Raw genomic sequence first — 112,055 nt, 5'->3', positions numbered from 1 at the left:
GCAAGAGAGTTGGCCACTCGGGTGTGTCTTGCAGCTAGTGCGAGCAAAGCGGTAGCACACTCGCTAGCCGAAGCAACTGTCGCTGCGGAATGTTCAGGTGGGGAGTATGTGACTCCTTCCCCGTATATAAACACAAAAAAGGCAACCAAATTGTTGCCTTTTTTGTGTTGTGAGTGACAAAAATTCTAATACCCGTAATGACCATGTGCAGCTATACCACGCGATAGCAGTCTCTTGATCTTTCTTTCTATGTGCCATTCACGACTAGCGAGAAAAGCCTACAACGCTTTATTTTTATCAGAGATAGAGGACCTTCTCGCTTTTACGTGCTTCAGCTCTGCCACGATGATAAAGCTGACGATGACGAGTAAAAACCACGAGCTGATTTTACTGAGATGGACCAGCTCCCACCCGGACTTTTGATTGGGGTAATACCAGGCACCGAAAAAGGTAGCAATATTTTCGGCAATCCAGATGAAAAAACCGATCAAAAAATAGGCGAGAGGAAGTGGCATGAAAAAGCGCTCATGCGTGACACGAAAATAAACCCGCGTACGCCAAAATACGATAAAGATAGCAGCCATCAGCACCCAGCGCACATCACCTATAAAATGGTGGGTAAAAAAGTTGAGGTAGATGGCACCTCCAAGTGTCACGGCAAACAACGGATTGGGCCAGCCGGACAAGGTAACGTCCAATCGGCGCCATGCTTGGCATAAATAGCTGGCGACACTGGCGTACATGAATCCGCTGTACAGAGGCACACCAAAAACCTTACTGAGTGCATCCTCCGGGTACCCCCACGAACCCATATGTACCTTGAATAGTTCCAGTGCCAATCCAATCAAGTGAAAGACCGAGATCACTTTCAGCTCATCGGCCGTCTCCAGGCCGCTTTTTACCATGTAAATTTGAAACAACAAGCAGAGCACCAGAAGCAGGTCATACCGTGCCAGACCAGGAATCGTAATGAATTTGGACAATGCGAGTGAAGCGAATATGAAGACCGGAAAGAGACAGGACATGGCCTCTTGATAACCAAAATGGAGCAAGAGGCGAATCAAACGAATCACTCTTCGATATCTTCGGCAGGAGTTGGTCCTTTTGCTACTGGCAAGTCATAAGAGCTCCAATCGCTCCAGCTTCCTGCATAAAGCTTCACATCTGTCCGGCCGGCTGCGTGCAGAGCAAGCAGATTTGTGCAGGCTGTCACACCAGAACCGCAGTACACGATAATCTCTTGATCGGCAAAGTCAGCGATACGCTCCTGCAGTTTTTCTACAGGAAGCATGGTCATATCTGCAGCCAGATTCTCCTTGTAAAAGAAATGGCGAGCTCCTGGAATGTGGCCAGCTTTTGAATCTAGTGGCTCCACTTCTCCGCGATAGCGTTCTCCTGCGCGTGAATCCAGCAGTACCGTTTGTTCGTCTCGTTCACGTACTCCTTGAATGTCCACGAGCATTTCCGAGCGCACGTGCGGGACAAATGTACGAGCCTGTGGTGTCGGTATTTCTGCTGTAACCTCATAGCCGGCCTGCTTCCAAGCTGCATACCCGCCATCTAGTACGGCTGTTTGATCATGGCCGAGGTAACGCAAGAGCCACCAGAGACGACCAGCCATAGCCATTTCTTGATCGTCGTATGTGATAACCGTCGTTTGCTGATCAATACCCGCCTGTGAAAAAAGGGCAGCTGCTGCATCTGGATCAGGAAGTGGATGACGCCCGCCATGCTCTCCTTTGGGACCAGAGAGATCTCGATTAAGATCAAAGTAGCGTGCGCCTGGAATATGGTCGGCTCGATAATCTTGTGCTCCAGCGTCTGAATTGCTGAGCGCAAAACGGCAATCGACGATGACTACATTTTCATCGTGCATATGATCCTTTAGCCATTGAGGGGTAACCAGTGCTTGCATGTATCTCCCTACTTTCCCTTTTTTCCCTCCATCATAGCAGATGGTCTATGAATCGGGTACAATAATTGTGGTAAGGAATGGGGAAGGAGAAATAAGATGAAACGGATCATTCGTTTTTTTCTGGAGGGCCTGCTCTATGTGATCCCGCTTGCAGTCACGATCTACATCCTGTACACCATTTTCAAGACGGTAGACAGCTGGTTGAATCTCCCGATACCCGGTGTAGGGTTTCTCCTGACGATTTTGGGTATTACGGTCATTGGTTTTCTTGCATCCAACGTACTGACACGCGGCGTGCTGACACTTGTGTCCAAAGTGTTTGAAAAGGTGCCCTTTATCAAATTGATTTATTCGTCGATCAAAGATTTGATCGGTGCTTTTGTTGGGGATAAGAAAAGCTTTGACAAACCTGTCCTCGTCACGCTTTTTAAAGATGGCAACGCAAAGGTAATCGGATTTATCACCAAAGAAAGCCTGGACGCATATGGACTCTCAGACCATGTCGCTGTGTACATTCCCCAATCCTATAATTTTGCTGGGAATTTACTGTTGTTTCCAAGTGATCAAGTACAAGTGCTCGACGTGGAAAGTGCCGAGGTGATGGCCTTTCTCATTTCAGGGGGAGTATCTGGGAAAAAAGCGGAACAGAAAAGCAATGGCAGCTAATGCAAAAACCCAGCACCGCAAAGGTACTGGGTTTTGTTTAACGTGTAAGAAGGTTTAATTGCTTCACCGTATGAAAGCAATCCTGCTTAAACTTTATGGAACGCATAAAAACCTTCCACTAAAACGCGGTCGCTCATCCTTGAACAAGCCTCGATAGAGGTTTTTTTATACAAGGAACATCATTAACTGCTAAAAAATCCACTGTGACTGGAATGCCTTCTGCGATACTGGTGATGACCGTATGTTTTATGGCCGAGCTTCCAAAGTGGGCCGCGGTGTCTGTAATCGCTGCTGCTGTATCGTCGGTAACCGTGCCTGCCGCTTTTCCAGAAAAAGCGAGCTCCTTTTTTTAGGAGGGCTACCACAATCACAATGGCAATAATCATCAAGACCAAACCGATACCCAAGATGGTAAGTATAACTGACATCCACATCGCTCCCTGATAAAAGGTCTACCATGTAGTACGGATATCCGTGACTGAAGTTTCGAAAATCGAAATTGTCAGCCCTCGGCATTCAGGTATTTTTCATAGGGTGTATAATCGATTTGTTTCGTCTTCAGATGGGCGATCAACCATTTGTGATCACGCTTTGGGGTAGCTACGATATAGCCCTTGACGATGAGATCGGTCGTAATCGAGGTCGCTTTTTCCTCGAGGGCGATTTGGCCGATTTTAGCGGCAATCGAACGTCTGGCTACATCACGGAACAACTGGGGAACGGGATCTACGAGTTCATTTAAGAGAGCCATGCCTTCATCCGTCCAGAGCCCGCGAGTCTGGTCAATATAATGATCTTGCCAATCCAGATCCGATTTTCCATCCTTTTTCGGCATCGATTTTAAAAACTTGCGAAACATGAAATAGCCGCCAATGCCCATCAGGCCGACCAGGATAAAAGTCCAGCTAACGATAAACAGGGAAAACCCCGTGGACATTTCAGACATATCCATACACCTCATTTATAATAACGTTTTCATCAAAATCCTAGATAATCAAAGTGTACCGTATTTTGCCTCTGGCAACAAACTTTTTGTGCTTTTGCCTATCCTTGGGGTTTTCTCTTCCCAAGAACACGTACAATTTAGTATGATTAGAATTAATCTTTATAGGGAGTTGACGCACATGTTCAAGCTTGGACAACGCGTCGTCATCGTTGCCGACTCCTTTGAGCAAGGTTTGCCACTCGGTGAGTACGGTTATTTAATCGCACGTGACCGTAATCCGGACAGCGCGTTTGCGTGGGTAATTCGCATCCCCAAAATAGATAAGCAGTTTCCTGTTGTAGAAGAGGACATCGACCTTGAGGAACGGCTGCTGGAGGAGGAAGCGGCGCGTGTGTCACACGAGGCTTTGCTCGACTATGCTCTGGCAACGCGCAACGAGGCACTGTTCCGACAACTGATGGGTATGCAGGATGTCGAAGAGACGAATGACGAACCCGCGAAGGAATCAATGGAGGATTTTATTCGTAAAGTAAACATGAAAGCCTGGATTTGAGGCACGAGCTTGTCCGGTACCTTGAAACTATTGTAAAGGAAATGAAAGTGAGGCTGTTTCATGTCTGATTTTGTGACGTTTACCAATGAATTTGGTCATTCCATCGAAATGTCCCGAGAGGATTACCAGAAAAAGGTGATTCCCCACAATCTGGATATGTATTGGGATGAGAAGGAAAAACTTCGCGATTTCGCGATGGAGTTGGTGAAGGATCAATTTCATGAGCAAGCTGCCGTTGCTGCGGACAGGCTTCTTGAATTGTATGGTCCGATTGAGTCTGCGCTTATTTTCCGTGCAGTTGTTCATATGCAAGCAAAAGAATTTGACCGTGCCAAATCGATCTTGACTGATTGTTTGGAAAGATTCCCGTCGTCAGGCACAGCCTGCACGAATTTAGCTAAGATCTATGCGTTTGAGGGAGAAGAGGCAAAAGCGTTTGAAACGCTGAATACGGGATTACATAAAGATCCTAATCAAGAAAATGGACTCAACATGTACGTGGAGAGCTTTTTGCAGAGTGGCAAAAAGGAAGAGCTCCGCGAGCAGCTGGAGGCTCTCTCTGGAAAAGAAGGGGCGTGGCGTCCACAGCTCCATTTGGCGCGCCTCGCATTGACGGAGGAAAATCTGCTCAAAGCCATGCATTGGTACACGATCGCGATTGACGGGGCAAAAGACCGCTTTGAAGTGGTGATGACAGTAACCGGTGAACTGGGACAAGCTGGTTACGTCTATCAGTTAATCCAGATTTGTGAAAAGTATTGGACACCTGAATTTCCCTTCCCTTATGCGGGTTTCAACTACGCGAACGCACTACTAGCTACGGATCAAAAAGAAAAAGCCATCGCCATTTTGCGTCATATGCAGGAGCATTTGCCCGATAACTACAAGCCGATGGTCGATCACTTTCTCGCACGCGTACCAGGCGCCGAGGAAGTCGAGGCAGCGGCAGAGCAACGGGTCGCTGCCAGTCAATCTGCTGATCCCGCAAACAAAAAGAGCTGGTGGAAGTTCTGGAAGTAATATAGAAGAGTCCTGCGCCCGGCCATCGTGTCCGGGCATTTTTACGTCAAACACGCAAACGGTACTATCCGCCCCGGGCAGCGAGATAGTACCGTTTGTGTACATCATCTATTTAAACTGGCTGGTGAGCCGCCGTTCCAAAAACGCGACGCCTTGGTACATCAGGGTAGCGACGACTGCAATGATGGCGAGACTCATCATGACCAGGGTAAAATTAAAGACCTGGAAGCCGTATATGATCAAATATCCTAGACCTTGCTGGGATACCAAAAACTCCCCTACGATGACGCCAACCCAAGAGAGGCCCACATTTACTTTCAATGTGGCGAGTATCGTCGGAATCGTAGCAGGCAAAATCACCATGGAAAAGATTTGCCGCTTGTTTCCGCCTAGCGTCTGAACGACTTTGACGTAATTTTGATTGACTTCTTTAAAGCTGGTATAGATGTTAATCGTGGTGATGATGATGGAAATGGCGCATCCCATGGCGATAACAGAAAGTAGGCCGGGTCCAAAGCTGACAATAAACACGGGACCGAGTGCTACTTTTGGCATGCTGTTTGCGATAACTAAATAGGGCTCAAGTACACGAGAGAGAAACGGGGACCACCAGATAATAGCGGCAATTAAGGTCCCGAGAAGCGTTCCCAGCAAGAAGCCGACAATGGTCTCCCAGACAGTCATACCAATATGCGGGAGGAGGCTACCATCCAGTAACTGCGCCCAGAACTGCGTCCAAACTTTTGAGGGGTAACTAAAGATAAGCGTGTTAATCGTATTCGTACGGGCTAATAGCTCCCACAGTCCGAGAAACAAGAGGAACAAAATGCCCTGGGTGGCCAGTACCCACAACCGTGTTTTGTTGGCCTCTTTCAAATAACGGCGATGGACGGATTCAATTTCCTTTGACTGCATCAGATACTACCTCCATCTCTTTCCACACGCGATGGAACAGGTCTTGGAAGCCTTCCTGATTCCGTGCTTCAAATGGCAGGGCATCTCGAATGGCAGGGGGGACGATCATTTCGCTGTTGATCCGACCTGGATTGCGTGACAGGATGTAGATCCGATCTCCCATCGCAATGGATTCGGATAAGTCATGAGTGACGAGAACAGCCGTTTTTTTGTGGCGGCGCAAGGTGGAGAAAATCAAGTCTTCCAGTTTTAGCTTGGTCTGATAATCCAGAGCGGAAAAAGGTTCATCGAGTAGCAGTACATCGGGCTGACAGGCAAGAGTTCGGACGAGAGCCACTCGCTGCCTCATACCGCCTGATAGCTGCATGGGAGAGGATTTGCGCACATCGGCTAGCTCCATCTCATCAAGGAGGTGGAGGGCATATTCCTCTGTTTCCTTGCTGCGGATGCCTTGAATATCAAGACCGAGAAAGACGTTATCCTCGATCGTTCGCCAGTTGAACAAGTAATCTTGCTGGAGCATGTAACCTACTTGGCGGGACGCTCCAGAGACGACATGGCCATCAATCATCACTTTGCCAGCGGTAGGCTGCTCCAATCCAGCTATCAGGGAGAGCAGGGTCGTCTTTCCGCAACCACTGGGACCAACCAAACAGATGAACTCGCCTTCCTCAACGCGCAGGTTAATGTCGCTGACCGCCATGAATGCCCTGGTCGTGGATAAGTAAAGATGGGTCACGTGGCGAAGTTCGATCTTGGCCGGCGTAGAAGGAATCTGGTTCATGGTAGTCTATTTCCCTTCCTTGGCTTTTTTGGCGAAGGTAGTATTGACCAGTTTGGAGTAATCCGCGCGTTGTTTCAGTTCTCCTGCTTTGTCCATGATCTCCTGCAGTTGATTCCATTCCGCTTCGTCCAGTATCGGATCGGTTGCATAGGAGCCTTGTTCCAGGTAGCGCTTTACGGCACTCTCAAGAATTTCAGGCTTGATTTGTTCAAAGTACTTGCTGATGACTTCAGCCGTTTCCTTTGGACTGTGGCTGGCAACCCACTGTTGCCCTTTGTAGATTGCATTGGTAAACTTTTGGATAGCTGCCGAATTGCTGTCCAGGTAGCTTTGTTTTGTCATGAACACCGTATATGGGACGGTACCGCTCTCTTTACCGAAAGAGGCGACGACATGACCAATGCCTTCTTGTTCAAAGCGTGATGCTTCCGGCTCAAACAATTGCACGTATTCTCCTGTTCCCGATGCGAAAGAAGCGGCAATGTTCTTGAACTCGATATTTTGAATGAGCGTAAGATCGCTTTGCGGGTTGATGTTGTGTTGTTTAAGTACGTACTCACCGACCATTTGCGGCATTCCGCCTTTTCGTTGACCGAGGAAAACACTGCCCTTCACTTGATCAAAGGAAAAGTTGTCTTCTTTTTTCCGTGCGACGAGGAAGGTTCCGTCAGTTTGTGTGAGCTGGGCAAAATTGATTACGGGGTCCGCTGCTCCCTGCTGTGCAACGTAAATACTGGTTTCGGACCCGACTAAGGCGACTTCAATCCCGCCAGATAAGAGGGCAGACATTACCTTGTCGCCACCAGGAATAGTAGAAAGCTCGACATCGAGACCCTCTTCTTTAAAAAATCCCTTTTCCAGTGCCACGTACTGCGGTGCGTAAAACAGGGAACGGGTGACTTCTCCCATTCTTATTTTTTCAGGGGTGCTGGAGCATCCGGTCAAGATAGCCATCAGAGCGAGACCGGTGGCTAGCCCCAGCGAAAAAAGTCGTTTCATATTCAGTGTCCCTCCTTCATGACTGTTGTTTGTTGTAGGCTATGCGCCCAGACAAAAAAGGGTGAATGCCTATAGCATCTGACAGGCACGCGACCTACAAAGGGGGGGCGTATAAGGAGATGCTTCCGTAGTGATCGTCACATTTTTAGGAACAGGATCAGGAGCACCAACTACCCGTCGTAATGTGAGCGGGATTGGGCTTCGATTTTTACAGGCTGGAAAATGGTGGTTATTTGATTGTGGAGAAGGGACGCAGCATCAATTGCTTCGCTCTCCGATGAAAATTAGCCAACTAGAAAAGATTTTCATTACCCATTTACATGGCGATCATCTCTATGGATTGATTGGACTGTTGGCAAGCAGGTCCTTGCGCAATGGCGAGGCATCCACGCTAGAGCTGTATGGCCCGCCCGGTTTGGATCGTTATTTTCGGGCAGTTATGGATACAAGCCCTGTGCATCTGCAATACCCGCTGCAGCTTGGCATCATCAGCGAAGGCGTAGTCTATGAGGATGATGATGTAATCGTGACTTGCCGGATGGCAAAGCATCGGGTTCCTTCCTATGCTTATTCCGTGGTGGAAAAGGAGAAGCCAGGTGCTTTCCGGGTGGATTTGGCGAAGCAAATAGGCGTTCCATCTGGTCCATTGTACGGCGCGCTAAAAAGAGGGGAGCACGTCACGCTAGAAGATGGACGCGTTCTCGATGGAAAAGACTTTGTGGGAGAGCCACAGCCAGGGCGCAAAATTGTCTTTAGCGGCGATACGGAACCTTGCACGGCGGTATTGGAGCTGGCGGCTGATGCTGATCTGCTGGTTCACGAAGCTACCTATGCAAGCAAGGATAAGGAGCTTGCAGTACGCAGCGGTCACTCCACAGCAAAGGAAGTAGCTGAATTGGGCAAGAAGGCAAAGGTTAAAAAGTTATGTCTCACCCACTTTAGTCCTCGATACGAGGATGAGGACGGCGATTTTACCATGGCTGACCTGTTGGCAGAAGCACAGGAAGTCTTTCCTGACACCCTGTTGGCTGAGGATTTAGGCAGTGTCGATGTAAAGCGAGTGCGAAAATCGGTGGGAGGAAAAGAAGAACCCTGTTATAATGAATGATCATTACGGAGGAAAGAGGGGGACCATGAAGCGAGTTACCTTTTTGACACCAGAAGAATTAGTGCGGCATTGTCAGAATGAAGAAGTTAGCTTGGTAATCGAATACCGGGACGAAGAAAATAAACAGCGTCAGGTCATATTGTCGGGAGAACGTCTCGAAGAAGCGGGTACGTACTTGAATCGTTCCAAACCCGAGGCTTATTACCGTAAGAACGGCATATTTTTTGAAGTTGTAGCTGGTTGGAAATAATTTTGATTCATAAAAAGAGAGCCTTACTGGAGAGGAAAGGTGAAAAGCAGTGTCCGGTATACGGATTCGCAGGTCAATTGTGGTTCGCTACTTCATGTTTATTTTGGGGCTGTTCATTGGTGCCTTTGGGTGTGTTCTCGCTATCAAAGCAAACCTGGGTGTAGCTCCGTGGGATACTTTCCACATTGGCCTGCAAAAAACATTTGGATTGACGATCGGGATCTGGTCGCAATTAGTGGGAGTCGTCGTCATTTTATCCTCTTATGTCGTTGCGAAAATCAAGCCAACCTTTGGCATGTTTTTGAACATGATCTGTTTCGGCAGCTTTCTGGATTTAATCCTTTGGTGGAACATCGTTTTGGAGCCGCAATCGCTATGGACCCGGTTACTCATGTTTTTACTGGGCGTTATTGTGATGACCATCGGGATTGGGATGTATTTGTCCCCGCGTCTTGGAGCAGGACCCAGAGATAGCTTTATGCTTGCGATGAATGAACGCTTGGGCTGGAGCATCCAGAAAGTGCGATTAATCATTGAGATCACCGTTTTGCTCGCTGGAGCCGCTTTGGGCGGACCTGTTTCCGTTGGGACGGTTCTGATCGCAATCTTGACGGGACCGTTGATTCAACGAACCATACCATTTTGGCAAATGGTAATGAAAAAACAATATGACTTGATGGAACCAGTAGAGCGGCAGGCTGGATAAGTCATTTCCTTTTCGTCAGCAAGGTGCGGATATCCCGATTTGAGTGCTTGCATAGGCGATGGTCCAATCATGATTGGCTATTCGCACATACAGTATGACTAGTTGCTGACGAAGGAGGGAAGGCGAATGGGTCTCTTCAGTGGTGATTTTGATGATTTTTCTATGATACTGGTGTTGTTCGTATTGCTTGTGATTGTAGGGTGTTCCTGCAACTAAGAAGAGATGATACCTGTTCTAGGTTAGGCAATAGCAGAAGGGAGAGCGACAGCGCTCTCCCTTTTGTTTTTTCTCTTTATCCCAGCTTCTCGTGCACCTGTTTTTTTACGCTGGAAATTTGTTTGTCGGACAGTTTGACTCCAACAGCTTTACTTACTTTTTTGATCAGGTCTTTTAATTTCTTATCGTCTTTCAAATCCTTCTTTGAGTATCCTTTGGCCAAGGATTGAATATCACTCATTTTCCATTTCTTCTTACTCTTCGTATTGATTTTCTTTAGCATAGCACTAGTCTTGCCTTTGCTTTTTTTCTTTGCCATGGTAGATCACTCCCAACCTGTTAAATACGTCTGCCCTATGTTGATATATGGGGGAAAACGGCTTCTCGCTTGGACACATGGACACGGCAAATCGCCTATTTTGGCGGGCGTGTGTATTTGCCCAAACCCATCAAGGCAGCTCGAACATAGGATGAGGCAGAGATATGCATGACAGGAGGCCAGCCATTTGAAAATAATCAGTTTTCACAAAGATATGCCGTTTCATGAGATTTTGGCCGAGTTGAAGGGAAAAGTAGTGGGTAAAACAGAAAAACTCCCATGGCGCTGTTTCCATGATCTTTCTTGCATGTGCGTCAACCAGAATGTGTACGAACGACATCAAAAGTACTTCAGTCAGTATCAGGTAACGGTGGAGGATAACGTAACTGTAAGTGTGCACGCACAGACAGAGGGCGAAGATGAGATACCATGGGGAGTTAAATACGTTGGAGCACAGAGGTTGTGGAAAAAGGGACGCGGAGCAGGGGTAAAAATAGCCGTCATTGATACAGGAATTTCTAGACAACATTTTGACTTGAGACAGCAAATTAGAGGCGGGGTCGATCTCGTTCGTGGTAAGCAGAACGGTCATGGGACCCATGTTGCAGGGATCATTGTAGCCGAATTAAATCATAAAGGGATCGTCGGAGTATCGCCGGAAGCGCATCTGTACGATGTGCGGGCATTTAGCGAAGACGGGAAGTCTTCTTTGTCCACCATCTTGCGTGCGATAGACTGGTCGGTAGAAAACCAAATGGATATTATCAACATGAGTTTTGGAATGCCGCAGTATAGCGAGGCCCTTGCAAGAGCGGTCGACAGAGCAAATGATCGTGGGATTACGATGGTAGCATCCGCAGGGAATAACGGCGGTGAGGTAGAGTATCCAGCGCGATATAATAGTGTCGTCGGCGTTAGTGCCATTGATCAAAAGGGAAAACTGGCTTCGTTCAGTGCACGCGGAGCTGGTGCGAACGCCAAGGCACCTGGAGTCGATATTCTGTCTACCTGGCCGGGGAATCAATTTAAAAAATTAAATGGTACATCGATGGCAGCGCCACATGTAACTGGCTTAATGGCTCTGGAGCTCTCTCGGAAGAGGAAAACGGTGGAATCGGTCACCTACCCATAGAAAAAGGCCCTAGGAATTCACTCCTGGGGCCCTTTCACGTCAAACGGTCATTGATGCATTTTGGTTTCATGGTCTTGCTGGACGCGGAACCATATATTAAGATCATTAATGACGCTGGCCAATTCGTGGATTTCGCTGTTTAATTGACACGATACTTCGAAATTTTCCTCTTCAGACATTTGCTTGGTTTTATCAATGATCACCGTTTCCACACGGAGAATTTGGTCAGGGATGGTGGCACGGATCTCCTCCCACGCAAGCAAAATGTCATCTCTTTCTGAGGAAGTATACTCTTCCCACTCTAGGCGTAGCGATGGAAGGCGAATGCCCAGTCGTTCATCAAGCATAAAATGATAGCGCAAAGGTAATCTCACTCCTCTCCACCACCATCATACCAAAAATGGAACGTGGCGGGGAGAGAAAAGCGTATGGAAGGTGGAAAACGATGCAGGAGAGGCGTGTTCTCATTGATGCGGATGCATGTCCGCGACAGGCACTCGTCATTGCGCAGGCACTATGCCAGGAATTGGGCTACATGTGCCTGACATTTGCCAGCTATAATCATCAGATCGGCACAGGCAACCATGTCACGGTTGATGCCGGACCGCAGGCTGTTGACATGAAGCTGGCGAATGAAACGCGTGGCGGGGATATTGTAGTCACACAGGACATTGGTTTGGCCGCCCTGATTCTTGGAAAAAAGGGGATGTCACTTACACCGCACGGGATGATTTTTGATCCAGAGCGAATCGCGTTTCATTTAGAGGAACGGAATGAAAAAGCGCGTTTTCGGCGTGGGGGAGGACGGACACGCGGACCAGCTGCGCGGACCCGTGAAGATGACGAGCGGTTTGAAAAAGCACTTCGATCACTTATGGAGAAAAGAGATCAGGCATGAGATCCAGGAATAATGAGACGGGCCTGATTGCAGGTGCCTTGCTGTTTGCTTTGTTTTCGGTTACGATGCTGATCCTTTATTCAAGAAATGCAGTGTCAGCAATGGATGAGGCAGCTTTTTTTCTAGTCACAGCCATACGCTCAGACGGTTTAACAGCATTTTTCAGTTTCCTCACTCACTTTGGAGGAGGTACGGTGCTGGCAGTGCTGGGGCTCATCCTGGTCATTGGATTTTACATAAAAAAGCAACGCGATAATGCCGTGATGGTTTTCCTTACATTGGGAATAAGTGAGATCGTAAATGAAGTCATGAAGTTGGTCTTTGCCAGGGCCCGACCTGACGGGTTTCATCTGATTGATTTGCCAACTTCTTTTTCCTTTCCTAGCGGTCATGCGATGGTCGGTCCTGCCTTTTATGGCATGCTCGCTTTTTTGGCTACCTGCTGGTTACAAGATAGGAGCTGGTCGAGATATGTGCAGCCAGCGGCTTTTATCTTTATCGCATTAGTCGCTGGCAGTCGCGTCTATTTAGGCGTCCATTTTTTGAGCGATGTATTGACTGGCTTGTCTCTTTCGTTATGCTGGTATTTCCTCGTTCGCATTGGTTATGCAAGGTGGAAAGGGAGACAACATATGGTCGCCGCCCCCACCCAGCAATCTCAATCTCGTTAATTGCCTAAGTAGAATATCCCCATTCTTTCATCAAACTCAGCCATTTTTCTACGCTGGGTTTGTTCTTTTTGTCCTTAGGCAGAACGATGTAGGCGGATCGTTTGGGCGGTTTATTGCCTGTTATGGTCAGCTCCTTCAACGTTCCTGCAGCCAGATCGGCCTTGACGGCAGAGCGGGTCAACAAGCTTACGCCCAGTCCTTCCTTGATCAAATCAATGGCCAGCTCTGCTTTGTCTACCGTAAGCTTGGGGACATAGTTGCGAGGCAGCGTCTGTCTGATCCACTCATTGAATGGGGGGCCCCAGTTCATATAGAGAAGGGGCAGATTGCGCAGTTCACGGGAATCGACGTGCGAAGCTGAAGTGATCGAGTTGTCCGGGGCACAGACCAAGACGACCTCGTCCTCCCATGTTGGAATAACTTCAAAGGTAGGAAGAGAGGGCGGAACGTAGACGATCCCGATTTGAATCACATTGTCCAATAAATACTGGATGACATCGGATGAATGTCCGGTTTTCGTGCTGATTGCAATTTGTGGATAGCGGTAGTGATATTCTTTTAGGATCGGCTCTAAGGTGGATGTCCAGATGGCGTTCAGGCTGCCGATTGACAAGTAATCCTCATATGGCTGAAGGGCGGCAACTTCATTCAAGGCTTCGTGGGAAAGTTTGAGGATTCTCTCGGCGTAGGGCAATAGTGTCAACCCGGCCTGGGTAATTTCTACACTTCGCTTGTCACGGATAAAGAGAGGTTTTCCTACTTTTTCTTCCAGTTGTTTTATGCGCATAGTCACAGTAGACTGGACCAAATGGAGCATTTCCGCCGCTTTGGTAAAATTTTTCGTCTGTGCCAACGTGTAAAAAGCGCGCAATTGTTCAAAGTCCATATAGTAAGAATCCCTCTTATCTAAATATTTGATTACAATATACAAAATTGTTCGTTTCTCAAATTATACCCTGTTATTTAAGCTGAGGATATCCCTAAATCAGGTAGGGATATCCAAGAAGCGAGGGGTATGTACAATGAAGCGGGAAATATGGAGAGAAACGCCGTTTTCAGTAAAACTGCTGTTGACTACATCCTTCATGATGAATTTAGGATTCTATGCGTTAATTCCATATCTCACATTGTATTTGACCGGTAGTATCGGTTGGACTTTAGCAATGGCTGGGCTCGTTCTTAGCGTGAGACAATTCTCCCAACAGGGATTTGCGTTCTTGGGCGGGGTCATGGCTGATGCTTTTGGATATAAAGGAGCAATGGTTCTCGGGATGGGGGTTCGTGCCATAGGCTTTGCCATGTTCGCTTTTTGTACGGACACATGGCAATTTTTTATTGCCGCCGTCTTGTCCGGTTTGGGTGGAGCGCTTTTTGACCCAGCGGGCTCAGCGGCTTTTGCCGTTTTGACTCCTGATTCGATTCGAAAAGAAGTATTTGCCTTTCGAAATGTATTGATGAATATTGCTGTCGTGGGTTCCCAGATTGTAGGGACGGCATTGTCTGCCGTTGATTTTACGTACCTGTCGTTATTCGCAGGTGGAGTATTCGCGATAAATGCCTTGATCTCATTTTTGTTATTGCCTCCGATTGCAGCAACCAATACGCGGCATAGTGTCTTGGAAAGCATGTCTATCGTGCTAAAAGACAAGCGTTTTGTCCGGTTTACGCTCATTCTGATGGGGTATTACTACCTCAACATGCAGGTTTTCCTGACGATTCCTCTGCTCGTGGAGCATGTAACACATAACAAAGCTTACGTGGGAATTGTATTGTCAGCCTTGTCCTTGTTTGTCATCTTGTTTCAGATGAAAGTGACCCATTGGCTGGAGGGTTATCAACAAAGACTCACTTTGATTGGCATAGGAACACTGGTGATGAGCATGGGACTGTTCCTCTTTACGTTTGCGGATTCGCTTTGGATACTTTTGGTCGATGTTTTTCTATATGCACTTGGTACAATGATTGCAGTACCTAACCTTGTGGACGTTGTTCCCCGATTTGCGCCAAAAGAATTGGTGGGTGCGTATTACGGCTTCAACGGGTATTCGATCGCGATCGGCGGTTCGTTGGGACAGGTGGCTGGGGGATGGGTGTATGACATGGGACTCCAGCTGCAAGCAGCATGGCTTCCTTGGACACTTTGCCTGGCGGTTGGACTGTTGGTCGCATGGATGCTGTATCAGATGGAGCGGGATGTAGGTCAGATTGGCAATGATTATCCGAAGATCGCCCGTTCCTGATTTCAAAAAAAATCGGGCGAATTTGAAACATTTTCCATCGGTGGTACGTATATAACGGTAGAGATGATTGGCATAAGAAAGTGAGGGAATTCAAATGGAAGATATGAAAAAGTTAAAACGGATGTTACTGGTAACAAGTTCCCTTGGATTTGCCGTATTTGCCATGGTAGTTATTACGGAAATTGTACGCATCTCCTTGTAGCATGATCGACTAACGAGCATACATTAAAAGTGAAAAGCTTGCAGCTTCCAAAAGGGGCCGCAAGCTTTTCTTTTTTGTACAGATAAGAATTTATAAAATTCTTATCCAGTATAAGTGCAACCGCGGCTCCGCCAAAAGGCATGGCGCAGCCAGGTTTTCTAACCGTATAAGAATTTATAAGCGCGACGCTTATGAATTCTGGAGCGCATGGAAACTTTCCTCTAAAACGCGGTCGCTCCTCCTTGAGGAGGCCTCGATAGAGGTTTTCTTATGAAGGGGTTCGTTAGATTGTATTTTTGTTAGTAGGCTCCAGCTTTTTTTGGTAATAAAGCTTGTAAAAGATGACCGCAGCGATCATGAACGGGATACCGCAATAAAGGGCAATTCGTTGTTCCGGATCGAGTGCGAGACTAAACAGAACGACCAGGTTCAAAATTAATGAAATCAAAGGCAAGACCGGATAGAGCGGTGTACGGAACTTGAGATCCTCAATCCTTCCTCCGTTTTTCACGTAATGACGACGGAAGGCAAGCTGAGAAGCAGAAATCGCAATCCATCCGACTTGTGCACCCAAACCAGCGAGAGATAAGAGAATCATAAAGACAGTATCCTTTGCAAAAAAACCGGACAAAAGAGACAACAAAGCAATCGCAAACGTAATCAAGAGCGCATTCATTGGAATCCCTTTGCGGTTTACCGCTGCGAGTTTCTTGGAAGCCATCCCGTCATTTGAAAGGGAGTAAAGCATCCGAGTTGCAGCATACAGACCTGAGTTGGCTACAGACAATAGCGCAGTCAATACAACGAAATTCATGATATCGGCAGCGTACGGGATTCCAATGTTGTCAAATACAACGACAAACGGACTTTCGACGACGCCAGCTTCTTTGTAAGGAATCATTCCTGCCAAAATGAAGATCGCAAGAATGAAGAAAACGAGCGTACGCCAAACCGTGTTACGGATAGATTTCGGAATCGTTTTCTCAGGCTCCTTACTTTCACCTGCAGCGATCCCGATCAATTCAGTTCCTGTAAAAGAGAAATTGACGGTAATCATCGTCATGATCAAACCAGTGATGCCATGTGGAAGCAAAGGGCTGTTAGTAAAATTGGAAAGCATGGGCGCAGGCTGGCCATTTTTTAGGTCAATAAGACCAAACATAGCTGCACCGCCTAAAATGATAAACAAGATGATAGCGCTTACCTTAATGCTGGAAAACCAAAACTCCGATTCACCAAACGCTCGCGCTGACAACGCATTCAATAGGAAAAGAACGCCGCCAAAAATGGCACACCACATCCAGACAGGAGAATCAGGAAACCAGCGCTGCATCAATAGACCAGATGATAAAAGCTCCAAAGCAACAGTTACGGCCCAGCCAAGCCAGTACATCCAGCCTACGCTAAACCCGAGAGAAGGACTGACGAAGCGAGTCATATAAGTCTGGAACGACCCTGCAACAGGCATAGCTACGGTAAGCTCACCCAAACAAAGCATGGTGAGGTACATGATAAATCCACCGACTAAAAAGGAAAGGATGGTACCAATGGGTCCCGCCTGACTAATGGTATATCCAGAACCAAGGAATAGTCCGGTTCCAATAACCCCACCGAGAGATATCATGAAGAGATGCCTACTGCTCATGCTCCGCTTTAATTCATTTTGATGTTCATGGCCTGTGATCATTTAACCCTCTCCTAACGCAAAAGTATAGCGCGAGTGAATCTGTTTTCAACAAGGCATATGCATAGCAAGAATGATACCAAAAGAAAGAGATAGATGAAATCAGGGCCAACCAACCAATTTATGGATAAGGTGCAAAGATATTTTTCAGTTTTGTGCAAAATAATTAAAAAAAACGCCAAAAAATTTGGCGTTAGCAATTTTATCCCTTAATGCCCAATTTTCGCAAACGATACTGCAGGCTTTGCCGACTGATCTGGAGTTCTTTAGCAGCTCGTGAAATATTACCGTTGTATTTGTCCACGACGTGATGAATATAAGAAGTTTCAAAATCCTGCATGGTTTCCCTTAATGATCTGCCATCTTCCGGAAAAGAAAGGACAGAAGATGGACCTTGTGGGGCGGTGACTGCATTGGCTGGGGAACGGCGCAAAAAATGCAGGGGCAGGTGCTCGTAGCGAATCGTTGTTTCATCGATCATCAAATTCATTGCACCTTCGATGAGGTGCTGCAGCTCACGTACATTACCGGGCCAATCATGCTCCAGGAAAAAATGCATGACATCTTCGCTCACCCCGGTTACTTCCATTTGGAACAGTTCGTTGTATTTTTCAATAAAATGAGAAGCAAGCATGTCTATGTCTTCCTTGCGCTCCCGAAGTGGCGGCAAGAACAGGGTAACAACCCCAAGGCGGTAATAGAGGTCTTTGCGAAGATGTTGATTCGCGATCGCCTCGACCGGATCTTCGTTAATCGCCGCAACGATGCGCACGTCAATCGAACGGTCTTTCGTATCTCCAATTCTTCGGATGGATTTCTCCTGTAGGGCACGCAATAATTTTGCCTGAAGTGGCATACTAAGCGAGTTAATTTCATCGAGAAAAAGAGTGCCGCCCTCTGCTTGCTCAAATAAGCCTGGACGCTCGATGGCACCAGTAAATGCACCACGAGCTGTTCCGAATAAGAGACCCTCAATCAGGCTGTCAGGCAATGCTGCGCAGTTTTGTGAAATGAGCGGGCTGGACGCACGCAAACTTGCATTGTGAATGCTCTGTACGAAAAGCTCCTTGCCCGCACCTGTTTCTCCTACAACAAGAACAGAAGATGAGGTGCGTGCAGCACGCTTGGCATTTTCGATCACATCGAGAATAGGAGTACTACGACCAATGATTTGCTCAAAAGTGTACCGGGACCCATTTTTCTGCAAAAGATTTTCCCGAATCAGCCGCTCCATTTTCGTTACGTCATTGGCAATCTCCATGGCACCGACGATCTGCCCGTTTTCCATGATAGGGTATGTGTTGTTGATAGTCGTGATCTCTTTTTGTTTATCATTAAAATAAGTCTGGCGTGTATTCCGAATACTGTTTCCTGTCCGTAAGCAGGTGAGGAGAGTGCTCTCGTGGCCGCTTGGGAATTGAAACACCTCAGATAATGGCTTGTGCAGGACGTCCTGTCTCGCCATGGATTCTAGTTCGGTCATCTTCTGGTTGTAAACAATGGTCGTACCCAGGGAGTCAATGACATGCACGCCTTCATTCATTCTGTCTAAAATATGTTCGTAGATGCGTAAAAACGTGTCGAGTGAAGAATGTTGTATAGAAGACGACACAGTAGTTCACCAGCCTTTCCTCGTAGAAATATCATACCACGTAAAAAGGGAAGTGCAAAATGATTATGCACCCTAATAAAAAGAAAATGTTGCATGCAAAATAATTTTGCATTCATTTCCGCTTATCTGCCGCATTTATTGGCGTTTTTATAATTGGCATTAATCTTGCAAAGTAAATAATGGCAAGCGACATTGAAGGAGGACATCCACATGGGAAAAACTCAAGGTGTTATTGAACAAACAGAAAAATTCGGTGCCCGCAACTATAATCCGCTTCCGATTGTCATTTCCAAGGCTGAAGGTGTATGGGTTGAAGACCCGGAAGGCAATAAATACCTCGACATGCTGAGTGCTTATTCCGCACTCAACCAAGGTCACCGTCATCCACGCATTATCCAAGCACTGAAAGATCAGGCTGACAAAGTTACGCTGACATCTCGTGCATTCTACAACGATCAACTGGGTGAATTCTACGAAAAGCTGTCTGCTTTGACAGGAAAAGAAATGATTTTGCCAATGAACACAGGTGCTGAAGCAGTGGAAACAGCACTCAAAGCTGTTCGTCGTTGGGCTTATGATGTGAAAAAGGTAGCTGAAAATCAAGCAGAAATCATCGTTTGCGAAGGCAACTTCCATGGCCGTACGGTTACCGTGACGTCCTTCTCTTCTGATGAAGCTTACAGACGTGGCTTTGGTCCGTTCACACCTGGCTTCAAAATCATTCCTTACGGCGACCTCGAAGCGCTGAAACAAGCGATCACACCTAATACAGCAGCATTTATGCTGGAACCAATTCAAGGGGAAGCGGGTATCATCATCCCTGAAGAAGGTTTCCTCAAACAAGCATATGATCTATGTAAAGCAAACAATGTTCTCTTGGTATGCGATGAAATCCAAACCGGATTTGGCCGTACAGGCAAACTGTTTGCCAGCGACTGGGAAGGCGTTAAGCCGGATATGTACATCATGGGTAAAGCTCTCGGCGGCGGTGTGTTCCCGATCTCTGCTATTGCTGCTGACAAAGAAATCCTGAGTGTATTCGAGCCAGGTTCCCATGGTTCTACTTTTGGCGGAAACCCGCTCGGTTGTGCGGTTGCTATTGCAGCGATGGATGTTTTGGCTGAAGAAGGATTGGTTCAACGTTCCCTCGAGATGGGTGAATACTTCATCGGGAAGTTGAAAGAGATCAAAAATCCATTGATTAAAGAAATTCGTGGTCGTGGTCTGTTCATCGGCGTAGAACTGACAACTGCAGCTCGTCCTTACTGCGAGGAATTGAAAGAACTGGGACTGCTCTGCAAAGAAACGCATGAGACAACGATCCGTTTTGCACCGCCACTCGTGATCAGCAAGGAAGATCTCGACTGGGCAATCGAGCGCATCAAAAAAGTACTGAGCGTATAAGCACAAGCAAGAAGAAGCCGTTCCTTTCTTTTGGGGCGGCTTTTTCGTTCGACAAAATCCGACTCCTTGTGGATAAGACAGGAAGAAAGATCCACATGGCTACCTCTTGCTTTTTTTCGGTTACACACATATTGCCCACAAGTTACTCACAAGATGTCCACATGAGTTGTGGATATCAGAACGGTTGTTCGATTCTAGTGGTTCTGTTACAATGGGCTCATAAACAAGATGGAGGTGAGCAAAGGTGAAATACTTGAGCGACCAAATGTTGATAGAAGTATATCATCGAGCTATCGACCTTCAACTAGATTCAGCTTTTATTGACTTGCTCCGAGCAGAATTAAAGCATCGAGACATTCGAATCGGTCAGGTAAGTGCTTAACTCCACAATCATGCTTTAATCGAGGCATAACATGAATGAAAGCCATCCCTAATTACTAGCGGATGGCTTTTTCTTTTGCTCGATGACACAGCTAAGGGGCTGTAACAAATTCCATGGCTGTTATCCCTTTGAGCGGTTCTTCTTTAGCAAGTAGTGTCTCAGGCAAGTAGAAATAGACAGGACCGTTGTCGGTAATGGGCTTGCCGTCTTTGGAAAATTGCAAAATGGCACGTCTGGCTTCTGCAAGCGGCAGGATGATCGATTCCTGATCCTCGCGGTGAAGACGTACGTGTGTAGCTTCAGGCAGTGGCTGCGCATTCATGATAAACGGGTCTAGACGGATGCCATACTCGCCCTCGAGCACTTTGCGCTCTTCTGCCAGACTGCGTCTCTCCGAAGGCAAGGAGGCCCCTTCACGCAGCTCCTTGTCCCATTGTGTGCCAGTACCTTGCAGGTATTTGGCTTGTTTGGACAAGTCTGTATCATTTTCACCCGTATACGAGGAAAGGTCAAATTTTCTCTCATCAAAAACCCAGACAGTCGGATCTAAGGTAATAGGGAAAGAGACGGCCCCTTTGAACACGATGACATCAGACATGAGGCATACCTCCATATGTAAGTAAACTACCTGTTTTATTGTACCTCAGGGGCAGATATCAGGCAAACGGCGAATACACTTGTCCTTATGCTAAAAAAACGTTTATTCTGAAAAGTAGAACGCAAACGAAGAGGGGGAAGAAATTATGTACCGATTTGATGAACGGATTGATCGCCAAGGGACGAATAGCGTGAAGTGGGAGACCAATCACCCTGATTATAATGGAGAAGGCATGCTGCCATTATGGGTGGCTGACATGGATTTTGCTTGTCCGCCTGAAGTGACGGAAGCGCTGATCAAACGGGCTTCGCACCCGATCTATGGCTATCCAATGAAGCAGGTTTCCTTTTACCAAAGCTTGCAGGAATGGATTCACAAGCGATTCGGGATCACTGTAGAGGAGAGCTGGATGACTGGAATTCCGGGAGTGGTGCCTGGCTTGCATGTGGCTATTGAAGCTTTTACGGCAATGAATGACAAAGTCTTGGTTCAAACGCCGGTCTATCATCCCTTCTTCCATGCCGTAGAAAATAGAGGACGACAGGTCATTACCAGCTCCCTCGTGGAAAAAGCGGGGCGTTATGAGATGAACTGGGACGATCTTGCTCAAAAGCTGAGTGATCCACGCGTGAAGCTGATGCTCCTCTGCAGTCCGCACAATCCCGTTGGACGTGTCTGGACAAGAGAAGAGCTGGAGCGTCTCGGAACCTTGTGTGTAGAGCAGGGTGTGATCGTGGTGGCGGATGAGATACATGCGGATCTGGTATACGAAAAAGGCAGCCACACACCTTACTATTCCTTGGCACCTGAGCTGTCCAGCCAGAGCGTCACCTTTTTATCCGCGAGCAAGACTTTCAATTTAGCAGGCTTGTTCACCTCTTATCTATTGACAGAGAATCATCAACTGCTCCGAGACTTTTCGCAAACGGCCTCCAAGATGGGCTATGAAAACTTGAATTTGTTTGGGATGGAAGCAACTATTGCTGCGTTTCGCCATGGCGAAGCTTGGCTGACGGAGTTATTGGTCTATTTGCGTGGGAATGCCGAGTACCTCAATCGATGTTTGGCCAAGAAGCTCCCAGAGATCTCTATGGCGGTTCCAGAGGCTACCTATTTGGGATGGATGGATTTTCGCCTACTGGGGCTGAGTCAGGCAGAGCTGAACAAGCTGCTTCGCCGCGAAGCCAAACTGGGCTTGCATGACGGTGTTACTTTTGGGAGCGAAGGCGAGGGGTTCCAGCGGATTAATTTTGGCTGTCCACGAGTGATCCTGGAGGAAGCGATGTCACGTCTCGAACAGGCGATTCACAGGTAAGGTTCCATCATTTGACAGGGGCTTATTTGAAATCTACAATTCAGATATAACAACTGTGAATATGGATTTGAGGAGAGAGCGCATGAAGGAAGCTCTGACAGGCACGCAATTGCAAGCAGTTTTGAATCAGGCCCTCGCCTATACGGATAAAGGAAAGGTGGCAGCGTACATTCCTGAATTGGCCAAAGAAGATCCGGGGCAATTGGGAGTAAGCGTCTGTTTCCCGGATGGGACCATGCTGTCAGCGGGAAATGTGGATGTCCGATTCACGTTGCAAAGCATCTCCAAAATTTTCTCGCTGATTATTGCCCTGTGTCAAAATGGACAAAAGCATGTTTTTGAGCGTGTGGGTAAGGAGCCTACGGGTGATCCATTCAATTCGATCATCAAATTGGAGACAATCAAATCGCACAAACCATTAAATCCGATGATTAACGCAGGTGCGATTGCAGTGGCTGGTATGATACAAGGGGAAAATATAGACGATCGGCTGAATCGCGTCTTGGACATGCTGCGAAAAATGACAGGCAACCCTGCTATTTGTGTGAATGAAGCAGTCTATTGTTCGGAAAAGAGTACGGCGGACCGCAATCGTGCCCTCGCTTGGTTTCTCAAAGATAGTGGGATCTTGACTACTGATGTGGAGGAAACTTTAGATTTATATTTTCGTTACTGTTCTATTGAGGTGTCAGTAAAAGACATTGCCCACATGGGAATGGTCCTGGCAGCAGATGGAATTGATGTGCAAACAGGGGAGCGATTTTTTCCGGAGGAAGTGGCGCGGATCTGCAAGACGTTCATGGTTACGTGCGGGATGTACAATGCTTCTGGCGAGTTTGCTATAGATGTTGGCATCCCGGCTAAAAGCGGCGTCGCTGGAGGGATTATGGCATGCGTACCGCATCGAATGGGCATTGGAGTTTTTGGACCCTCACTGGATGAAAAAGGTAACTCAGTTGCTGGAATCAAGCTGCTTGCGCTGCTCTCAAAAGAGTGGAAACTTGGTATCTTTTAGCTTCTTGCAGTTGTTCGTTCTTCTCCTCTTTTCAAATGGCCCAGAATAACGTACTATGTATGTTAAGGATGGAGGCAAACGGAGGGATAGGTTTTGACAGAAATTAAGGTTCCCGATCTGGAACAAAAAGCGCTAGCGTTGCTTCAAGCAGACGCCGACAAAATTTATAAGCTGATCGACGTACAGATGGAGAACCTGACCATGCCGCAGTGCCCACTGTATGAAGAGGTATTGGATACCCAAATGTTCGGGCTTTCCCGGGAAGTGGAGTATGCAGTGCGCCTTGGACTTATTGATGAAGAGATCGGCCGGGAAATCATGGGGTCTTTGGAACGCAAACTGGCTCATCTCCATGAATTGTATAATCAGAAGTAAAAGCGAGGAGAGCAAGCGATATTCCTCGCTTTTCATTTTGTTTAAAAAAAGCCTTGCATATTTCGTATGTGTATATTAAAGTTGAAACGATATTTTTGTTGTCCAAAATGTTTACTATTATTTTTGAAATGCAATGATGGAGATTAGTACACGGACCAACCGCTTGCCAGGGAGAGGCTGCCTTAAGACTGTAAGCAGCTTTGAAGTGTGACCCGTGGAATTCCCTCCAGAGCAGTTCTCTGAACGGCAATGCCCATTAGGAGAAAATCGGGTCATTCCGTTATCAATGTTGAAGTGAAGCAGTGAAGAGGATACGATTCTTCCTGCTTAATCAGGGTGGTACCGCGAAATGACTCGTCCCTTTTTTAGGACGAGTTTTTTTATTTTTTACAGCGAGAGAAGCACGCAAGAGGAGTGAAATCAGTTATGAAACAAACCGAGCAATGGACGAGCAGGCTGGGTTTCATTTTGGCAGCAGCAGGTTCGGCAATCGGTCTGGGAGCGATTTGGAAGTTTCCCTATATCGTCGGAACGAGTGGGGGCGGGGCATTTTTCCTTTTATTTTTACTATTTACGGTGGCGATAGGACTTCCGCTGTTATTAGGTGAGTTCACCATTGGACGAAGTACACAAAAAGAAGCAATTAGCGCGTATCGGACGATCGCGCCCGGATCACTTTGGCATTGGGTAGGACGTCTGGGTGTCGTTACCTGCTTTCTTTTGCTCTCGTTCTACAGTGTGGTGGGGGGCTGGATTCTTACGTACTTGCTCCGTGGCCTTACAGGAGATTTGGCAGGTCCGCATTACGACAAGTTGTTTGGGGATGTGATTGCAGATCCCGTCGGGGCAGTGGTTGCCCAATTGATTTTCATGCTGATTACGGCCTGGGTCGTCGCCCGTGGAGTACAAAGCGGGATCGAGTCAGCTAACAAGTACATGATGCCTGCTTTGTTCATCCTGTTTGTCATCTTGATGATTCGCTCGCTTACACTAGATGGGGCAATGGAGGGAGTCGCCTTCTTCCTGAGTCCTGACTTTTCCAAACTGGATGCCAAGTCGATTCTCTATGCAATGGGACAATCCTTTTTTTCCTTGAGCGTAGGGGTGTCGGTTATGGTTACGTACAGCTCCTATCTGGCTAAAAACGAAAGTCTCGTTCGCTCGGCGGGATCCATTGTAAGCTTGAATTTGTTTGTCTCCTTGTTTGCGGGACTGGCTATCTTCCCAGCCGTCTTTTCACTGGGAGTGGAGCCGACTTCAGGCCCTGGATTGCTTTTTATCGTCCTGCCATCTGTGTTTGAAAAAATTGCATTCGGCAGCGTTTTCCTGTTGATCTTTCTGGCTTTATTTTTGTTTGCGACACTGACGTCCGCCTTTTCGATGTTGGAGATCATCGTAGCGTCTCTTGCGAAGGGCAACGAGTCAAAACGGAAACGTCTAGCCTGGCTGGTCGGTTTGCTAATCTTTGCAGCAGGTGTTCCGTCCGCACTGTCATTTGGCATCTGGAGTGACATCACGCTGTTTGGCAAAGCGATCTTTGATGCCGTCGATTTTTTGGTTAGCAATCTATTGATGCCGCTTGGTGCCTTGCTTATCGCTATCTTCGTCCCGCTGAAAATGAAGCGGGAGCTGCTCATGAAGGAATTGCAGGCGGACTCCCCGGTTGGCAGACGTCTGTTTGTACTCTGGCTTCTACTCTTAAAATACGTCGCACCACTGGCGATTCTTTTTGTTTTTTTGAATACGCTCGGTATCTTGTAAATGAAATGGAAAAAGGACTGCAGGGCTCGTTAGAAGCGAGCTGCAGTCCTTTTTTGTACCTGTAGGATCTACAACCAGTTGATTCAAAGAACTAGGCAAAGAAAAAGGCGGTACCCAGGATGATGTAGACGACGAGGAGGAGAACGCCCTCGAACCAATTGGTTGCCCCGTCTTTGGTGATGGAAATCGTAATAAAGGTAGCTACCCCAATCGCCGCCAATTCGAAGGGAGTAAAGACGATGTCCATGGGCTTGCCAATCAAAAGGCTAACCAATACGAGGGTGGGAGCAACGAACAATGCGATTTGCAAGCTGGACCCGATAGCGATTTCGACAGCAGCACCGATGCGCCCCTTGAGAGCCAGCAGCATGGCAGCACTGTGCTCAGCGGCGTTGCCGATGATCGCGATGACAAAAGCACCGACGAACAGTTCAGACCATCCGAGCGATTGAGAAACGTGCTGTACCCCGTGGACGAGCCATTCAGAAACAATCGCGACAAATACAGTGGAGACGGCCAGCATCAGGATGGATACGCCTTTGGACCAAACGGCCTCACTGCTATTCGGCTCGATATCTGATAAAAAATCGCTGTGTGTGACCATTGAAAAAATCAGCCATAGCAAATAAGCAATAATCAAAAGAACCGCAATCACAATGCTCAGAGTCTGAATCTTCATCGGTGGCAGCTCTTGCATAAAGACTGCAGGAATAAACAAGGCGACGATGGCAAGCGTCATGAGTGAGGCATTGTGGCCTGCCAGTCTGCTATTAAAGGTTTGCTCCTTGTACTTGAGGCCCCCCAAGAGAACGCTGAGACCGAGTACGAGCAGCATATTTCCAATGATGGCACCGGTTATCGAAGCCTTCACCATATCAAATAAGCCCTCTTTGACCAGGAAAAAGGCAATGATCAATTCAGCAGCATTGCCGAAAGTAGCATTGAGAAAGCCCCCGATCCGGTCGCCAGCGTAGTGAGCAACACTTTCTGTTGATTTCCCTAACCAGGCGGCTAAAAAAATGATGGCGAGCGAGGAAGTTGCAAACTGAAACATCTCGTTATCCGTGAAATAGTGGGCGAATGCAGCCAGGATAATGGTTGCACCTACCAATGTAAAAAAGAGTCGCAAATTCATTCGATCACCTCGTCCTAAGTTTTACTGCATACGATAAGTGCCAGGCAACTATTCTACCTTATGCGAAAAAAAGCGCTGTATCCTACTGATTCGAGACCTTAGGTATAGAGTTCCTCTTGTGGAAGAAACTAAACGGTGAAAGATTAATGGGAGGTGGCTAAAATGACAAAGCCTTTGCTCTGCCCCACATGCAAATCAAATCGCATGAGATTTACTGTCATTGAACAGACACCGCGTTATATGCGCCTCGATCCGCAATCGGGTGACGTGGTAGCCGAGTTAAGTCAAGATCAACTGGATCTTTTTCACCAGCCTTACAAAGGTGAAGCGTATATGATTCAATGTGGGGTTTGTGGTACGACAGAGCCAGAAGAAAGATTTGTCAAAATGGCCCAACACATGCAAAACAACCGTTCATAGCAAGACAGGAAAAGGAAAAGCAAAAGGAAAAAGGCACGGAGTCGATGACTACCGTGCCTTTTTCTGCTTTCTTTCACTCTTAGCGGCAGAATATGTGTCTGCCGATCTTTTTGATTTGCGGACGGCTCCAGATCCAGCCTGAGGTAGCTGTATCCGGGTTGAAATAGTAAATAGCTCCTCCAGTAGGATCCCAGCCATTCAATGCGTCAGTAACAGCTTTTCTGGACTGCTCATTGGGCGTCAGCCATATTTGGCCATCCGCCACAGCCGTAAATGCGCGAGGCTCAAAAATAACGCCGGCTGGGGTATTCGGAAAGGCAGCATTCTTTGTTCGGTTCAAGATGACTGCTGCTACGGCGACTTGACCAATATATGGCTCGCCACGAGATTCGCCGTACACAGCATTTGCCATCAAGCGAAGATCATTTTCCGATATGCCTGATGGACGATAGGTCTGTTTTGCGGGTGCGCTAGGAGCGGGCTGCGCAGTTTCCGGCACACCCAATTCGGCTGCGGTAGGCTTGTAATTCGTCGTTGCATTGTATAGCTTTACTTTCGTTTTCGGACCAAGCACACCGTCTATTTTTAGCCCAAACTCATACTGAAAGTTACGCAATGCCCAATACGAACGCCAGCCAAAAACACCATCTACATCTCCCGTATAGAAGCCCAAAAACTTCAGACGTCCTTGCATCTCGCGGACATCCTTTCCTTCCGCTCCTACCTGCACGATTTGTTGACTGAACGCATCGGAACGCATGGGGGAAATCACTACCGCAGTTGTGACAAGAATTGCGACAACTACTACAGCCATCAGCCATTTGAGAGGCTGCTTCATGGCAAGTCCTCCTTCTATTGAGTATAAGAACACCCTGATGATAATTGTTAGGTTCCCCAATATCCGTCAATGACTCTTAGTAAAATTTTGGGGAATGCGTACACTATCATAGGACTGACACACGTGAAAAAATTCGGAGGTGATCTCATGAAAGTAGCCCAGTTCTTAACGGATCAACTAGCACTTTGGGGAGTAAAACGGATATATGGTGTCGCAGGAGACGCCATTTTTTCATGGCTGGATTGTATGGGAAAGCAAGGAGAGGTAGAGTACATTGCATGCAAGCATGAGGCTGCTGCTGCGATGATGGCGAGTGCAGAGGCTAAATTGACAGGGAGGCCAACCGTTTGCACAGCAACGATGGGACCAGGCACTGTCAATCTGTTGAATGGGCTGGCAGATGCCCATGCTGATCGGGTACCGGTCGTTGCAATCACGGGACAGGTGGAGACTTACAAGCTTGGAGGGGCTTATAAGCAGTACATCCCACAAGAAGACGTGATAAGGCCTCTCGCTTGCTACACAACGACAGTCGCTCATCCCCAGGCTATTGGAGATGTCCTGCATAAAGCTTTTGTGGCTGCCATGCATCAAAAGGGGGTAGCGCATTTGGCGATTTGCAAGGATGTTTTTGAACGAATGACGTCCGCGCCCCTCGTGCCAGCGCTACCTCGTGTGACGGCTGCAGTGCGCCCTGACCGAATGGAAATGGATTACGCTGCTGAGTATTTGATACGTTCCAGAAGGCCGCTTATTCTGCTTGGAATCGGGGCAAGAATCTCAGCTGAAGGGTGCCGCAAGCTGGCAGAACAGCTAGGAGCAGGTATTTTGTTGACGCTAGGGGCAAAAGGCGTTTTGGATGAGTCACATCCACTCGTAATAGGGGGATTGGGCGAAGGGGGAAGTGAATCGGCCCTTCATGCTTTGGCGGAAGCTGACCTGCTTGTGATTCTGGGCGCAACCTGGTTTCCGCGTGCATTCTTGCCGAAGGAGCTTGCAATCGTTCAAGTGGATACGAACGCCGAGTCGATTCATGCCAATCCCTTGCTGCATTCAGTGACGGCAGAACTAGATGATGTGCTGCCTTTATGGATGAGGCGTTTAGAATCCAGACGGATCGACCATGCTTGGGAAGAACAGGTAGAAAGATGGCACGCGCGGTTTTGGGAGGAAACGCAGAAGATTACGGAGCAGAATCCGGATGAATTAGTAAAGCCGCAGACACTCTTTCACACCTTGGCAAACGTAGTACGTGAAGATGCGATTATCGTCCTTGATACCGGGGAGCATACACTCTGGTTCAATCGGGCTTTTCGCAGCAAGCAGCAACTACCCTTGTTCTCGGGAAAATGGCGGACGATGGGGTTTGGTTTGCCGGCTGCAATTGCAGCGAAGCTGACTTATCCAAAGAGACAGGTTGTCTGCATTACCGGGGATGGCGGATTTCAGATGCATCTTGCAGAGTTGATGACAGCAGCGGAACACCAGGCTTCGTTTCTGCTCATTGTCGTCAACAATGGCACACTGGGACTAGAAGAAATGAAAATGAAGCAGGCTGGCTATCAGCCGTTTGGTGTAAAGCTTCATAATCCCGATTTCGTTCTTTGGGCGCAGGCATGTGGCGTCAATGGTCAAGTCGTGCAGAATGTATCCGCTTTGGAAATGCATTTGAAACAAGCTTTGTCCAGTGAAGAGCTCACTCTGCTTGATGTTCGATGTACGGCTCCTACATTGACAGAGAGAAAAAAACAAATTCCCTTCCAAGCCCAAGCTTGATTTGTTTATAATGAGTAAAAGGCAAAATCCCCCAGATAGGTGAAGGGAACTATTCGGGCGAAGAGGAGGGCGTCCAGATGGCTGACAGACTCGGTGAAATTAGAGTGGCAGATCAAGTGATTGCAGTCATTGCTGGGGTAGCGGTAGAAGAAGTGCTTGAGGTTTCAGTCCGATCCAGAGGGCTGTATCAGGACCTGGCTAAAAAAATGAATGGAGGGGCGAAAGGGATAACCGTATTCATGACAGACGACAGGGTAACCATTGACATGCGCGTGTCTGTCCGATACGGCTCACCTATCCACCATGTTTGCTACTTGCTGCAGGAAAAGGTAAAGGAAGCCGTGGAGGCACTTACTGGCCTGATTGTAGAAGCTGTAAACGTACGTGTAGAAACCGTTGAGGTGAAATAAGAACGACCTGCCTAGTTAGCAGGTCGTTCTTTTCGTTTCGTACGAGCTACATGGAGTAAGGTTGTTTTTGTATTTGCTCGTCCAGTTTTTGTCTGCTCACTTCTCGCGATACGCTAAGCAAAAACCCTGTGGAAAGGAGACAAACCAAAAGCGAAGAGCCTCCATAGCTGATAAAAGGAAGCGGTACACCAGTCAAAGGGATGAAACCGGTCACGCCGCCAATGTTCAAGATGGCTTGGATACCAATCATACTGACTACACCAATCCCTGCGAGGCTGGCAAATGAATCTTTGACGCGTAGACAAATATGGATACCGCGCAACAAAAACAGCAAGTACACCAGTAAAAAGAGAGAGGCGCCGATAAACCCGAGTTCTTCCGTGATGATAGAGAAAATGAAGTCGGTATGCCTCTCGGGCAGGTACAAATATTTTTGAATGCTCTTGCCAAAACCGGTACCTGACAGTCCACCGTGGGCAATGGCAATCCACGATTGAATGATATTGTAACCGGTATACATCGGATCACTCCAAGGGTCCATAAAAGAATTGATCCTGTCTAGAGCATGCTTTTTGGTTGAAATGTAGCCTACAAGCGCAATCGTAACGAGAGGTCCGCCTAGTCCGATTAGATGGCGGATCTTGACTCCTCCACAGATCATCACAACCAAAGCGCTTCCCAGAAGGATGGCAGCCGTCCCCAAATCCGGCTGAACGGCAATCAAGAGAAAAAATATACCGGTCACCGTCAGAGGAGGAAGCAGACCTGATTTCAAATTGCGTACGCCTTCCCCTTTTTTCGAAAGGATCGCTGCCAGATACAAAATCAGCCCTAGTTTGGCGAACTCAGCTGGCTGCAGGGTAAACGAGCCCAAATTAAACCAGGAACGCGCACCGTTATTTGCATAGCCAATCCCCGGAATCAATACCAGTAGCAAGGCCAAGAAGCTAACCATTGCGATCAGCAAAAAATTTCGTTTGTAAAAGGAGAAGGGGATGTTCATGGCAATCAGCATCCCGACTACTCCGATCGCAAGGAAACGGATTTGTCGCTTGACAAAATACAGCTCGTCGCCATTACAGTATGAGCAACCATTGCTAGTAAAGCTGGTCAAGGCGAAAATAGAGCTGGAGCTGAGTACCATCGTGATGCCAAACCCGACAATTAGGGCGGTTAAAAACAGGAGCAAAAAATCAGGAACGCCCCTCGTCTTCAAGGTAAAACCCCCCTCTACGTGAAACAGAGAGGGGATACCTCTCTGTGACGCAGTGCTTTTTCAATTTTGCATTCTAGTGCGAGGACAGCTTTTCATTCAGCATTTGCAGTTTGCGTTTTGCTGTTTGAACGACGGAGTCCGGCATTGGGAAGTCATAGTCCAATCCATGTGGGAAAAGGTGTTTGCCCATGTAAGGATCTTCCAGCTTCAGGACAGAGTGGGAATCTTCGAGTTTACCCTCGGTCACGTTTGCTTCAATGCGCAGGTAGTAAACGTTTCCTTTATCTTGGATTTTATAGTCGTATGTAGCGTGTTTGTAATCCCAAGCGCCACGGTCAAATCCGAGATCGCTCATGTAGTGCTCCAGATCGGCGAAAAAGACTTCCTTTGTGCCAACCCCAGTATCTTTTATAACCATTCTATTTCCTCCTACAAATGGTGATATTCACTTATTTATCATAGTCTGTTTTTGGAAGAATCGCAATGGATAAGTGGTAATGCGGATAGATGACCGTGATTGCCTATATATGGTATAATTTGTTACTACAATAGTTCGGTTTCTCAAGGGCGGTCGGCATCCCCGGATGAGAGGGGGTGATACCATGACAGTATTCGAGGCACTAAGTCTAATGTTGACATTTGGGACTTTAGTAGTGATGCTGTCTTCTAGTCGAAAAAAGTAGACCTCCCTTGAGCTAAGCAGCCAGGAGGTCTACGAGCTGGTACTGTGAGCCGACTCCTGCGAGGGAACGACTGTTGTAGCTTGGAGGCCGTACGGTGATGAGGCACCCTGCGGCCTTTTTTTGCTACACATCACGAGCACCATGCTATCATCTTAACATAGGGGTTTGCTCTTCTCTAGTCAGAAAAATCATGACACATGTCCCATCCCGTGCATGAAACGATAGGTAACAGGACACACTACAATCGTTCAATTGCAAAAGGAGGAGAATGACATGACAAAGGTAGAAAACCGCACATTGCGCGAGATTATGACGAAAGATGTCGCGACTGTGACGCTTAAGGATAACGTGTATGAAGTAGCTTGCAAGATGCGCGATTGGAATGTCGGTGTGATTCCGGTTGTAGATGAGAAAGATGATGTGATTGGGGTAATTACCGATCGTGATATTGTGATTCGAGGACTGGCTGAAAAAACGGAAGGCTCGACCGCGACAGAAGTTGTTATGACGCGTGACATTATTCTTGGCCAACCAGGAATGACTGTGGATGAAGCCGCTAAAATCATGGCCAAGCACCAAATTCGCCGGTTGCCTGTCGTCGAAAATGGCAAGCTTGTGGGTATCGTAGCATTGGGAGACATGGCCGTTCGTAAAGTCCACCACGACGAAGCGAGTGACGCTCTGCAGGAAATTTCCGAGCCGACGACGCACTAATCAAACGTTACGGATAAACGATGAAAGCTGTTGGAAGCTAACCGACAGCTTTTTCTTTTTTTATCTGTACATTCACGCTACGGCAAGGTTTATGATACGTAAAAAAGAAAAAGTGTGGGAGAGGAACCTGATGCAAATAAAGGACATGGCCAGGCGACTGCATATTACCCCGAGAGCAATCCGCTATTATGAAGAAAAAGGATTGATAAAACCTAAAAAGGCAGATGAATCTGGCTATCGCCATTTTTCCGAAGAAGATGTATGGCGTCTGCAGACCATTATTACGCTTCGTGAAGTGGGAATGCCCATTGATGACATTCGCGATCTGTTGCAACAGCAGAACGAAAAAGAAGGCAGCCTTCTGCATTATTTGGAGCTGCAGCGCTCCTTTATGTACAGTCGGTGGGTTGAAATGAGCAAGGTCATTTCGACGACGGAGGCAATGATTGAACGCATCAAGCGTGATCAGATGATTGATCCTGGGGCTTTGTATGAGCTGGCGGAAGCGAACAAACGGCTTCGCCAAACTCGTGACAATTGGGTTGATCGGTGGAATTTCAATCAATTGGCTGATGGGTATGACGAATGGGTTACGCGCGAGTCGGAAGGATTTCATTCACACGAATGCTATGACGAAGTATTGGATGAGGTAGTCGCAGCGATCGCACCACGTCCAGGAGAGTCGGGCCTTGATGCCGGAACAGGAACAGGCAATCTCGCCAGTCGTTTCGTGAAAAAAGGGGTAAAGATCAGCGGGTTTGATCAATCTCCACAAATGCTGAGACAATGTAGACACAAATCTCCAGAGATAGAAACAAAGCTAGGTACTTTTTTTGCCTTTCCGTTTTTGGAAAATGACTTTGATTTTGTAGCAACAAGCTACGCCCTCCATCATTTGACAGAGGATCAAAAGCGGCTTGCCTTGGCGGAGTGCCGCAGGGTCTTAAAGCCAGGAGGCAGGCTCGTTATCGCGGATTTGATGTTTTTCGATCAGGAGCATCGCCAGTGGCATGTGAATGCACTTCAGCAAGCTGGGAAAGAACAAGCGATTGCGGAAATACAGGACAGATGCTACGCGGATCGGTCCCGTTTGCTTGCTGAACTGACTGAACTCGGGTTCGTAACCGAAGCAAGACAGCTTACGACGTATGCTCATCTGATTCGGGCCAAGCTGGAGTAGAACATCTTTTTCACTTTTGGGCTCTTCCAAGTAATGACACGTGTCTAGTCTGTTGCATAGGCTGTAGCGAGAAGGGAAAGGAGGACTTTCGCTATGGGTCTGTTCGACGGTTTCTTTGACCGTGATAATGATGAGCTGTTATGGATTATTATTGTTGTGGCCGTCTTATTCTTTTTATTTAACTCCGATCGCGACTAAGTCGGGAAGTATAGACAAAACGACCTTGGGTAAGGTCGTTTTTTTCGGTGCTGCACACTATCATACTGTCCATTATTCAAAGTGAATTTCTTGATCCAGAATCATCTCCTTTGGCGGCGCCTCGCGCGGAACAGAGTAGGGTACTAAAGCAAATGTCATTTCGCTTACATGATCAGGCAAGCGGGGAGCAACATGAAAAGTGAGCTGGATTTGCCGGTCACTGCCTCGGGCTCCGCTTTTGCGAACGTAATAGTCCGTATCACTTATGATCTCCAGAAGTAAGTGAGGGCGAATATGACCGATATCATCACTATCGCTAGCGGCGTTAATCTCGAGATAGACCTTACTCGCATTTTGGTATTGCTTTACATGAGTTAGAAGATAGGTAAAGCCAGCTGCTTCTTCTTTTTTCATAAGAGGCAGAACAGTAAGCAGTTCTCCAAACTCATTTGGTATCACAGGACGTGCTCCTGCGTTCACGCTATGCAAGAACCAAGAGATCTCGGATACGTCCATCTGGTATTTCTCTGCCCATTCCTGCAATATGTCTTTTGGTGGAAATAATTTTTGGTTTTTGGCTAGAGTTTGTCGTTCTCTCAGAAGTTTTAAAAGGGATTCGTCTATCCTTTTACATTCATCGTTGTATTTATTCGGAATGTACCGCATTGATGACCACCCCATACAAGATTACCTCCATCTGTTTGCATGCTAACTGCCATTGTGAATCTATTATAGCAATTTATGGGTATTGATAAGTATTGACCGAAACCTTTTCTTCCTCTACTCTGGAAAACGATGCAACGAAGAAAAAGGAGAAGGAAAGAAATGAAACGATTTGCGTTATTCCTGTTCCTGTTGGCAATGCTGCTCGGAGCATGCTCTGCTTCAGGACAGCCACAGGCAAACGGGGAAATGGAGGCCACGGTGAAGCGCGTGGTTGACGGCGATACCTTTGAATTGGCAACCGGTGAAAAGGTGCGGATGATTGGCATGGATACACCAGAAACAGTCAAGCCCAATCATCCTGTAGACCCATATGGAAAAGAAGCAAGCAATTTTACAAAGGAACTGCTAGCCGATCAGAAAGTAACCCTCAAGTTTGACGTTGAACCGTACGACAAGTACAAGCGACTTCTCGCATACGTCTATTTGCCCGATGGCACCTTTGTCAACGAAAAGCTGGTTCGTGATGGATATGCCCGAATAATGACGATCCCGCCAAATGTGGCTCATGCTGATCTGTTTTTAGCGGCAGAGCGGGAAGCCAGAGAACAAAACCGGGGACTGTGGGGCATTGACGGGGAGAAGAAAGCGGAGCCGAAAAAGAATGCCGAAAAGCCTAAGCAAGAAGCAAAGGACGCGGCACAAACGCCCCCGGAGGGCAAGCCGATCAAAGGAAATATTAACTCCAAAGGGGATAAAATTTATCACGTGCCTGGCTCCGCAAGCTATGACAAGACAAATGCAGAGATGTGGTTTGCTACGGAAGAAGAAGCGCAGGCGGCTGGTTTTCGGGCGCCAAAGCGGTAGGGTTTTTCCTACATGAAAATGAATCCTGCATTCCTTTGAATCTTTGCGAATCAATCAACTGAAGCCAGTCAATCACCATAATAGGATGTGAGAACTGGCTTCGGTTTAGCAAAACTCTTGCATGGATTCTTAGGTTAATGTAAGTCATAAATACTTGGATCTTGATTTATATGAAATAAAGATAGTCATTATTAAGTGGATGGGTAGGTTAATGATACTAATAAAAATATTTGCTCGTCACTCTGATTTATATAGCTATGATATTCTTCACCCTTAAATTTTATCACGTCCCATTGTTTTAAATGATAGCTTTTCTGATCCACTTTCATATCAAGTTCACCATTCAATACAATAATCATTTCTTCGGAACCTTTTAAATGAGATTCACTGTATTGACTGTTTGGTTCTACACAAGCTCGATACCATTCGGTTGTACCAAAAGCTTTAAAAAGAGGATTTATATGCCAATCATTATTGTTACCTGCTAATTGACGAATTTCACCAAAGGGAAATAATTCAGTCTCCTCGTCGAGAGTTAGCAAAGAAGTTAAAGGGACATTTAGTGCTCTAGATATTTTCCAAAGAATATTTAAAGTCGGGTTTGCTTCGCCTCTTTCAATTTTCCCTAATGTCAATTTGCTGACATCACTAGCGTTTGCTAGCTCATCAAGACTCACTTTCATACGTTTTCGAATCATCCGTAAATTGAGCCCGACCTGTCCAGTTAAATCATTTTGTGGTTCATTCACAAATTATTCCTCCAAACAAAAAATATTATGTCAATTATACCAAATTATGGGCTTAGTATTTCATTAGCATAGATAATTATACTATACCAAAACGATTATAGGGTGAAGCGCTTTCGATTTCCGGAGCCTTGCTACAGGTGAATGAATAAAACCGGATTTCCTGGTATAAGGGAATCCGGTTTTATCGGTTTTTCCGGTGCGTTAGAATGCTAACTGACTAACTAATGGATTGTGGAGTCAAGCTTTTGACAAATAAACGTACACTTGTTTTGATGATCTCTTCCTGAGGGATAGATGTTATCATATGACCTGCTACAAAAGAGCGGGAAACAAACTCGCCATAACTTAAATATAGAAATATCATTGCATAGGTCTCGGGATCACTAGGGATTATTTTCCCTAACTCCTGCATCTTTGAGAAATAATCTACGAGAAATTCTTTAAGCTGTCGAGGATGCTTGTTTATTTGATCCAGCAAACCGGGAATAGTATTGCCTTCTTTAAAAGCAATACTGATAACCTTTACGTTTCTATTCATTAGTTCATGATAAGATTTGCTAACGAGAAGTAAATCTTTTTCTAAATCCCATTCAATATTCTCGTTAAAAATTTTCTTCATAGGAGCTGTGTAGTAAAAATGGTCGATAGCATACTCCATTATTTGTTTCTTCGTTCCAAAATGGCGAAAAACGGTCATTTCACTTACTGAAGCATGCTTTGCTATTTCTTTTATCGTTACAGATTTATATCCGCTTTTAGCCATTAAATTAATCGCGACATAAATAATTTTATCGCGTGTACTCATATGTTCAAGCTTTTCGTTTGTTTCCAATCATTACACCCCAAATTGAAGTAGATTGTATAAATGATAGATGAGTTATTACTAACTAAACTATAAAGCCAAATGTAGAATATTGTCAAAGATTTTTAGGTCTAACGTCGAAAATGGGGTTGTGTATTTGATTAATAATTTGTATGTAAACAATTTACGAGACTCATTTTAAATATTGACATTGAAATAAACCACTGATATATTCTGAATATAAAATTAATTACTGATATTGCGGGATGGCTTTAAAGCCATTTTTTTAAAGCGAGATGTTTAGTTATTACTAACTAACAACGATGAGTAGTATATTAGTAAGTGAGAGCGTTGAATGGAGGTCTTTTAGATTTTTTTTTTACTCGACTATGTTAGTTATATGTAACTAACATAACCGGTTTATATAAATGAAAGCGATCATTTATTTTAAAGGAGGGGAACTACCATGAGCCATCAACCAGTGGAAATAAGGCCCGATTCAAATGAGCGGGCATTACCATGGTACAGAGGGGCTACTAAAGCCCAGTGGCAATCATTTTGGGCAGCTTTTTTTGGATGGATGCTGGATATAATGGACCTGATGCTTTATTCCATGGTCATCGTTTATGTCATGCAAGATTTAGAGTTGACTCAGTCGGTGGCGGGTACCATTGCTTCTGCTACACTAATCGCCTCCGCTTTTGGCGGCATCATTTTCGGGTTTGTAGCAGATCGATGGGGTCGAACAAAATCAATGATTTTTAGTATTCTTATTTATTCTTTTGCCACTGTTTTATGTGGGTTTTCAGAGACAGCTACTCAATTAATGGTTTTTAGAATTCTCGTAGGCCTTGGAATGGGGGGAGAGTGGTCGGCGGGAGCTGCCCTCGTCATGGAAACGTGGCCGGCTAAACATCGTAACATTGTGATGGCTTTCGTACAAAGTGGATTTGCTGTTGGATATGCGGCTGCAGCCCTTATTACAGCGATTGTCATTCCGATGTTTGGATGGAGAGGAGTTTTTTTTGCAGGTGTAATCCCAGCACTTCTCGCCCTGTGGATTCGCAAGCATACTCCGGAATCTCATATGTGGAAAAACCAAACGAAACGCCTTTCCTTCAAACAAACAATGGGAATTTTGATTGGTAATCACGCCCCAATTACGATCGTTTGTATCCTATTTACTATGTTCTCGTTGCTAGGATATTGGGGATTATTTACGTGGCTGCCTACGTACTTATCGACACCACAAAGCGCTGGAGGGCCTGGGCTGGACATTGTGAAAACGTCCGGCTGGATTATCGCCTCACAAGTAGGTGCATGGCTTGGTTATATATTGTTTGGTGTCATTGCTAGTAAAATTGGGAAAAAATCTACATTTGTACTGTATTTTGCAATTTCAGCTCTAGCAGTCCCCATGTATATTCTTATAAAAAACGAAATCCTCCTTTTGTTTTTCGGTACGATCGTCGCGTTCTTTGGAACAGGCTACCATAGTGGATTCGCACCTACATTTTCTGCGCTATACCCTACTGAAATTCGAGCAACGGCTCAGGGAATCATCTATAACGTTTCTAGGGGAGTCAGCGCATTTGCTCCTTTTATCATTGGTCAGATGGCGATGTCTAAAGGACTTGGAGCATCGCTCATGATGACTGGGGGCTGTTTTGCTATATCTGCCATAATCGTCTTGCTCTTCCTGAAAGAGCCAAAAGGTTTCGTGGATGAGGTAAATATTTCTTTATAGGGACGAGAAAAATATATAAATAAGCGGAGGAACCATATGAACATCTATCGTGATGAAAAAGTGTACGATATTACTATTATAGGTGGCGGACCAGCAGGTCTATTTACAGCATTTTATGGTGGAATGCGTCAGTGCAGTGTAAAAATAATTGAGAGCATGCCTCAATTAGGTGGACAGTTGGCTGCATTATATCCTGAAAAATTTATATATGATATAGCTGGATTTCCCAAAGTGCGGGCACAGGAATTGGTCGATGCGCTAGAAGAGCAAGCGAGGCGTTTTGAGCCAACTATCGTGCTGGAGGAATTAGTGATACATGTCGAAAAACAGGAAGAGAAATTTGAAATAACTACAAATAAGGGCGTTCATCTCTCTAAAGCCATTATCATCACAGCAGGGGTCGGCGCGTTTGAACCAAGACGCCTTGAGAACCCTGAAGCAGCGAAATTTGAAAGCAAAAATCTACATTATTTCATCGATGATTTACAAATATTTGCTGACCAAAAAGTCCTTGTTGTCGGCGGTGGGGACTCTGCTGTTGACTGGGCCCTTATGCTGGAGCCGATCGCTAAAGAAGTGAGCATTATTCACCGCCGGGACAAGTTTCGTGCACATGAACATAGCGTAGAAAACTTGATGAAGTCTACAGTCGATGTCATTACGCCGTATGAAATAAAAGAACTCATTGGTGAAGAAAAAATTGAAAAGGTAGTTGTTTACCACAATAAGACTCAAGAAGAAAAGATATTGGAAGTGGACGCCGTAATTGTGAATTTTGGGTTCGTTTCATCATTAGGCCCGATCAAAAACTGGGACCTTGAAATAGAAAAAGGGAGTATTGTTGTCAATTCTAAAATGGAAACGAATATTCCTGGCATATACGCGGCAGGGGATATTACAACATACCCAGGAAAGATAAAACTTATCGCAGTTGGTTTTGGAGAGGCACCGATAGCTGTAAGCAACGCCAAAGCTTATATTGATCCTAAGGCTAAACTACAGCCTGCTCACAGTACTTCCATGGTTTTTTAAGAGGATTAAAAACCCAATCTGCTATTTATCCTAAGCATTTATAGAAAAAGGGAGGTGATGCATTGATTTAAAAAACGTTAGATGAGTATCAAGAAATCAGAGACAAAATGAATAAAGGCAGTTGCAAGCAGGAGGAGATAAAATGCAAACAGGCGTTTATATACTAACGGGTTATCTTGGAAGTGGAAAAACAACGTTACTGCAAAAAATACTCGATTTTTTCCGCGAGCGCAACAGGAAAGCTATCGTCATTATGAATGAAATCGGTGAAGAGGACATCGATGGTGTGCAAGTTCAGGCACGGGGATATTCTGTAAAAAAAATACTGAACGGTTGTATTTGCTGTTCCATTCGAAACCAACTTGCAAGTGGAATAAATGAAATGATAAGAGAGTTTAGTCCTGATGAAATTATTATCGAAACGACGGGGATTGCCGATCCTTCTGATATCATCGCCGAATTGGTGAACAATCCTACTGTTTATGAACAAATTGAACTCAAGGGAGTGATCACAATCGTTGATGCATCACGCTTCCTTGCTTTACAATCTCGTTTTGAGTTAAATAAAGCTTTAGAAATAACCTTTCGCAATCAAATAAAATACGCTGATTTGCTTCTAATGAACAAAGTGGATTTAGTACGCGAACCAGAGTTAGAAAAGATACGAAATTTGATTGAAAAGGATAATCCTGAAGCAGTGCTTTATACAACCATTCATGGTGAAATGGATTTGTCTCAGTTGTTAAACATGAGGAAAGCAAAACAGGTTAAGCTTCAACCAAAAGTAACAGATGATTTTTCTCTTACTGATAAGTTGTTTAATTATGTAGAAACATTTTATTATCAATTTAACCAACCAGTGGTTAAATCGAAGTTCGAATCGTTTCTTTTACATTTGCCTAAAGCAGTTTATCGGGCAAAAGGTTTTGTTTGCTTTACAGACCATTCAAAGCTCATCTCCTTTCATCAGACAGAGAATCAAATTGATTATTCTGTATGTGAAGATTTGGATATGAATATGGTTGCGGTTTTTATAGGTGAAGGAATGGATAAAAGATCCATTGTTTCTGAGTTGGAAAAATGCTACGAAGAAAAGAATGCCTTTCATTTAAATTAAAAAAGTTAATTATATTGATCTAGTTTGTATACTATGATATATTCTTTCTACGGCAATACAATTTAAAAGATTCAGGTTATTCGGCCCGTAATAGGTATGTACATCTTCAAAAAGGTTTTGAATGGAGGTGTTTTTTTAAATATCGCATGTTAGTTATTAATAACAAACATTTCAGGGCTCATATTTTTACGAGGAGGAAATCGGATATGAACTTAAAAGGGGAAGTTAGTTTCAAACAGCCTGTCGAAAAAATTTGGGACGCTCTGCACAATCCGGAGATTTTAAAAAATGCTGTACCTGGTTGCGAGGGCCTGGTTCTTACAGGTGTTGGAGAGTATGATGTGATTCTTAAGCTTGGAGTGGCTGCAGTAAAAGGCGAGTACACTGGAAAAGTTAAATTGGAGGATGTTGAACCTTCTGCTCATTATATTTTAAAAGCGGAAGGAAGCGGTAAACCTGGATTTGTTTCAGCCGAAATGGACTGTAAATTGATCCCAAGTGGAAATGGATGCAAATTGGTCTGGGAGTGTAATGCCGAGGTAGGAGGCATGATTGCAAGTGTCGGCAATCGGGTATTAGGGGGGATTGCGAAATTCATGGCTGGTAAATTCTTTAATGATATCGAAAAACAACTTAAGCATACGGTAGCCTGATGAAGATACGTGCACGATAGTTCTAATTTCTATGGAGGTTCTTCATGAAACCATTCAAGTTTAACTATCTTCGTCCAACAAGCGTAGAAGAGACCTTGCAATATTTGGAGGAATATGGAGAGGAAGCGAAGATTTTGTCGGGAGGACAGAGTTTAATTCCTGTCCTGAATATGAGACTTTCGACACCCAAATATTTAATTGATATAGGAAAAGTCGAAGGGCTCAATTATATACGCGAAGAGGATGGATACATTGCCATAGGCGCTTTAACAAGACATGTTGACGTTGAAAAATCGCAAATCATTAGAGAGAAGTGCCCCTTACTATCTGAAGCGATTCACTGGGTAGGTCACGCGCAAATTCGGAATAGGGGAACGATTGGCGGAAGTATCGCTCATGCTGACCCTTCAGCAGAGCTGCCGTGTGTAATCACTGCGTTACGGGGAGAAATTGTCATCGCAAGTACAAGTGGGGAAGAAATCGTAAGTCCCGAAGAATTTTTCCTCACCTATTTGTTAACTTCACTCCAGCCGGATCAAATGGTAAAAGAAGTTAGATTTCCTGTTTTAAATCCTTCAAGCGGTTCAGCCTTTGTTGAAGTTGCCAGAAGGCATGGCGACTTTGGGATTGTTGAAGTTGCAGCGGTCGTAGACCTGGATGAGAAGGGAGAAATATCTTTTGCAAGGATTGCTGTAGGTGGTGCCAGCCCTGTTCCATGTGCAGTAGAACCAGCTGAGGAATTCCTGATTGGGAAAAGTCCAACTGATGAGGTACTGAAGGAAGCAAGTGATATGGCTGCGGAAAGTGTAGAACCTGACGGTGATATGCACGCTTCAGCAGATTATCGTAGGGAATTGACGGGAGTTATGACATTGCGCGCCTTAAAGCTAGCTGTGGATCGGTCAAAGGAGTGTACAAGAATATGACCAAGGGAACGATTTCTTTACATGTGAATGGAAGCGTTATCAATGAAGAAGTGGAACCCCGCCTTCTCTTATCCGATTTTATCCGTGAAAAGTTGGGGCTGACAGGAACGCATGTTGGTTGTGAACATGGGGTTTGTGGTGCATGTACGGTATTGTTAAATGATGAGCCTGTTCGCTCATGCCTAATGTTAGCTGTGCAAGCAGATGGATGTAAAGTAGAAACTGTTGAATCGCTAGTCGCTGAAGGTGGAGAGCTTCATCCTCTTCAGCAAGCCTTTGCGGATCATCATGCACTACAATGTGGATTTTGTACGCCAGGTTTTCTTATGACGCTGGTCAGCTATCTAAAGGAAAACCCGAATCCGAACGAAGAGGAGATTAGAGAAGCGATTTCCGGTAATTTATGCAGATGTACTGGATATGCCAATATTATTAAGGCCGTAAAACAAGCTTCTCATTTTTCGAAAATAGGAGGCTGAACCAATGGCGAAGTATGTTGGGCAAAATGTAAAACGGAAAGAAGATTATCGTTTGCTTACTGGAACAGGTCAGTTTGTAGCTGATATCAAACTGGCAGGTATGGTAGAAGCAACTTTCGTGCGTAGTACCCATGCACATGCCATCATCAAAAGCATTGATACGTCTGGAGCAAAAGCGATGGAAGGTGTGTACGCCGTCATTACAGCGGAAGATATTGAAGGGGAAGTAGAGCCATTCACCGTTTTTACAGAATTCACAATACCTGAAGCTCTTGAAAAATCAATCCAACCTATTATTAAAACATGTCCTGAGTATCTTCTAGCAAAAGATCGTGTATTTTATATGGGACAGCCTATTGCCATTGTCGTAGCAGAAGATAGATATACCGCAGAAGATGTTGCGGATTTAATCAAAATCGAATATGAACCTCTTCCTGTTGTTACTGACCCGTACCAAGCAATAGAAGAAGATACCATTATTATTCACCCGGATCTGGGAAACAACGTGCAAGCTCATTTTCAACTCTCGACTGGCGATTGTAAAGAAGCGTTTGCAAAAGCGGATCATATGATAAAGGCTCGTATAAAAACGCCCAGGGTTTCTGGGAATCCTCTGGAGACTCGCGGGGTGTTAGCGACTTATGAGCCGCGGCATGGTGAAATGCAAGTTTGGTCATCGACACAAGTTCCTTTTATGGTTCGAAAATATTTATCTTTACTAGTCGGCTTGATCGAAAATAACATTCGCGTTATTGCACCGGAAGTTGGTGGAGGTTTTGGTCCGAAATGTTCCGTTTATCCTGAAGAAATGTTGATTCCTTATCTTTCAATGAAATTAAAAAAGCCTGTAAGATGGATTGAAGATCGCCTAGAGCATCTTCAAAGCACACGCCATTCCCGCGATCAGGTTCATGACGTGGAAGTTGCTTTTAGCGGGGATGGAACCATTTTAGGCTTGAAGGATCGTTTCTTACAAGATAATGGAGCTTTCAATTCGTTCGCTTTATGCTGTGCGTACAATAGTGCGGCACACCTTCGCGGGATTTTTAAAATTCTGAATTACGAGATTTTGGGACAGGTTGTACTAACCAATAAAACGCCAAATGTTCCCTATCGGGGGGCCGGAAGACCTGAGGTTGTTTTTGTAATGGATCGGATTATCGATATGATTGCTGAAAAATTACAGATGGACCCTGTTGAGGTCATGATAAAAAATATGATTCAGCCGGAAGAGATGCCATATGACCAAAATATGTATTATCGGGACGGCGCAGAGCTTATTTATGATAGCGGTGATTATCCCGCAGGTTTGAAAAAAGCATTGGAAATTGTCGGCTATGAAGAGTTCCGTAAACAGCAGGCAGAAATGAAGCAACAAGGCAAGTATATCGGAATCGGGATTTCTTCCTATATAGAAGGAACAGGCATCGGTCCGCATGAAGGTGCAATGGTCCGTCTGGATTCCACAGGGCATATTATTGCACATGTTGGTTCAAGTCCCCATGGTCAAAGTCATGAAACGACGTTGTCACAAATCTGTGCTGATGAATTTAATGTAAATCCTGAACAAGTGACGGTAAAGGCAGGGGACACGGGATTATTGCAATATGGCACTGGAACATTCGCTAGCCGCGGTGCGGTCACTGCTGGATCCGCGGTGCAAATAGCTTCAGAACGGTTGCGTGAGAAGTTGTTGGCGATAGCAGGGGAGATGCTTGAAGTGGCTCCTGCAGATCTTGAAATGAATGACGGCAAGGTGTATCATCGTGAACTCCCTGAACGATTTGTTACATTAAAAGAAATTGCGTTAGCGGCAAGACCAGGTCCGCGCAGCAAAGTTCCAAAGGGAATGGAGCCAGGCGCAGAAGTTTCGCATTATTTTGTACCCCCAACGGTGACTTTCTCGTCCGGATTCCATATCGCACTAGTAGAAGTAGATAAATCTACTGGCTTTGTTGATATCCTTCGATACATTGTTGTTCATGATTGTGGAAAAGTTTTGAATCCGATGATTGTTGACGGCCAAATTCAAGGTGGAGTTGCGCAAGGAATTGGCGGGGCTTTATATGAAGAAATTGTGTATAACGAGAGTGGACAATTGCTTACAGGTACCTATATGGATTACTTGCTCCCGACATCGATGGAAATTCCTGTAGTTGAAATGGGACATCAGGAATCTCTATCAAAGAGAAACCCAATGGGAATAAAAGGGGTAGGTGAAGGTGGAGCGATATCCCCTCCCGCTGCTATCGCAAATGCTGTAATTGATGCCATGCGACCACTCACCATTTGTATTAATGACTTGCCGATCAGTCCATATCGACTTCGTCAGCTGATCTTGGAAGCCGAAAAAAACGAAGATAAGTTGGTTGTGTGAAGATAGTCAGAAATGTCAGGGAGAAGGAGAGCTTCCTGACATTTCTAGAACGATAATTTCCATTAGATTGAGGTTGAGGGGTGAGCGCATATGTCCCGTATGCAAGAAATGCGAGATATATTTCATCACATTCGGCAGGCTTGGGCACGAGGGCAGCAGACAGCCTTGTTGATGATTACGGAAGTACGTGGTTCTGCGTATCGACAGCCCGGAACCAAGATGATGATGGCAGCGGATGGCCAAATGTTCGGTATGTTAAGTGGCGGATGTTTGGAAAGCGATTTATTTGGATGGGCAGAGAGGGCTATGAGTGAGCAAACGCCTATTCTTCGTGAATATAACCTTAGTGAAAATGACCTTTGGGGATTGGGAATTGGCTGCAAAGGTTCATTAAAAATTCTCGTTTTACCTATAGATGAACAGGACATTTTTTGGAGAAAGATGATGGAAGCAGCTGCTTCAGATCAACCATTCTCCTTCGTGCTAGAAGTTCCAACAGGTCTCCGAGTATTATTCGATCAAGATGGAAATATGTGGGGAGAGGTTGCAGAACTTCCAGAAGAGGTTCGACGACATACGGTTATGGAGGCCGAGCAGCGTACAAGAGCTCAAGTCATGCAAATACATGGCCGACAGTATGTGATCGATACGGTTCGTCCCAGTGAGCGATTGATTGTGGCAGGTGCCGGTCACGATGCTGTACCTGTCGTTCAACTGGCACATACTGTCGGATTTTCTGTGACTGTCCTGGACCCGAGAAGCGAGTTTAATGATCACAGGCGTTTTCCTGTTGCATCGCACATGGTGAAGGAACCTTCATTGGTAGACTATTCAGAGCTATCCGGCGCATGCTGGGTAATCATGAATCATTATCAAAAACGTGATGAAGAGTCATTAAAAGTGGCTATAAAAAGCAACCCTCGCTATATAGGCGTATTGGGCCCATTATCGAGGACAAAGGAGATGCTCTCCAATATTGGCTTTGCTTTATCGGATGGACCGATTCACGCGCCGATCGGGTTGGATTTAGCCGCAGAAACCATTGATGAGGTTGCCATCAGTATCGTGTCTGAACTTATGGTAACACGAAGCAAAAGGGATGCATTGTCCTTACATGGAAGAGAAAAGATTCATGTCTAAAATCGGTGCGGTGATTTTAGCGGCGGGAATGTCAAAGCGGATGGGGCAGCCTAAGCTTTTATTGCCTTTGAAGGGGAAGCCCCTCTTTCGATATGCAGTGGACGCTGCAGTTGGTTCAGAACTAAAACCAATCGTAGTAGTTGGTGGAAGCCATACGGAAGAATTTCATAAATATACAAAAGACTTGCCTAATGTGGAGGTCGTGGCGACCCCTTTTTATCAGGAGGGAATGGCATCCTCTTTAAAACGGGGAGTTCGATCGATTGCTGATCGGACGGAGGGAATGCTGGTGTTTCTTGCCGATCAGCCGTATGTGCCAGTTCATGTGATCAAAGAATTAATCCGTGTCTATGAATTACATCGGTCAATGGGAGTCCGGATTATTCGTCCCCAGTATGCCGGAGAGCTAGGACATCCGATCTTGTTTGACGCCTCCTTGTACAAGTTTTTTTTAGAGATAGATGGAGATGAAGGCGGACGCTCTATAATCAAACGTTTTCCAAAACGAATGAAGGTCGTTTCCTTTTCTCATTCGTTTTGGGGGAGAGATGTAGATACTCCCGAAGATTATTTGAAGATGAACGAATTCTTTTCAATGATTCGGACGGATGAGTGTAATTGAAATCAACCTTTATGCACTGTGCGTTGCAATTTTTTTGCTAATATATTTCTGAATATTTGGAATGGTAAGGACATCTTATGTTTACGGAGAGGGGAACGATATATGTCAGTAAAATCAGAGTTGCCTGTAAACGAAGAGGTTTGCAGCAATAGCGTACCCGGGAAAGCTAATCGACGGCAAGTTGTAAATGCCACCGTTGCTTCCCTTTTGGGATGGTCGTTTGATCTGTTTGACCTTTTTATTCTTCTATTTGTTGCACCCACAGTAGGAAAACTGTTTTTTCCAGCTACAAATCCCATGTTTCAACTTGCAGCCACTTATGGCTCTTTTGCCGTAACTTTGCTCATGCGCCCTATCGGTTCTGCTGTGTTCGGCTCATACGCGGATAGGTATGGAAGAAAGAAAGCTATGATAATTGCAGTCGTTGGTGTAGGGATCGCAACCGCCCTGTTTGGAGCATTGCCGACGGTAGAGCAAATCGGGATTGCAGCCACCGTATTATTCTTGCTTTTACGATTGATACAAGGTGTTTTTGTTGGCGGTGTCGTTGCATCGACACATACGATTGGGACTGAGACAGTTCCACCAAAGTGGCGTGGACTTATGTCAGGATTGGTTGGCGGCGGAGGGGCAGGGTTAGGTTCTTTCTTTGCTTCCATCGTATACTTTGCCGTTTCCTCGGCTTTCCCCGGGCAGGCATTCGATGAATGGGGATGGAGGATCATGTTCTTTTCAGGAATTCTAAGTTCCATTTTTGGCATTTTTATATTTAAATCACTGGACGAATCACCGTTATGGTTGGAAGCTCAAAAAGCTAAACAGGCTACGAACAAACCGCAAAAGTCGCCAATTCGCACAGTTTTTGGTCAATATTTTTCTACCATGCTGGTTAATCTTTTGATCGTGGCTGGTGGTGGAACTGCTTATTACCTGACGACTGGATATCTCCCTACTTTTTTACATGTGGTAAATGAGATACCGAGCAGCACAGCATCCAGGATTCTTATGATCATTAGTATCGTGGTGATTATATCAACTGCCCTTGTTGGTTATCTCAGCGATCTCCTTGGGCGGAAGAAAACATTTATAGTAACTGGTATTCTTTGTATGGTTGGTCTACCGTTCTTTTACATGAAATTGGCCGGTGCAACGGATATTACTCAAATTACAATTTATGCCTGCGTGCTTACTTTTCTGGCTAATGCAGCGTATGCTCCCACACTCATCTTTTTAAATGAGCGGTTTCCAACTGCTGTACGTTCAACTGGGACTGGCCTGTGCTGGAATATCGGCTTTGCTGTCGGAGGTATGATGCCTACCTTCGTATCTTTGACAAGCGGGTCAGTCTCAGCTCTTCCGGCTACACTAGGCTATTTTCTGGCAGGGATTTTTATTTTATATATTATCGGAAGTTGGATAATACCCGAAACAAAAGGGCAATTTAAGTAGGATGGGACTGCTCTTGTTTTAGTAAAACCGACTAAAAATAAGAGCCTCCCCTTTTATAATGATAGGGAATGGCAATTGAAGGTTAGATGAGAACGGTAGGCTTCTCAGATGATTGATTGCCTATCAAGGGAATAACATGGGTTGTTAAAACAGCTGTAAAGGAAAAGTTTGGCTGACCTGATAAAGAGTAATTCGGTGAATTGTAAAAATATATTGACAACAATGGATTTTAGGAAGTATATTTGAAACACAAAATGTTAGTTATTACTAACTAACGTCAAAAAGGAGGCTCTGTTACTATAGGTATATAAACCAATTTTTTTACTATTATTGATAGTTATCAATAACTAACATACTTTCGGATAGATTTGGGGGGAATTCTATGAATGGAAAAAAAAGTGAATACCAAAGTCTTGCGCCAGTCCTTACAGATTCAGGTGGAATAACCGATCAAACATTTTTTGTGCATCACGGCGGCAAGCTAGAAGTTATACCGAAAGTGACTGTGAAAAATCATGATGATCTGTCCCATGTTTATACACCAGGAGTAGCTCGTGTTTGCACAGCGATACACGAAGATCCGGCTAAGGCATTTTCTCTTACGATTAAGAGAAATACAGTTGCCGTCATTTCAGATGGAACGGCAGTGCTCGGGTTGGGAGACATTGGTCCGCTTGCAGCTATGCCGGTAATGGAAGGAAAATCAATGCTTTTTAAATCACTTGCCGGTGTCGACTCTTTTCCGCTTTGTCTTGACACAAAAGATACGGAAGAAATCATTACAATCATTAAAGCCATTGCTCCAGCATTTGGCGGAATCAATCTTGAAGATATTTCATCACCTCGTTGTTTTGAAATTGAGGAACGTCTGAAGCAAGAATTAACCATCCCGGTTTTTCATGATGATCAGCATGGGACTGCCGTTGTCATGATGGCTGGTCTAATCAACGCTTTGAAACTGGTAGGCAAGCGTATGCAAGACATAAAAGTAGTTTTTAGCGGTGCGGGAGCCGCAGGCGTCGCCTGCACTAAAATTCTCATGAACGCGGGTGTAAATAACATCATTGGGGTGACACGTTCTGCTGGGGCACTGCACAAAGGACAAAATTATTCGAATCCAATGTATCGGTGGTATGCCGAACATACGAATCCTGAGAATCTATCAGGAAGCATGTCTGACGTGATTGAAGGAGCGGATGTATTTATCGGTTTGTCGGGCCCAGGAGCATTAACCATTGAAGATCTGAAAAAAATGGCCAGGGATCCTATTGTTTTCGCCATGGCCAATCCTACACCTGAAATTGATCCAGAAGAGGCTTCACCCTACGTTCGGGTTATGGCGACGGGGCGTTCTGACTATCCGAATCAAATCAATAACGTTCTTTGTTTTCCCGGTATTTTTAAAGGAGCACTGGATTGCCAAGCGACCACGATCAACGAAGAGATGAAGCTTGCCGCAGCTTATGCCATTGCTTCAATTGTCGGTGATGACGAGTTGAGTGAGCAATACATCATTCCGAGTGCATTTAATTCTCAGGTTGTGGAGTTTGTAAGGCAAAAAGTTATCCATACCGCAATTGAGACAGGAGTAGCCCGCCACATTCCAAATGAGTTTAAACACAGCATTAAATAAAGGGAGCGATGGTCATGTTTATTACGAAGCATAGCGGAAGTTTGCACATTGTGAATCAGTACGACCATTCATTGCAGGCAGGAGAAGTTATGCGTTATTGGGGGAATGAACAATTCGAACGTCCTGCAACCTATGATTCCATTTGTCTTGCGGTAGCCAAGCACGACATTGGCTGGATTGAATCGGATAAAGAAGTCCTATTCAATCAGGTAACCGGGCAGCCGATCCCGTTTATCAATGTAAACCTGCGTCAGCATGTTGATTTTTATGGTAAGGGATACGAACAGGTAAAAGAAGAAGATCCATATGCTGGTCTGTTGGTCGGTATGCATTGGATTGGATTATATACCAGTCGTTTCGGGTATGATCCTTCCTTTACTTATAAAACTCCTGATGATTTGGTCTCTTTTATGAAAGAAACGATCATTGCACAACAAAAGGCATGGGTTGAATTGAAAATGAAATTGTGGAGTAAAGATGAGCCTCGGAGCCGTTTTGAAGATAAATTGTGGATGGATTACGAGCTGGTTCAACTCATGGATCGTCTTTCCCAATATGTTTCGATGCGGACGCCAGCGACGACAGATCAGCTTACATTGGGGCCTGTACGGATGACGTTGGATGGATCGGGAGTTATGCTTTCGGTTCAAGGCCGTGGGGGCGGAGTAGTGGAAGTGGATCCTTTCCCGTTCGAGGATGTAGTGGAGACAACCGTGATGTTTCGGAAAATACCGGATATTCGCTATGGATCCCATGCTGAGGTTTGTAAAGCAATAGAAGAAGCGGAAGTGGAGTCCGCGCTGTGGAAGTTTGTTCCCGCTCGTTAAGGATTTCATGAAAGGGAGTGGCTAGCGCAATGAATACGCCGATGAGGCTGAAAAGCGAATTTGCTCATGTTTGCGTTCAATTGGATCAATCAGCGAATGGTGTGCGGTTGATGATAAAGGATATTCGCACAGGCAAGACAGTCTACCTTGATCCTTTGGAATTAGAAAGCCTGGCGTGGTGCCAGCATGAGGATTTAGTACAGCTCTTAAATCCTACGTTAACCCGTTGGAGAAGGTCTGTCAAAGCAGTATAGAAGAGGACAAGAAGGAGAATGAGTGATGCCAAAAACTGCAAAAGCAGCCGTGCTTGTGGGAAAGGAACAAATTGAAATTCGGGAATTTCCATTACCTGAAACAAGTCATAACGATGGGCTATTGCATGTGGAAGCATGCGGGGTATGCGGATTTGATAGTGAAGCCTACCTTTTCGGAGGGAATGGCGTACATCAAATTCCGAATGTGATTGGCCATGAAATTGTAGGCCGAATTGAAAGCATTGGGGAAGGAGCGGCTAAGCGATGGGGAGTGAAAGCGGGTGATCGGATCGTCGTCGAAGAGTATATTCCATGTGGAACATGTGATGCATGCTTGAGAGGACAATATCAATTGTGTTTTGATCTTCGGTACGGTTCGATGTCCGTCAACCATCCAAAAACGGCCCTATGGGGTGGATTTGCCGAATATATGTATCTGCATCCCCGCGCGATTATTCATAAGGTAAATTCTGATATTTCAGCGGAATTGCTTCAACTCTTTATTCCAATCTCAAATGGTATTCACTGGGTTCAAGAGGTAGGGCAAGCCAAAGTAGGCGATACCGTTGTGATTCAAGGTCCTGGTCCAATGGGGCTTGGCGCTGTCGTTGGAGCCAAAGAGGCAGGAGCTGGCAAGATTATCGTAACAGGACTTTCACGAGATGAACACCGCTTGAACATCGCAAAGGATCTGGGTGCTGATCACGTCTTTCATGCAGATACCCAAGACATCGCCGAAGAAATTAAAGAAGTGACCGATGGAGAAATGGCCGATGTCGTGATTAATGCGGCTACAGCTCCACAGCAAATTGTTACGGCTGTAGATATTGCCGGTTTGTATGGAACGATTGTTCATTCCGGCACAGATCATCGCCTGGCCGATAAGCTCATGAGCAGTAAAATTACGTGGAAATTGCTAACGATCAAAGGCGTATTGGGACGTCCCAAACAGACAGTAGGTGTAGCGCTGCGGCTGATTGAATCAGGGAAATATCCGTTGGAAAAAATCATTACCCATAAGTTTTCAGTTGAAGAAACAGCCAAAGCAGTTCATACACATGCATACGGGGAAGATGGTTGTATCCATGTTGCTGTTGTTAATGAATAAACCATGAAGAGTAGGTGACGATATTGAAAACTCATTTTGATATTAATCAATATATTAGAGAAGGAGCCATTAATGGTCGGATTTACACCGAGCCAGATGTTTTTACCTTGGAAATGAATAAAATTTTCGAAAAAACGTGGGTCTATGTTGCTCACGAAAGTGAAGTTGCAAATCAGGGGGATTATAAAACGACGGTTATCGGTCAGCATCCAGTAATTGTTAGTCGCGGCGCAGATGATGGAGAGTATTATGTCATGTTTAATCGCTGCCGTCATAGAGCTGCTAGTGTTTGCCAAGATGAAAAAGGAAATGCCAATTTCTTTCGATGCCAATACCACGGATGGACGTACACCAATTCAGGAGATTTAGTGGGGGCACCGTTCCAAGATGGGTACGGAGAAGAATTCGACCGATGCAAAATGGGACTAATCCGCGTTCCGAGAATAGCGAGCTATAGAGGATTTATTTTTGCTAGCTTAAGTGAAGACGGACCAAGTCTAGAAGAGCACCTTGGTTTGGCAAGGCCTTATTTGGATATGATTGCCGACCAGGGAATTGAACTTACGGCAGGAGCCCAAAAGTACGCGTATCACGCTAATTGGAAGTTTCAGGTAGAGAATACAATTGATCCGTATCATTTGAGCTTTGTGCACAAAACGTTTTTTGACATTCAGGACAAGAAAAAGGGAGTAAAAACGAATTTTGCACGCATGCATAAACAAGAAAAGGTTTCGGATCTTGGAAACGGTCATTCCCTGTATGAGTTGGCAGATGATTTAGGGATTGGAGCTCTGCCGTTTAATTTGATTATTTTCCCAAATCTTTCGTTTGTTGGCTCGCAAGTGCGTGTGATTAAACCGGTTTCTGTCGATTACACAGAAGTAGCCCTGTATCCAATGATGCTAAAGGATGCGACTCTTGAGGAAAATGCCGCACGTTTGCGGAAGCACGAAGGTTTTTATGGCCCAGCCAGTTTTGGAACGCCAGATGATTTGGAAGTCGCGTTTGATCGGGTAAGAGAAGGGTTGCGCTCGGGAGGAGAAGAGTGGTTGATTATTAGCCGGGGCATGAACCGGGAAGAAGTGAATGAAAACGGTGTATTAAGTGGCAATTCAAGTGATGAAGTTTCTGTTCGCGCAATTTACAAGAAATGGAGAGAATTGGTAACAATTTAGCGATTATGCATGAGGAGAATGGTGAAGGAGGAGAGACTTGTGACAACAAAAGTAATCGAAAAACAGCAGATAGAAGAGTTTTTGTATAAGGAAGCAGCCTTGTTGGATCAAGGGAAGTGGGATGAATGGCTGGGGTTGCTGACCAGTGACGTCGTGTATTGGGTTCCGTGCAATGGTTACGATAATGACCCGATGAAGCATGTGTCGATCATTTATGATGACAGAGAGCGTATGGAAGAGAGAATATGGCGCTTGCAGAGCGGACAATCTCCTGCACAATTACCCCCATCGAGGACGTGCCATTTGATTACGAATGTAGGGATTAGCGATTTTCAAGGGGATAAAATAGTTGTTTCTTCAAACTTTATGATAGCTGAATTACGTCGAGGCGCACAGACAATATACGCCGGGCGCTATGAACATCATCTGAAACAGGAAGGAAACAATTGGAAGATTAGTTACAAGAAGATTGAGCTGCTCAATAACAGCGAACCACTCGGCAATCTTAGTTTTATCCTTTGATTTAAAATAAATATCGCTACAAAAAAAGAGGAGATGAATCGTTATGAATAAAGAATATCGTATCGGCTTAATTGTACCTAGTTCAAATACAACAATGGAAAAAGAGATTCCTGCCATGCTGCAATGGCGCTCCCAAATTGAACCGAATGAAACATTTACATTCCATTCCAGCCGCATGCGGATGATGCATGTGACAAAGGAAGAATTATCTCAGATGGATGCAGATAGTGATAACTGCGCAGTAGAGCTGTCTGATGCTCGCTGTGATGCTCTTGCCTACGCCTGCCTCGTTGCGATTATGTGTCAGGGACCGGGTTATCATTCTGTATCCGAAGAACGTTTATCCAAGGTTGTCAAAGAAAATGGGGGCGCAGCTAACGTCATTAGTAGCGCAGGAGCTTTAATCGAGGGGATCAACGCTCTTGAGGCAAAAAAAGTGGCAATTATTACGCCTTATATGAAATCGTTAACAAATTTAGTGATTGAGTATATTGAATCAACGGGTATCGAGGTGACAGATTCCATCAGTTTGGAGGTCTCTGATAATCTGGCAGTTGGCCGACTCGATCCTCTACGACTTGTTGATATCGCGAAAGATTTAAATACCAATAATGCTGATGCCGTTGTTTTGTCAGCGTGCGTTCAGATGCAATCTTTGCCTGCGATTCAGAAAGTTGAGAATGCGATTGAACTGCCTGTACTCTCAGCGGCAACTGCAACGGTGCACAAACTGTTGAAATCCCTGGATCTAAAGCCGGTTGTACCTAATGCAGGGCATCTCCTATCAAGAGGGTTTTAATTAGCTGAAACGATCGGCAGGATCATGTATCTATGATCCTGCTTGAAATATAGGAGGATGTTATGGCGAAAATACTTATTCATTTGACACATGGGCCGGAAGCACCAACACAAGCTGATCGTGCATTTTTAATTGCGAAAACAGCGATCAAAGAGGGGCACTCCGTATCGATGTTTCTGGCGGGAAGCGCGGTTCAACTGATGCGTGATGATATTTTGGATAGTGTGATCGGAGTCGGTGATGGTGTTACCACATTGCGTGAGTCCTATAACGCGATTATTTCTGGTGGGGGGAAGATTTACTTATCGCGAATTTCGTGCGGAGCCAGGGGAATGACGGAAAAGGAATTAAAGGACAAGGAAGTTGAACTGGCAGAACCTAATATTCTCATTCAACTCACTGTTGATCATGATCGGGTGATTACTTACGGATAAGAGGCTTTGTTTCCCGGTGTAGGGTCATTTACAGAATAAATGAGGAGAGATGATTGCATGAGCAGGATCTGGGATAAATATCTTGATGAACGGGATACGAAAGTTTATTCAGGCGCGGGATTCGGAAAGGCGTTTGGGATAGGGAAAAGGCCAGCCACAATCATTGTTGATGTTACGTATGGATTTACAGGGGATGGACCTGAATCGATTGAGGAATCCATTAAGAAATATCCTACTAGCTGCGGAGATGATAGTTGGACAGCGATTCATCATATAAAAACGTTGTTGGATGCTTCGCGGGCTGCAGCAATCCCGGTATTTTACACCATTATTGAAGGAAGCAAAACCTCTTCTAACGATCGGGTTGCTGTAAAAGGGAATCTATTCGATCACCCTGCTTTGCTGGAAGGTGAAAAGGGATCTCAGGTAGTAGAAGAATTACAGCCTGTTAAAGGAGAAGTTGTTATTTCCAAGAAGAAACCAAGCGCCTTCTTTGGAACCCCTTTGGTTTCCTATTTGACCGCCCACGATATCGACAGTGTCATTATCACTGGTTGTACAACGAGTGGATGTATTCGAGCCTCTGTTATCGATGCCTTTTCTTATAACTACCGAGTTATTGTTCCGGAAGAGTGTGTGTTTGATCGTGGTCTGGCATCGCATGCAATCAACCTATTTGATATGCAGCAAAAATATGCTGATGTCGTTCCAACTAAAGATGTGATTAAAGAACTTCAAGAATTGACAGCGAGGGTGTAACGATGTAAGTCGGTGGAGCTCATGCCACTTTCAAGTAATTAAATCGCCGGTTTTTCCTATGCTAAGGAATTACCGGCTTTAATAATTGGTAATCATCCCTTTAGGTTCTAATTGACAGAGGAAAAGGACAGCCCCTCAGGCGAATCCACTGAAGAGCTGTCCTTCCTCACAAGGCGGACCAACGTTATATTAGTAACGTACGATTAGCACTGGACATTTAGATAACTGTGAAACTTTATGGCTGACACTACCCAGCATCATTTCTTTAACTCCGCTAAGACCTCGACTGCCAATTTCGAACCATCCTTTCAAACGATGTTATTATCTATTTTGTGTTGAGCCTACATAACGATCTCCTGCTGCACCTAGACCGAAAAGTAAGAGTAGGAATGACGCACCGACCAATATTAGAAGTGGAATAGTCCAACTATGAGTTGTATCATGCAAATATCCGAAAAGAGTTGGACCAATGGCAGCAAGCAGATATCCGACGGATTGAGCCATACCGGATAATTCAGCAGCTTCGTGAGCACTCTGTGTACGTAAGCCGAAAAACATCATAGATAAACTGAAGGCAAAACCTCCTCCGATTCCTAAAATGATGATCCACAGAACGATCAGATTTGAACTGCCGTAGAGTAATCCAAGGGTACCAGTTAACAACAAAATAGAAGTAATAGTTACTAACGACCGTTGACTGGACAGGCGCCCAGCAATGATCGGAACAATAAAGGTAAACGGGAGCAGGGCTAACTGCATGATGGAGAGCAGCCAGCCTGATTGGTCAGAGCTAATGTCTTGTTGACTGAGAATTTCAGGTAGCCATGCGATAATTACATAAAATACCATAGACTGTAGCCCCATAAACAGGGTTACTTGCCACGCTAATGGAGAGCGCCATAAGTTTACCGTTTTGTTGACTGGTTGTGCATGATGGGACGTAGCCGTTTGCCGATCGCGACATTTCAATTGAGGTAACCAAAACAAAATGGATAGGAAGCTTAGAATACCCCAAATCCCCAGTGCACCTTGCCATCCAAATCCCAAACGCAATGCGATTGGTACACTGATTCCAGAGGCTATAGCTCCAAATAAATTCATAGAGATGGAGTACACACCTGTCATTACGCCAATTCGCTCGGGATATTCTCGTTTTATTAAGCTGGGCAATAATACATTGCAAACGGAAACAGCCAAGCCAAGTAAAACAGTACCAATAAATAAATTAGCAACTCCCGATAGAGAGCGTAAAATGATACCAAGCGTCAGGAAAATGATTGAGATCAGGAGAATTCGTTCAAATCCGAACCTCCTGCCTAATTTAGGGACAAAAGGTGAAAAGAATGCAAAGGCGAGCAGGGGCAGAGTGGTGATCATGCCGGCTAATGTATTCGATATATGCATCTGGTCCCGAATGAGACCTACTATAGGTCCTACTGAGGTTAAAGGAGCTCGAAGATTAGCGGCAATAAAAATAATACCTAAAAGGAGAACCGAAGCAACCGCTTGATTGTGAACAAGTGGATTCGAATGAAGCTCCTTTTTTTTACTGTAATAGTTTTGTGAACGCATGATTTTTCCTCCAGATTATGATGCAGCTATTTTTTAAATCCTTACCGTTGCTCAAATGGTTTTGCAAAATTTTTTTCTATAATCGATTCCACAATACTTCGAAGAACGTTTTGGTGAAAATTTGTATGGGTCATCATTTCCACAGGGCTATTCACTTTCATTTCTAAGGCTTCTGTCATAAGGTGGTATAATTCAATAAAAATGTCGTTGTGTGTTGCCTTCACTATGGCTTGATGCAATTTAATATCCGCTAACGAAAATGCGTGTATGTCTTTTGCTTCGGCAGCAACGTCACATGAGTGGAGATGAAATAACATTGCATCGATATCCTCATTTGTTCGACGGATAGATGCCAATTGGTATGCTTGTTTTTCCAGCGAATGCCGCAATTCCAATGTCTCAAATATAGTTGATTTCATTATTCTTCGTTGGAGAACTACCCCTAGGCTATTTGACGAACAAACATAGGTGCCATCTCCCTGTTTCGCAGTTAATAGTCCTGCATGCACCAATACTCTGACGGCTTCTCTAATTGTATTACGACTGACACCTAACACTGCTACGAGTTCCTGTTCCGCCGGAATACGCGTACCGACTGGCCATTGCCCTGATTCAATTATGGTTTGAATTTGAAAAACAATGGATTCTACCAATGTAAATCGATTTATCTTTTGTAATTGCTTCAAGCTTGTACCTCCTAACAAGGGATGTTTTGACATGTTTTTAGTATATTATAATATACTTTTTCGACCACAAAAGTAACTATACTATATATTTTGTGTCTTGTCCATTACTTGGACGGGGATAATAATTTTATTCCATGTGATCATTTGAGCCCGGTTTAGTACCGAGCTCGGGGTTGCTTAATCAGGGAATCGTTGATAGCGGAGGGGGAACGTGAATCAGGCAACGAAATAAGCGGATTGAATATCAGGTTCGATATTTTAAAAAGATATGGAGAACAACTATATCGTCGGAGTGATTTGTATAAGAGTGTAAACCATCTGCGCGAAAACTAATTGAATCATACTGATGCAAAATGTAAGACTCATCATTAACGTTAATTGTAATGGTTCCTGTCATAACCGTAACAATTTCAGTGGTGTTTTGGTGATGTTTTTCCGGCTGGTACGAGCTACAGGGTTGTAAGTACGCACGGCACATTTCATAAATCTCATTACTTGAATTTTGAAAAATAGGTTCAATCATCCATGTTTTTTGATCCCCAGCGATTCGAAACCCCTTCCCTGACCGTGAGAGATTCACATTGCTTTCAGACGAGAATAACGCCATGAGTGGTAAAGATAACCCTTTCGAAATTTTCCACATCATTCCAATTGTTGGGTTTGTTTCCCCTCGCTCAATATTACCAAGAGTCAGTTTACTTACACTTGTTAGTTCTGATAAGTCTTCAAGACTTAGTTGTCTTTCTTTACGAAGCCTTTTTAGCACTGCCCCAACCTGTAAAACGACATGCTTAGGATCATCAGATTCCATATTCATTGCATACCTCTCCTTTCAAGTAAACTTAAGTCATATAATATGAAAGTGAATTATACCATACTTTTTAATTTTAAAAATATATCATAATATCCTTTGGTGGGTTTCTGAACGTGCGTTTCTTCCGGAGCAAGTTCCGGTGCGGAAAAGAATTGCAAGAAGTGAGGAGAGAACCGAACAAGAATGCCCATTTGAGGGTACAAAGAATACTTGATAACTTTCTGTAAGGCCGTGCTGATTCTGAATGTGGGGGAGAAAAGAGTCGTCCATCGAAAAACTCATCGCATCATCCAGTCTGGTTTCCATGACCAATCGTTTTATCAAGCGTTTTGGGAGACGATCAGCAAGGGGAAGAAAGTGTGAATAATTTTTTGTCAGAAAAGCATCGGTCATTCACAGGAAGACCACGGTTACTCGCAACGGGGAATCGTGGTCTTTGCTTTTTAGGAAAAGCTTTTTTGTTTCCTTAGCAATCACGCCTACATGGCTGACGACATAGTGTAATGTGAGTAGTCAGATACCTAATCTGAAGGAGGATGTCTGCTTTGCATTCACAAATAAGGACCTATTTTCCATATGTCAGCCACTATGATCCTTGTCCGCCGATACGTGTCAAAACGTATCAAGTCCCGCCAGAGTTGTTCATCCCCTTTCAACCAGAGAATCTCCCGCAGTATCCCCCGATGGAAGCATTGCGCTTAGGTACATTGTGGCCCGCATTGTTCAGTCCCTACGACCCCCGAGCAGATCACATAGGGAGGGGAGGCTAACATGACCCCTGAAAATAAAGTCGGCGATCAGCAATATTACGCATTACTGGAAGAGCTTCAGGCGATCGACTTTGTGCTTGTTGAGCTCAATCTGTATTTAGACACTCATCCCACTGATGTGAATGCCATCGAACAGTTTAACCAGCTTACCCAAAAGCGCTGGAGCCTGGCCAATGAATATGAGACCTTGTATGGCCCATTGCAAAACTTTGGTCGCAGTTATTCCGGATACCCATGGCAGTGGAACGATGTCCCGTGGCCTTGGCAAGTGTAGAAATGAGGGATAGTGGTAACGATGTGGATCTATGAGAAAAAGCTACAATACCCGGTTCGTGTGAGTAAATGTGATGTGAGAATGGCGAAATTTTTAATGGAGCAGTACGGTGGGGCAGATGGGGAATTGGCGGCAGCTTTGCGCTATATGAACCAGCGCTATACGATTCCAGATAAGGTGATCGGGCTTTTGACCGATATCGGGACTGAGGAGTTCGCCCACTTGGAGATGATCGCGACCATGGTTTACAAGCTGACGAAGGATGCGACTGTCGAACAACTGGAAGAAGCGGGGCTCGGTGCACACTATGCCAATCATGACAGGGCGCTGTTTTACAGTAATGCAGCCGGTGTGCCATGGACAGCTACGTATATACAAGCCAAAGGAGATCCAATCGCCGATCTGTACGAGGATATAGCCGCCGAGGAAAAAGCGCGTGCTACCTACCAATGGTTAATTGATATGACCGATGATGTTGATTTGCAAGACAGCTTGAAATTTTTGCGTGAGCGTGAGGTTGTGCATTCTCTGCGTTTCCGAGAGGCTGTTGAACTATTGAAAGAAGAGCAGGATCGCAAAAAAATCTTTTAATATAAAAAAAGAGAGCGCTGCAGCTCTCTTTTTTTGTCGTTTACACTTCCATAATAATCGGGAGAATCATCGGTCGTCGTTTCGTCTTCGTATACAAGTATTGCCCAATGGATTCTCTGATTGCTTGTTTCAAACGGTTCCATTGATTTACATTTTCGTCCAGTAAATTTGTTAAGGATAAGGCTGCAATGCGACTCGCTTCTTCCAATAGCGCCTCTGATTCCGGTGCATATACAAATCCACGCGAAATAAGGTCAGGCCCAGAGAGAATTTTACCGTCTGCCTTGCTCCGAGTGACCACCACCACTAAGATGCCATCCTCAGATAGATGCTTGCGATCGCGTAAGATCACGCTACCCACATCACCAATCCCTAAACCATCGACAAGTGTACTTCCGGCAGGCACTTTTCGCTCTTGCGAAGCAGTCTGGTCCTTGATATCGACAACATCCCCGTTGTTCGCAATAAAAATGCAAGCAGGATCAATGCCAAGTGATTCTGCCAGTATACGATGCTGATATAACATCCGATATTCGCCATGAATGGGGATGAAATACTTTGGCTTCATCAGGGTGAGCATTAATTTCAGTTCTTCCTGACTTCCGTGCCCGGAAACATGCATGCCCGTTCCTGAGCCATAAATGACATGGGCCCCCAGTATAAACATATTATCTACGATGCGAGTGACATTTTTTTCGTTCCCTGGAATGGGTGTCGCGGAAAGAATAACCGTGTCGCCAGCTTGAACCTTTATATGCCGAAAGCTGGAAGTGGACAACCGTGCTAATGCTGCCATCGGCTCGCCTTGACTGCCTGTACATAGGATCGCCACCTGACTGGGATCGAGTTGGCTCGCCTCCTCGGCTTCTATCAGCATGCCTTCGGGGATATGTAAATAACCTTGTTCGGAAGCGATCCTGACGACGTTCACCATGCTCCGTCCCAGGAGCACGAGCTTTCGATTTGTCAGTTGCGCCGCGTCTATCACTTGCTGCAAGCGATGGACATTGGAGGCGAATGTGGACACGAAAATTTTTTGTTTCGCTTTGGAGAATGCCTCTTGCAAATGGGCGCTGATCTGTTTTTCCGATGGGGTAAATCCAGGACGCTCCGCATTCGTACTTTCTGACAGTAGGACCAGTACTCCTTTTTGACCAATAGCCGCCATCTTGTGCAAATCTGGGGCTTGATTATTTACTGGGGTTAAATCAAATTTAAAATCACCTGTATGAACAACAGTACCCTCAGGAGTATCAAAAACAACGCCTAAACAGTCGGGGATACTGTGATTGGTTTGGAAAAAGCTGATACGTATAGGTCCTATGATAATTTCTGAGTTCGAATCAATCTGATTAAGGTCCGTGCTTTGAATCAAGCCATGTTCTTTTAGCTTTTCACTAACCAAGCCTAAGGTTAGTCGTGTGCCATACAACGGCATGTTTAGCTGCTTTAAGAGATAAGGAATCCCGCCTATGTGATCTTCGTGCCCATGTGTAATGACAAGCCCCCGGACTTTATCACGATTTTCCAATAAGTACGTGATGTCCGGAATAATCAGGTCAATGCCTAAAAAGCTCTCGTCAGGGAATTTAGAACCACAATCAATCAATACGATATCGTCTGCATATTGAATTCCGTACATATTTTTTCCGATCTCGTATACGCCACCTAACGCAAAGATGGACAGAGCATTCGAAGCAGCCATGCGCAAAAAGACCTCCTCACACCATAATAGGGTTAATCTGTGCGAATGAAGGATCGAATATGTGTCTTAAATTCCCAACAAAAGAGAATAAATGGAAAGGAAACGAAGCATGATAACTTAGGTAAAATTCACCTTTTTTGAATGGAGGACACCATGAATACATTTCCACAACCACGGCAATTGTCAGAGCAACTTGCTCATTGCGAGCAACTGATCGGGCAGTTGGTACAACAGACACAGCAAGCTTCAGCGCAATACCAGCAACTGTTGCAGCAGGAAGAAAGAAATGCTGTACAGCTTCAACAGATCGCTCAGCGCGAGCAACAAGCTGCCCAAATGATTCAGACTGCGCTCCAGGGTCATCAGAAGGCAATCCAACAATTGCAACAGATTTCAAGCATTTGTAATCAAGTAGCTCATTTCGCTTCTCTGGCAAATCCAGTTTTCACAAATCCGACTCAGACAACGACAGGATTTGGCATTTACACTCAGCATTAATAAAGGACAACGACAAGCCCCCCGAGCGTGGAAATAGCAAGGGGGGCTTTGTCTTGATCTCATTTACAGCGAGAATGACATGAGTATTTCAATGAATGAACGATCAAGCAATCGGGCACACTGTGGGATGACTGAATTTGGAAAGGGGTTGTTTTCGGTGAAGGGGAAAAAATTACTATTCCGATTGTTGCTGTTGATTGCTGTTGCTGCTTGCATAGAGTGGTTCCTGTATGCGAATAAGGACACGCAGACAGGGGGGGTAGAAGTAGAGAAAGCGCAGGTACAGCAAGCCGCTCCGACACTGTCTGTCACACATTCAATGGAGCAAGACGACTTGCAGCTTAAAATAGCTGTTACCAACTTCTCCTTTTCCCTTGAAAATATGGGGAAAGAAAACAAGCATGGGGAAGGTCATGTCCACCTTTATTTAGATGGAAAAAAGGTGGCAAAAGTTTTTGAGCCTACGTATGTATTAAAAGATATTCCTGACGGTAAGCATGAGGTCATGGTGGAATTGGCTCATAATAATCACGAGTCGTACGGAGTATCGGAGCGTTTTTCTATTGACGTCAAGCCGTAAACCGTACAGGACAATGGCATTTCATGCAAAAAGCCGACATTCCGAGCGCCGTATGGCACTTCGAGGTCGGCTTTTTGCTTCAATCCCTTTCCCTGCGATTACCGATTAGGAACGAAATTGGACATTCACTTTTGCTTGTTGATCGGGTAGAGCGATCACCAATGTAGGATAAGAAATAACTTGGATCTTCATGGCACCAGGAGCAGGAGCTTGCAGATGAACGTGAACGGTATAGCCATGAGACCCAGTTTTCTTGATTTGATCTGTAACGATACGGTATCCACCGGTAGGACGCTCGCCGGCTCCAATGACGACATAAGCTTTTCCATTGGCACGAACGACAGTATGTCCCCCACCTTTTCGAACTTTCGACAAGGCAGTCTGAACTGCAGGTGGATAAGGTGCTGCTACGGCTTCATATTGTACACCATCTGAGACAACCTCTTCCTTCACGGGTGCGGATGGGGTAGGATGTTGTGTAGGCAAAACTTGTGTTCCTGTAATTGTCAAAGCAGCAGTCATCAGCAAACTTGGAAATATGTTCAACATGAAGATCCCTCCAAATATCGAATTCATATGAAATCATAATGAAAGAAGCAGAGGTGACAGGCGTGCGCGTGCAGGATTCGCTGGAATACCTGTCCGAAACAACACAGCAAGCTATCTTGGTAGAGCAAACGAAGCGATTTGGTATCGCTAGCGAAATGGATCTATCTTCGCGGTTGCAAGACCCGCAGTTTTTGGGTCAAGTGTGGGAACAGGCAGGCGAGCTGGAACGAACAGTAATAAGGCTATTCGTGACGAGTGCATCAAGAGGTTTTTTTAGCAAACGTTCATGGGAACGTGAAATTGCAAAAGAGCACAGACATCTGTCAGTCGCATTGACAAAATTGCGGCGACTGGGACTGATCTTGACTGTACGAAAAATGTGGAGTGAAATCGGCTATTGCATGCCTCAGGAGGTACGTGAGCAGATGACCATGTATCTGCTGCCGGAAGCATCCGAGGCTTTTGTCTCTCTTTCAAAAACGCTCCCTTATTATATATCAGCAGGCAGGGGTATACATCTGGATCTTTTTGGGCTTTTGGTGTTTATCCGGGACAATCAAGTGCCCGTGACACAAAAAGGTACCATTCATCGTCGCATGTCACAAAAAATGATGTCACTATTATCGCTGTCTGACGAGCATGTCAAAGGGCTGGTTCTACCTCCTTTGGATCAAGAAGCACGAGAAGGTCTGTGTCTGACAGTGACGCTCGATTTGGCACTGCGACTTGGCTTGGTGCAAATGCACGAGAGGCGTTTGGTTATCCAACCGTCTCAGATTCGATGCTGGCTGGCGCAATCACCCCCTGAGCGGTGGGAACAATTGTATGATTTTATTACCCAACACTACTTGCCGCATGGTGGGTGGTGGGATGCATTTGCCGAACTCATGAAGCAGGTCCAACTAGATCAGTGGTGTTTTCTAGATAAACAATTGAGCATGCTAGAGAAAGCGGGATTTACTCCGCCTGATGATGCAAAACGCCTCATCTTGGAACAGTGGCTACATTTACTCACTGGCCTTGGTTGGATACAGCTAGGCATGGACGAAGAACATCGGATATTTTGGCGTTGGAACAGTTTGCCGCGGTTGACGGCTGAAGAAGGCTGGTTTGTCGATCCAGCAGGGGCGATAACCATTCCTCCGCTTGTTCCACTACGGGATGTGTGGGAGATCAGTAAATTATGCCAGCTCCAATTTGAAGGACCATTGATCCGTGGAGAATTGCAGGCAAGGATGCTGCAGACCTTTCTCTCTTCTGGCGGGACAGAGCAACAGGTCATGGATATCATACGCTCGGCTTGTGCTCATCCAATGCCCGAGGTGTTAGCAGAGGTTTTAAGCCAATGGGCAAAAACCGCGCGCCAGATCCAGATGGAGCCTTGTTTTCGGGTTCGTACCGCCCATCCTGGATTTATCGAGGAATGGAGGCAAATCCCTGACTTTTGCCCATTCTTGACGCAGATCATTTCACCTACTGATTTTCTTATTGCGCAGGATCAGGAATCCGCACTCATTGCTACACTGCGCCAGTTTGGCTATGAGCCGCAAGTGCTGTCACATACTCCAGCTGTATCCGGTGGTATAGGGACTCAACCGGATCTTCAGGCGAGAAATGGATTGTTTCTCGTCGAACGTCCCTGGGACGGCTACGCGGTGGAGAATACGTTTCCTGAACAGATGGAGGGTATGCCTGAAATCGTTTCGCTACCCAAAATGTGGACACAGCATTTTCAGTCGTATCACCCACAGTCTTTGCGAGATCTATTCAAACGGGCAACCGAATTACAACTGGAAGTAGAATTTCAGCAAAAGGGAAAAGATAGGCTGCAGGGGACGCCGCTCGATGTTCGTGTAGAGATGGGGTATTGGATGGTTACCATGGAGACAAAGACGGGAAAAAATCGCTACCGACTGGATGATTTCGACCGTGTGCGCATTGTGGTGCCCCAGTATCTATACTAAGAATGTCGATCGTGGTACAATCAAAAGGTAAGCTTTTTAGCTTTACTGTGAAAGGAGGTCTCGCTCATATGGAAACATTGGAAGCCGCGGACATCACGCAGTTAATGATGGAGTCCCACGAATTGTCCTCGATGATTAACCAATCGCGCGAGGTCTCGGAGTACTTGCAGGCCAAGCGGGAAATGGAATCAGATGTGGAGGCTCAGCGTCTGCTTGCCTTGTTTGAAAAGAAAAAGGAGCAATACGAGGATGTGCAACGGTTCGGGAAGTACCATCCCGACTACAATCATATATCCAAAGAAGTAAGGGAACTGAAACGGACAATCGAGCTTATGGATTCTGTTCAGACGTTTAAACGGGCAGAAGACAGACTGGACGAATTGCTGTATCAGGTAAGCTGGACTATTGCTCATGCCGTATCGGATTCGATCAAAGTACCGAGCAATAATCCGTTTCTGGAAGTTCAGGGAAGTGGTTGCGGTACAGGCGGCAGTTGCGGATGCAGCGTGAAAAAGCCTTGTTAATTCGTAGGGGCTGACTTTTCCCGCAGCAAAAAACAGTCCTCGCACAGGTTGCCACAGCAAAATTGCTTTTCACTTGGTACGAGGAATCGGAAGCGATAGACGTGCTGCTTCTCGTGAGAGCGAACGTAAATACACTCCGGTTTTAACTTGGTATGAGTGGTGAGACGCTCTCCTATCTCCACGAGTCGCTTTGTGAGTTGTGGAGCGGGGAGCGTACTGCTTACATAAAAAAAACGTTGTCCGGCATGTGTTTGCCAACCGCTTTTTGTAACGATTCCTTCCAGGTGCAGCTTTTCTTCAAATTGCTGATAAAACGTAGCCAGCATAAGACCACGATTCCTTTCTGTAACAAGCCTTTTTATAAGGGTATGATACCATGATTGGGAAGGAGACCGACTGCCAAACATGAGAGAACGACGACTGGGGGTCGCCGTGTGGGTGAAAAACACACGGGCCGCCAAAAATTTACGCAAATTTGGCACCATTCATTACATCTCGAAGCGGTTAAACTATGTTTCGATGTATGTGGATGCCAATCAGTTGGACGAAACCATTCGCATTATGGAAAAGCTTCATTTTGTAACAAAAATCGAACGTTCCCATCGCCATGAGATTCCGGTAGAGTATAACAATGCTAGGCCGGATAAGGCAAAAGAATACGATTATAAGCAAGAGAAGAACCAAGTGATGGCTCTGGCAGAAACACTGATGACAGAAGAGGATAGTCAAGCCACTGTGGTTTCGACATAAGTCACTCACAGGCTGCCATTTTTCGGCAGCTTTTTTGCTTTTGCTAAACCGGTGTACATGGTATGCTTATTTAAGAGGGAATACCGGTGAAATGACTGATGTATACGTTTTCAATTCTGATACATAGATATGAGAGGAAGGGTGGGGGCGTACATACATGATTCAACTAGACATTAACTGCGACATGGCCGAGGGCTTTAGCAGAGGACGACAATCTGAGGATTTAGGAATTATGAAATGGATCACCTCCGTCAATATCGCTTGCGGATTGCATGCAGGCGACCCGCATATCATTTGCAGGACGATTGAGGCTGCTCTGAGGCACAATGTGAAAATAGGAGCTCATCCAGGTTACGCTGATATTCAAGGCTTTGGACGACGCTCGATGAATCTTTCTGTCAATGAAGTGTATGAGCTAGTCTTGTACCAGGTAGCAGCCTTGGCAGGAACAACGAAAGCTTTGGGTGGCGAGCTCCACCATGTGAAACTGCATGGAGCACTCTACAATGAAGCGGCAGAGCGTCCAGAGCTTGCTGAAGCGGTCGTAACGGCTATTGCCGATATTGACGAGGAGCTGATTCTTTACGCTTTGTCGGGAAGCAAGCTTGTGGAGGCTGGATTGGAGCTTGGACTTCAAGTAGCAGAAGAGGTATTTGCCGAGCGCGCTTATTTGCCGAACGGACGTCTCGCACCTCGCGAGCTGGAAGGCAGTGTCCTGATTAGCAAGGAAGAACGGATGGAGCAGACCCGTCAACTGGTATTGAAGCAAAAGGTATTGACTGTAAATGGTCAACACATTGATTTGGCTGCAGACACGCTTTGTGTGCACCAGGAAAGTCCGGATGTCCTGCAATTTCTCGTGGACGTGCATCGTTGGGCTAAACAAAACGGTGTTTCGATTGAACCGATCATGGCTCGCTAGGATGATCATTTGGTGAAAAAAGAAAAGCCATTCAGGAACGCCTACCCTACAAGGTAATGGACGTTACTGGATGGCTTTTTTGCCGCTTTTGCGACACGATCGCTCCGTTTTCAATCATCAAGATCACATCAGCCAATTTTTCGGCCTCTTTCCGATCATGAGTGACCAAAAGAAAAGGGATGTTCCACATCTTGTGCAAGCGGAGTAACTCATCCTGACATTGCCTGCGAGTGTCAGCATCGAGAGCAGAAAGCGGCTCATCAAGCAAGAGGATATCTGGCTCGGTAGCCAATGCTCGGACGAGGGCAACCCGTTGTTTTTGCCCACCGGATAGTTGATGGGGGTATTTTGGCATGAGGTGATCAATCCCGACTGTTGACAGCAATGGGTCTAATCTCAGCTCATGTCCTGCTTTTAGACCATAGCGGACATTTTGGGCAACGTTCATATGCGGGAAGAGGGCGTAATCCTGAAATAAATAGCCGATATTTCTTTTTTGCACGGGAAGAGGTCTTTTTCCTTCCTCAAAAAAGAATGCATCATTGAGCTTGATCCTTCCAGTGTCAGGATGGACCAAACCAGCGATACTGTTTAAAATCGTAGTCTTGCCAGAACCAGAAGGGCCGAACAAGACAACAATTTCCTCTTGGATGGAAAAAGAGACGTCCAACAAAAAATCAGGCAACCGCTTCCTAATGTCAACAGTAAGCATTCTTGTCCACCTGCCTTATTTTTGATTGGCGTACCTACGAACATTACGCCTGCTCCACCAGTTGAGCCAAAGAGTAGTTCCCATTCCAAGCGATATGATGATGATTACCCAGAACAAGGCCTTATCCATTTGTCCTGCTTCTACGGCGAAATAAATGGCTACAGGAATCGTATCCGTTTTTCCAGGAATGTATCCAGCAAGCATCAAGGTGGCACCGAATTCCCCTAATCCACGGGCAAAAGATAAGACAAATCCGGCTAAAAGCCCCGGCCATGCTAAAGGGAGTGCAACGGTCCAAAAAAGCCTCCATTCAGAGGCGCCCATGGTACGCGCTGCATTTTCCAAGCGGCGATCTACGCCAGTAAACGCCGCAACTGCACTTTGATACATCAATGGGAATGATACGACTACAGATGCGATGACAGCACCAGTTAGGGTAAAGACGACGGTAATCCCAAACCATTCTTGTAACAGCTTCCCAAGAAATCCGTTCTTGCCAAACAGAAGCAAGAGACCAAATCCGACCACAGTCGGGGGGAGGACCAGAGGGAGCAAAAAAAGGGACTCCAGTACGTGCTTTCCCCAAAATTCTTTCTGGGTCATCCATCTAGCCGCCAGCATGCCCAGAATAAAAACAAGGGAGGTGGAGAGCGCTGCTACTTTTAATGAGAGCATCAAGGGTGTGAGATTGGTTTCGATCACGCTGACCACCTCCATTTTTCTACCTTTTATTGAAACCCGTACTTTTGTAAGATCTCTTTTCCTTTGTCACTTGTCAAGTAGGTCATGAAAGCTTTTGCCGCATCCGCATGCTTTGTAGCCGCTACAACAGCGCCAGGATAGACAATCGGCTTGTGCCATTCAGCCTTCGCAGTAGCGAGTACCTTTACGTTTTTGGAGATAGCCGCATCACTGGAATAAACAACGCCTACCTCGGCATTACCCGATTCTACAAAAGTGAGAACTTGTCGAACATCACTGCCGTAGACCATACGGCCAGATAGGCTGTCCCACAGCTTCAAGGCTTCTAACGTTTCCTTGGCATAACGGCCGGCAGGAACGGTTTCGGGCTCACCCACCGCAATGTGCTTGATCGCAGGATTGTTCAGTTCTTCAAAGGAAGTGATTCCAGGTGAACTGGAAGCGCCTGAGACGAGAACGAGTGCATTACCAGTGAAATCTTGGCGTGTTTCTTTATCGATGAGCTGATTTTCTTCCAAACCATCCATGTCTTTTTTACTGGCAGACAGGAACACGTCGGAAGGGGCGCCTTGCGAAATTTGGGTCGCCAATTTTCCAGAGCTACCAAAGTTAAAGGAAAGGATAGTGCCAGGATTTTCTGTTTCAAACGAAGTTTTCAGCTCAGTAAGTGCGTCAGTCAGGCTTGCGGCTGCAGAAATCATCAATTCCACCTTTGCCGCTTCAGGCTGTTTTGAACCAGTTGATTCAGGCGTGCTTGCTTGCGGTGCTGTTTGTGTTGTGGAGCAGGCCGTTAGCATGAGGCAAAATGCCGCGCAGATGGCCAAAAGTTGTTTCTTCATTATTTCAGGACCTCCATCGTTATGTTTAGTTATAATTAACTATAACTGAGTATAATTAGATTATATGGGTTTGTTGGTAATAATCAATTGCGATTTTTTTAGATTTGAAAGAGAATGAAGAGAGAAGCAAATAACAGGAGGTCAGCTATGAGTAATGAAAATTCCTATACAACAGAAGAAATCGCAAAGCTCTTGCGGATTTCAAAGCTGACCGTTTATGACTTGATCAAAAAAGGAGAATTGCCCGCCTATCGGGTTGGCCGACAGATGCGGGTTGATGCAAGCGATCTGGAAGCCTATAAAACACGGGCAAAAGGGGAGTACAGGCAAGCTCCGATTGCACCTGTCGTGACAAATCCGCTAGCCGTGCAAGCGGCTCAGAAGGGAACTGCGCGAAACATTATTATCAGCGGTCAGGATGTCAGTCTCGATATGCTGGCATCTCATTTGAAACAGAAAGACAATTCGTTTCGTCCTCTGCGATCCTATGTTGGCAGCCTAAATAGCTTGATTGCCATGTACAATGGGGAAGCAGACATTGTCAGCACTCATCTGTATGATGGAGAGACGGATTCATACAATATTCCGTATGTCCGCCGAATTTTGTCCGGACATCGTTTTATGATCGTGAACCTGTTAGCTCGCAGGGCGGGCTTTTACGTACAATCCCAAAACCCGAAACAAATCCATTCCTGGAGTGACCTCACAAAACCGGGTGTTCGTATGGTGAACCGGGAGAAAGGCTCTGGGGCGCGCACCTTGGTCGAAGAGCAGTTCCGATTACATGGAATCGAAGGCAAAGATGTGCTCGGATTTGAGCGGGAAGAAGCCAGCCACCTGGCAGTGGCGGGGGTAGTGGCGCGAAAAGAAGCGGATGTAGGGATTGGAATCGAAAAGGCGGCGAATCTCGTAGCTGTTGACTTTTTGCCGTTGGTGCGTGAAAGCTACGATCTAGTCGTCATGAAAAAGCAAGAGAATGAATCATTGATTCAACTCATTTTGGAAATATTGCAGTCTGCATCGTTTCAAAAAGAGCTCGATGCAATTGGAGGCTATGATTTGCGTAACACGGGTCAGATATTGTATGAAACGTGGTAACGAACAAAATCAGAATATAGCCAGAATCTGCCTGAATTTCTACTCAGGTTGACTCAGATTTGCTACAATATTAGAAAACTTGGCTACGACATGTCTTTTGGCGGAGCCGTGTTGCACTTATACTGGATAGGAATTTTATAAATTCCTATCTGTAGAACAAAACGAACGCTTGCCGCCGAGCGATTTGGGGGCCGTCATGAAAAAATTGCAAAAAACGAGCTTATTAGTATGTCTAACGATCCTAGTTCTCTTTGGTTCAGCCGGAATCATCGCTTATTGGCCTGCCATTTCACAGTGGCTGGCAGTGAGTCAGACGAGTGTGAGCGGACAGAGTGGAGCGGACCCATTTTCGTATGATCCACCCGTGCCGTCCTATGTAAAAGACTTGCATCCGCACTATACGATCCAGGCCGAATTACATACATCAGAAGCAAAGATATCAGGCAAGGTGACATTGGAGTTTGACAATCCGAAAACAAAAGATTTGCGCTTGTACGTTTATGACTACCTTTGGAACAAAATGTCAGTCAAATCCATTCGTTACAAGGATAAATCGCTTGCATTTACCCGTGAGATATCGGTCATAAAGCTGGATAATCCAATGGGGAGCGAAATGCGCGGGCCACTCACAATCGAATTTGAAAATCCGATTCCACGCCGGGGCACGCGTTTTGGGGTCAAGGATGACATCTGGACCTTGACTACGTGGTATCCCATGCTTGGTGCCCAGAATCAGCAAGGGCAATGGTATGATCCTCCGCAGCGAATCGACTTTGGCGATCCGTTTATTTACCACTATGCCGATTACGACGTGTCTTTTATTTCTCCGCGGGGCTATCAGTGGGTGAGCTCTTGGGGCCGAGGCAGTACAAAGGAAGTAGATGGAAGCAGACAAGAAATTCATTACCAAGGGAAAAAGCTGCTTAATTTTGCCCTGGTAGGAAGTCCGCTTTACCACATTGAAACGATAACCTTCCCACCTAACCTTACCGTTGACATCGCATCGGTAGATAAAGGGAATATAGAACGAATCAAAACGATCGCGCAGTCAGTGTTCCCTACCTATACGGACTGGTACGGGCCACTGCCGTATCCGCATGTGTCGATTGCCGAGACCAGCACAGGAACCACGTATGCGATGGAGTACGCCAATCTTGCCATTTTCAAGCGGGACATGTATCAGCGAAATCTGATAGATCACTGGCTGCCGCACGAAGTCGCCCATTTATGGTGGTACAACAGCGTAGCGACCTTGGAGTCATCGCATGGTTGGCTGGACGAGGGCTTGGTGGAGCTGAGTGTTTATCACTATTTGTACAGTCGTTACGGAGAGCAGCCTGCCTCGTCTTTACTGGATGAATATGCGCGCGATAGTCAACGCTTAGGGGATCGCTATCCGTCTGGAAAATTGGACAAGCCATTGCAAAAGTTTGCGACGGAAGAGGAATTTCATTGGACGTGGTACTCCCGGGGAGCGCTTTTGTTTGACAATCTGCGCCGTCAGATCGGTGATGACAGCTACAAGCGCTTTTTACAACGCGTACAACAGACTTACCATGGCAGTGTCATTGGGGCCGAGCATCTCGACCAGGCTCTGGGTCAAACCTTGCAAGGAGAGGCAGCGTATTTCGTCCCGTACACGAAAAGCCCAAACGCCCAAAAATTTGGTCCCGTCCATTTTGAACCGTACATCACTACAGTCATCAACGGAATGAGTTATTATCCATCGATCCCAGCCAGAGTCAAGCAAAACACCGTTTATATCCCGCTGCGAGATTTGGGAGAGCGCTTGGGAATCGCGATTAGTTGGGATCAGGAAAAACAGATGATTCGCACGAGGGGCAATGGCCGTGAAGTGTATCTCAAAGAACGCGAACAATTTGCTGTCATTGGGGAAAAAAGGCTTGATTTGGGGCAACCGCTTCTCGAAATCAAGGAACGAACCATGGTTCCGCTGTCCTTTTTCAACCAGGCACTTGGGCTTGAGACAAATTACGATCCAAAAGAAAAAACAGTGAAAATCACGACGAGGACAGCGATTGGAAAGGCGGCAGAATAAAGATGAAAAACCTTGTGCTGATTGGTTTCATGGGAACAGGCAAGACTACGGTAGGAGCAGCTCTCGCAAAATCACTTGGGGTCGTGCACAGAGATCTGGACGAAGCGATCGTGGAGAGCGAAGGGTGCAGCATACCTGCCTTATTTGCTGAAAAAGGCGAAACGTATTTCCGTGACGTTGAAACGAAGCGCTTGAATGAATTGCTTGATGAGGTGCCACAAGTGTTGACGACTGGAGGCGGAGCCGTATTACGCCAGCAGAACGTTCAAGCGATGCTGGAAAAAGCGACCGTGATTGCGCTTTTTGCAACCGAAGAAGAACTCATCAAGCGATTGGAAAACGATACAAATCGTCCGCTGCTTGTGGGGGGCGTAGCCGCACGTGTACGGACATTGCTGGCAGAGCGTGCGGGCGCATATGACTTTGCTCCTGTACAAATCGATACGACAGGCAAGAGCCTGACTGCGATTGTTGCTGAAATTAAAAGCCAGTTGGTTGAAAGCAGGCAGGACGGGGCAAACTAGGTATGAAGCGCTCCGCCGCAGGCAAGTCGACGTGAATCCGCGGGGCACGAAGGAGGTCACGTTCGATGTCCTTTCAGGAGTATTTAAAATACCTTACCAAGTTGTTTGTTACGTACATGGAGACCCCAAAAGATGAACGCCGTCAGCGTAAGGCACCTAGAGAATCTTGGTCGTCACGTTGGTTTGGGGCGATTCCCATGTCCATTCGATTGTTGTGGCGCAAATAAACCTACGATGAATGTAGACGGAGGGTGCAGATGGCGAGAGTAGCGGTTGAACATTCCCTTTCCCAGATAAGCAAAATGTTGCGTGACAATGGATATGAAGTCGTTGATTTAGGGAACTGGCAGCAGGTGGTAGACGCAATCGTCATCACCGGACAGGATATAAACGTGCTTGGTGATCAAAACAAGACCATTACAGGTGCTCCTGTGATCAACGCTGAAGGAATGACAGCAAGTGAGGTTTTCCATGCGGTACATGTTAGACTATCTCCAACGAAGCATCATTGAACGGCATTCTAAGAAAAATAACAAGCTCTCCAACCGTTTATTCGGCAGGAGAGCTTGTTTCGTTTACATAAAATTGACCAACTTTGCTAGCGTATGAGTAAGGTACAAATCGCAATCCCTCGTCCCAGACTCCCACATACGCGTTTTGGTCGTTCCATAGATGGAGGGAGCTGACGACAAAGGGTGCAAGCACCTGAGAATGGTGCAAAGGTACAGTAAGAGTAACAGAAGAGTCAGACCGCTGTTGCCAAAGCTTGTTCCAGGTTATATCTGACTTGGACTGTAATTGATGCACCCAGCCGATCTGGTCGAAAGGGTCGGCTTCCTTCTGCTTCAACAAACGGGTTTGTGTCAGACTTTGACCGCTATGAATCAATTCGGCTGAAGAGAGAGTTCCCATCACGGGCTTGTTTGCCACGAATGTGGCTGGATAAGGTTCGCCAGTCTTGGCGTTTATCATGTGGGAAGCTGGCTTCTGGGTAATCAACCAATGGGAAGCGAACCCGTCATAGACAGGCTCGGCGGCAATTTCCTTTGGAGCGAAAGCGTCATCAAACAAAATGTATTCTCCGACACCGTATTCTAATAACACAAATTGTTCCTGTGGTTCACGATCAGGCCAAGGAGCTTCACCAACCACTAAATAGCCGACCTGCTTCCCAGCCTTTTTGACACTTACGAGCCATTGGCGCTGATTGGTACCGAGTGTCTGGACATCTGTTTGCGCATGTTGCCATTCCTTAAACGCCGGATCACGATTAGCTATTGCGTCCTTCCATTCAGCGATTTGTGCTTGAAACTGCCTGTCCCAGCTTCCATCTTCCTGGGCAAAAGCAGGCCAGGCGAAAAGCATTATAGAGAGCAGAGCGGAGATGAAGGGGAAGAAGCGTCTGGTCACAAACATGCACCACCTTTTGCAATGGCTTTCCTAATCCTATTGTAGCCAGATATTCCAAAAAGATTTGTTGCAACTTGTCTTTTCCTACTCACAATTTCTCGTTGTTCTTTTACAGGATTCGCCTGGATGCGGGGGTATTCACTTTGTACCACTCGGGAGTGGAAGACAGCTCGGCGGGTACCGAGTGAAGATAAAATAACCCACCGTTGATAAATTGCACCTCGATTCGCGGTTCGTACTGCCACTTTAGCTCGTCCATGCGACGCTTCCGCTCCTCATCTGGCGTGCTTTTTTTCCATTCTTCCTGATCGATTTGTTGGCGCGGTGTCGTTTGAATCCCGTTTGCACGTAAAAAGTCGAGGATTCGTCCTCCTGATGACCGGTATTCGTCAAGAGTCTGCGACTGTTCGACAACAGGCTGTGTGGACTGGGACATTGCTGCTTCTTCCACTTCATCCGGCTCCATGCCTTCAACTGCCATATCGGTGGTTTCCGCCTCTTCCTCGCTGCTTTCATTCGTAGCAGAAGGCTCGCGAAGAGCTAATTCTTCATAATAGGCGGAAAGGATAGCCAGCTCTTCCGCTAATCGGGCCCGGGCTTCTTCTGCCCACTGTTGATCCTCCGATTCCATGATGCTCGTGACTTCCTTTTTTGCCATATCGAAAGCTTGTTCAACCGTTATTCTCCGATCCAATGTGTAAAAGTAATCGGGAATGGCTGGAGTGAGGGGCAGGCGAAAAAGGAACGAAGTAAAGTCGCGTACGATTCGCGGGTCGTGTAAATTAATTCCCAAATACAAGAGAATGTCGCGTCTCTTGTCACAGAGCAGCGAGACCTTCAGATTTAACCCAAGCCACGGTACGAGTGGAGCAGATTGTCGTTTCCCTGTGCTTCCGATGGCGAAGGGATCTTGCTCATACATACAGAGAAATTGTCCGTGTTTTTTCGTGGAATCAAAAATTTGCTGCATGCGCGACGCCCCGAGATGCATGTGTTCAGCGCGTAAGCCTTCTGGCATGAGGTCGGGATGAAAAGCAAAAGTCAGAACCAATGGTTGATAAGCGAGGTTCATCTTTTCCACCCAGCTCCAGTAAAAGGGGCGATTACCGATATCCTTGTCCACTTCAACGGGAAGCTTGACGGTTATATAGTCGGGATGGGTTTCTACGATATGGGCTGAAAAGGTGGCAAGGTAGCGCTCAATGAATTGCCGGACCTGTTGTTGTTGCATCAGGAAACCTCTTTTCTTCTTATACGATTCTGGTGCACGCCATTTATTGCTCGGCAGCTTCTGATAGCTGACCCTCTGTACGGGTCTGGCGGACCGCACGGATGGCATGCCCCATATTATCCAGCTTCAAAGCCATCTCTTTGTTCGAGCGGGAATCCATAATGATCTGAATCAGATTTTCTTCCAGAGACTGACTCAGGTTTAGACGTTCTACGATATCATCGAGTTCGCCGATAACCATCTCAAAGAGATCAATTTTTTCATAGAGGAGGTTCAAGATGTTTTCTTCAATCGTTCCCGCCGTCGACATGTTGTAAATGTGCACGTCTCGCTTTTGACCAAGTCGATGGACGCGGCCGATCCGCTGTTCGACGCGCATCGGATTCCACGGGAGATCGTAATTGATGACCTGATTGCAAAACTGTAGATTGATGCCTTCGCCGCCTGCCTCTGTCGCAATCAACACTTGTGCTCGATTCTGAAAGAGGTCAGTCATCCAGTCCTTCTTACTTCGCTTAAAGCCGCCGCGAAACGGTACAGAGGTGATACCGTGATCATGCAAATACTTTTGCAAGTAGTTTTGTGTAGCGCGGTATTCCGTAAAAATGATGACTTTGTCATTGATTTGTTGAATCAGCTCAACGGTTTTGGCTGCTTTGGAATGGGTCTCGATTTTTTTAATCAGCTCGACCAATGCAATGATTTGTTCACGCCTCGGGGAGTCCTCTGCCATACGCTCATGCATATTGTATAACGTCATGAACGCGGCCTCCTTGCTGGAGCATACCTCCCGCTGCAGGGTAATAAGTGCAAGGGAATTAAACCCGCCAATTCCTGACTGGTACTGTTCGCGGACAAATCGGGTGACACCCTCATAAAGCGCCATTTCCTCAAAAGACAGCTCTATGGGGATCGATTGGACGCAGCGACTCGTAAATTGGATACCGCCGTCGCTTCGCTTATTGCGGATCATGACCTTTTCGATTTCCTCGCGCAATTTTTCACTGTTTTTGGATTGACGCTTGCCCTCTACATAATTGGAGGAGAAGGAGGTTGTATGACCGAGATGGCCCGGCTTCAATAAATTAATCAAATTGTATAGCTCATCCATTTCGTTTTGGATGGGGGTTGCGGTTAAGAGCAGGCAGTATTTTTTCCGAATTTCTTTTACGAATTGATAGTTGCGGGTTCGCTTGTTTTTGAGCTTATGCGCCTCGTCGATGATGAGCATGTCGTAATCAATGTCCAGTACATGCCGGCGGTGGGGGTCGCGCTTGGCGGTATCGATCGAGGCGACAACGACCTCATGCTGCCGCCACATGTACTCTTTTTTTTGGGCGACGGCGGAAATGCCGAATTTTTGCTGCAGTTCTTTGGTCCATTGAATGACAAGTGAGGCTGGAACCAGAATGAGAATTTTTTTTGCCAGTCCGCGCACCATATACTCCTTCATGATCAGACCAGCTTCTATCGTTTTTCCGAGGCCCACTTCATCAGCGAGAATCGCTCGTCCGCGCATTTCTAAAAGCACACGCTCGGCAGTGTGGAGCTGATGCGGAAACGGGGACAGCAAGGGCAAGTATTTCAGGCATTGCAGTTGATCAAACTCGCGCACAGCCATGGCTTCCTCCGCTTCCAATGCCAGCTTGAACAGCTCCCATTTGTCCCAGGGCCCATCCTCTTGCAACCGTTCTGACAGCGGATTGATCCAGCTAGTATCAAATGAAACAGGAACATTCGGCATATACGTTACTCCTTTGCGTAGCTCTGCCATAACTTTCAAGCCATTTTCTAAAAATCTTAACGTTTTTCATATCATTTATCATTTTGTTAAGTATTTCTTAAGGTGACTGTTAATTTGTATATTTTCAACTGCTCACTCTCGTGGTAGGATAAAGGAGAAGTTCATTCCTTAGTATGGAAAAGTTATTCTTAACTTATGTATGACCATCTAACCAACGCGAATGATAGTAGTAGGGAGAGACTGCGATAACCGCTGCAGCGCCGAAGGAGCAAGCCGGAAACGGTGAATCTCTCAGGCAAAAGTACCTCTACTGGACGCAACTCTGGAGAGAGCTCAGGTAGGAGCCACCAAAGGGGAAACTTGCAAGTGAGGAGATCCCCGCCTCGCTTGATTCGCAAGGTAACTCTCAGGTACCAAGGACAGAGGAGGAGAAATGGGCACCTTTATTTTGGTGTACCCGTTTTTTCGACTCTGTCTTTTTGTATGGGGAAAAATGCCATAACATTTGGCTCACAGGAGGTGCCACACATGTCCAATCTGAAACGAACGCCACTGTTTGATTCTTATGCAAAGTATGGCGGCAAAACAATTGACTTCGGCGGGTGGGAACTGCCCGTACAGTTCACAAGTATTGGCCAGGAGCACGAAGCAGTTCGGACAAAAGCAGGTTTATTTGATGTTTCCCACATGGGAGAGGTAGATGTAAAAGGCGAGAATGCCCTCGCATACCTTCAGCACGTAACGACGAATGACGTCTCCAAGCTGGCTGTTGGGCAAGCGCAGTACAGTGTGCTGTGTTACCCAGACGGCGGGACTGTTGATGATTTGCTCGTCTACAAGTATGCTGATGATCATTACCTGCTTGTCATTAACGCCGGAAATATTGACAAAGACTATGCGTGGCTAGAGGAGCATCTGATTCCGGGTGTAACGATTGAAAATATCTCGCCACAAACTGCTCAAATTGCCATCCAAGGTCCTCTTGCGCAGTCAATCCTGCAAAAGCTGACCACGACAGACTTGTCGCAAATCGGTTTCTTCCGCTTTGAGAAGGATGTCATGGTAAACGGTGTTTCTGCTCTGGTCTCCCGGACAGGATATACAGGTGAAGATGGTTTTGAAATATATTTGAACGCGGAGCATGCAGCCGAGCTGTGGGATACCCTGCTCACTACTGGAAAAGAAGACGGACTGGTGCCATGCGGACTAGGTGCCCGTGACACGCTTCGTTTTGAAGCCAAGCTGCCCCTCTATGGCCAAGAATTGAGCAAGGACATTACCCCGATCGAAGCGGGCATTGGCTTTGCTGTCAAGGTCGACAAAGAAGTTCCATTCATCGGTCAAGAAGCGTTGAAGGCGCAAAAAGAAAACGGTGCACCGCGCAAACTCATCGGTATTGAAATGATCGACCGTGGAATTCCGCGCACGCACTACCCTGTCTACGCAGGGGAAGAGCTGATTGGCGAAGTGACTACAGGTACACAGTCCCCCACGTTGAAAAAGAACGTCGGTCTCGCCCTCGTGAAAAGCGAGCACACGGCAATCGGTACACAGGTGGAAGTTGAGATTCGTGGAAAACGCCTGAAGGCAGAGGTCGTTGCCGCTCCATTTTACAAGCGTCCAAAAAACTAAGTAGTAACCAACAATCATCCTATTAGAGGAGGACAACGTTCGTGAAATACCGCTATCTGCCCCAAACCGATCAGGACAAGCGCGAAATGCTGGAAACGCTTGGCATTTCCAGCATAGAAGAGCTGTTTGCCGATATCCCGGAGGAAGTACGCTTCAAAGGCGCCCTCAATATTCCTGAGGCCTTATCCGAGCCTGATCTCGTTAAATACTTCACACGCCTGGCGAATCAAAACGTCAACTTCAGCACGCATGTAAACTTCCTCGGTGCCGGTGTGTATCAGCACTATACACCAAGTACCGTGAACCATATGCTCTTACGTGGTGAGTTCTTTACCGCTTACACACCCTATCAGCCTGAAATCAGCCAAGGTGAATTGCAGGCGATTTTCGAATTCCAAACGATGGTTTGCGAGCTGACTGGCATGGAAGTAGCGAACTCTTCGATGTACGATGGAGCGACTTCTTTGGCAGAAGCTGCGATGATGGCTGCTGGTCACACCGGTAAAAAACGTGTCATTGTCTCTCGCGCTGTACATCCAGAAGCACGCGGCGTTTTGAAAACCTATGCGTACGGTCAAAACGTAGAGCTTGTTGAAGTAGGTATCAATAGCGATGGTGTCACCGATACGGTTGCACTGGAAGCGTTGATTGACGATAATACAGCAGCAGTGATCGTGCAATATCCGAACTTCTTTGGAAACGTAGAGGACTTGGCTGCAATTGAGCCGATTGCCCACGGAAAAGGTGCACTTCTTATTGCTTCTTCCAATCCCCTTGCTTTGGGCGTATTGGAAGCACCAGGAAAGCTCGGAGCTGACATCGTTATTGGAGATATGCAGCCGTTCGGTATTCCTGCTTCTTTTGGCGGACCTCACTGCGGATACTTCGCTACAACTACAAAGCTGATGCGTAAAATGCCAGGTCGGATCGTTGGTCAAACCAAGGATGAGAATGGCAAGCGCGGTTTCGTGTTGACCTTACAAGCGCGTGAGCAACACATTCGTCGTGAAAAAGCGACTTCCAACATTTGCTCCAACCAGGCTTTGCTCGCTTTGGCGGCATCAATCACGATGACAGCTCTGGGTAAGAATGGTGTACAGGAAATGGCAATGATGAACCTGCAAAAAGCACATTACGCCAAGCAGGCTATTGAAGCAAAAGGGTTGGAAGTTGTAAATGCTTCCCCGTTCTTCAACGAGTTTGTTGTGAAGCTGAACAAACCAGTCGCTGAAGTAAACAAACAACTGCTTGCTGCAGGAATCATCGGCGGCTATGATCTGGGTCTGGACTATCCTGAGCTCGCAGATCATACCTTGATTGCAGTAACCGAGCTGAGAACCAAAGAAGAAATCGACACACTCGCTGCTGAATTGGAGGCGATCACACGTGCGTAACGACCAGGAGAAAGCACTGATCTTTGAAATGAGCAAACCAGGCCGTGTGGGCTACAATCTGCCTGCGTTGGATGTACCAGAGGTAGAAGTTGCCTCTCTATTGCCGAAACACTTGATTCGTGAAACACCTGCAGAACTGCCGGAAGTTTCCGAGCTGCAACTGGTTCGTCATTACACCGAATTGTCCCGTCGCAACCACGGGGTAGACAACGGTTTTTACCCGCTTGGTTCTTGCACAATGAAATACAATCCAAAAATCAATGAAGATGTGGCTCGTTACCCTGGTTTTGCCCAGACGCACCCGTACCAACCGGAAGAAACCGTTCAGGGCGCATTGGAGCTCTTGTACAATTTGCAAGAGGAATTAGCTGAAATTACAGGTATGGACGCCGTTACTCTGCAGCCAGCAGCTGGTGCAGCAGGTGAATGGACAGGTCTGATGATGATTCGTGCATACCATGAAGGCCGCGGAGAGGCTAACCGTACCAAAGTAATCGTGCCGAACTCTGCACACGGAACGAACCCTGCATCTGCTGCAGTAGCAGGCTTGGAAACCATTACGATTCCTTCTGATGAGCGTGGATTGGTTGATATCCAAGCCCTGCGCGAAGCGGTTGGTTCGGACACGGCAGCTTTGATGCTGACCAACCCGAACACACTGGGTCTGTTTGAGGAAGACATTGTGGAAATGGCAAATATTGTCCATGAGGCAGGCGGACTCCTGTATTATGATGGAGCAAACGCCAATGCGATTTTAGGTATCGCTCGTCCTGGTGACATGGGCTTTGACGTTGTGCATCTTAACTTGCATAAAACATTCACTGGCCCTCACGGCGGTGGCGGCCCTGGTGCAGGTCCAGTCGGTGTTAAAAAGGTTCTCGAACCATTCCTGCCGACCCCGATCGTAGGGAAGAAAGAAGATGGAACATTCTACTGGGATAGCAATCGCCCAAATTCCATCGGTCGTGTAAAGGGCTACAACGGCAACTTCGGTATCCTCGTTCGCGCGTACAGCTACATCCGTACAATGGGTCCAGAAGGCTTGCTCCAGGTTTCACAAAACGCAGTACTGAGTGCCAACTACATGATGCGTCGATTGGCTACAGCGTACAACCTGCCATTTGACCGCGTGTGCAAGCACGAGTTCGTTTTGTCTGGTGTCAATCAGAAGAAACTGGGTGTCCGCACGCTGGATATTGCGAAGCGCTTGCTCGACTTTGGCTACCATCCACCTACCATCTACTTCCCACTCATTGTGGATGAATGTCTGATGATTGAGCCGACGGAAACCGAAACAAAAGAGACGTTGGATGAGTTCATTGACGTCATGCTGCAAATCGCTCGTGAGTGTGAGGAAAATCCGGAAATCGTTCAGGAAGCCCCTCATACCACAGTAGTAAAACGACTGGATGAAGCGACAGCAGCCAGAAAACCAATCCTGCGTTACCAAGCACAAGCGAAAAAACATTTGTCAAAGCCGCCTGTTTGAAACGGGCGGTTTTTCTTTCCGATAGATGCTATCATGGATTGGGAAGCCATTTTTACTGGCGAAGGAGGCCAGCAGGATGAAGAAACGCATTGCGTTTACAGGCGGAGGTTCGGCAGGACATGTGACCGTTAATCTTGCATTAATTCCGCATTTCATTCAAGCGGGATGGGATGTAGCCTATATCGGCTCCACAACTGGTATCGAGCGGGATTTGATTGCAGGAATATCCGGTGTCCATTACGTCGGGATTTCTTCTGGAAAACTACGTCGATATTTTGATTGGAAAAACATAACCGACCCGATGCGCGTCACCAAAGGAATTTGGCAGGCTTACCGCTTTTTACACAAGTGGAAGCCCCATGTGATTTTTTCCAAGGGTGGCTTTGTTTCTGTCCCTGTCGTTATGGGAGGATGGCTGAATCGTCAGCCGGTTGTCGTTCATGAATCTGACGTAACGCCAGGTTTGGCCAATCGACTTTCCGTTCCTTTTGCTTGCAAAGTATGTGTCACCTTTCCTGAAACGCTCGCTTACATTCCACAGGACAAAGGTGTCCATGTGGGAGCAGTCGTACGAGAAGAACTAAAGCACGGTCGAAGCGAGCGGGGATTCGCATTTTGTCGTTTTTCCAGTACCAAGTCCGTCTTACTTGTTATGGGCGGAAGTCTGGGAGCGAAACGTATTAATGAAGTCGTTCGGAATAATCTAACAGCCTTGCTCGAGTCTTTTCAGATTGTGCACATCTGTGGAAAAGGGCAGGTAGACGAGACGATAGAGCGCAGCGGATATCGACAGTTTGAATATATTCAAGATGAGCTCCCGGATCTTTTGGCCATGGCCGATCTGGTGGTCTCTCGGGCAGGATCGAATGCGATCTTTGAATTTCTCGCGCTGCAAATTCCGATGCTCCTGATCCCGTTGCCTTTGGCTGCGAGCCGAGGAGATCAGATTGTGAATGCCCGTTCTTTTGAAAAGCAAGGCTTTAGCCAGGTGCTGCTCGACGAAGAACTCACGGATGAATCGTTTTCACAGGCAGTAGAGAAGCTGGAGATGAACAAAGCGGACATGAAACGGAGGATGCAACAGGAAAAAGGAACGGATGCGTTGACAAAAGTCATCGCTTTGCTTAAGGAATCCGCTGTCTGATTCGCCTATTAGAAGCTTGCACAATTTCGCCGAGCCAGCGTACAATGAAGGCGTTGTCAAAGAGGAGGTACATTTATGGAACAGTGGCGCTATATCGTGACCGAGGCAATGTCTCCCGCGATGAATATGGCAGTGGACGAAGCAATCCTGCTATTGCACAGCGAAGGCAAGGTAGGGCCAACCGTCCGTTTTTACACATGGGACCCGGCAACCTTGTCTATCGGTTATTTCCAGAAGGCAATCAAAGAAATTAATAGGGAAGAAGTACATAAGAGAGGTCTCGGGTTTGTTCGCAGGCCAACTGGGGGGAGAGCTGTCCTCCATGACCAGGAGCTGACCTATAGTGTCATCGTCTCCGAAGAGCACCCGAAAATGCCGTCTGGTGTCACGGAAGCGTACAAAATTATTAGTCTAGGACTTTTGCATGGATTTCAAAATCTAGGGCTGGAAGCAGAAATGGTCTCTTTAGCAAGTGAAGAGGAAAAGGAGAAGTACAATTCTCCTGGCTCTTCTGCGTGCTTTGACTCCCCATCCTGGTACGAACTGGTTGTCGAAGGGAAAAAGGTAGCCGGAAGTGCCCAAACCCGCCAAAAAGGCGTCATTCTACAGCACGGCTCGATTTTGCTGGATATGGATGTCGAATTGTTATTTTCTCTCCTGCACTTTCCATCCGAACGTGTGAAGCAGCGGATGATGGACAGCTTCCGCCAAAAAGCGGTCACCATTAATGAGGTGAGTCCACGGAGGGTCAGCTTGCAAGAAGCCATTGATGCGTTTGGACGCGGATTTGCGTCTGGGCTGGAAGTAGAGCTGGTTCCAACTGAGTTGACAGTCGAAGAGCGCACACTGGCAGAAGAGTTGGCACGCACGCGCTACGCAACTGACGAATGGAACCTGCGCAGGTAAAGGAAAAAGGAAACACAAAATGTAAAAGCAAAAGCTCTCACGGGTCTGACGTTTGCGACCAGGAGAGCTTTTCTTATTCATGCTATACGAGCACGTTTGTGTTGATATGCTGTTCGAACAGAGCTTGCAGCTTTTGGACGACAGTGCCTACTTGTCCGTCTCCAATAGGTTGGCCGTCAACTGAGATCAGCGGCATGATTTCCGCTGTTGTGCTGGTCAGGAACAACTCATCCGCTTGCATGAGGAATGGAATGTCGAATGGCTTTTCATGCACGGGAATGCCATTTTCTTTTGCCAGGTCGATAACGCTCTGACGCGTAATGCCATGCAGGATCAGATGATCGGCCGGGTGGGTGTACAATGCCTCATTTTTTACTGCAAACAGGTTGGAGGAGCTGCACTCGGTAATGGTTCCGTTGCGATGCAAGATGGATTCCTGCGCACCAGCGTCTTTAGCGTACTGTTTTACCAACACGGCGCCTAAAAGGTTGAGGGTCTTGATATCACAGCGGAGCCAGCGAATATCATCGACCAGCTGTGCGGTCCAGCCTTTTTTCATGTCTGCCACAGGACGCGCCTTGTGACGAACAAAAGCCATGATAACCGGCTGAATACCGCTCGGAATATCGTGTACCCGAGGTGCGGCGCCACGAGAGATCTGCAAATAAAGAGTGGCATCGTCTTCTTCGGAGATGTTGTTCTTTTGCAGCAGTTGACTAGCGATTTCATTCAACTCTTCCATGCTCCACGGCAATTCCAGCTTGATTTCACGCGCGCTTCTATACAACCGTGTAAGATGAGCGTCCCATTGATACATTTTACCCTTGTAGATGCGAACAACTTCGTAAATTCCGTCTCCAAAGTTGTAACCGCGGTCTTCAGGGTTCACTGCTGCTTGACCTTCTTCCACCCATTTGCCATCTACATATAGCATGGTGAGTCCTCCTTAAGCGCAATCGAAAAACTCCGCTTTCGCTATCGAATTCGACGAAAAAGCTGCGTTTTTCCAACAACGGTTTTATGAATCAACCTTAGCAAATCGGTATGAGGGGGTCAATTTGAAAATAGCAAAATGGTTATCAATAATTTTGCGTGTTGGGACACCCTTCCATAAACATTTCGTATGGGGGAGGAAACCGCTCAATCACTCGACAAATCGACGCTTTCCTCGGCCTACCACAAGGGTTACAGAAAGATTTGGGCAGAAGAGAAACTAAAGCTGTCGTCCACTGCCGCACGATGAAAGTATTTGACTAACTATTCTGACTAGACGCTGCGTAAAGAAACAGCCCATAATAATAGCACAAGAGCGATTGGAAAGGAGAATGCGATGCGATCCGTCCGATACTATGCAATGAGTGCGCTACTTGTTTGGGGAATCATGCTGATGCCGCTGCCGGTCTCCTCTGAGGTGAAAGCGGAAGAAATACAGGCGTGGTTAGACGATGAAAATTTGAATCGCCATATGGACCACTTGACTCGCATTCCCAGGCCGCCTGCTACCGAGACGGAGTTTGCGGCTGGGGTGTACGTCGAGGATACTCTGCGCTCCTACGGATATGAGACGACCTTGCAGCCCTTTTCCTATTACACCTATCGAAAGCCGTCTACGCTTTCTTTGTCCATTGAGGGGTGGTCAACACAAAACTGGAATCCGAAAAGCATACCGTTTGGCCCAAATGGAGCTGCAACTTCTATCATCGTGAATAGTGGGCTGGGGACCGCTGCTGACTTCCATCACGGAAATGCACGAGGGAATATAGCGTTTATCAAAAGAGGGTCGATTTCTTTTGCGGAAAAAGTCAGGCAGGCTGCCGCTGCAGGTGCTGTAGCCGCTATTATTTGGAATGATAAGGATGGAGAATGGAAGGGGACGCTTGCCGAACCGTTGGACATGTCAGTACCCGTGATAGCATTGCCGAGAGAGGAAGGACTGCTGATACAAAAACGACTTGCGGCAAAGGAACAACTAAAGGCGACAGTGAATGTGGATGGCGGCCTGTCGAGCAAGCAGACTTCGTACAATTTCATTGCCTCGCGCAAACCAGCCCAAGGAGGGACAGGGCAAATTGTGCTGCTGACTGGGCATCATGACTCCGTCCCAATTTCACCGGGAGCAAACCATGGAGCTGCTGGCTTGTCCGTACTCTTGGAAGTGGCACGCAACATGTCCGATCGGCCAATAGATACGGAGATTCGCTTCGTAAGTTTCGGAGCGGTCTCGTCCGGGGAGAGGGGACCAATCGCCTTTGCAGACTCTTTATCCGCTGGTGAGAAAGAAAAAATAATCGCGGCATTCAGCTTAGATGGTGTAGGGAATCAGGATAAGGGCGACTTGCTCGTGACAACCGGCAATGGGACCAAAAATTTGCCTGCCAACTTAGTTGTTGAAGCGGGTGCTCGCTTTTCATCCGCTTCGCATGATCAAGTGAGAGGAAATAGCGAATTTTATACCCTTGCAGCAGCAGGGATTCCTACTGCACTGGTGACTCGTCCACCTGTCAATACACTGCGTGATCAACCGCAAGATACACGTGACAAGATCAGTATGGCGTATCTCACAGAGGCCACACAGGTAATGTTTGCGGTGATTAGCCAGATGACCGATCCGAGTACTCCCGCATATCCAAAAACAGGTGGCAGTAAACTGTCAAGGAAGGCTACGGCAGAAGAAGAGTTTCAATAGATTCGCATCAAACTGAATAAAGACGGAAACGTCCCCAGAGTAGGGACGTTTATTTGTTGAAAGTTTTGTCGTAATATGTCGAATGACAAGGAATGGTCACAATTAGATAAAAAGCGTATAATTTTTAAGAATCTTAAAAAAACGTGCGATTATTTCATTGTGTAAACGGTTTAATGCGTTCACTTCCATCCAATAAAAAACGACTTAGCAAAACGACTTAGCAAAACTTATGGCAGCTAGTTATTGCAATTCATCGAAGAGTAGTGGAGGTTGTGATGAAACAAATCAGCACTCATTCTTTTTTTTATCTATTTCTGCTCATTATCGGTTGGGCCCCCATTTACGCCTTTTTCTTAACTTTATCCCCTGAGTACATCGACCGTCGTTCCTTGATCTACTTACAATTGGTGTATACCTTACTCATCACCCTTTTACTCTATCGTGTATGGAAACAGGTTCGTTTATGGAAAAAATCTGCGCAAGAGAGGGAATGGTGGGAAGAGAAAGAGCACCCATTCAAGGCCAACTTTCGCTTGATCGCAGAAAATATGACGGACATGATATTTGTTTATAATAAAGATAAAATGCCGAAATACATATCAGCATCACTGGCAGTGCTTTTAGGCTATACAGCTGACGAGTTCATGCAGATGGAAGACAGATCCAAACTCGTTCATCCTGAGGATTTGGAAAAAGTACGCGATGCCTTTGTGAAAAGCTGGGTCAACGAAGCCGTGACGATGATTGGGTATCGCATGCTGCATCGGAATGGGCATTGGATCCATGTAGAGTCGCGTTACAAGCCGATCAAAGGTAATGACGGCCATATAGAAAGTATGATGATCTTGTCCCGAGATGTGTCTGAACTGATGAGAACGAAAGAACTACTCCGACAATCGGACAAGCTTTCAGCACTCGGCCAATTAGCTGCTGGGATAGCCCATGAAATACGGAATCCATTGACATCCCTTCGCGGTTTCATTCAGTTACTCCACGCATCATTGGAAGAAAACCAAAAACGCTATTGCGAGATCATGCTGGGTGAGCTTGACCGCATTAATTTCATAGTGAGTGAATTGCTTGTTTTAGCAAAACCCCAAGGAGTGAAATTTCAGCACAAAGATATTGCCACCATCGTTCAAAATGTGATTTCTTTCCTGGACAGCCAAGCGAATTTAAATAACATTCAAATTCATACCTCGTTCGAAGCACAGCTACCCGTGATTTCCTGTGAGGAGAATCAGCTGAAACAGGTCTTCTTGAATATTTGTAAAAATGCAATCGAGGCGTTGCCACAAGGTGGAGAAATCTACGTACATGTATCCCGCGATTCTTTGTCTCATGTACGTGTCAGCATTCGGGATACTGGCTGCGGCATTGACTCCGTGCACATACCGCGCTTAGGCGAACCGTTTTACACAACCAAAGAAAATGGTACTGGCTTGGGCTTAATGATTAGCTCACGCATCGTCCAAGATCACGGAGGAAGTATCTCTATCGAAAGCCAAAGGCAACAAGGAACAACTGTAAGCATCCTGTTACCTTTCGCAAGCGATGATTTAGCTCTGACGTTTCCAGATAAAACGTACGAATACAAGTAACCCACAGTAAGTAGCACCGCTGGCTATGAAGGAAACAGTCCAAGGGAGTGCGAGCGGGACCAAAGAGACCAGCAAGATCATAGAAAGCAAAACAACAACAATCGGGACAAATTGCAGGTCGTGTCGCTGTGCAACAGGTGCAGCAAGAGTATAAACGATGGTAGCGATCATAATTCCTCCATGAGCGAGGGAGAGCAGGACTAGTAACCAATCACCCAAGGGTATTAGCTGCATTAAAATTTGTTTGGTAGGCAGTGCAGAGGCGTGAACGTCGTGCCAGTAGGCGAGTAGAATAGCCTGCCCAAGGATTGCCAGGCCAAAGAAGAAGGCAGTGGCGAGGCCAACGCCTAGTTGTATCGTCTTCTCGCTGTCGGAGCGACCAGCCACCGGAATCGCTACTACCACACAGAGCAGGGTGTGCAAAGCCAAATAGAAGACAGAGTGAACCAGCCAATTCAGATTCATCTGGTAGCCCAGACTAGGAATGGGAACATGGAACTGCTCGAAAAAAATCACTCCGAAAAATAAAACGCCGACCCCGAGCGAAATGGCCATGCCCGACACGATCCACTTCCAGCGACGCATAATAAAGACGATCCCGATGAGAATGGACAAGAGAATAAACCAAAGAGGAGACAACCCATCGATCAGGTTGCTCGCTTGTTGACTTAGCATGACTCCTGCGTAGGCCACCACTAATAAATGGGTGACAACAGATAGGCTTGCGGCCATAGCTTCACCAAACAAATACAAATAAAGATCGTATACCGAGCGAGCTCCAATGCGGTGGCAGAGAGTCAACACGGAGTAGCCGAGCCATCCCATACCGAGACTGACGAGTATGATGCCGATGGTTCCCCAAGAGCCAAAATATGTGAAAAAGTGTAGCCATTCGTAACCGCCCAGATAACTTACTCCGAGTGCAGACCCTGCAAAAACAATGGCGATCTGCCAAGCGTCTTTGTCCATAGGCATCATCCTTCTATCTAGCTTGGTACAAGTGTATGAGGGAGAGGGGCTTGTTCAGAACCGAGGATAATAAATAAACATTTTAGTTTACTAATTAGATTAAATTGATTATAATACCATTATCAGCACTGATTTTTTCGCAAGAGGTGAAAAGAGATGAAAATAGTAGGAATTGCAGGAAGCATGAACACGAATTCGACGACCAAGCAGGCAGTGCAAATTGTGCTGGATGCTGCTAGAGAAGCAGGTGCGACAGTTGAAATGATCCACCTGGCTGATTGGAAAATACCTATTTATGATGATCGAGAAGATACCTCTACCTACCCTGAAGTCGTGCATTCATTTATTAAAGCAGTTTCTGAAGCAGACGGACTAATTATTGGCTCACCAGAATATCATGGTACGATCACAGGATCATTAAAGAACGCATTGGATTTTCTCGAGGGGCGCCACTTGCGTGATAAGCATGTCGCATTGATCGGCACTGCAGGTGGCAGCATGGGAGCGACGAATACGGTCAATACATTGCAATTGATCATGCGTAATTTGCATGCATGGCCACTCCCTTCGAGCCCAAGCATTCCGAGCGCATACAATGCGTTTACACCAGAAGGCAAGCTAAAGGATGAGCGTTTGCAGGCACGTTTAGAGCTATTAGGCAAGCAGTTGGTCCAATATGTCCAAATGATGAACCCAATTCGTGAAAAACAACCGAATTAGGGCAGGTTTATCTTGCAAATGCTTCTCATTACGGGGTATTATATTTCTACGTGCCTTTTTTGGACGTCAGAAATACGGTTTGGAAATGAGGGGTTCACATGCCGACGCCGAGTATGGAAGACTATTTGGAACGGATTTACAGCTTAATTGAAGAAAAGGGCTATGCTCGTGTCTCCGATATTGCTGAAGCGTTGGAAGTACATCCCTCTTCGGTCACGAAGATGGTACAAAAACTGGACAAGGACAAGTACCTCGTCTATGAAAAATATCGCGGTTTGGTTCTGACTCCAAAAGGAAAAAAGATCGGCAAACGGCTTGTTGATCGCCACAGTCTGCTTGAGGAATTCATGCGGGTCATCGGTGTGGATGAAGAGCATATTTATCGAGACGTTGAGGGAATCGAACACCATCTTAGCTGGGAGTCGATTACTTGTTTGGAATACTTGGTTCAATATTTTCAAGCAGATCCGAATCGGATGGAAGAGCTTCGTCTCATTCGTCAGGAAGATGAACAAAAAGAAGAATAGCATACGATGTATGTCCAAAAGCGCAGGCCGAACAGGCTTGCGCTTTTCTCAGTTGTAAGGGATGAGCTATCACCCTATATATGGTAAAGGGAGCCTTTCATCAATCGCGGTCGTTCCCCGGTGCGTAGGCATCGATAAAGGCTTTATTAGGAGGCTGGCGAGATGAAAGCGGACGCGGTCTTTGAAGGTGGCGGAGTGAAAGGGGTCGCTTTTATCGGAGCTTTGCAGGTAATGGAGGAGCATGGCTATACATGGGAAAAGCTGGCGGGTACTTCGGCTGGTTCTATCGTGGCAGCTCTCTTAAGTGCAGGCTACACCAGTCAGGAACTGAAACCAATTTATGAGGAACTGGACTTTCTCTATTTTCTGCAGCGAGGTGGGATAGGACGTCTCCCGCTTATCGGTCCGATTTACGAGCTGATCGTCCGCGAAGGAGTTTTTCGTGCGGATCGAATGGAGCTGTTCGTAGAAGAGTTATTGCGCAGAAAGGGTGTACGCACGTTCGGGGATCTGCCGATTGGCAAGCTGCGAATTGTAGCATCTGACATCAGTGTGGGAAAGATGCTCGTGATGCCGGATGATTTGGTCTGCTACGGATTGGCCCCCGAAGAATTTCCGATTGCCAGGGCCGTTCGGATGTCGTCCTCCATTCCTTTTTTCTTTCAGCCTTCCGTGTTAAAAAAACCTGGGGAGACCCATTACATTGTCGATGGAGCGCTGCTTAGCAACTATCCCGTCTGGTTGTTTGATGTTGAGGGGACGCCACGGTGGCCAACGATCGGATTTCGCCTGCAAGACGACCAAGGAAAACGGAAGGAGGATCGCATCAAAGGGTTGTTTTCATTTACCAGAGGATTACTGTCAACGATGTTAGATGCTCATGATCGACTTCATGTGGAGAAAGCAAAAGCTGTTCGAACCATTTTTATCAATACACTTGGTATTCGCACGACTCAATTTCATTTGCCGCTCCAGTTGCGACAGCAGTTGTTTGCATCCGGAGAACAGGCTGCACACCGATTTTTGGACCATTGGGATTTCGATGAATACGTAAAGGTCTTTCGCAATACGTCTCCTAAAATACCAGTATAAGTACAGCAAAAAAACAGGCTGCCTGAAAAAGGGCAACCTGTTTTCTTTGTTTCCGGGTCTTAATGAGAGATGTTGTTCTGCGATTTCTCATCGTTTTGCTTTTCTTTGGATTTTCCTTTGTTACCATCAATGACTCGAAACGGATGATCTTTTCTAGGAGACGTCGATTGCTTTTTAACCGCATGTCGCAGGCCGGGAGTTTTGGGTTTTGCCTTTGGCTGCTTCGGTTTTCGATGCTCGGAAGACTGTGGAAAAAAGGAGCCGGTCCGCAGGTAATTACGAACGACCAAGAATAGAACTACCGACAATCCCAAAATAATCAGGGTGTTGACTGGGTCAGCGATAAACGTCGATAAAAATCCATAGATAGCTAGCAACAACACAATCAGAATCACTGGTGGAATGCGGCGTAACATAGGGCTTCACCTCTATGGGATTAAAAATGCCTCACGTTATCCGGTCGTAACCATTCTCTCTTGCACATGTTTCTGATCAAGCTCCCGCATTTTTTGGAAGGAGGCAATCGCTACTTCCACTTGACTATCGTCCGGCTCGCGAGTGGTAATTTTTTGGAGCCAAAGACCCGGGTAGCCAAGGTAACGAAGGACAGGGGTTTCACGGAGCTTGTTTGTCCACTGCAGCACTTCGTAGGAAACACCGATCACCAGTGGCAAGAGAACAATGCGTTGTACGATCCGTTCCGTCAGGGAGTCATAACTGAACAGAGAGTAAATAACGACACCGACGAACACCGTGAAAATGAGAAAACTACTGCCGCAACGGTAATGCAGGGTGGAAAATTTTTGCACATTCGCTACTGTTAATTCTACCCCGGACTCGAAGGCGTTAATCACTTTGTGCTCAGCCCCATGATATTGAAACAGCCTTTTGATGATGGGTGCTTTTGCAATGGCGGTGATATAACCAAGGAGCAGAAGAATCTTGAAGCCGCCTTCCGCAAGGGTCTGGGGTACACCATCTGGAACCCATTTACCCAACAAAAAATCTGCAAGAAAGACGGGAACAAGTGTGAATACGAATTTGCCGAACAAGAACGACAGAACCCCGACTACTGCGACGCCGAGAACCATGGTAAGCTTCGATGGGCCTTCGGAGACTTCTTCACCCGATTCCATATTGTAACGTTCGGAGGCGAAGTTGAGATGTTTGGCCCCATTTGCACTGGCTTCGATTAAGCCTACCAGCCCGCGCAAAAACGGAATTTTTTTCAAAGGAGTAATCCATTTATATTCCGCACGGGGGGCTTCAAAATACTCAATGTCTTGATTTTTTTTGCGAACAGCCGTAACGGTCATGGTTTTGCCGCCGAACATAACACCTTCAATAACGGCCTGACCACCGTAGCTGGGTACGTTTTGCTGCGCCAACGTAAATCACCTTCCTTACTTCTTATATTAACGGAAATAAGACATTGAAGCTACAAGCAGTTCATGTTCTGACTAGAAAAGTCAACAATTAGTGAAAAACAAGCAGAGCGTGCATACTACAAGCGAGGTGATTGACGTGGAAGTGACCAAAACAAGAAGAAGGAACAGAGATGAAAAGATAGAGCAAAAGGATCAGCAAACCGGCAAGCACCTGGCGATGGCAAAAGTTCTGGAGGTCGCTTTCTGGGGAACGATCATCTGGGGAGTCATTCGCTTGCTTGCGCATTTCTTACATCTTACACCATACGGACTGGGAGCGTTCGCCCGGCCCTTAATGGGTGTAGAAGAAAACTCGATGGCGGGCATGGGGCTCGGGGCGATTCTCCTTTTTATTGAATCGCTTGTCGCAACGTTTTTGTTTTCCATGTTGTTCAGTCGGCAGCGGGTGTGGTGGAGCGGTCTATTATTTGGCTTGGTCATGCTGATGATAGCAGGATTTTTTTTTCGGATAGGGAACTGGAATCTAGACACATTGAGTAGCGAGGCTGCTTGGTTTTTGTCCTTTGGATTATTTGTAGGAATGACGTTGACATTGGAGGAATCCGATGATATTCAATAAGAATGACAGCAAGGGATAAACTTATTCTCTGTTAAACTTGGCGGGGCTTGTGGTAAAATGTTTCATTAGTAAAAAAACTTTTTTACTGAAACCTATTTGGGGGGGATGGACGATGACTTCCGTCCTGTTGCTGAATGGCCCCAATCTCAATTTATTGGGAACAAGGGAGCCAGAAGTATACGGAAGGGAAACGCTCGCGGATTTGGTCTCGAATCTAAACAAAGTAATGGATGAGTTGGGCGGCAGACTAGAGCACTGCCAATCAAACCACGAAGGTGTACTGATTGATGCCATTCATGGGGCCAGAGGCGTCCATGACGGGATCTTGATTAATCCGGGTGCTTTTACACATTACAGTTATGCGATACGTGATGCCCTGTCTAGTGTGGCCCTACCGACAATCGAAATACATATCTCCAATATTCATGCCAGAGAAGAATTCCGCCATCACTCTGTAATCGCTCCCATTGCAATCGGACAAGTCGTTGGATTGGGAATGGATGGATATGAGTGGGCGCTGCGAGCTCTTGTCCGTAAAATCAAGAAGAAATAAATCAGTCGTTACCAGGGGAAAGGGAGGCGGTTGTCTTGAAACAACGTCTAACAAAAGTAAGAGAAGCGCTGGCGAATGCGGGAGCAGATGCACTCATTACGGAAAAAACAGAGAATCGCTTTTATTTAAGCGGTTTCACTGGATCCACAGGCTGGGTCATTGTGACGGCGACGGAGGCGTTTCTTGTAACGGACTTCCGTTACGTAGAACAAGCACAAGAACAGGCACCGGACTTCACAGTTGTGGACAATGAACGTAAAGCGGTCGAAGCAATTGCCAAGCTTCTTTCCGAGAAAGGTGTCAAGCGACTCGCATTTGAAAGCAGTCTGTCTTTTGCCACCTACCAGGAATGGAATCGTGCATTCGATCTTGTCGAGCTGGTTCCGACAAGTGGTTTGCTGGAAAAAATTCGTATGTACAAAGATGAATCCGAGATGGTGATCATCCGTGAAGCCGTGCGAATTGCTGAAGCGGCATTTGAGCATATCCAAGGATACATCAAGCCTGGTGTACGTGAAACGGACGTTGCTCTGGAGCTGGAGTACTTCATGCGCAAGCAAGGGGCAACCGGTTCTGCTTTTGACATGATCGTAGCATCGGGAGTACGTGGTGCTTTGCCACACGGACGCGCGAGCGAGAAAGTAATCGAAGCAGGGGAAATGGTAACGCTTGATTTTGGAGCCGCCTATAAAGGCTACCATTCAGATATTACTCGCACACTCTCTGTCGGCGAGCCCAATCCAAAGATGAAAGAGATTTACGACATCGTCCTGCGTGCGCAAATCGCGGGAGTGCAAGCTCTGAAGCCAGGTGTAACCGCAAAGGCCGCAGATGCTGCGACACGCGACATTATCACGGCAGCAGGATATGGAGACGCATACGGTCATAGTGCAGGACACGGTCTCGGACTAGAAGTGCATGAGCTGCCAGGATTGTCGACTGTGAGCACGTTCGTACTTGCGCCAGGCATGCTCGTCACGATGGAACCAGGCATTTATGTAAGCGGGCTTGGCGGTGTGCGGATCGAAGACGATGTGCTGATCACAGCCGATGGCCATGAGATCCTCAACAAGTCTACGAAAGAGTTGCTCATTTTGCCCGTGTAATTTATACTATTTCTGTTATTGATTGATTTTCGGGAGGACTACCATGATCTCTGTAAACGATTTTCGTACCGGTTTGACAATCGAAGTGGATGGCAATATTTTTACAGTGCTGGAATTCCAACACGTAAAGCCGGGTAAAGGCGCGGCATTCGTACGCTCCAAACTGCGCAACCTGCGTAGCGGCAACACAACAGAAATGACTTTCCGTGGTGGCGAAAAAGTAAACCCTGCGCGGATTGAATCCAACACCATGCAATACCTGTACGCTAGCGGCGATGAATACACATTCATGAATACCGAAACTTACGAGCAAATGACATTCACCCGTAGCCAGATCGAGCGTGAACTCCGTTTCCTCAAGGAAAACATGAACGTACAAATCATGCAGTACAATGGTGAGACTATCGGAATTCAACTGCCAAACACAGTTGAGCTGGTCGTAACCGAATGTGAACCAGGCGTAAAAGGCGATACTGCTTCCAACGTAACGAAAAAAGCAACGCTGGAAACTGGTTTTGTCGTAAACGTACCTCTTTTCGTTGAAGAAGGCGAGCGTCTCATCATTGATACGCGTACCGAAGCATATGTTTCCCGTGCATAAACGACTTCTTTAGAGAAAGGCTGTGCCCATCATCAGGGTGCAGTCTTTTTTTTGCTTGAAAAAGGAAATATCCCAATGATTCACAAAAAATGTAAAAAGATTGGAAAGAAAAAACGGCTTCTTGCGTTAATCTAATTGAACCTGCCATAAGAAACGCTGCGCAGCGAACGGATTTTTAGATGGGAGGATCTACTTTGCAGGACGATTGGTTGATCGTACAACAGGTGCAAGCGGGACATCGAGAAGCTTACGCAGGCCTGGTAGATAAGTACAAAGACAAAGTATACAGCTTTCTCTATCGAATGACAGGACAGGTACAGGATGCTCAGGACTTAACACAGGAGGTGTTTCTCAAGGCGTACTGCCAACTCGGGAAATACAAGCCCACGGATGCTTTTTTGGCTTGGTTGTATCGAATGGCATCGAATCTGTGTATTGATGTGTGGCGTAAAAACAAGCGTTATATCAAAGCTCCACTGGAAGAAACCATGCTTGTAGAGCGTGAGACACCTGAGAGAGCTTATTTGGAGAAAGAACAACAAGATACGCTACAGCGCCAGATCATGATTTTAGGGGAAGACTACCGCGCCGCTTTTCTGTTGAAATACATGGAACAGCTTAGCTACAAGGAAATCAGCGAAATATTGCATCTGCCGATTACGACTGTTCAGATGCGTATTCATCATGCGAAGAAAAAACTACGGGCCGGAATTACGCAAGAAATGTCAGGAGGTGCTGCGAACTATGAAGTGCTCCAAAACTGATCAACTACGCGCCTATTTGCATGGAGAACTTTCTGACGTGGAAAGCAGACACCTAGAACATCATGTAGCCGATTGCCTCATTTGCCAGCAACTGATGCTTGAAAATGAAGAACCGTATCTAATCGATTTAGCGGTTCCAAGCAATCTGCCCGCAGGCTTCACTAGCCAGGTAATGAGTGCATTGGAACACCTGCCGCAGCCGGTTCCGAAACCAAATTGGAAAAAAAGGAGTATGGCCATTATGAAAAAAACAGCGTTAGCCGTAGCGGGAGTGACTGCCCTCGTTACATTTGGCTCGATAGTTTCCCCAACGTTTGCCAGTTATGTAAACAGCGTAATCCAATCCATCCAAGGTGTTGACAATGGGCTGAAAAAGGCAGTGGAAAACGGATATGTGCAGGATATTAACAAACGCGTGGCGGACCAAGGGATTACTCTCGTTGTAAAAGAGGTGCTTGCTGATCCGATGAGGATTGCCATCATTTGCGATATCGTGGATCAGAATGGCAAGAACATCCCGTACAAAATGCAGGATGATGAATTCCGTCTTACTTACAAAAATAAGGCGGGTGAAGATCTCAATCCAGCAGGGGGCGGCTGGACTACCCGTAAGGAAGGGGATTACGTGGTATTGAAACAAGACTTCTTTACCTTATTTAAAGATCCCAAGGACATCCCCGATGAAATGAAGGTAAGCGTAGAGGCAACCAAACTGGGAGGAAAAGAAGGAAAATGGCTGATTGAATTTCCTGTCGATATGAAAAAGGCCAAGGCAGCAGCTAAATATACGCACTTAAATCAGCAATTCACAACCCCGCAGGGGATAGCGATTAAGCTGAACAATATTATGACTGTACCGAGTGCAAGCTTGTTGGAGATGGAAACGGACTGGACCGAGGAACGGATTAAGCAGGTGAAGAAGACGATGGCGGAAAATGGCTGGGTAGCAGGGAAGCCTGAGCCAGGGAAGTATACTGAGGCGGATATGATGGAGAGATACTTCCAAGATATTGGGATGTCTTACCAGGTACTTGACGAGAAAGGGAATGTGGTTGCCGGGTGGGATGATGCGATCTACGAAGAAATTAACAAAATCCGTACCAATACCGTGGAACATACGACGAGGGGAATAGGCACAGCGGAAAATTCTAATCAATTCAAGGTTTGGAATGGATTTGCCCCGTTCGCAGACCATGCAAAATTAAAGTTCAAGCTACATTCTTTGTACTTGTTCGAACCAGTAAAGTTTAAGGCCCAGGTGTCTGTTGATCAGCTGTTAAAGCAAGAAGTAACGGTTGAGAATAGCGGCAATCAGTACACCTTTACCGGATTTTCCATGAAGACGACAGACGAGGAAGAAAAGCTGGGCGAACATACCTACCGTGGCAAAGGGGCGATCCTCCCGTTCTCCGGAAAGCTGCCTGAGGGGATCATTTATACAACCGAATGGAAGGCCAAAGATGAAAAAGGGAACGAATACCCTGTTTCCAGAAATGAAACTTACGCAAGAGGCGAAGACGGCCGCGTACGAGTATCCGGGACGCTCTTTATCCGGGGACTTGAACATCAGCCAAAGGAATTGACCTTCGTACATTCTGTACAACAAAGAGAATACCGTAATTTGAACTGGGAAGTGCCATTCGAGATGAACAAGTAACAGGACAGGACGACCTCCGCAAGAAAAGCCCCCTCCTACTGTACAAAAGGAGGGGGCCTAGTTTGTTTCCATCTCCATAAAGGGAACCACTCGTTACCTGCCGCCAAACCACTCCCACAGCTTCAATACAAACGCCGTAATCCCGGCCGCCATCAGAGGACCGACGGGGATTCCGCGGAAAAAAACAATCCCGATAATCGAGCCAATGACCAATCCGACAATCATATGTGGCTCCGTTCGAAGCAGATCAAGACCTTTTCCGTTCATCCAGGTAGCAATGGCACCACCAGCAAGCGCAGTCAAGCCAATGACGGTGGTAAAGAGCGGAGTAACGTCTTTCCATGAAATCTTTTCACTGGCGAACGGGACCAAAACGGAGATGGTTAAAAAAAGCAGGCCCAATTCTAATCCGCGCCGCTCAACCGTTGGGAAAAAGCGCTCCAATGCCGTCAGTTTCAGTACCAAGAGGATACTCGCTGCAGTGGCAATAATCGGTGAACGGCCAATTAACCCTATGACGATAAGGATGACGAGCATCACTTCTCCAGACATCATTGGCATCATCAAAACCCCTGTCCCTGTTCTCCTTTCACTTTATGAGACAAGGTGTGGGAGTATGCGCTTCTCCTTGACGAACGGTACTAGATTGTAATGGTCCACTTGTGCGCAATAGTGTATATCGCTTGTAAAATGATGTTGAACAAGCCGTTTGCCTGTAGTTGTCTGGAGCAATTGTTCTCCCAGTTTTTCAGCGAGCTGAAGAAAGCTTGCTTTTAGCGCTTCTCCAAGATCGCAAACTTGGAGGTTAGTGTGCAGCTTTTGTGCTTCTACGATCATCAAACCTGCGGCCAAGCCATCCTCCAGTGAAAATTCAGACCGTGTGCCTGCGCAGTACAAGGTGATATCGAGATGAAAGGCCAGGGCGTGCTTGATGCAAGCGGTCGCATTGAGGAAGCAACCGATGAGTAGAGCAGAGGCACGTTCTGCTTTTTGGATCGCCCGGGTACCGTTTGTCGTGGTCAATATGAGGTGATTTCCATTATTCTTTTTTTGAGCAATTTCCGTAGGTGAGTTGTTGCAGTCAAAGTCGGGAATTTTTCTACAGTACCGTTCGCCAGCGAGTACGCTGTCAGCAGTGCGCAGAGAATTGGCTTGACCGATTGTCTCTACGGGAATGACCGAAAGAAAGCCGTTCCCGAGTGCCGTCACAATCGTACTGGATGCCCGTAGAACATCAATGACGACCACCACATGGTTGCTGATTTGGTCAAAGCGTATTTCCTCCACAGTAGGCACCACTTCTATACGCACGGATCTGACCTCCCCTCCTCCATGATGAAGGCAGTATCGCCCCGTAAGCCGCGCCGCAAGGTTTCCAGCGCCAATACATCCGTGTAGGCGATATTTCCTAGGTTAACATTACTGCCTAAAGCGTGGATCAAGCTGACTTGCTGCTCTTTTCGCGGTGCCTCCCAAATCAGTTGGCTCGCTTGCTGTTTTACAGTGTTCACAATATCAAGAACAAAGTGGTCATCTATATTGCCATCCGGATCAAAAACGCCTACAGTACCACTTTCTCTCGCCTCGACAATGACATGACTGGCACCAGACTCTAAATCAGAGAACAGGGTTGTGATTAGCTCCTCTCTCTCCGCTCTGTAATCAGCCGCTTTTTTGCCAAACTCGCTAAAGACGACAAGACCCGTTTCCACACCTATTCGTATAGCCTCTTGACGCAGTGTTGAAGTAAGGGGGAAGGTTCCGTCTGATATTTCAACGGCATTAAACCCCAGGGCGTGAATTTGCTTCATATACTCTTTGATGGGGGTGCGGCGAACAGCAATTTCAAAAAAAGTTCCACCTGGCATGACGCAAAGTCCATGCTGCTTTGCCAACCTCAGCTTTTGCTGTAGGAGTTCGAGTGGATACAGAGCAGTTGTACCGAATCCCAATTTGTATATATCCATGTAAGGGGAGGCCAATTCTAACAAATCTCGAAAGGCAGTGCTTCCAAGGCCCTTGTCGATCACCATCGTCAGGCCAGTTGTGCGTGGTTTCTCCCTATCGTGCCCGGATGGATTTGCCCAGTTGACGGGCAAAAACGGATGCTCGCAGTCTAGCATTGGCATTTTCCTCATTTCTTCTAGGCGTATGGTTCAGTGTATGCCTTGCCGGAAAGAGGAGTGAAGAGAAATGCCCATAGGCGATTGCCCATGAAAAGTGCTGAAATGGTCGGATGCAGGCATAGAGTGGAACGAGGGGAGGACGAGACGGTATGTGGGAAAAGGCAATCATGGGTATGGCAACACTCAGGATCTTGTCAGGCAGCATTGAAATTTTGGCAGCTCTGCTCATTTTAAAAGTGAATCAGGTGGAAAAGGCACTGCTGATCAATTCAGGACTTGCGGTTGTGGGACCAGTGATCTTGATCACGACGACTGCAATCGGGTTACTCGGTATGTCAGATCGGATCAGTTTTGCCAAAATCGCTTGGATTATGGTAGGAATTTCGTTTATTTTGATCGGAGTAAGAAGGTAATGGCCAATTCCTTCCACTGGTAACCTCCTGCACTTTTGGGAACGATAGTTTCAGGACACAGTAAGGGGGAGTGGAAATGGTGGAATCATTGGCAAATCGAATTGCCTACTTGCGTGGTTTGGCAGAAGGTATGGATATCAGTGAGAAAAGTGCGGAAGGTAAGATCGTTCTTGAGTTGATTGATATCATTGACGACGTAGCAGCCGAGTTCCGCGAGCTCCATGACCGCGTAGAAGAAGCGGAAGACTATGTGGAAGCTCTCGATGAGGATTTGGAGGACGTGGAGCTGTATTTGTTTGATGATGAAGAACAGTTGTATGAGACAGTAGGCGATTGCTCCGAAGAAGATGAGGATGATTATGCGGCTTATTATGACCTGGATGATGATGAGGACGCCTATATTTACGAGAACACAGGTGACAATCATCTAGAAACGACGTATGAGTTTTCCTGCCCGAGCTGTCAAGAAGTGATCCTTTTGCATGAAGGGACAGACGAGGAAGGCTACACGCATTACGTGATCGAGCCCTCCAAGTCAGACGAGGTGCATCAAGCGATTAATCCTACCTGAATACATTCGGTCACATCAAAAAACAAAGGCTTGTCTTCTCGTTTTTATACTTTACGAGAGCAAGCTTTTTTGTTTTTTGGTACAAGCAATCCCTTCACGTATTTTTTAGCATAAATCTCGTCCATCTCTGCATAGGATGGAGGTAAGTCAATGTGGACAAAGGCTGGTGATACCTCCAGCCCAAAAAGGAGGGTACCTGCCGTGAGAGAGATCATGGCGATTTTACCGCCAACCGTACGCAGCATACTCAGCGCCCTTCCCTCCGAGGTTAGAGAGAAATTAGAAGAAATACGGCTTCGGCAAAATCAGCCCTTGGAAATACGTTACGGCCAACAAACCAGCTATGTTACAGCCGCGGGCCAGCTCACTTCCATCTCAAAACAAGGGTGGGTATTTACCGAAGAACAGGCAGTCAAGCTCTTGAACCAGGTGAGCCAGCACTCCTTGTATGCATTGGAAGAAGAGCTGAAACGGGGCTACATCACTGTTGTGGGCGGTCATCGTATCGGAATTGCGGGTAAAGTCGTGCTGGACAAGGGAGAGGTGAAAGGAATAAGAGACGTCACCAGCTTCAATATCCGGATTGCCCGTGAGAAAAAAGGAGCAGCACAAAAGGTATTGCCGTATCTCTTTGAGAATGGCGTCTTGCAAAGCACATTGCTCATCTCGCCACCACAGTGTGGAAAGACCACATTGTTGCGTGACATGGCAAGGTCTATCAGTTACGGTAGCGAGTGGTCTTCGAGTCGTAAGGTAGGGATTGTGGACGAGCGTTCCGAGCTCGCTGGTTGCCTGCAAGGAGTGCCGCAGCGGGATGTCGGGCCGAGAACGGATGTGCTGGATGCTTGCCCCAAAGCTGCCGGCATGATGATGCTGATTCGTTCAATGTCTCCTGATGTTCTGATCGTGGACGAGGTAGGGCGCCCTGAAGACGGAGATGCCGTATGGGAAGCGATCCATGCCGGAGTAGCGGTAATTTGCTCGGCCCATGGAGCAGATGTGACTGAGGTCGCAAAGAGACCGATGCTCGGGAATCTGATTCGACAAGGAGCATTTTCCCGCTACATCGTCCTGAGTCGAACGAAGGGCGTCGGTACGATTCAAGCCATCTACGATCAAAGCTTGGAGCCGCTAAAAAAGGAGCAGGCAGCATGGTCAAGGTGATAGGTGCGGTACTGATCCTATTTTCCGCTACTATGGTAGGCTGGCAGATCGGGCGCTACTACGCTTATCGTCCCGTTCAATTGCGAGCCTTGCTGGTTGCTCTGCAGATGCTGGAGACGGAAATCGTGTACGGCCTGACTCCGCTGCATCGCGCTTTTGTAAAGGTAGGGCATCGGGTCTCGGAGGACGTGGGCAAGATGTTCCTCTTGGCTGCGGAACTTCTGATTACGGAGAAAGCACAATCCGCAGAGGATGCTCTCAGGCAGGCGATGGGCAAGCTTTGGACGAACACGGCACTGCGAAAGCAAGAGCGCGATGTGCTGGCCAGCTTGGGGCAAGTATTGGGGTCATCCGACCGGGAAGACCAGGAAAAGCATTTGCGCCTTGCTGTTACCCACCTAAGAGGCCTTGAGGAAGAAGCTCGAGCTGAACAGGAAAAGTACGAAAAAATGTACAAGAGCCTCGGTTTCCTGGGTGGTTTGCTGGTCGTCATCCTGATGTTCTAAAGGCGAGGTGTTCACAGTGGATTTTGATTTGACACCTGTTTTCCAGATCGGAGCAGTAGGATTCATTACAGCCATCCTGCATACGGTCCTGAAGCAGGCGGGCAAGGAAGACATCGCGCACTGGGCTACGCTGGTCGGGTTCATCATCGTCCTGTACATGGTGTCCCACTACATCGGCGATCTATTTACCGAGGTAAAACGCGTCTTCCTGTTCAACTGAGGAGGGGCTGCAGATGGAGATCGTACAAATCGTCGGACTCGGATTGGTGGCTACGATTCTCGCGTTGGTCATCAAGGAGCAAAAGCCGATGTTCGCCTTCCTCTTGGCTATTGCTAGCGGAGTTATCATCTTTTACTTTCTCGTTGGCAAGATAGCTGAAGTGATCCGTATTCTCGAGCGGCTGGCAGTTCAGGCCGATTTGAACCTCGTGTTTCTGGAGACCATTCTAAAAATTATCGGAATTGCTTACATCGCCGAATTCGGCGCACAAATGACCAGAGATGCAGGTCAAGGAGCAATCGCCTCCAAGATCGAGCTGGCGGGGAAGGTCCTGATTCTGGTCATGGCTGTGCCGATCATCCAAATTATTATTGAGACAGTAATCAACTTGTTGCCGGCATGAGGGGAGGTGGGATGTCCGTGGCGCATACACGCAAGTTGATCCTCGTCTTGTTCCTACTCGTGTTTTTACCGCTTGATAGTGTATTCGCTTCTAAGACGCCCACGGCTGACCCGATCAACCAGATTGTTTCGCAGCAGGTCGATCACTTGCAGCTAGAACGAGTAGAGCAGTACTGGATAAAGCTGCAGAAAGACTACAAAGGTTACTTACCCGACATCAAATCACAGGGCTTTGTCCAACTGCTCATGCAGCAAGGAGAATTCAGTATTTCGGGTGTGCTGCAGGGCATGGGCAAATTCATTTTTCATGAGATTTTGATGAATGGCAAACTGCTCAGCTCCATCATTATCATTACCGTGTTTGCGATGATCCTGGAAACCATGCAAAATGCTTTTGAGCGAAACGCGGTTTCAACCGTAGCGTATTCCATTGCTTATCTCGTTTTGATGGTACTGGCCATCAACAGCTTCCACGTCGCAATCACGTACGCCAAGGAAGCCATTGAAGACATGTCGGATTTCATGCTGGCCATGATCCCGCTCGTTATCGCCCTGCTCGCGTCCGTTGGCAATCTAGCTACAGCGACCATGTTTCACCCTCTCATTATTTTCATGATCAACATTAGTGGCATGATGATCTCTTATGTGGTGTTTCCGTTGTTGTTTCTCTCAGCGATGCTCTCTATTGTCAGCTTGTTTTCTGAAAGGTACAAAGTGACGCAGCTTGCCACGCTTCTACGCAATATCGCTATGGGCGTGCTCGGTTCGTTTCTGACGATTTTCTTGGCGGTCATTTCCATTCAGGGAGCGACCTCGGCAGTGACGGATGGGGTTACCCTGCGAACAGCCAAATACATTACCGGAAACTTCATCCCCATTGTAGGACGCATGTTTTCCGATGCGGCAGATACTGTCCTCAATGCTTCCCTCCTGGTCAAAAATGCAGTCGGCTTGGCCGGAGTTATGATATTAATCATTCTGTGTGCATTTCCAGCCTTGAAAATTCTGGTTCTGGCTCTGATCTACAACATTTCTTCCGCCGTCCTGCAGCCGCTCGGAAACAGCCCGATCATCAGCGCGCTCGGAACGATTGGAAAAAGTCTCTTGTTCGTCTTTGCGGCGCTGGCAACAGTTGGGCTCATGTTCTTCCTGGCTATTACCATCATTATCGCAGCGGGCAATATCTCAATGATGGTTCGGTAGGTGATACAGATGACATGGTTGACTCTGTGGCTGAAAAAAATCATCCTGCTCGTCCTATTGGCAGCTTTTCTGGATCTGATCCTCCCCAATACGACACTTCAGAGATACGTCAAGATGGTAATGGGCCTGATCCTGCTGTTGACAATCATCTCTCCTGTTTTTTCCCTTTTTAGCCTGTCGCAGGAGGATCTCGCATTTCGGCTGGATCGCTACCAGCAGCAGTTGAACAAGCCTGCGGATGCAGAGTGGAAACGGATAACCGACAAGCTCTTGGGTCAGCAAGATGCACAGATGACGGCTTATGTGCAGGCTCAGGTGGAGGCTGGAGTGAAGGCGCAGGTAAAAGAAGCGTATGGAGTGGAAGTGCAAGAAGTGGCTGTGGTTGTCAATAAGAAGGATTCAGAGCAGCCAAAGCTAGCACGAATCGAGCTCGTACTCGGTGGGTCTGTGCAAGAACAAAAGGAAGGGCAAAATCCAATCAAACCCGTTACGCCAATACAACCTGTTGAAATTAATCTCGGCGAGAAGGCGACCATGGAGCCCCGGCAGGAAATCGAAGCTGCAGCCCGGCAAAACAACCCGATGCTCGAGCGAATTTCTGATGATATAGCTGAGCAGTGGGGATTGACGAGAGATCAGGTCGTCGTTCGTGACGAAATTCGCGCGAAAGAAAAACAATAACGGATGTGTCCGAGCAAAGCGAGGTGAGAGAGATGCTGGAAAAGCTGAAGAAGCTATGGGAGGGCAATGGTGGAAATAAAAAGCTGAAACCGCTCCATTACTTGATTGTCATATTGGGAGTCGGTGTTGCGGCCATGATCTTGACAGACTTTCTCCATGTAGAAAAAGATCAGGCTCCGCTGGGATTTGGTGTCTCCACGAATGAAGCACCAGGTCCGCCTAATGGCGACTCGTCCACCGCAGTAATGGGTGGCTCACCGGCTACGGACATCATCGCCGAATACGAGAACATCTACGAGTCGCAGCTGCGGGATATTTTGGGAGGCGTGGTCGGGGTTGGGGGTGTTGACGTCATGGTCAACCTGGAATCAACGCCGGAGCTGGTTGTCGAAAAAAACCGCAACATTCGCTCCTCTACCAATCAGGAAATGGACAAAGAAAAGGCTACGCGCAACCAAAATGAGCAGTCCCGAGATGAACAGTTGGTCATTGTGCAAGGCGGCAAGCAAGATCAACCCGTCGTCGTGAAAACGCTGAAGCCTCGCGTTCGCGGCGTCCTGGTGGTAGCAAAGGGTGCTGATAACATCCAGGTGAAAGCGTGGATCACCGAAGCTGTTCAAAAGGTTTTAGATGTTCCCGCTTACAAAATATCCATTTTGCCCAAAAAAGGGTAGGAGGTAATGGCAAATGATTCTGCGGAAACAAACAGTGTGGTTGTTGACGATGCTGGCTGTCATGGTAGTTCTTTCCGGTTACTATTTGGTGAAGGGGCCACAAGACCAAGTGCCCACCTCGGGAAATCAGCCGGCTGTGCAGAAACAGGAACAAATCTCTGGTGTCGTTGTTGAGTCTAAGCAAGTGGACCCTGCACCGAAAGCAACTCCTGTCAATGGCAAAAACGACAACAAGGAACAGGCGGCACAGCCAACCGATACACCGGCAGCTACCCCCGATGTAGCAACGCAGACAGCAGGAACTGCAGTAGTTCCAGTAGCGGATACCCCGAGTGAAGTTTTCCAAGGCTACAAAATGAAGAGAGAAGCACAGGTACAACAGCAAAAAGATGAACAGCTTGCCATTATGAGCAATGCAGACTCCACTCCACAGGCAGTAGCCGAGGCCAAAGCCAAATACGAGGAACTGTCAACCCAGGACAATGCTACGATGAATGTGGAAGAAATGTTAAAAGCGAGTGGCTATCAGGACGCAGTTGTATTTGTACAGGGTGATAAAGTAACGGTTATTGTGCAAAAAGAAAAATTGAGTGCGAATGAAGCAGTAGAAATCATCGCTGGGGTCAAACAGCATATGAATGTACCGGCTACGAATATTAACGTCAAGTTTCATGCATCTTGAGTTTTTGTCTATGGATTACCAGATCGAATTCTCGTTATAAGTGGCACCCGAAACGGGCATGATGGTAAGGATTTCCTCGCTTCTTCTGGAAAAGAAGAGGGGAAATCCTTTCTTGACGTCATCTAGGCAACAGGCTACCATGGATTTATGGTTTGCCAAAAGGATACATATATGACTCCCTGAACCTTGATTGAAACAAACGAAGGAGTGCTTGTTCGTAATGAAAATTCATGAAATCCGAGAAATTATTAAGTTGATTGATCAATCTTCCATTAACGAATTCAAACTGGAAACAGAAGGGGCAAAAGTTACCCTGAAAAAATCCAGTGGCACAGAAACAGTGGTTGTTGCTCAACCCGTTGTACAAGCTCCAGCAGCAGCGCCAGTAGCGGTAGCGCCTACAGCGGTAGCAACGGCTGCTCCTGTTGTGGCAGAAGCGTCAAAAGCAGCGCCTGTAGCTGCAGTGGCAGACGATGTAAATCTGCACAAAATTGTCTCCCCGATGGTGGGAACCTTCTATAGCGCACCAGAACCTGGCAAACCAGCTTATGTACAAGCAGGCGATAAGGTGAATGCAAGCAAGGTAGTTTGTATCGTGGAAGCGATGAAGCTGTTTAACGAGATCGAAGCAGAAGTAACCGGTGAGATTGTAAAAGTACTCGTCGAAGAAGGCCAATTGGTTGAATACGGTCAACCATTGTTTTTGGTGAAGCCAGAATAAGGTGGAGGAGAGCGGAATGTTTCAAAAAGTATTGATTGCCAATCGCGGGGAGATTGCGGTGCGGGTCATCCGTGCATGCCGCGAGCTGGGCATTCGTACGGTCGCCGTCTACTCCGAAGCGGATCGTGACGCGCTTCACGTTAAACTGGCCGACGAAGCCTACTGTATTGGTCCAAAGGCATCCAAAGAAAGCTATTTAAATATAGCAAACATCATGAGCGTAGCGACCAAGGTGGGTGCTGACGCTATCCATCCAGGCTACGGCTTCCTAGCTGAGAATGCTGACTTTGCTGAGATTTGTGCGGCATGCAACATCACCTTTATTGGACCAGATCCTGAAGCGATCGTGAAAATGGGTGACAAGTCAACAGCAAAAGATACGATGAAGACAGCCGGAGTACCAACTGTACCTGGTACGGAAGGCTTGATTGAAGACGTTGCTGACGCGATCAAAACTGCGAATGAAATCGGATATCCAGTCATGGTCAAGGCGACTGCTGGCGGCGGCGGCCGTGGTATGCGTGTAGCAGTCGATGACGAAGATCTGGAAAAGGCGATTCGCCAAGCACAGAATGAGGCCAAAACAGCGTTTGGCAATGCAGGCGTCTATTTGGAGAAGTTCGTAGAAGGCCCGCGACACGTGGAAATTCAGATCATGGCTGACAAGCACGGCAATGCCGTTTATTTGGGCGAGCGTGATTGCTCGATTCAACGCCGTCACCAAAAGCTGATTGAAGAGGCGCCATCCCCTGCCTTGAGCGAAGAGACACGCAAGCAAATGGGGGAAGCCGCTGTTGCTGCTGCCAAAGCCGTTTCCTATCATGGAGCAGGTACAGTAGAGTTCTTGTTGGACAAACACGGACAATTTTACTTCATGGAAATGAACACGCGTATCCAGGTAGAACATCCGGTTACGGAGCTTGTTACGGGTATCGATCTGATCAAAGAACAACTGACCGTTGCTTACGGACAACCTCTTTCCTTTGAGCAGGAAGATATTCAGCTAGACGGTTGGGCAATGGAATGCCGGATCAATGCAGAAAACCCGGCAAAGAACTTCATGCCGTCCCCGGGACGAATCACTGAATACTTGGCGCCAGGTGGATTTGGTGTGCGTGTTGACAGCGCAGCGTATGCTGGCTACTCCATTCCGCCATACTACGATTCCATGATTGCCAAGCTGATCGTGTGGGGCAAGGACCGCGATGAAGCGATTGAGCGGATGAAGCGGGCACTTGGAGAATTTGTGGTCGAAGGGATTACGACAACGATTCCATTCCATTTAAAAGTATTGGAGCACGAAGTGTTTGTCAGCGGTCACTTTGATACCAAGTTTTTGGAGCTGTACGATTTGAATCTTGACGGCGAATAAGAGCTGATTTGTAAAAAAACGGTGCTCTTGCTATAATGAAATACAAATCTAAAGGGAGGTGCGAAGCATGGAAGAGTTTACTCCAGATTTAGATAGAACGGAACTGGGAAAGGTCCAGATCGCTCCCGAAGTGTTGGAAGTGATCGCTGGTATGGCTGCGTCCGAGGTAGAAGGGGTAGCACAAATGAGCGGCGGTTTCGTAGGAGAAATAGCTGAACGATTGGGCCGTAAAAATATAGCGCGCGGGGTTCGCGTAGAAGTGGGTTCCCGTGAGGCTGCTGTTGATGTCTCCATTATCGTCAAATATGGACACCGCATTCCGGATGTCGCTCGAAATATTCAAGATAGTGTGCGTAATGCCATCGAGGGCATGACGGGACTGTCTGTAGTGGAAGTAAACGTACATATCGTCGATGTAGAGCTGAAAGCCGAAGAAAAAGCGCCAGCGCCTGCTACGGTAGAAGATTATCAGCGCGTCCGTTAACATGCTGCGGATGGATGCCCCCTACTAACAGGGGGCATTTTTCCTCATTAGAAAACCTGGCTACGCCATGCCTTTGGCGGAACCGCGGTTGCACTTATACTGGATAGGAATTTTATAAATTCCTATCTGTATGAAAAACCTCTATCGAGGTCTACACAGTGATGAGCGACTGTATGAGAAGCAGTCTTTGATTGTATACACTTCGAAGCCTTGTAGATGCCTTGTTTGTCTTCTTGGGCAAACTTGGCTTTAAGGAGAGATGCATGTGAATTTGTTTGACCGCTTTATTTTAACGATTTACAGCTTTGCCCTGATTATTTTGTCCTGCATCGCTATTACCGCTTTCAGCGGTTGGATCTCGCCTGAGGTATTTTCTCCTTACGTAGATCAAATGTTAGCTGGAACCAACATCACGTATCTCGTCGTTGCGATTATTTTCCTCGTTGTCAGCCTTCGTTTCTTTTTCAGTTCCTTCCGATCCAATAAGCCAAAAGTGGAACGTGGTATCCGTCAACGTAATGATTTGGGTGAGGTCAACATCACGATCCAAACAATCCAAACGATCACTGAACGTGCTGCTAGACGGGTAAAAGGTGTCCGTGATATGAAGACTACTGTAAAAGCGTTGGAAAGTGGCAATATCATTACATTGCGTATCTCCGTAGACGGGGAAACACCTTTGCCAGAATTGACGCAACAGTTGCAGGCTGGCGTAAAGGAGCAAGTGGAAGGAATTGCTGGTGTCGTGATTTCCGAAGTGGCAGTCGTTGTTACGGAAGTGGCTCAGCAAGAAAACTACGCGGCTCGCAAGCGTGTGGAATAGAAGGTGAACGCCATGTTATGGGAGTTATTGTGGGAGCATAAGGGGAAGCTAATGGGGGTTATTGCCGGACTTTTTTTCGGTATCATCTACCTTCTAGTCGGTTTTTGGGATACACTGGTGTTTGTTGTGTTTATCGGAACCGGCTACTACATTGGCCGTAAATTGGATCACAAAGAAGATTTGCGGGAGATCCTCGATCGGATTCTGCCAGGAAAGTTCCGGTGATTAGGTTCGGAATGCTTTGTTTCCGAACACAT

126 protein-coding genes, 2 pseudogenes, 2 riboswitches and 1 other annotated feature are annotated in these 112,055 nt (G+C 46.5%); of the genes and pseudogenes, 88 read left to right on the top strand and 40 right to left on the bottom strand.

All coding sequences use genetic code 11. The features are described 5' to 3' along the window. Positions 1-278 precede the first annotated feature (278 nt). Both ACIFQN_RS12890 and ACIFQN_RS12885 read right to left on the bottom strand, forming a co-directional pair. Positions 279-1,073, bottom strand: coding sequence for a DUF817 domain-containing protein (locus tag ACIFQN_RS12890; RefSeq protein WP_429833438.1), 795 nt, complete (start codon positions 1,071-1,073; stop codon positions 279-281). Beyond that, positions 1,070-1,915 carry a sulfurtransferase gene (locus ACIFQN_RS12885; protein ID WP_429833437.1) on the bottom strand — a complete coding sequence of 282 codons (846 nt, stop codon included), beginning with the start codon at positions 1,913-1,915 and terminating at the stop codon, positions 1,070-1,072. Before ACIFQN_RS12885 ends, ACIFQN_RS12890 begins: the two co-directional genes overlap by 4 nt. 96 nt (positions 1,916-2,011) lie before the next feature. Here ACIFQN_RS12885 and ACIFQN_RS12880 point away from each other — a divergent pair, with 96 nt between their 5' ends. Further along, complete coding sequence (locus ACIFQN_RS12880) at positions 2,012-2,581, top strand: DUF502 domain-containing protein (protein ID WP_429833436.1); 570 nt, start codon at positions 2,012-2,014, stop codon at positions 2,579-2,581. Between the two features lie 182 nt (positions 2,582-2,763). Here the strand turns inward: ACIFQN_RS12880 and ACIFQN_RS12875 are convergent, their stop codons facing one another. Both ACIFQN_RS12875 and ACIFQN_RS12870 read right to left on the bottom strand, forming a co-directional pair. Beyond that, positions 2,764-3,009, bottom strand: a complete 246-nt coding sequence (locus ACIFQN_RS12875) for a hypothetical protein (RefSeq protein ID WP_429833435.1) — start codon at positions 3,007-3,009, stop codon at positions 2,764-2,766. A gap of 74 nt (positions 3,010-3,083) precedes the next feature. Then, positions 3,084-3,527 carry a DUF2621 domain-containing protein gene (locus ACIFQN_RS12870; RefSeq protein ID WP_429833434.1) on the bottom strand — a complete coding sequence of 148 codons (444 nt, stop codon included), beginning with the start codon at positions 3,525-3,527 and terminating at the stop codon, positions 3,084-3,086. Between the two features lie 178 nt (positions 3,528-3,705). On the opposite strand from ACIFQN_RS12870, the gene ACIFQN_RS12865 reads away from it, so the two are divergent. Both ACIFQN_RS12865 and ACIFQN_RS12860 read left to right on the top strand, forming a co-directional pair. Further along, positions 3,706-4,080 (top strand): ATPase, encoded by a 375-nt coding sequence (locus ACIFQN_RS12865; protein WP_429833433.1) that lies wholly within the window; start codon positions 3,706-3,708, stop codon positions 4,078-4,080. Between the two features lie 60 nt (positions 4,081-4,140). Continuing rightward, positions 4,141-5,100: a tetratricopeptide repeat protein gene (locus ACIFQN_RS12860; RefSeq protein ID WP_429833432.1), complete on the top strand. Its 960-nt coding sequence runs from the start codon at positions 4,141-4,143 to the stop codon at positions 5,098-5,100. Between the two features lie 108 nt (positions 5,101-5,208). Here the strand turns inward: ACIFQN_RS12860 and ACIFQN_RS12855 are convergent, their stop codons facing one another. From ACIFQN_RS12855 to ACIFQN_RS12845, 3 genes are read right to left on the bottom strand one after another with little or no spacing between them, the layout of a single operon-like run. Further along, positions 5,209-6,015, bottom strand: a complete 807-nt coding sequence (locus ACIFQN_RS12855) for an ABC transporter permease (RefSeq protein WP_429833431.1) — start codon at positions 6,013-6,015, stop codon at positions 5,209-5,211. Beyond that, entirely contained in the window at positions 5,996-6,799 is an 804-nt protein-coding gene (locus ACIFQN_RS12850) for an ABC transporter ATP-binding protein (RefSeq protein WP_429833430.1), read from the bottom strand. The genes ACIFQN_RS12855 and ACIFQN_RS12850 overlap by 20 nt, the downstream gene beginning before the upstream one ends. Positions 6,800-6,805: 6 nt before the next feature. Next, the gene (locus ACIFQN_RS12845) at positions 6,806-7,798 is read right to left on the bottom strand and encodes an ABC transporter substrate-binding protein (RefSeq protein WP_429833429.1); all 993 of its coding nucleotides are present in this window, start codon (positions 7,796-7,798) and stop codon (positions 6,806-6,808) included. Between the two features lie 130 nt (positions 7,799-7,928). Between ACIFQN_RS12845 and rnz the strand changes: the two genes are divergently transcribed. The 4 genes from rnz to ACIFQN_RS12825 all read left to right on the top strand — a co-directional run bounded on the left by rnz (position 7,929) and on the right by ACIFQN_RS12825 (position 10,078). Further along, complete coding sequence (gene rnz / locus ACIFQN_RS12840) at positions 7,929-8,906, top strand: ribonuclease Z (RefSeq protein ID WP_429833428.1); 978 nt, start codon at positions 7,929-7,931, stop codon at positions 8,904-8,906. A 25-nt stretch (positions 8,907-8,931) separates the two neighbouring features. Further along, the gene (locus ACIFQN_RS12835) at positions 8,932-9,156 is read left to right on the top strand and encodes a hypothetical protein (RefSeq protein WP_429833427.1); all 225 of its coding nucleotides are present in this window, start codon (positions 8,932-8,934) and stop codon (positions 9,154-9,156) included. 94 nt (positions 9,157-9,250) lie between these two features. Then, on the top strand, positions 9,251-9,862 hold the full coding sequence (locus ACIFQN_RS12830) for a YczE/YyaS/YitT family protein (RefSeq protein ID WP_429833572.1): 612 nt from the start codon (positions 9,251-9,253) through the stop codon (positions 9,860-9,862). 126 nt (positions 9,863-9,988) lie between these two features. Continuing rightward, on the top strand, positions 9,989-10,078 hold the full coding sequence (locus tag ACIFQN_RS12825; RefSeq protein WP_429833426.1) for a YjcZ family sporulation protein: 90 nt from the start codon (positions 9,989-9,991) through the stop codon (positions 10,076-10,078). A 76-nt stretch (positions 10,079-10,154) separates the two neighbouring features. Here the strand turns inward: ACIFQN_RS12825 and ACIFQN_RS12820 are convergent, their stop codons facing one another. After that, on the bottom strand, positions 10,155-10,397 hold the full coding sequence (locus ACIFQN_RS12820) for a stage VI sporulation protein F (protein ID WP_429833425.1): 243 nt from the start codon (positions 10,395-10,397) through the stop codon (positions 10,155-10,157). 187 nt (positions 10,398-10,584) lie between these two features. Between ACIFQN_RS12820 and ACIFQN_RS12815 the strand changes: the two genes are divergently transcribed. Next, positions 10,585-11,529 (top strand): S8 family peptidase, encoded by a 945-nt coding sequence (locus ACIFQN_RS12815; protein WP_429833424.1) that lies wholly within the window; start codon positions 10,585-10,587, stop codon positions 11,527-11,529. A gap of 47 nt (positions 11,530-11,576) precedes the next feature. On the opposite strand, the gene ACIFQN_RS12810 is transcribed toward ACIFQN_RS12815, so the two are convergent. Further along, positions 11,577-11,903 (bottom strand): hypothetical protein, encoded by a 327-nt coding sequence (locus ACIFQN_RS12810; protein ID WP_429833423.1) that lies wholly within the window; start codon positions 11,901-11,903, stop codon positions 11,577-11,579. Between the two features lie 71 nt (positions 11,904-11,974). Between ACIFQN_RS12810 and ACIFQN_RS12805 the strand changes: the two genes are divergently transcribed. Beyond that, positions 11,975-12,427 (top strand): DUF188 domain-containing protein, encoded by a 453-nt coding sequence (locus tag ACIFQN_RS12805; protein ID WP_429833422.1) that lies wholly within the window; start codon positions 11,975-11,977, stop codon positions 12,425-12,427. Beyond that, a complete protein-coding gene (locus ACIFQN_RS12800; protein WP_429833421.1) occupies positions 12,424-13,098 on the top strand; it encodes a phosphatase PAP2 family protein in 675 nt (224 codons plus the stop codon). Before ACIFQN_RS12805 ends, ACIFQN_RS12800 begins: the two co-directional genes overlap by 4 nt. 4 nt (positions 13,099-13,102) lie before the next feature. On the opposite strand, the gene ACIFQN_RS12795 is transcribed toward ACIFQN_RS12800, so the two are convergent. Then, positions 13,103-13,984, bottom strand: a complete 882-nt coding sequence (locus ACIFQN_RS12795) for a LysR family transcriptional regulator (protein WP_429833420.1) — start codon at positions 13,982-13,984, stop codon at positions 13,103-13,105. A gap of 136 nt (positions 13,985-14,120) precedes the next feature. On the opposite strand from ACIFQN_RS12795, the gene ACIFQN_RS12790 reads away from it, so the two are divergent. Further along, positions 14,121-15,338 (top strand): MDR family MFS transporter, encoded by a 1,218-nt coding sequence (locus ACIFQN_RS12790; protein WP_429833419.1) that lies wholly within the window; start codon positions 14,121-14,123, stop codon positions 15,336-15,338. Between the two features lie 485 nt (positions 15,339-15,823). Here ACIFQN_RS12790 and ACIFQN_RS12785 read toward each other — a convergent pair whose 3' ends face one another. Both ACIFQN_RS12785 and ACIFQN_RS12780 read right to left on the bottom strand, forming a co-directional pair. Then, positions 15,824-17,227 carry an amino acid permease gene (locus ACIFQN_RS12785; protein WP_429833418.1) on the bottom strand — a complete coding sequence of 468 codons (1,404 nt, stop codon included), beginning with the start codon at positions 17,225-17,227 and terminating at the stop codon, positions 15,824-15,826. A gap of 199 nt (positions 17,228-17,426) precedes the next feature. Further along, positions 17,427-18,767 carry a sigma-54 interaction domain-containing protein gene (locus tag ACIFQN_RS12780; RefSeq protein ID WP_429833571.1) on the bottom strand — a complete coding sequence of 447 codons (1,341 nt, stop codon included), beginning with the start codon at positions 18,765-18,767 and terminating at the stop codon, positions 17,427-17,429. Between the two features lie 279 nt (positions 18,768-19,046). Between ACIFQN_RS12780 and ACIFQN_RS12775 the strand changes: the two genes are divergently transcribed. Both ACIFQN_RS12775 and ACIFQN_RS12770 read left to right on the top strand, forming a co-directional pair. Continuing rightward, a complete protein-coding gene (locus ACIFQN_RS12775; protein ID WP_429833417.1) occupies positions 19,047-20,240 on the top strand; it encodes an ornithine--oxo-acid transaminase in 1,194 nt (397 codons plus the stop codon). Between the two features lie 244 nt (positions 20,241-20,484). After that, a complete protein-coding gene (locus tag ACIFQN_RS12770) occupies positions 20,485-20,622 on the top strand; it encodes a sporulation histidine kinase inhibitor Sda (RefSeq protein ID WP_429833416.1) in 138 nt (45 codons plus the stop codon). Between the two features lie 91 nt (positions 20,623-20,713). Here the strand turns inward: ACIFQN_RS12770 and ACIFQN_RS12765 are convergent, their stop codons facing one another. Beyond that, the gene (locus ACIFQN_RS12765) at positions 20,714-21,220 is read right to left on the bottom strand and encodes a hypothetical protein (RefSeq protein WP_429833415.1); all 507 of its coding nucleotides are present in this window, start codon (positions 21,218-21,220) and stop codon (positions 20,714-20,716) included. Positions 21,221-21,365: 145 nt separating this feature from the next. Between ACIFQN_RS12765 and ACIFQN_RS12760 the strand changes: the two genes are divergently transcribed. The 4 genes from ACIFQN_RS12760 to ACIFQN_RS12745 all read left to right on the top strand — a co-directional run bounded on the left by ACIFQN_RS12760 (position 21,366) and on the right by ACIFQN_RS12745 (position 25,686). Continuing rightward, positions 21,366-22,535: a MalY/PatB family protein gene (locus ACIFQN_RS12760; protein WP_429833414.1), complete on the top strand. Its 1,170-nt coding sequence runs from the start codon at positions 21,366-21,368 to the stop codon at positions 22,533-22,535. An 82-nt stretch (positions 22,536-22,617) separates the two neighbouring features. Next, the gene (gene glsA, locus ACIFQN_RS12755; RefSeq protein WP_429833413.1) at positions 22,618-23,550 is read left to right on the top strand and encodes a glutaminase A; all 933 of its coding nucleotides are present in this window, start codon (positions 22,618-22,620) and stop codon (positions 23,548-23,550) included. A gap of 93 nt (positions 23,551-23,643) precedes the next feature. Further along, positions 23,644-23,925 (top strand): YlaN family protein, encoded by a 282-nt coding sequence (locus ACIFQN_RS12750; RefSeq protein WP_429833412.1) that lies wholly within the window; start codon positions 23,644-23,646, stop codon positions 23,923-23,925. 124 nt (positions 23,926-24,049) lie between these two features. After that, positions 24,050-24,290, top strand: a binding site (T-box leader). Positions 24,291-24,351: 61 nt separating this feature from the next. After that, positions 24,352-25,686, top strand: coding sequence for a sodium-dependent transporter (locus ACIFQN_RS12745; protein ID WP_429833411.1), 1,335 nt, complete (start codon positions 24,352-24,354; stop codon positions 25,684-25,686). A 91-nt stretch (positions 25,687-25,777) separates the two neighbouring features. Here ACIFQN_RS12745 and cax read toward each other — a convergent pair whose 3' ends face one another. After that, positions 25,778-26,821, bottom strand: a complete 1,044-nt coding sequence (gene cax / locus ACIFQN_RS12740; protein ID WP_429833410.1) for a calcium/proton exchanger — start codon at positions 26,819-26,821, stop codon at positions 25,778-25,780. A gap of 162 nt (positions 26,822-26,983) precedes the next feature. Between cax and ACIFQN_RS12735 the strand changes: the two genes are divergently transcribed. Beyond that, positions 26,984-27,241, top strand: coding sequence for a hypothetical protein (locus ACIFQN_RS12735; protein ID WP_429833409.1), 258 nt, complete (start codon positions 26,984-26,986; stop codon positions 27,239-27,241). A 79-nt stretch (positions 27,242-27,320) separates the two neighbouring features. Here ACIFQN_RS12735 and sleB read toward each other — a convergent pair whose 3' ends face one another. Further along, positions 27,321-28,079 (bottom strand): spore cortex-lytic enzyme, encoded by a 759-nt coding sequence (gene sleB / locus ACIFQN_RS12730; RefSeq protein ID WP_429833408.1) that lies wholly within the window; start codon positions 28,077-28,079, stop codon positions 27,321-27,323. Positions 28,080-28,226: 147 nt separating this feature from the next. On the opposite strand from sleB, the gene ACIFQN_RS12725 reads away from it, so the two are divergent. Next, positions 28,227-29,855, top strand: a complete 1,629-nt coding sequence (locus ACIFQN_RS12725) for a thiamine pyrophosphate-binding protein (protein ID WP_429833407.1) — start codon at positions 28,227-28,229, stop codon at positions 29,853-29,855. Between the two features lie 77 nt (positions 29,856-29,932). Further along, on the top strand, positions 29,933-30,265 hold the full coding sequence (locus ACIFQN_RS12720) for an Asp23/Gls24 family envelope stress response protein (protein ID WP_429833406.1): 333 nt from the start codon (positions 29,933-29,935) through the stop codon (positions 30,263-30,265). 46 nt (positions 30,266-30,311) lie between these two features. On the opposite strand, the gene ftsW is transcribed toward ACIFQN_RS12720, so the two are convergent. After that, the gene (gene ftsW, locus ACIFQN_RS12715) at positions 30,312-31,481 is read right to left on the bottom strand and encodes a putative lipid II flippase FtsW (protein WP_429833405.1); all 1,170 of its coding nucleotides are present in this window, start codon (positions 31,479-31,481) and stop codon (positions 30,312-30,314) included. 73 nt (positions 31,482-31,554) lie between these two features. After that, a complete protein-coding gene (locus tag ACIFQN_RS12710; protein ID WP_429833404.1) occupies positions 31,555-31,899 on the bottom strand; it encodes a YugN family protein in 345 nt (114 codons plus the stop codon). A 166-nt stretch (positions 31,900-32,065) separates the two neighbouring features. Between ACIFQN_RS12710 and ACIFQN_RS12705 the strand changes: the two genes are divergently transcribed. The 3 genes from ACIFQN_RS12705 to ACIFQN_RS12695 all read left to right on the top strand — a co-directional run bounded on the left by ACIFQN_RS12705 (position 32,066) and on the right by ACIFQN_RS12695 (position 34,058). Continuing rightward, complete coding sequence (locus ACIFQN_RS12705; protein ID WP_373419714.1) at positions 32,066-32,164, top strand: putative holin-like toxin; 99 nt, start codon at positions 32,066-32,068, stop codon at positions 32,162-32,164. Between the two features lie 273 nt (positions 32,165-32,437). After that, entirely contained in the window at positions 32,438-32,878 is a 441-nt protein-coding gene (locus ACIFQN_RS12700; protein WP_429833403.1) for a CBS domain-containing protein, read from the top strand. 130 nt (positions 32,879-33,008) lie between these two features. Further along, positions 33,009-34,058, top strand: coding sequence for a MerR family transcriptional regulator (locus ACIFQN_RS12695; protein WP_429833402.1), 1,050 nt, complete (start codon positions 33,009-33,011; stop codon positions 34,056-34,058). 270 nt (positions 34,059-34,328) lie between these two features. Here ACIFQN_RS12695 and ACIFQN_RS12690 read toward each other — a convergent pair whose 3' ends face one another. Beyond that, positions 34,329-34,937 (bottom strand): hypothetical protein, encoded by a 609-nt coding sequence (locus ACIFQN_RS12690; protein WP_429833401.1) that lies wholly within the window; start codon positions 34,935-34,937, stop codon positions 34,329-34,331. Positions 34,938-35,081: 144 nt separating this feature from the next. Here ACIFQN_RS12690 and ACIFQN_RS12685 point away from each other — a divergent pair, with 144 nt between their 5' ends. Continuing rightward, complete coding sequence (locus tag ACIFQN_RS12685) at positions 35,082-35,786, top strand: thermonuclease family protein (RefSeq protein ID WP_429833400.1); 705 nt, start codon at positions 35,082-35,084, stop codon at positions 35,784-35,786. Positions 35,787-35,977: 191 nt separating this feature from the next. Here ACIFQN_RS12685 and ACIFQN_RS12680 read toward each other — a convergent pair whose 3' ends face one another. Both ACIFQN_RS12680 and ACIFQN_RS12675 read right to left on the bottom strand, forming a co-directional pair. Continuing rightward, entirely contained in the window at positions 35,978-36,535 is a 558-nt protein-coding gene (locus ACIFQN_RS12680) for a helix-turn-helix domain-containing protein (RefSeq protein WP_429833399.1), read from the bottom strand. 217 nt (positions 36,536-36,752) lie between these two features. Beyond that, a complete protein-coding gene (locus tag ACIFQN_RS12675) occupies positions 36,753-37,367 on the bottom strand; it encodes a TetR/AcrR family transcriptional regulator (RefSeq protein WP_429833398.1) in 615 nt (204 codons plus the stop codon). 436 nt (positions 37,368-37,803) lie between these two features. Between ACIFQN_RS12675 and ACIFQN_RS12670 the strand changes: the two genes are divergently transcribed. The 19 genes and pseudogenes from ACIFQN_RS12670 (at position 37,804) to ACIFQN_RS12580 (ending at position 56,390) form a co-directional block, all read left to right on the top strand. Continuing rightward, positions 37,804-39,084 (top strand): MFS transporter, encoded by a 1,281-nt coding sequence (locus tag ACIFQN_RS12670; RefSeq protein ID WP_429833397.1) that lies wholly within the window; start codon positions 37,804-37,806, stop codon positions 39,082-39,084. A 36-nt stretch (positions 39,085-39,120) separates the two neighbouring features. Further along, entirely contained in the window at positions 39,121-40,116 is a 996-nt protein-coding gene (locus ACIFQN_RS12665; protein WP_429833396.1) for an NAD(P)/FAD-dependent oxidoreductase, read from the top strand. Between the two features lie 142 nt (positions 40,117-40,258). Then, the gene (locus ACIFQN_RS12660) at positions 40,259-41,233 is read left to right on the top strand and encodes a CobW family GTP-binding protein (protein WP_429833395.1); all 975 of its coding nucleotides are present in this window, start codon (positions 40,259-40,261) and stop codon (positions 41,231-41,233) included. A gap of 206 nt (positions 41,234-41,439) precedes the next feature. Continuing rightward, positions 41,440-41,886 (top strand): SRPBCC family protein, encoded by a 447-nt coding sequence (locus ACIFQN_RS12655; protein ID WP_429833394.1) that lies wholly within the window; start codon positions 41,440-41,442, stop codon positions 41,884-41,886. 44 nt (positions 41,887-41,930) lie between these two features. Beyond that, complete coding sequence (locus ACIFQN_RS12650) at positions 41,931-42,812, top strand: FAD binding domain-containing protein (protein WP_429833393.1); 882 nt, start codon at positions 41,931-41,933, stop codon at positions 42,810-42,812. Further along, positions 42,809-43,291, top strand: a complete 483-nt coding sequence (locus ACIFQN_RS12645) for a (2Fe-2S)-binding protein (RefSeq protein WP_429833392.1) — start codon at positions 42,809-42,811, stop codon at positions 43,289-43,291. Before ACIFQN_RS12650 ends, ACIFQN_RS12645 begins: the two co-directional genes overlap by 4 nt. Positions 43,292-43,295: 4 nt before the next feature. Continuing rightward, positions 43,296-45,668, top strand: coding sequence for a xanthine dehydrogenase family protein molybdopterin-binding subunit (locus ACIFQN_RS12640; RefSeq protein WP_429833391.1), 2,373 nt, complete (start codon positions 43,296-43,298; stop codon positions 45,666-45,668). Positions 45,669-45,758: 90 nt separating this feature from the next. After that, positions 45,759-46,808: an XdhC family protein gene (locus ACIFQN_RS12635; RefSeq protein WP_429833390.1), complete on the top strand. Its 1,050-nt coding sequence runs from the start codon at positions 45,759-45,761 to the stop codon at positions 46,806-46,808. Beyond that, positions 46,801-47,430 (top strand): nucleotidyltransferase family protein, encoded by a 630-nt coding sequence (locus tag ACIFQN_RS12630; protein ID WP_429833389.1) that lies wholly within the window; start codon positions 46,801-46,803, stop codon positions 47,428-47,430. Before ACIFQN_RS12635 ends, ACIFQN_RS12630 begins: the two co-directional genes overlap by 8 nt. Before the next feature lie 102 nt (positions 47,431-47,532). Next, entirely contained in the window at positions 47,533-48,879 is a 1,347-nt protein-coding gene (locus tag ACIFQN_RS12625) for an MFS transporter (RefSeq protein ID WP_429833388.1), read from the top strand. A 442-nt stretch (positions 48,880-49,321) separates the two neighbouring features. Further along, positions 49,322-50,512: pseudogene (locus ACIFQN_RS12620) on the top strand (NAD(P)-dependent malic enzyme); the annotation flags it as partial. Positions 50,513-50,526: 14 nt separating this feature from the next. Beyond that, positions 50,527-51,339: a DUF3891 family protein gene (locus tag ACIFQN_RS12615; RefSeq protein WP_429833387.1), complete on the top strand. Its 813-nt coding sequence runs from the start codon at positions 50,527-50,529 to the stop codon at positions 51,337-51,339. Between the two features lie 29 nt (positions 51,340-51,368). After that, positions 51,369-51,593: a hypothetical protein gene (locus ACIFQN_RS12610; RefSeq protein WP_429833386.1), complete on the top strand. Its 225-nt coding sequence runs from the start codon at positions 51,369-51,371 to the stop codon at positions 51,591-51,593. 25 nt (positions 51,594-51,618) lie between these two features. Beyond that, entirely contained in the window at positions 51,619-52,701 is a 1,083-nt protein-coding gene (locus tag ACIFQN_RS12605) for a zinc-dependent alcohol dehydrogenase (protein WP_429833385.1), read from the top strand. 23 nt (positions 52,702-52,724) lie between these two features. Beyond that, positions 52,725-53,876 carry an aromatic ring-hydroxylating oxygenase subunit alpha gene (locus ACIFQN_RS12600; RefSeq protein ID WP_429833384.1) on the top strand — a complete coding sequence of 384 codons (1,152 nt, stop codon included), beginning with the start codon at positions 52,725-52,727 and terminating at the stop codon, positions 53,874-53,876. A gap of 39 nt (positions 53,877-53,915) precedes the next feature. Next, entirely contained in the window at positions 53,916-54,398 is a 483-nt protein-coding gene (locus tag ACIFQN_RS12595) for an aromatic-ring-hydroxylating dioxygenase subunit beta (RefSeq protein WP_429833383.1), read from the top strand. A gap of 43 nt (positions 54,399-54,441) precedes the next feature. Beyond that, positions 54,442-55,197 carry a maleate cis-trans isomerase family protein gene (locus tag ACIFQN_RS12590; RefSeq protein ID WP_429833382.1) on the top strand — a complete coding sequence of 252 codons (756 nt, stop codon included), beginning with the start codon at positions 54,442-54,444 and terminating at the stop codon, positions 55,195-55,197. 62 nt (positions 55,198-55,259) lie between these two features. Beyond that, positions 55,260-55,631, top strand: coding sequence for a DsrE family protein (locus tag ACIFQN_RS12585; protein WP_429833381.1), 372 nt, complete (start codon positions 55,260-55,262; stop codon positions 55,629-55,631). 57 nt (positions 55,632-55,688) lie between these two features. Continuing rightward, positions 55,689-56,390 (top strand): isochorismatase family protein, encoded by a 702-nt coding sequence (locus tag ACIFQN_RS12580; RefSeq protein ID WP_429833380.1) that lies wholly within the window; start codon positions 55,689-55,691, stop codon positions 56,388-56,390. A 189-nt stretch (positions 56,391-56,579) separates the two neighbouring features. Here ACIFQN_RS12580 and ACIFQN_RS12575 read toward each other — a convergent pair. From ACIFQN_RS12575 to ACIFQN_RS12560, 4 genes and pseudogenes are all read right to left on the bottom strand, one after another. Continuing rightward, positions 56,580-56,684: pseudogene (locus ACIFQN_RS12575) on the bottom strand (universal stress protein); the annotation flags it as partial. 27 nt (positions 56,685-56,711) lie between these two features. Further along, on the bottom strand, positions 56,712-57,962 hold the full coding sequence (locus tag ACIFQN_RS12570) for a CynX/NimT family MFS transporter (RefSeq protein ID WP_429833379.1): 1,251 nt from the start codon (positions 57,960-57,962) through the stop codon (positions 56,712-56,714). Between the two features lie 41 nt (positions 57,963-58,003). After that, positions 58,004-58,648, bottom strand: coding sequence for a FadR/GntR family transcriptional regulator (locus ACIFQN_RS12565; RefSeq protein ID WP_429833378.1), 645 nt, complete (start codon positions 58,646-58,648; stop codon positions 58,004-58,006). A 244-nt stretch (positions 58,649-58,892) separates the two neighbouring features. Continuing rightward, a complete protein-coding gene (locus ACIFQN_RS12560; protein ID WP_429833377.1) occupies positions 58,893-59,465 on the bottom strand; it encodes a helix-turn-helix domain-containing protein in 573 nt (190 codons plus the stop codon). Between the two features lie 542 nt (positions 59,466-60,007). Between ACIFQN_RS12560 and ACIFQN_RS12555 the strand changes: the two genes are divergently transcribed. Genes ACIFQN_RS12555 through ACIFQN_RS12545 form a run of 3 tightly spaced genes read left to right on the top strand, consistent with a single transcriptional unit; the run spans position 60,008 to position 61,097 of the window. Next, on the top strand, positions 60,008-60,232 hold the full coding sequence (locus tag ACIFQN_RS12555) for a spore coat associated protein CotJA (RefSeq protein ID WP_429833376.1): 225 nt from the start codon (positions 60,008-60,010) through the stop codon (positions 60,230-60,232). A gap of 1 nt (position 60,233) precedes the next feature. After that, on the top strand, positions 60,234-60,506 hold the full coding sequence (locus tag ACIFQN_RS12550) for a spore coat protein CotJB (protein WP_429833375.1): 273 nt from the start codon (positions 60,234-60,236) through the stop codon (positions 60,504-60,506). Between the two features lie 21 nt (positions 60,507-60,527). Further along, positions 60,528-61,097, top strand: a complete 570-nt coding sequence (locus ACIFQN_RS12545; protein ID WP_429833374.1) for a manganese catalase family protein — start codon at positions 60,528-60,530, stop codon at positions 61,095-61,097. A 40-nt stretch (positions 61,098-61,137) separates the two neighbouring features. On the opposite strand, the gene ACIFQN_RS12540 is transcribed toward ACIFQN_RS12545, so the two are convergent. Next, positions 61,138-62,802 carry a ribonuclease J gene (locus ACIFQN_RS12540; RefSeq protein ID WP_429833373.1) on the bottom strand — a complete coding sequence of 555 codons (1,665 nt, stop codon included), beginning with the start codon at positions 62,800-62,802 and terminating at the stop codon, positions 61,138-61,140. A gap of 153 nt (positions 62,803-62,955) precedes the next feature. Here ACIFQN_RS12540 and ACIFQN_RS12535 point away from each other — a divergent pair, with 153 nt between their 5' ends. Then, on the top strand, positions 62,956-63,300 hold the full coding sequence (locus ACIFQN_RS12535; RefSeq protein ID WP_429833372.1) for an AMP-dependent synthetase and ligase: 345 nt from the start codon (positions 62,956-62,958) through the stop codon (positions 63,298-63,300). A gap of 157 nt (positions 63,301-63,457) precedes the next feature. Then, positions 63,458-63,880, top strand: a complete 423-nt coding sequence (locus ACIFQN_RS12530) for a hypothetical protein (protein WP_429833371.1) — start codon at positions 63,458-63,460, stop codon at positions 63,878-63,880. A gap of 105 nt (positions 63,881-63,985) precedes the next feature. Here ACIFQN_RS12530 and ACIFQN_RS12525 read toward each other — a convergent pair whose 3' ends face one another. Further along, positions 63,986-64,429 (bottom strand): protease complex subunit PrcB family protein, encoded by a 444-nt coding sequence (locus ACIFQN_RS12525; RefSeq protein ID WP_429833370.1) that lies wholly within the window; start codon positions 64,427-64,429, stop codon positions 63,986-63,988. Positions 64,430-64,467: 38 nt separating this feature from the next. Here ACIFQN_RS12525 and ACIFQN_RS12520 point away from each other — a divergent pair, with 38 nt between their 5' ends. Together ACIFQN_RS12520 and ACIFQN_RS12515 are read left to right on the top strand one after the other, a co-directional pair. Beyond that, entirely contained in the window at positions 64,468-66,393 is a 1,926-nt protein-coding gene (locus ACIFQN_RS12520) for a hypothetical protein (protein WP_429833369.1), read from the top strand. A gap of 68 nt (positions 66,394-66,461) precedes the next feature. Then, complete coding sequence (locus tag ACIFQN_RS12515) at positions 66,462-66,917, top strand: YlbF family regulator (protein ID WP_429833368.1); 456 nt, start codon at positions 66,462-66,464, stop codon at positions 66,915-66,917. Here the strand turns inward: ACIFQN_RS12515 and ACIFQN_RS12510 are convergent. Next, positions 66,914-67,243 (bottom strand): hypothetical protein, encoded by a 330-nt coding sequence (locus ACIFQN_RS12510; protein ID WP_429833367.1) that lies wholly within the window; start codon positions 67,241-67,243, stop codon positions 66,914-66,916. The two genes, ACIFQN_RS12515 and ACIFQN_RS12510, sit on opposite strands and share 4 nt — an antisense overlap. Before the next feature lie 79 nt (positions 67,244-67,322). Here ACIFQN_RS12510 and ACIFQN_RS12505 point away from each other — a divergent pair, with 79 nt between their 5' ends. Both ACIFQN_RS12505 and ACIFQN_RS12500 read left to right on the top strand, forming a co-directional pair. Next, positions 67,323-67,667: a YlbG family protein gene (locus ACIFQN_RS12505; protein ID WP_429833366.1), complete on the top strand. Its 345-nt coding sequence runs from the start codon at positions 67,323-67,325 to the stop codon at positions 67,665-67,667. Between the two features lie 157 nt (positions 67,668-67,824). Next, the gene (locus ACIFQN_RS12500) at positions 67,825-68,589 is read left to right on the top strand and encodes a LamB/YcsF family protein (protein ID WP_429833365.1); all 765 of its coding nucleotides are present in this window, start codon (positions 67,825-67,827) and stop codon (positions 68,587-68,589) included. A gap of 46 nt (positions 68,590-68,635) precedes the next feature. On the opposite strand, the gene ACIFQN_RS12495 is transcribed toward ACIFQN_RS12500, so the two are convergent. Genes ACIFQN_RS12495 through modA form a run of 3 tightly spaced genes read right to left on the bottom strand, consistent with a single transcriptional unit; the run spans position 68,636 to position 70,842 of the window. After that, a complete protein-coding gene (locus tag ACIFQN_RS12495; protein ID WP_429833364.1) occupies positions 68,636-69,301 on the bottom strand; it encodes an ABC transporter ATP-binding protein in 666 nt (221 codons plus the stop codon). 15 nt (positions 69,302-69,316) lie between these two features. Continuing rightward, positions 69,317-70,003 carry a molybdate ABC transporter permease subunit gene (gene modB / locus ACIFQN_RS12490; protein WP_429833363.1) on the bottom strand — a complete coding sequence of 229 codons (687 nt, stop codon included), beginning with the start codon at positions 70,001-70,003 and terminating at the stop codon, positions 69,317-69,319. A 26-nt stretch (positions 70,004-70,029) separates the two neighbouring features. Next, positions 70,030-70,842 (bottom strand): molybdate ABC transporter substrate-binding protein, encoded by an 813-nt coding sequence (gene modA, locus ACIFQN_RS12485; protein WP_429833362.1) that lies wholly within the window; start codon positions 70,840-70,842, stop codon positions 70,030-70,032. Positions 70,843-70,989: 147 nt separating this feature from the next. Between modA and ACIFQN_RS12480 the strand changes: the two genes are divergently transcribed. From ACIFQN_RS12480 to ACIFQN_RS12460, 5 genes are all read left to right on the top strand, one after another. Further along, on the top strand, positions 70,990-71,940 hold the full coding sequence (locus tag ACIFQN_RS12480) for a substrate-binding domain-containing protein (RefSeq protein ID WP_429833361.1): 951 nt from the start codon (positions 70,990-70,992) through the stop codon (positions 71,938-71,940). 196 nt (positions 71,941-72,136) lie between these two features. Continuing rightward, positions 72,137-73,999 (top strand): stalk domain-containing protein, encoded by a 1,863-nt coding sequence (locus tag ACIFQN_RS12475; RefSeq protein WP_429833360.1) that lies wholly within the window; start codon positions 72,137-72,139, stop codon positions 73,997-73,999. A gap of 2 nt (positions 74,000-74,001) precedes the next feature. Continuing rightward, entirely contained in the window at positions 74,002-74,523 is a 522-nt protein-coding gene (locus tag ACIFQN_RS12470; RefSeq protein WP_429833359.1) for a shikimate kinase, read from the top strand. A gap of 65 nt (positions 74,524-74,588) precedes the next feature. After that, entirely contained in the window at positions 74,589-74,750 is a 162-nt protein-coding gene (locus ACIFQN_RS12465; protein WP_429833358.1) for a YqzE family protein, read from the top strand. A gap of 30 nt (positions 74,751-74,780) precedes the next feature. Next, complete coding sequence (locus ACIFQN_RS12460) at positions 74,781-75,035, top strand: YkuS family protein (RefSeq protein WP_429833357.1); 255 nt, start codon at positions 74,781-74,783, stop codon at positions 75,033-75,035. A 37-nt stretch (positions 75,036-75,072) separates the two neighbouring features. On the opposite strand, the gene ACIFQN_RS12455 is transcribed toward ACIFQN_RS12460, so the two are convergent. From ACIFQN_RS12455 to ACIFQN_RS12445, 3 genes are all read right to left on the bottom strand, one after another. Next, on the bottom strand, positions 75,073-75,939 hold the full coding sequence (locus ACIFQN_RS12455; RefSeq protein ID WP_429833356.1) for a hypothetical protein: 867 nt from the start codon (positions 75,937-75,939) through the stop codon (positions 75,073-75,075). Positions 75,940-76,042: 103 nt separating this feature from the next. After that, entirely contained in the window at positions 76,043-77,164 is a 1,122-nt protein-coding gene (locus tag ACIFQN_RS12450) for a YqhG family protein (protein WP_429833355.1), read from the bottom strand. 43 nt (positions 77,165-77,207) lie between these two features. After that, on the bottom strand, positions 77,208-78,908 hold the full coding sequence (locus ACIFQN_RS12445) for a DEAD/DEAH box helicase (RefSeq protein WP_429833354.1): 1,701 nt from the start codon (positions 78,906-78,908) through the stop codon (positions 77,208-77,210). A 220-nt stretch (positions 78,909-79,128) separates the two neighbouring features. Next, positions 79,129-79,225, top strand: a riboswitch (glycine riboswitch). Then, positions 79,226-79,341, top strand: a riboswitch (glycine riboswitch). Between the two features lie 95 nt (positions 79,342-79,436). Here ACIFQN_RS12445 and gcvT point away from each other — a divergent pair. The 5 genes from gcvT to ACIFQN_RS12420 all read left to right on the top strand — a co-directional run bounded on the left by gcvT (position 79,437) and on the right by ACIFQN_RS12420 (position 85,473). Beyond that, positions 79,437-80,540: a glycine cleavage system aminomethyltransferase GcvT gene (gcvT, locus tag ACIFQN_RS12440; RefSeq protein WP_429833353.1), complete on the top strand. Its 1,104-nt coding sequence runs from the start codon at positions 79,437-79,439 to the stop codon at positions 80,538-80,540. A gap of 41 nt (positions 80,541-80,581) precedes the next feature. Further along, complete coding sequence (gene gcvPA / locus ACIFQN_RS12435; RefSeq protein ID WP_429833352.1) at positions 80,582-81,934, top strand: aminomethyl-transferring glycine dehydrogenase subunit GcvPA; 1,353 nt, start codon at positions 80,582-80,584, stop codon at positions 81,932-81,934. Then, positions 81,927-83,423, top strand: coding sequence for an aminomethyl-transferring glycine dehydrogenase subunit GcvPB (gene gcvPB, locus ACIFQN_RS12430; RefSeq protein ID WP_429833351.1), 1,497 nt, complete (start codon positions 81,927-81,929; stop codon positions 83,421-83,423). Before gcvPA ends, gcvPB begins: the two co-directional genes overlap by 8 nt. Positions 83,424-83,499: 76 nt before the next feature. Next, complete coding sequence (locus ACIFQN_RS12425; protein ID WP_429833350.1) at positions 83,500-84,567, top strand: undecaprenyldiphospho-muramoylpentapeptide beta-N-acetylglucosaminyltransferase; 1,068 nt, start codon at positions 83,500-83,502, stop codon at positions 84,565-84,567. Positions 84,568-84,642: 75 nt separating this feature from the next. Continuing rightward, a complete protein-coding gene (locus ACIFQN_RS12420; RefSeq protein ID WP_429833349.1) occupies positions 84,643-85,473 on the top strand; it encodes a lipoate--protein ligase family protein in 831 nt (276 codons plus the stop codon). Positions 85,474-85,555: 82 nt separating this feature from the next. Here the strand turns inward: ACIFQN_RS12420 and dat are convergent, their stop codons facing one another. Beyond that, complete coding sequence (dat, locus tag ACIFQN_RS12415; RefSeq protein WP_429833348.1) at positions 85,556-86,407, bottom strand: D-amino-acid transaminase; 852 nt, start codon at positions 86,405-86,407, stop codon at positions 85,556-85,558. A 396-nt stretch (positions 86,408-86,803) separates the two neighbouring features. Between dat and ACIFQN_RS12410 the strand changes: the two genes are divergently transcribed. Both ACIFQN_RS12410 and ACIFQN_RS12405 read left to right on the top strand, forming a co-directional pair. Beyond that, positions 86,804-88,159: a M28 family peptidase gene (locus tag ACIFQN_RS12410; RefSeq protein WP_429833347.1), complete on the top strand. Its 1,356-nt coding sequence runs from the start codon at positions 86,804-86,806 to the stop codon at positions 88,157-88,159. 275 nt (positions 88,160-88,434) lie between these two features. Further along, positions 88,435-89,760 carry an ATP-binding protein gene (locus tag ACIFQN_RS12405; RefSeq protein ID WP_429833346.1) on the top strand — a complete coding sequence of 442 codons (1,326 nt, stop codon included), beginning with the start codon at positions 88,435-88,437 and terminating at the stop codon, positions 89,758-89,760. On the opposite strand, the gene ACIFQN_RS12400 is transcribed toward ACIFQN_RS12405, so the two are convergent. Then, positions 89,719-90,729, bottom strand: a complete 1,011-nt coding sequence (locus ACIFQN_RS12400; RefSeq protein ID WP_429833345.1) for a hypothetical protein — start codon at positions 90,727-90,729, stop codon at positions 89,719-89,721. The genes ACIFQN_RS12405 and ACIFQN_RS12400 overlap by 42 nt on opposite strands. Positions 90,730-90,885: 156 nt before the next feature. Here ACIFQN_RS12400 and ACIFQN_RS12395 point away from each other — a divergent pair, with 156 nt between their 5' ends. The 3 genes from ACIFQN_RS12395 (at position 90,886) to ACIFQN_RS12385 (ending at position 93,068) form a co-directional block, all read left to right on the top strand. After that, the gene (locus ACIFQN_RS12395; protein ID WP_429833344.1) at positions 90,886-91,449 is read left to right on the top strand and encodes an NADPH-dependent FMN reductase; all 564 of its coding nucleotides are present in this window, start codon (positions 90,886-90,888) and stop codon (positions 91,447-91,449) included. A gap of 98 nt (positions 91,450-91,547) precedes the next feature. Continuing rightward, entirely contained in the window at positions 91,548-91,976 is a 429-nt protein-coding gene (mntR, locus tag ACIFQN_RS12390) for a transcriptional regulator MntR (RefSeq protein ID WP_429833343.1), read from the top strand. A gap of 162 nt (positions 91,977-92,138) precedes the next feature. After that, positions 92,139-93,068 (top strand): patatin-like phospholipase family protein, encoded by a 930-nt coding sequence (locus ACIFQN_RS12385; protein ID WP_429833342.1) that lies wholly within the window; start codon positions 92,139-92,141, stop codon positions 93,066-93,068. A gap of 59 nt (positions 93,069-93,127) precedes the next feature. Here the strand turns inward: ACIFQN_RS12385 and ACIFQN_RS12380 are convergent, their stop codons facing one another. Continuing rightward, positions 93,128-93,484, bottom strand: a complete 357-nt coding sequence (locus ACIFQN_RS12380) for a hypothetical protein (RefSeq protein ID WP_429833341.1) — start codon at positions 93,482-93,484, stop codon at positions 93,128-93,130. Positions 93,485-93,520: 36 nt separating this feature from the next. Continuing rightward, positions 93,521-94,456 (bottom strand): DUF1385 domain-containing protein, encoded by a 936-nt coding sequence (locus ACIFQN_RS12375; protein WP_429833340.1) that lies wholly within the window; start codon positions 94,454-94,456, stop codon positions 93,521-93,523. 136 nt (positions 94,457-94,592) lie between these two features. Here ACIFQN_RS12375 and ACIFQN_RS12370 point away from each other — a divergent pair, with 136 nt between their 5' ends. The 6 genes from ACIFQN_RS12370 to ACIFQN_RS12345 all read left to right on the top strand — a co-directional run bounded on the left by ACIFQN_RS12370 (position 94,593) and on the right by ACIFQN_RS12345 (position 99,756). Next, positions 94,593-95,075, top strand: coding sequence for a YqhR family membrane protein (locus ACIFQN_RS12370; protein ID WP_429833339.1), 483 nt, complete (start codon positions 94,593-94,595; stop codon positions 95,073-95,075). A gap of 112 nt (positions 95,076-95,187) precedes the next feature. Continuing rightward, on the top strand, positions 95,188-95,628 hold the full coding sequence (gene aroQ, locus ACIFQN_RS12365; RefSeq protein WP_429833338.1) for a type II 3-dehydroquinate dehydratase: 441 nt from the start codon (positions 95,188-95,190) through the stop codon (positions 95,626-95,628). A 35-nt stretch (positions 95,629-95,663) separates the two neighbouring features. Further along, positions 95,664-96,734 carry a M24 family metallopeptidase gene (locus ACIFQN_RS12360; protein ID WP_429833337.1) on the top strand — a complete coding sequence of 357 codons (1,071 nt, stop codon included), beginning with the start codon at positions 95,664-95,666 and terminating at the stop codon, positions 96,732-96,734. A gap of 43 nt (positions 96,735-96,777) precedes the next feature. Further along, entirely contained in the window at positions 96,778-97,335 is a 558-nt protein-coding gene (gene efp / locus ACIFQN_RS12355) for an elongation factor P (protein WP_429833336.1), read from the top strand. A 194-nt stretch (positions 97,336-97,529) separates the two neighbouring features. Then, positions 97,530-98,099, top strand: coding sequence for an RNA polymerase sigma factor (locus ACIFQN_RS12350; RefSeq protein ID WP_429833335.1), 570 nt, complete (start codon positions 97,530-97,532; stop codon positions 98,097-98,099). Further along, positions 98,080-99,756: a DUF4179 domain-containing protein gene (locus ACIFQN_RS12345; protein ID WP_429833334.1), complete on the top strand. Its 1,677-nt coding sequence runs from the start codon at positions 98,080-98,082 to the stop codon at positions 99,754-99,756. Before ACIFQN_RS12350 ends, ACIFQN_RS12345 begins: the two co-directional genes overlap by 20 nt. A gap of 93 nt (positions 99,757-99,849) precedes the next feature. Here ACIFQN_RS12345 and ACIFQN_RS12340 read toward each other — a convergent pair whose 3' ends face one another. Genes ACIFQN_RS12340 through ACIFQN_RS12330 form a run of 3 tightly spaced genes read right to left on the bottom strand, consistent with a single transcriptional unit; the run spans position 99,850 to position 101,879 of the window. Continuing rightward, positions 99,850-100,311: a DUF441 domain-containing protein gene (locus ACIFQN_RS12340; protein WP_429833570.1), complete on the bottom strand. Its 462-nt coding sequence runs from the start codon at positions 100,309-100,311 to the stop codon at positions 99,850-99,852. Positions 100,312-100,350: 39 nt separating this feature from the next. Beyond that, a complete protein-coding gene (locus ACIFQN_RS12335) occupies positions 100,351-101,067 on the bottom strand; it encodes a 2-phosphosulfolactate phosphatase (RefSeq protein WP_429833333.1) in 717 nt (238 codons plus the stop codon). Beyond that, positions 101,058-101,879: a phosphosulfolactate synthase gene (locus tag ACIFQN_RS12330; protein WP_429833569.1), complete on the bottom strand. Its 822-nt coding sequence runs from the start codon at positions 101,877-101,879 to the stop codon at positions 101,058-101,060. The genes ACIFQN_RS12335 and ACIFQN_RS12330 overlap by 10 nt, the downstream gene beginning before the upstream one ends. Before the next feature lie 152 nt (positions 101,880-102,031). Between ACIFQN_RS12330 and ACIFQN_RS12325 the strand changes: the two genes are divergently transcribed. The 15 genes from ACIFQN_RS12325 to ACIFQN_RS12255 all read left to right on the top strand — a co-directional run bounded on the left by ACIFQN_RS12325 (position 102,032) and on the right by ACIFQN_RS12255 (position 112,023). Then, entirely contained in the window at positions 102,032-102,295 is a 264-nt protein-coding gene (locus ACIFQN_RS12325) for a YqhV family protein (protein WP_429833332.1), read from the top strand. Between the two features lie 76 nt (positions 102,296-102,371). Continuing rightward, on the top strand, positions 102,372-102,866 hold the full coding sequence (locus ACIFQN_RS12320) for a CD1247 N-terminal domain-containing protein (protein ID WP_429833331.1): 495 nt from the start codon (positions 102,372-102,374) through the stop codon (positions 102,864-102,866). 201 nt (positions 102,867-103,067) lie between these two features. Continuing rightward, positions 103,068-104,030, top strand: coding sequence for a stage III sporulation protein AA (gene spoIIIAA / locus ACIFQN_RS12315; protein WP_429833330.1), 963 nt, complete (start codon positions 103,068-103,070; stop codon positions 104,028-104,030). Beyond that, the gene (spoIIIAB, locus tag ACIFQN_RS12310; protein ID WP_429833329.1) at positions 104,018-104,536 is read left to right on the top strand and encodes a stage III sporulation protein SpoIIIAB; all 519 of its coding nucleotides are present in this window, start codon (positions 104,018-104,020) and stop codon (positions 104,534-104,536) included. The genes spoIIIAA and spoIIIAB overlap by 13 nt, the downstream gene beginning before the upstream one ends. 16 nt (positions 104,537-104,552) lie before the next feature. Then, the gene (gene spoIIIAC / locus ACIFQN_RS12305) at positions 104,553-104,756 is read left to right on the top strand and encodes a stage III sporulation protein AC (protein WP_049740243.1); all 204 of its coding nucleotides are present in this window, start codon (positions 104,553-104,555) and stop codon (positions 104,754-104,756) included. A gap of 13 nt (positions 104,757-104,769) precedes the next feature. Further along, positions 104,770-105,159 (top strand): stage III sporulation protein AD, encoded by a 390-nt coding sequence (gene spoIIIAD / locus ACIFQN_RS12300; protein WP_310772517.1) that lies wholly within the window; start codon positions 104,770-104,772, stop codon positions 105,157-105,159. 17 nt (positions 105,160-105,176) lie between these two features. Next, entirely contained in the window at positions 105,177-106,361 is a 1,185-nt protein-coding gene (spoIIIAE, locus tag ACIFQN_RS12295) for a stage III sporulation protein AE (protein WP_429833328.1), read from the top strand. 9 nt (positions 106,362-106,370) lie between these two features. Beyond that, positions 106,371-107,042: a stage III sporulation protein AF gene (gene spoIIIAF / locus ACIFQN_RS12290; protein WP_429833327.1), complete on the top strand. Its 672-nt coding sequence runs from the start codon at positions 106,371-106,373 to the stop codon at positions 107,040-107,042. Between the two features lie 32 nt (positions 107,043-107,074). Beyond that, positions 107,075-107,716: a stage III sporulation protein AG gene (gene spoIIIAG, locus ACIFQN_RS12285; protein ID WP_429833326.1), complete on the top strand. Its 642-nt coding sequence runs from the start codon at positions 107,075-107,077 to the stop codon at positions 107,714-107,716. A 13-nt stretch (positions 107,717-107,729) separates the two neighbouring features. Beyond that, a complete protein-coding gene (locus ACIFQN_RS12280) occupies positions 107,730-108,398 on the top strand; it encodes a SpoIIIAH-like family protein (protein ID WP_429833325.1) in 669 nt (222 codons plus the stop codon). Between the two features lie 220 nt (positions 108,399-108,618). Further along, positions 108,619-109,119 (top strand): acetyl-CoA carboxylase biotin carboxyl carrier protein, encoded by a 501-nt coding sequence (gene accB / locus ACIFQN_RS12275; protein WP_429833324.1) that lies wholly within the window; start codon positions 108,619-108,621, stop codon positions 109,117-109,119. A gap of 16 nt (positions 109,120-109,135) precedes the next feature. After that, positions 109,136-110,491 carry an acetyl-CoA carboxylase biotin carboxylase subunit gene (gene accC, locus ACIFQN_RS12270; RefSeq protein WP_429833323.1) on the top strand — a complete coding sequence of 452 codons (1,356 nt, stop codon included), beginning with the start codon at positions 109,136-109,138 and terminating at the stop codon, positions 110,489-110,491. Between the two features lie 67 nt (positions 110,492-110,558). Continuing rightward, on the top strand, positions 110,559-110,975 hold the full coding sequence (locus ACIFQN_RS12265; protein ID WP_429833322.1) for an Asp23/Gls24 family envelope stress response protein: 417 nt from the start codon (positions 110,559-110,561) through the stop codon (positions 110,973-110,975). A gap of 265 nt (positions 110,976-111,240) precedes the next feature. Then, on the top strand, positions 111,241-111,798 hold the full coding sequence (gene amaP / locus ACIFQN_RS12260; protein ID WP_429833321.1) for an alkaline shock response membrane anchor protein AmaP: 558 nt from the start codon (positions 111,241-111,243) through the stop codon (positions 111,796-111,798). A 12-nt stretch (positions 111,799-111,810) separates the two neighbouring features. Continuing rightward, positions 111,811-112,023, top strand: coding sequence for a DUF2273 domain-containing protein (locus ACIFQN_RS12255; RefSeq protein ID WP_429833320.1), 213 nt, complete (start codon positions 111,811-111,813; stop codon positions 112,021-112,023). Positions 112,024-112,055 lie beyond the last annotated feature (32 nt).

The organism is Brevibacillus sp. NRS-1366 (genome assembly GCF_050467985.1).
This window is presented reverse-complemented; position numbering and strand designations above follow the sequence as displayed.

Bases quoted from the DNA above. Each gene is read 5' to 3' on its own strand.
- accC (WP_429833323.1), top strand. From the start codon at position 109,136: ATGTTTCAAAAAGTATTGATTGCCAATCGCGGGGAGATTGCGGTGCGG.
- ACIFQN_RS12705 (WP_373419714.1), top strand. From the start codon at position 32,066: ATGAGAGGGGGTGATACCATGACAGTATTCGAGGCACTAAGTCTAATG.
- ACIFQN_RS12685 (WP_429833400.1), top strand. From the start codon at position 35,082: ATGAAACGATTTGCGTTATTCCTGTTCCTGTTGGCAATGCTGCTCGGA.
- ACIFQN_RS12460 (WP_429833357.1), top strand. From the start codon at position 74,781: ATGGCGAGAGTAGCGGTTGAACATTCCCTTTCCCAGATAAGCAAAATG.
- ACIFQN_RS12690 (WP_429833401.1), bottom strand. From the start codon at position 34,937: ATGGGGTGGTCATCAATGCGGTACATTCCGAATAAATACAACGATGAA.
- ACIFQN_RS12880 (WP_429833436.1), top strand. From the start codon at position 2,012: ATGAAACGGATCATTCGTTTTTTTCTGGAGGGCCTGCTCTATGTGATC.
- ACIFQN_RS12560 (WP_429833377.1), bottom strand. From the start codon at position 59,465: ATGAATATGGAATCTGATGATCCTAAGCATGTCGTTTTACAGGTTGGG.
- ACIFQN_RS12495 (WP_429833364.1), bottom strand. From the start codon at position 69,301: ATGCTTACTGTTGACATTAGGAAGCGGTTGCCTGATTTTTTGTTGGAC.
- ACIFQN_RS12870 (WP_429833434.1), bottom strand. From the start codon at position 3,527: ATGTCTGAAATGTCCACGGGGTTTTCCCTGTTTATCGTTAGCTGGACT.
- ACIFQN_RS12540 (WP_429833373.1), bottom strand. From the start codon at position 62,802: ATGGCTGCTTCGAATGCTCTGTCCATCTTTGCGTTAGGTGGCGTATAC.
- ACIFQN_RS12660 (WP_429833395.1), top strand. From the start codon at position 40,259: ATGCAAACAGGCGTTTATATACTAACGGGTTATCTTGGAAGTGGAAAA.
- ACIFQN_RS12445 (WP_429833354.1), bottom strand. From the start codon at position 78,908: ATGCCGAATGTTCCTGTTTCATTTGATACTAGCTGGATCAATCCGCTG.
- ACIFQN_RS12605 (WP_429833385.1), top strand. From the start codon at position 51,619: ATGCCAAAAACTGCAAAAGCAGCCGTGCTTGTGGGAAAGGAACAAATT.
- ACIFQN_RS12780 (WP_429833571.1), bottom strand. From the start codon at position 18,767: ATGAATGAAGGCGTGCATGTCATTGACTCCCTGGGTACGACCATTGTT.
- gcvT (WP_429833353.1), top strand. From the start codon at position 79,437: ATGTCCAATCTGAAACGAACGCCACTGTTTGATTCTTATGCAAAGTAT.
- ACIFQN_RS12400 (WP_429833345.1), bottom strand. From the start codon at position 90,729: ATGGACAAAGACGCTTGGCAGATCGCCATTGTTTTTGCAGGGTCTGCA.
- ACIFQN_RS12325 (WP_429833332.1), top strand. From the start codon at position 102,032: ATGTGGGAAAAGGCAATCATGGGTATGGCAACACTCAGGATCTTGTCA.
- ACIFQN_RS12855 (WP_429833431.1), bottom strand. From the start codon at position 6,015: ATGCAGTCAAAGGAAATTGAATCCGTCCATCGCCGTTATTTGAAAGAG.
- ACIFQN_RS12720 (WP_429833406.1), top strand. From the start codon at position 29,933: ATGGCTGACAGACTCGGTGAAATTAGAGTGGCAGATCAAGTGATTGCA.
- efp (WP_429833336.1), top strand. From the start codon at position 96,778: ATGATCTCTGTAAACGATTTTCGTACCGGTTTGACAATCGAAGTGGAT.
- ACIFQN_RS12710 (WP_429833404.1), bottom strand. From the start codon at position 31,899: ATGGTTATAAAAGATACTGGGGTTGGCACAAAGGAAGTCTTTTTCGCC.
- ACIFQN_RS12380 (WP_429833341.1), bottom strand. From the start codon at position 93,484: ATGTTACGCCGCATTCCACCAGTGATTCTGATTGTGTTGTTGCTAGCT.
- ACIFQN_RS12520 (WP_429833369.1), top strand. From the start codon at position 64,468: ATGAAAGAAGCAGAGGTGACAGGCGTGCGCGTGCAGGATTCGCTGGAA.
- ACIFQN_RS12800 (WP_429833421.1), top strand. From the start codon at position 12,424: ATGAGATCCAGGAATAATGAGACGGGCCTGATTGCAGGTGCCTTGCTG.
- ACIFQN_RS12760 (WP_429833414.1), top strand. From the start codon at position 21,366: ATGTACCGATTTGATGAACGGATTGATCGCCAAGGGACGAATAGCGTG.
- ACIFQN_RS12550 (WP_429833375.1), top strand. From the start codon at position 60,234: ATGACCCCTGAAAATAAAGTCGGCGATCAGCAATATTACGCATTACTG.
- ACIFQN_RS12885 (WP_429833437.1), bottom strand. From the start codon at position 1,915: ATGCAAGCACTGGTTACCCCTCAATGGCTAAAGGATCATATGCACGAT.
- ACIFQN_RS12790 (WP_429833419.1), top strand. From the start codon at position 14,121: ATGAAGCGGGAAATATGGAGAGAAACGCCGTTTTCAGTAAAACTGCTG.
- ACIFQN_RS12630 (WP_429833389.1), top strand. From the start codon at position 46,801: ATGTCTAAAATCGGTGCGGTGATTTTAGCGGCGGGAATGTCAAAGCGG.
- ACIFQN_RS12265 (WP_429833322.1), top strand. From the start codon at position 110,559: ATGGAAGAGTTTACTCCAGATTTAGATAGAACGGAACTGGGAAAGGTC.
- ACIFQN_RS12590 (WP_429833382.1), top strand. From the start codon at position 54,442: ATGAATAAAGAATATCGTATCGGCTTAATTGTACCTAGTTCAAATACA.
- ACIFQN_RS12615 (WP_429833387.1), top strand. From the start codon at position 50,527: ATGTTTATTACGAAGCATAGCGGAAGTTTGCACATTGTGAATCAGTAC.
- ACIFQN_RS12785 (WP_429833418.1), bottom strand. From the start codon at position 17,227: ATGATCACAGGCCATGAACATCAAAATGAATTAAAGCGGAGCATGAGC.
- ACIFQN_RS12745 (WP_429833411.1), top strand. From the start codon at position 24,352: ATGAAACAAACCGAGCAATGGACGAGCAGGCTGGGTTTCATTTTGGCA.
- ACIFQN_RS12470 (WP_429833359.1), top strand. From the start codon at position 74,002: ATGAAAAACCTTGTGCTGATTGGTTTCATGGGAACAGGCAAGACTACG.
- ACIFQN_RS12515 (WP_429833368.1), top strand. From the start codon at position 66,462: ATGGAAACATTGGAAGCCGCGGACATCACGCAGTTAATGATGGAGTCC.
- spoIIIAD (WP_310772517.1), top strand. From the start codon at position 104,770: ATGGAGATCGTACAAATCGTCGGACTCGGATTGGTGGCTACGATTCTC.
- ACIFQN_RS12280 (WP_429833325.1), top strand. From the start codon at position 107,730: ATGATTCTGCGGAAACAAACAGTGTGGTTGTTGACGATGCTGGCTGTC.
- ACIFQN_RS12450 (WP_429833355.1), bottom strand. From the start codon at position 77,164: ATGCAACAACAACAGGTCCGGCAATTCATTGAGCGCTACCTTGCCACC.
- ACIFQN_RS12340 (WP_429833570.1), bottom strand. From the start codon at position 100,311: ATGATGTCTGGAGAAGTGATGCTCGTCATCCTTATCGTCATAGGGTTA.
- ACIFQN_RS12545 (WP_429833374.1), top strand. From the start codon at position 60,528: ATGTGGATCTATGAGAAAAAGCTACAATACCCGGTTCGTGTGAGTAAA.
- ACIFQN_RS12845 (WP_429833429.1), bottom strand. From the start codon at position 7,798: ATGAAACGACTTTTTTCGCTGGGGCTAGCCACCGGTCTCGCTCTGATG.
- ACIFQN_RS12535 (WP_429833372.1), top strand. From the start codon at position 62,956: ATGAATACATTTCCACAACCACGGCAATTGTCAGAGCAACTTGCTCAT.
- ACIFQN_RS12625 (WP_429833388.1), top strand. From the start codon at position 47,533: ATGTCAGTAAAATCAGAGTTGCCTGTAAACGAAGAGGTTTGCAGCAAT.
- ACIFQN_RS12830 (WP_429833572.1), top strand. From the start codon at position 9,251: ATGTTTATTTTGGGGCTGTTCATTGGTGCCTTTGGGTGTGTTCTCGCT.
- ACIFQN_RS12645 (WP_429833392.1), top strand. From the start codon at position 42,809: ATGACCAAGGGAACGATTTCTTTACATGTGAATGGAAGCGTTATCAAT.
- ACIFQN_RS12505 (WP_429833366.1), top strand. From the start codon at position 67,323: ATGAGAGAACGACGACTGGGGGTCGCCGTGTGGGTGAAAAACACACGG.
- ACIFQN_RS12405 (WP_429833346.1), top strand. From the start codon at position 88,435: ATGAAACAAATCAGCACTCATTCTTTTTTTTATCTATTTCTGCTCATT.
- spoIIIAF (WP_429833327.1), top strand. From the start codon at position 106,371: ATGACATGGTTGACTCTGTGGCTGAAAAAAATCATCCTGCTCGTCCTA.
- spoIIIAG (WP_429833326.1), top strand. From the start codon at position 107,075: ATGCTGGAAAAGCTGAAGAAGCTATGGGAGGGCAATGGTGGAAATAAA.
- ACIFQN_RS12665 (WP_429833396.1), top strand. From the start codon at position 39,121: ATGAACATCTATCGTGATGAAAAAGTGTACGATATTACTATTATAGGT.
- ACIFQN_RS12570 (WP_429833379.1), bottom strand. From the start codon at position 57,962: ATGCGTTCACAAAACTATTACAGTAAAAAAAAGGAGCTTCATTCGAAT.
- ACIFQN_RS12425 (WP_429833350.1), top strand. From the start codon at position 83,500: ATGAAGAAACGCATTGCGTTTACAGGCGGAGGTTCGGCAGGACATGTG.
- mntR (WP_429833343.1), top strand. From the start codon at position 91,548: ATGCCGACGCCGAGTATGGAAGACTATTTGGAACGGATTTACAGCTTA.
- ACIFQN_RS12640 (WP_429833391.1), top strand. From the start codon at position 43,296: ATGGCGAAGTATGTTGGGCAAAATGTAAAACGGAAAGAAGATTATCGT.
- modA (WP_429833362.1), bottom strand. From the start codon at position 70,842: ATGAAGAAACAACTTTTGGCCATCTGCGCGGCATTTTGCCTCATGCTA.
- ACIFQN_RS12805 (WP_429833422.1), top strand. From the start codon at position 11,975: ATGCAGGAGAGGCGTGTTCTCATTGATGCGGATGCATGTCCGCGACAG.
- ACIFQN_RS12850 (WP_429833430.1), bottom strand. From the start codon at position 6,799: ATGAACCAGATTCCTTCTACGCCGGCCAAGATCGAACTTCGCCACGTG.
- glsA (WP_429833413.1), top strand. From the start codon at position 22,618: ATGAAGGAAGCTCTGACAGGCACGCAATTGCAAGCAGTTTTGAATCAG.
- ACIFQN_RS12635 (WP_429833390.1), top strand. From the start codon at position 45,759: ATGTCCCGTATGCAAGAAATGCGAGATATATTTCATCACATTCGGCAG.
- sleB (WP_429833408.1), bottom strand. From the start codon at position 28,079: ATGAAGCAGCCTCTCAAATGGCTGATGGCTGTAGTAGTTGTCGCAATT.
- spoIIIAB (WP_429833329.1), top strand. From the start codon at position 104,018: ATGGTCAAGGTGATAGGTGCGGTACTGATCCTATTTTCCGCTACTATG.
- ACIFQN_RS12820 (WP_429833425.1), bottom strand. From the start codon at position 10,397: ATGGCAAAGAAAAAAAGCAAAGGCAAGACTAGTGCTATGCTAAAGAAA.
- ACIFQN_RS12465 (WP_429833358.1), top strand. From the start codon at position 74,589: ATGTCCTTTCAGGAGTATTTAAAATACCTTACCAAGTTGTTTGTTACG.
- ACIFQN_RS12775 (WP_429833417.1), top strand. From the start codon at position 19,047: ATGGGAAAAACTCAAGGTGTTATTGAACAAACAGAAAAATTCGGTGCC.
- ACIFQN_RS12385 (WP_429833342.1), top strand. From the start codon at position 92,139: ATGAAAGCGGACGCGGTCTTTGAAGGTGGCGGAGTGAAAGGGGTCGCT.
- ACIFQN_RS12395 (WP_429833344.1), top strand. From the start codon at position 90,886: ATGAAAATAGTAGGAATTGCAGGAAGCATGAACACGAATTCGACGACC.
- ACIFQN_RS12610 (WP_429833386.1), top strand. From the start codon at position 51,369: ATGAATACGCCGATGAGGCTGAAAAGCGAATTTGCTCATGTTTGCGTT.
- ACIFQN_RS12865 (WP_429833433.1), top strand. From the start codon at position 3,706: ATGTTCAAGCTTGGACAACGCGTCGTCATCGTTGCCGACTCCTTTGAG.
- ACIFQN_RS12825 (WP_429833426.1), top strand. From the start codon at position 9,989: ATGGGTCTCTTCAGTGGTGATTTTGATGATTTTTCTATGATACTGGTG.
- ACIFQN_RS12795 (WP_429833420.1), bottom strand. From the start codon at position 13,984: ATGGACTTTGAACAATTGCGCGCTTTTTACACGTTGGCACAGACGAAA.
- ACIFQN_RS12455 (WP_429833356.1), bottom strand. From the start codon at position 75,939: ATGTTTGTGACCAGACGCTTCTTCCCCTTCATCTCCGCTCTGCTCTCT.
- ACIFQN_RS12875 (WP_429833435.1), bottom strand. From the start codon at position 3,009: ATGTCAGTTATACTTACCATCTTGGGTATCGGTTTGGTCTTGATGATT.
- ACIFQN_RS12700 (WP_429833403.1), top strand. From the start codon at position 32,438: ATGACAAAGGTAGAAAACCGCACATTGCGCGAGATTATGACGAAAGAT.
- ACIFQN_RS12510 (WP_429833367.1), bottom strand. From the start codon at position 67,243: ATGCTGGCTACGTTTTATCAGCAATTTGAAGAAAAGCTGCACCTGGAA.
- ACIFQN_RS12480 (WP_429833361.1), top strand. From the start codon at position 70,990: ATGAGTAATGAAAATTCCTATACAACAGAAGAAATCGCAAAGCTCTTG.
- ACIFQN_RS12345 (WP_429833334.1), top strand. From the start codon at position 98,080: ATGAAGTGCTCCAAAACTGATCAACTACGCGCCTATTTGCATGGAGAA.
- ACIFQN_RS12330 (WP_429833569.1), bottom strand. From the start codon at position 101,879: ATGCTAGACTGCGAGCATCCGTTTTTGCCCGTCAACTGGGCAAATCCA.
- aroQ (WP_429833338.1), top strand. From the start codon at position 95,188: ATGACTTCCGTCCTGTTGCTGAATGGCCCCAATCTCAATTTATTGGGA.
- ACIFQN_RS12650 (WP_429833393.1), top strand. From the start codon at position 41,931: ATGAAACCATTCAAGTTTAACTATCTTCGTCCAACAAGCGTAGAAGAG.
- ACIFQN_RS12320 (WP_429833331.1), top strand. From the start codon at position 102,372: ATGGTGGAATCATTGGCAAATCGAATTGCCTACTTGCGTGGTTTGGCA.
- ACIFQN_RS12695 (WP_429833402.1), top strand. From the start codon at position 33,009: ATGCAAATAAAGGACATGGCCAGGCGACTGCATATTACCCCGAGAGCA.
- ACIFQN_RS12585 (WP_429833381.1), top strand. From the start codon at position 55,260: ATGGCGAAAATACTTATTCATTTGACACATGGGCCGGAAGCACCAACA.
- ACIFQN_RS12525 (WP_429833370.1), bottom strand. From the start codon at position 64,429: ATGTTGAACATATTTCCAAGTTTGCTGATGACTGCTGCTTTGACAATT.
- ACIFQN_RS12670 (WP_429833397.1), top strand. From the start codon at position 37,804: ATGAGCCATCAACCAGTGGAAATAAGGCCCGATTCAAATGAGCGGGCA.
- ACIFQN_RS12765 (WP_429833415.1), bottom strand. From the start codon at position 21,220: ATGTCTGATGTCATCGTGTTCAAAGGGGCCGTCTCTTTCCCTATTACC.
- ACIFQN_RS12410 (WP_429833347.1), top strand. From the start codon at position 86,804: ATGCGATCCGTCCGATACTATGCAATGAGTGCGCTACTTGTTTGGGGA.
- ACIFQN_RS12475 (WP_429833360.1), top strand. From the start codon at position 72,137: ATGAAAAAATTGCAAAAAACGAGCTTATTAGTATGTCTAACGATCCTA.
- cax (WP_429833410.1), bottom strand. From the start codon at position 26,821: ATGAATTTGCGACTCTTTTTTACATTGGTAGGTGCAACCATTATCCTG.
- ACIFQN_RS12580 (WP_429833380.1), top strand. From the start codon at position 55,689: ATGAGCAGGATCTGGGATAAATATCTTGATGAACGGGATACGAAAGTT.
- ACIFQN_RS12735 (WP_429833409.1), top strand. From the start codon at position 26,984: ATGACAAAGCCTTTGCTCTGCCCCACATGCAAATCAAATCGCATGAGA.
- accB (WP_429833324.1), top strand. From the start codon at position 108,619: ATGAAAATTCATGAAATCCGAGAAATTATTAAGTTGATTGATCAATCT.
- ACIFQN_RS12655 (WP_429833394.1), top strand. From the start codon at position 41,440: ATGAACTTAAAAGGGGAAGTTAGTTTCAAACAGCCTGTCGAAAAAATT.
- ACIFQN_RS12500 (WP_429833365.1), top strand. From the start codon at position 67,825: ATGATTCAACTAGACATTAACTGCGACATGGCCGAGGGCTTTAGCAGA.
- dat (WP_429833348.1), bottom strand. From the start codon at position 86,407: ATGCTATATGTAGATGGCAAATGGGTGGAAGAAGGTCAAGCAGCAGTG.
- ACIFQN_RS12860 (WP_429833432.1), top strand. From the start codon at position 4,141: ATGTCTGATTTTGTGACGTTTACCAATGAATTTGGTCATTCCATCGAA.
- ACIFQN_RS12420 (WP_429833349.1), top strand. From the start codon at position 84,643: ATGGAACAGTGGCGCTATATCGTGACCGAGGCAATGTCTCCCGCGATG.
- ACIFQN_RS12835 (WP_429833427.1), top strand. From the start codon at position 8,932: ATGAAGCGAGTTACCTTTTTGACACCAGAAGAATTAGTGCGGCATTGT.
- ACIFQN_RS12725 (WP_429833407.1), top strand. From the start codon at position 28,227: ATGAAAGTAGCCCAGTTCTTAACGGATCAACTAGCACTTTGGGGAGTA.
- ACIFQN_RS12255 (WP_429833320.1), top strand. From the start codon at position 111,811: ATGTTATGGGAGTTATTGTGGGAGCATAAGGGGAAGCTAATGGGGGTT.